This window comes from Wohlfahrtiimonas chitiniclastica (assembly GCF_002252325.1).
GTDB classification, from domain to species: domain Bacteria; phylum Pseudomonadota; class Gammaproteobacteria; order Cardiobacteriales; family Wohlfahrtiimonadaceae; genus Wohlfahrtiimonas; species Wohlfahrtiimonas chitiniclastica.
The window spans coordinates 403,700-519,042 of sequence record NZ_NEFL01000001.1 but is presented as its reverse complement, the minus strand read 5'-3'; the positions used below and the strand labels follow the sequence as shown (position 1 = coordinate 519,042).

116 protein-coding genes, 1 tRNA gene, 1 pseudogene and 1 riboswitch (2 of these 119 running past the window's edge) are annotated in these 115,343 nt (G+C 42.9%); of the genes and pseudogenes, 77 read left to right on the top strand and 41 right to left on the bottom strand.

The annotated features are described in order from the left end of the window. From B9T10_RS02480 to B9T10_RS02460, 5 genes are all read right to left on the bottom strand, one after another. Positions 1–155, bottom strand: partial view of a homoserine O-succinyltransferase gene (locus B9T10_RS02480; RefSeq protein ID WP_008314778.1) — the 5' end (the start) only. It extends 763 nt beyond the left edge of the window; only the first 155 of its 918 coding nucleotides appear in the window; its start codon is at positions 153–155; its stop codon lies beyond the left edge, outside the window. A 238-nt stretch (positions 156–393) separates the two neighbouring features. Then, the gene (locus B9T10_RS02475; protein WP_094537713.1) at positions 394–957 is read right to left on the bottom strand and encodes a HutD/Ves family protein; all 564 of its coding nucleotides are present in this window, start codon (positions 955–957) and stop codon (positions 394–396) included. Beyond that, positions 938–2,308: an amino acid permease gene (locus B9T10_RS02470; protein WP_094537712.1), complete on the bottom strand. Its 1,371-nt coding sequence runs from the start codon at positions 2,306–2,308 to the stop codon at positions 938–940. Before B9T10_RS02470 ends, B9T10_RS02475 begins: the two co-directional genes overlap by 20 nt. Before the next feature lie 33 nt (positions 2,309–2,341). Further along, on the bottom strand, positions 2,342–3,346 hold the full coding sequence (locus B9T10_RS02465; protein WP_063454964.1) for a YeiH family protein: 1,005 nt from the start codon (positions 3,344–3,346) through the stop codon (positions 2,342–2,344). Beyond that, complete coding sequence (locus B9T10_RS02460) at positions 3,339–3,647, bottom strand: FtsB family cell division protein (RefSeq protein WP_008314774.1); 309 nt, start codon at positions 3,645–3,647, stop codon at positions 3,339–3,341. The genes B9T10_RS02465 and B9T10_RS02460 overlap by 8 nt, the downstream gene beginning before the upstream one ends. 86 nt (positions 3,648–3,733) lie before the next feature. Between B9T10_RS02460 and prfA the strand changes: the two genes are divergently transcribed. From prfA to B9T10_RS02445, 3 genes are all read left to right on the top strand, one after another. After that, complete coding sequence (prfA, locus tag B9T10_RS02455) at positions 3,734–4,822, top strand: peptide chain release factor 1 (RefSeq protein WP_008314773.1); 1,089 nt, start codon at positions 3,734–3,736, stop codon at positions 4,820–4,822. A 10-nt stretch (positions 4,823–4,832) separates the two neighbouring features. Beyond that, complete coding sequence (locus B9T10_RS02450) at positions 4,833–6,659, top strand: bifunctional 2',3'-cyclic-nucleotide 2'-phosphodiesterase/3'-nucleotidase (protein ID WP_094537711.1); 1,827 nt, start codon at positions 4,833–4,835, stop codon at positions 6,657–6,659. 397 nt (positions 6,660–7,056) lie between these two features. Then, positions 7,057–7,980, top strand: a complete 924-nt coding sequence (locus tag B9T10_RS02445; protein WP_008314771.1) for a sigma-70 family RNA polymerase sigma factor — start codon at positions 7,057–7,059, stop codon at positions 7,978–7,980. Positions 7,981–8,031: 51 nt separating this feature from the next. Here the strand turns inward: B9T10_RS02445 and B9T10_RS02440 are convergent, their stop codons facing one another. From B9T10_RS02440 to miaB, 4 genes are all read right to left on the bottom strand, one after another. After that, positions 8,032–8,451, bottom strand: a complete 420-nt coding sequence (locus B9T10_RS02440; protein ID WP_008314770.1) for a universal stress protein — start codon at positions 8,449–8,451, stop codon at positions 8,032–8,034. Between the two features lie 126 nt (positions 8,452–8,577). Beyond that, positions 8,578–9,573 (bottom strand): type I glyceraldehyde-3-phosphate dehydrogenase, encoded by a 996-nt coding sequence (gene gap / locus B9T10_RS02435; protein ID WP_008314768.1) that lies wholly within the window; start codon positions 9,571–9,573, stop codon positions 8,578–8,580. Positions 9,574–9,686: 113 nt separating this feature from the next. Continuing rightward, positions 9,687–11,177, bottom strand: a complete 1,491-nt coding sequence (locus tag B9T10_RS02430; protein WP_008314766.1) for a leucyl aminopeptidase — start codon at positions 11,175–11,177, stop codon at positions 9,687–9,689. 20 nt (positions 11,178–11,197) lie between these two features. After that, the gene (miaB, locus tag B9T10_RS02425) at positions 11,198–12,547 is read right to left on the bottom strand and encodes a tRNA (N6-isopentenyl adenosine(37)-C2)-methylthiotransferase MiaB (RefSeq protein WP_051027984.1); all 1,350 of its coding nucleotides are present in this window, start codon (positions 12,545–12,547) and stop codon (positions 11,198–11,200) included. 154 nt (positions 12,548–12,701) lie between these two features. On the opposite strand from miaB, the gene B9T10_RS02420 reads away from it, so the two are divergent. After that, the gene (locus B9T10_RS02420) at positions 12,702–13,562 is read left to right on the top strand and encodes a YwqG family protein (protein WP_094537710.1); all 861 of its coding nucleotides are present in this window, start codon (positions 12,702–12,704) and stop codon (positions 13,560–13,562) included. Here B9T10_RS02420 and pgeF read toward each other — a convergent pair. After that, positions 13,559–14,326 carry a peptidoglycan editing factor PgeF gene (gene pgeF / locus B9T10_RS02415; RefSeq protein WP_008314760.1) on the bottom strand — a complete coding sequence of 256 codons (768 nt, stop codon included), beginning with the start codon at positions 14,324–14,326 and terminating at the stop codon, positions 13,559–13,561. The genes B9T10_RS02420 and pgeF overlap by 4 nt on opposite strands. A gap of 4 nt (positions 14,327–14,330) precedes the next feature. Then, positions 14,331–15,302, bottom strand: coding sequence for a 23S rRNA pseudouridine(1911/1915/1917) synthase RluD (gene rluD / locus B9T10_RS02410; protein ID WP_081600412.1), 972 nt, complete (start codon positions 15,300–15,302; stop codon positions 14,331–14,333). A 62-nt stretch (positions 15,303–15,364) separates the two neighbouring features. Here rluD and B9T10_RS02405 point away from each other — a divergent pair, with 62 nt between their 5' ends. From B9T10_RS02405 to B9T10_RS02395, 3 genes are read left to right on the top strand one after another with little or no spacing between them, the layout of a single operon-like run. Then, positions 15,365–16,129 carry an outer membrane protein assembly factor BamD gene (locus B9T10_RS02405; RefSeq protein WP_008314756.1) on the top strand — a complete coding sequence of 255 codons (765 nt, stop codon included), beginning with the start codon at positions 15,365–15,367 and terminating at the stop codon, positions 16,127–16,129. A 16-nt stretch (positions 16,130–16,145) separates the two neighbouring features. Beyond that, a complete protein-coding gene (locus B9T10_RS02400; RefSeq protein WP_094537709.1) occupies positions 16,146–17,408 on the top strand; it encodes a 3-deoxy-D-manno-octulosonic acid transferase in 1,263 nt (420 codons plus the stop codon). A gap of 1 nt (position 17,409) precedes the next feature. After that, on the top strand, positions 17,410–18,102 hold the full coding sequence (locus B9T10_RS02395) for a hypothetical protein (RefSeq protein WP_094537708.1): 693 nt from the start codon (positions 17,410–17,412) through the stop codon (positions 18,100–18,102). Here B9T10_RS02395 and msrB read toward each other — a convergent pair. After that, the gene (gene msrB, locus B9T10_RS02390) at positions 18,092–18,517 is read right to left on the bottom strand and encodes a peptide-methionine (R)-S-oxide reductase MsrB (RefSeq protein WP_063454957.1); all 426 of its coding nucleotides are present in this window, start codon (positions 18,515–18,517) and stop codon (positions 18,092–18,094) included. The genes B9T10_RS02395 and msrB overlap by 11 nt on opposite strands. Before the next feature lie 251 nt (positions 18,518–18,768). Here msrB and B9T10_RS02385 point away from each other — a divergent pair, with 251 nt between their 5' ends. Next, positions 18,769–20,064: a dicarboxylate/amino acid:cation symporter gene (locus tag B9T10_RS02385; RefSeq protein WP_094488534.1), complete on the top strand. Its 1,296-nt coding sequence runs from the start codon at positions 18,769–18,771 to the stop codon at positions 20,062–20,064. A gap of 38 nt (positions 20,065–20,102) precedes the next feature. Here the strand turns inward: B9T10_RS02385 and B9T10_RS02380 are convergent, their stop codons facing one another. Beyond that, the gene (locus B9T10_RS02380; RefSeq protein ID WP_246782021.1) at positions 20,103–20,801 is read right to left on the bottom strand and encodes a YoaK family protein; all 699 of its coding nucleotides are present in this window, start codon (positions 20,799–20,801) and stop codon (positions 20,103–20,105) included. Between the two features lie 202 nt (positions 20,802–21,003). Here B9T10_RS02380 and B9T10_RS02375 point away from each other — a divergent pair, with 202 nt between their 5' ends. The 3 genes from B9T10_RS02375 (at position 21,004) to B9T10_RS02365 (ending at position 22,867) form a co-directional block, all read left to right on the top strand. Beyond that, positions 21,004–21,360, top strand: coding sequence for a hypothetical protein (locus B9T10_RS02375; RefSeq protein ID WP_008314744.1), 357 nt, complete (start codon positions 21,004–21,006; stop codon positions 21,358–21,360). A 64-nt stretch (positions 21,361–21,424) separates the two neighbouring features. After that, positions 21,425–21,501, top strand: a tRNA-Arg gene (locus B9T10_RS02370). A 175-nt stretch (positions 21,502–21,676) separates the two neighbouring features. Beyond that, a complete protein-coding gene (locus tag B9T10_RS02365) occupies positions 21,677–22,867 on the top strand; it encodes a tyrosine-type recombinase/integrase (protein ID WP_094537706.1) in 1,191 nt (396 codons plus the stop codon). 618 nt (positions 22,868–23,485) lie between these two features. Here B9T10_RS02365 and B9T10_RS02360 read toward each other — a convergent pair. Further along, a complete protein-coding gene (locus B9T10_RS02360; RefSeq protein ID WP_018122046.1) occupies positions 23,486–24,445 on the bottom strand; it encodes a phage portal protein in 960 nt (319 codons plus the stop codon). An 11-nt stretch (positions 24,446–24,456) separates the two neighbouring features. Continuing rightward, entirely contained in the window at positions 24,457–26,199 is a 1,743-nt protein-coding gene (locus B9T10_RS02355) for a terminase large subunit domain-containing protein (RefSeq protein ID WP_179220620.1), read from the bottom strand. Positions 26,200–26,337: 138 nt separating this feature from the next. On the opposite strand from B9T10_RS02355, the gene B9T10_RS02350 reads away from it, so the two are divergent. The 23 genes from B9T10_RS02350 to B9T10_RS02245 all read left to right on the top strand — a co-directional run bounded on the left by B9T10_RS02350 (position 26,338) and on the right by B9T10_RS02245 (position 40,534). Beyond that, positions 26,338–27,159: a GPO family capsid scaffolding protein gene (locus B9T10_RS02350; protein ID WP_018122048.1), complete on the top strand. Its 822-nt coding sequence runs from the start codon at positions 26,338–26,340 to the stop codon at positions 27,157–27,159. A 9-nt stretch (positions 27,160–27,168) separates the two neighbouring features. Then, positions 27,169–28,188: a P2 family phage major capsid protein gene (locus B9T10_RS02345; RefSeq protein ID WP_094537704.1), complete on the top strand. Its 1,020-nt coding sequence runs from the start codon at positions 27,169–27,171 to the stop codon at positions 28,186–28,188. Between the two features lie 9 nt (positions 28,189–28,197). Further along, positions 28,198–28,857, top strand: coding sequence for a phage terminase small subunit (gpM, locus tag B9T10_RS02340; protein ID WP_018122050.1), 660 nt, complete (start codon positions 28,198–28,200; stop codon positions 28,855–28,857). A gap of 93 nt (positions 28,858–28,950) precedes the next feature. Beyond that, positions 28,951–29,409, top strand: coding sequence for a head completion/stabilization protein (locus B9T10_RS02335; protein WP_018122051.1), 459 nt, complete (start codon positions 28,951–28,953; stop codon positions 29,407–29,409). Further along, positions 29,406–29,612 carry a tail protein X gene (locus B9T10_RS02330; protein WP_018122052.1) on the top strand — a complete coding sequence of 69 codons (207 nt, stop codon included), beginning with the start codon at positions 29,406–29,408 and terminating at the stop codon, positions 29,610–29,612. Before B9T10_RS02335 ends, B9T10_RS02330 begins: the two co-directional genes overlap by 4 nt. Positions 29,613–29,614: 2 nt before the next feature. After that, entirely contained in the window at positions 29,615–30,106 is a 492-nt protein-coding gene (locus B9T10_RS02325; protein WP_018122053.1) for a M15 family metallopeptidase, read from the top strand. 9 nt (positions 30,107–30,115) lie between these two features. Then, positions 30,116–30,325 (top strand): hypothetical protein, encoded by a 210-nt coding sequence (locus B9T10_RS02320; protein ID WP_018122054.1) that lies wholly within the window; start codon positions 30,116–30,118, stop codon positions 30,323–30,325. Continuing rightward, the gene (locus B9T10_RS02315; RefSeq protein ID WP_094537703.1) at positions 30,318–30,563 is read left to right on the top strand and encodes a hypothetical protein; all 246 of its coding nucleotides are present in this window, start codon (positions 30,318–30,320) and stop codon (positions 30,561–30,563) included. Before B9T10_RS02320 ends, B9T10_RS02315 begins: the two co-directional genes overlap by 8 nt. Positions 30,564–30,682: 119 nt before the next feature. Next, positions 30,683–31,045 carry a hypothetical protein gene (locus tag B9T10_RS02310; protein WP_018122057.1) on the top strand — a complete coding sequence of 121 codons (363 nt, stop codon included), beginning with the start codon at positions 30,683–30,685 and terminating at the stop codon, positions 31,043–31,045. Further along, positions 31,042–31,398, top strand: a complete 357-nt coding sequence (locus B9T10_RS02305; RefSeq protein WP_018122058.1) for a phage tail protein — start codon at positions 31,042–31,044, stop codon at positions 31,396–31,398. The genes B9T10_RS02310 and B9T10_RS02305 overlap by 4 nt, the downstream gene beginning before the upstream one ends. Next, positions 31,388–31,822, top strand: coding sequence for a phage virion morphogenesis protein (locus B9T10_RS02300; RefSeq protein ID WP_094537702.1), 435 nt, complete (start codon positions 31,388–31,390; stop codon positions 31,820–31,822). Before B9T10_RS02305 ends, B9T10_RS02300 begins: the two co-directional genes overlap by 11 nt. A gap of 1 nt (position 31,823) precedes the next feature. After that, positions 31,824–32,456 (top strand): phage baseplate assembly protein V, encoded by a 633-nt coding sequence (locus B9T10_RS02295; RefSeq protein WP_018122060.1) that lies wholly within the window; start codon positions 31,824–31,826, stop codon positions 32,454–32,456. Continuing rightward, on the top strand, positions 32,456–32,830 hold the full coding sequence (locus B9T10_RS02290) for a GPW/gp25 family protein (RefSeq protein WP_051063859.1): 375 nt from the start codon (positions 32,456–32,458) through the stop codon (positions 32,828–32,830). Before B9T10_RS02295 ends, B9T10_RS02290 begins: the two co-directional genes overlap by 1 nt. Continuing rightward, complete coding sequence (locus B9T10_RS02285; RefSeq protein WP_018122062.1) at positions 32,827–33,723, top strand: baseplate assembly protein; 897 nt, start codon at positions 32,827–32,829, stop codon at positions 33,721–33,723. Before B9T10_RS02290 ends, B9T10_RS02285 begins: the two co-directional genes overlap by 4 nt. Beyond that, the gene (locus B9T10_RS02280) at positions 33,710–34,276 is read left to right on the top strand and encodes a phage tail protein I (protein ID WP_018122063.1); all 567 of its coding nucleotides are present in this window, start codon (positions 33,710–33,712) and stop codon (positions 34,274–34,276) included. Before B9T10_RS02285 ends, B9T10_RS02280 begins: the two co-directional genes overlap by 14 nt. Beyond that, positions 34,277–35,275, top strand: a complete 999-nt coding sequence (locus tag B9T10_RS02275; protein WP_094537701.1) for a hypothetical protein — start codon at positions 34,277–34,279, stop codon at positions 35,273–35,275. Beyond that, positions 35,272–35,637: a hypothetical protein gene (locus tag B9T10_RS02270; protein WP_094537700.1), complete on the top strand. Its 366-nt coding sequence runs from the start codon at positions 35,272–35,274 to the stop codon at positions 35,635–35,637. The genes B9T10_RS02275 and B9T10_RS02270 overlap by 4 nt, the downstream gene beginning before the upstream one ends. A 2-nt stretch (positions 35,638–35,639) precedes the next feature. Then, the gene (locus B9T10_RS10150) at positions 35,640–35,789 is read left to right on the top strand and encodes an NUDIX hydrolase (protein ID WP_018122066.1); all 150 of its coding nucleotides are present in this window, start codon (positions 35,640–35,642) and stop codon (positions 35,787–35,789) included. Next, the gene (locus B9T10_RS02265; protein ID WP_018122067.1) at positions 35,789–36,961 is read left to right on the top strand and encodes a phage tail sheath subtilisin-like domain-containing protein; all 1,173 of its coding nucleotides are present in this window, start codon (positions 35,789–35,791) and stop codon (positions 36,959–36,961) included. Before B9T10_RS10150 ends, B9T10_RS02265 begins: the two co-directional genes overlap by 1 nt. Positions 36,962–36,963: 2 nt before the next feature. After that, entirely contained in the window at positions 36,964–37,482 is a 519-nt protein-coding gene (locus tag B9T10_RS02260) for a phage major tail tube protein (protein WP_063503952.1), read from the top strand. Between the two features lie 2 nt (positions 37,483–37,484). Continuing rightward, entirely contained in the window at positions 37,485–37,787 is a 303-nt protein-coding gene (locus B9T10_RS02255; RefSeq protein WP_063503953.1) for a phage tail assembly protein, read from the top strand. Positions 37,788–37,922: 135 nt separating this feature from the next. Beyond that, positions 37,923–40,100, top strand: coding sequence for a phage tail tape measure protein (locus tag B9T10_RS02250; RefSeq protein WP_143695664.1), 2,178 nt, complete (start codon positions 37,923–37,925; stop codon positions 40,098–40,100). Beyond that, a complete protein-coding gene (locus B9T10_RS02245; protein ID WP_063503955.1) occupies positions 40,100–40,534 on the top strand; it encodes a phage tail protein in 435 nt (144 codons plus the stop codon). The genes B9T10_RS02250 and B9T10_RS02245 overlap by 1 nt, the downstream gene beginning before the upstream one ends. Before the next feature lie 5 nt (positions 40,535–40,539). Here the strand turns inward: B9T10_RS02245 and B9T10_RS02240 are convergent, their stop codons facing one another. Further along, the gene (locus tag B9T10_RS02240) at positions 40,540–41,265 is read right to left on the bottom strand and encodes a hypothetical protein (RefSeq protein ID WP_094537698.1); all 726 of its coding nucleotides are present in this window, start codon (positions 41,263–41,265) and stop codon (positions 40,540–40,542) included. A gap of 58 nt (positions 41,266–41,323) precedes the next feature. Between B9T10_RS02240 and B9T10_RS02235 the strand changes: the two genes are divergently transcribed. Then, positions 41,324–42,307 (top strand): contractile injection system protein, VgrG/Pvc8 family, encoded by a 984-nt coding sequence (locus B9T10_RS02235; RefSeq protein ID WP_094537697.1) that lies wholly within the window; start codon positions 41,324–41,326, stop codon positions 42,305–42,307. On the opposite strand, the gene B9T10_RS02230 is transcribed toward B9T10_RS02235, so the two are convergent. From B9T10_RS02230 to B9T10_RS02215, 4 genes are read right to left on the bottom strand one after another with little or no spacing between them, the layout of a single operon-like run. Further along, a complete protein-coding gene (locus tag B9T10_RS02230) occupies positions 42,237–42,983 on the bottom strand; it encodes a DUF4145 domain-containing protein (protein ID WP_094537696.1) in 747 nt (248 codons plus the stop codon). The two genes, B9T10_RS02235 and B9T10_RS02230, sit on opposite strands and share 71 nt — an antisense overlap. A 50-nt stretch (positions 42,984–43,033) precedes the next feature. After that, positions 43,034–44,017 carry a DUF4875 domain-containing protein gene (locus B9T10_RS02225; protein ID WP_094537695.1) on the bottom strand — a complete coding sequence of 328 codons (984 nt, stop codon included), beginning with the start codon at positions 44,015–44,017 and terminating at the stop codon, positions 43,034–43,036. 31 nt (positions 44,018–44,048) lie between these two features. Next, a complete protein-coding gene (locus B9T10_RS02220) occupies positions 44,049–44,291 on the bottom strand; it encodes a YdcA family protein (protein ID WP_094537694.1) in 243 nt (80 codons plus the stop codon). 20 nt (positions 44,292–44,311) lie between these two features. After that, a complete protein-coding gene (locus tag B9T10_RS02215; protein ID WP_179220619.1) occupies positions 44,312–45,010 on the bottom strand; it encodes an XRE family transcriptional regulator in 699 nt (232 codons plus the stop codon). 139 nt (positions 45,011–45,149) lie between these two features. Between B9T10_RS02215 and B9T10_RS10145 the strand changes: the two genes are divergently transcribed. The 9 genes from B9T10_RS10145 to B9T10_RS02175 all read left to right on the top strand — a co-directional run bounded on the left by B9T10_RS10145 (position 45,150) and on the right by B9T10_RS02175 (position 53,249). After that, entirely contained in the window at positions 45,150–45,320 is a 171-nt protein-coding gene (locus B9T10_RS10145) for a hypothetical protein (RefSeq protein ID WP_018122078.1), read from the top strand. A 16-nt stretch (positions 45,321–45,336) separates the two neighbouring features. Next, entirely contained in the window at positions 45,337–45,528 is a 192-nt protein-coding gene (locus B9T10_RS10350) for an ogr/Delta-like zinc finger family protein (protein ID WP_018122079.1), read from the top strand. A gap of 23 nt (positions 45,529–45,551) precedes the next feature. Further along, the gene (locus tag B9T10_RS02205; RefSeq protein WP_094537692.1) at positions 45,552–45,929 is read left to right on the top strand and encodes a hypothetical protein; all 378 of its coding nucleotides are present in this window, start codon (positions 45,552–45,554) and stop codon (positions 45,927–45,929) included. Next, complete coding sequence (locus B9T10_RS02200; protein ID WP_063503962.1) at positions 45,922–46,242, top strand: thioredoxin family protein; 321 nt, start codon at positions 45,922–45,924, stop codon at positions 46,240–46,242. The genes B9T10_RS02205 and B9T10_RS02200 overlap by 8 nt, the downstream gene beginning before the upstream one ends. A gap of 5 nt (positions 46,243–46,247) precedes the next feature. Next, positions 46,248–48,854, top strand: coding sequence for a toprim domain-containing protein (locus B9T10_RS02195; protein ID WP_179220618.1), 2,607 nt, complete (start codon positions 46,248–46,250; stop codon positions 48,852–48,854). Positions 48,855–48,927: 73 nt separating this feature from the next. Next, on the top strand, positions 48,928–49,116 hold the full coding sequence (locus B9T10_RS02190) for a hypothetical protein (protein WP_094537690.1): 189 nt from the start codon (positions 48,928–48,930) through the stop codon (positions 49,114–49,116). A gap of 115 nt (positions 49,117–49,231) precedes the next feature. Next, positions 49,232–49,696 carry a hypothetical protein gene (locus tag B9T10_RS02185; protein WP_094537689.1) on the top strand — a complete coding sequence of 155 codons (465 nt, stop codon included), beginning with the start codon at positions 49,232–49,234 and terminating at the stop codon, positions 49,694–49,696. A gap of 209 nt (positions 49,697–49,905) precedes the next feature. Next, positions 49,906–50,301, top strand: coding sequence for a (deoxy)nucleoside triphosphate pyrophosphohydrolase (locus B9T10_RS02180; RefSeq protein WP_094491184.1), 396 nt, complete (start codon positions 49,906–49,908; stop codon positions 50,299–50,301). Between the two features lie 5 nt (positions 50,302–50,306). Next, positions 50,307–53,249, top strand: a complete 2,943-nt coding sequence (locus B9T10_RS02175; protein WP_094537688.1) for a DEAD/DEAH box helicase — start codon at positions 50,307–50,309, stop codon at positions 53,247–53,249. Between the two features lie 36 nt (positions 53,250–53,285). Here B9T10_RS02175 and B9T10_RS02170 read toward each other — a convergent pair whose 3' ends face one another. After that, positions 53,286–54,152 carry a YicC/YloC family endoribonuclease gene (locus tag B9T10_RS02170; RefSeq protein WP_063503526.1) on the bottom strand — a complete coding sequence of 289 codons (867 nt, stop codon included), beginning with the start codon at positions 54,150–54,152 and terminating at the stop codon, positions 53,286–53,288. 130 nt (positions 54,153–54,282) lie between these two features. On the opposite strand from B9T10_RS02170, the gene folE reads away from it, so the two are divergent. Further along, positions 54,283–54,831 carry a GTP cyclohydrolase I FolE gene (gene folE, locus B9T10_RS02165; protein ID WP_094537687.1) on the top strand — a complete coding sequence of 183 codons (549 nt, stop codon included), beginning with the start codon at positions 54,283–54,285 and terminating at the stop codon, positions 54,829–54,831. On the opposite strand, the gene B9T10_RS02160 is transcribed toward folE, so the two are convergent. Genes B9T10_RS02160 through B9T10_RS02150 form a run of 3 tightly spaced genes read right to left on the bottom strand, consistent with a single transcriptional unit; the run spans position 54,814 to position 56,937 of the window. Continuing rightward, positions 54,814–55,095: a GIY-YIG nuclease family protein gene (locus B9T10_RS02160; RefSeq protein WP_094538014.1), complete on the bottom strand. Its 282-nt coding sequence runs from the start codon at positions 55,093–55,095 to the stop codon at positions 54,814–54,816. The genes folE and B9T10_RS02160 overlap by 18 nt on opposite strands. Continuing rightward, complete coding sequence (gene mutY, locus B9T10_RS02155) at positions 55,088–56,173, bottom strand: A/G-specific adenine glycosylase (protein WP_094537686.1); 1,086 nt, start codon at positions 56,171–56,173, stop codon at positions 55,088–55,090. Before mutY ends, B9T10_RS02160 begins: the two co-directional genes overlap by 8 nt. 8 nt (positions 56,174–56,181) lie before the next feature. Continuing rightward, a complete protein-coding gene (locus tag B9T10_RS02150; RefSeq protein ID WP_094537685.1) occupies positions 56,182–56,937 on the bottom strand; it encodes a methyltransferase domain-containing protein in 756 nt (251 codons plus the stop codon). A gap of 120 nt (positions 56,938–57,057) precedes the next feature. On the opposite strand from B9T10_RS02150, the gene B9T10_RS02145 reads away from it, so the two are divergent. From B9T10_RS02145 to B9T10_RS02100, 10 genes and pseudogenes are all read left to right on the top strand, one after another. Next, complete coding sequence (locus B9T10_RS02145) at positions 57,058–57,507, top strand: copper resistance protein NlpE N-terminal domain-containing protein (protein WP_063454954.1); 450 nt, start codon at positions 57,058–57,060, stop codon at positions 57,505–57,507. An 18-nt stretch (positions 57,508–57,525) separates the two neighbouring features. Further along, positions 57,526–58,437: an AAA family ATPase gene (locus B9T10_RS02140; protein ID WP_094537684.1), complete on the top strand. Its 912-nt coding sequence runs from the start codon at positions 57,526–57,528 to the stop codon at positions 58,435–58,437. A 2-nt stretch (positions 58,438–58,439) separates the two neighbouring features. Next, positions 58,440–59,327 carry a DUF58 domain-containing protein gene (locus B9T10_RS02135; RefSeq protein WP_246782138.1) on the top strand — a complete coding sequence of 296 codons (888 nt, stop codon included), beginning with the start codon at positions 58,440–58,442 and terminating at the stop codon, positions 59,325–59,327. Between the two features lie 4 nt (positions 59,328–59,331). Continuing rightward, positions 59,332–61,347, top strand: a complete 2,016-nt coding sequence (locus B9T10_RS02130; protein ID WP_246782137.1) for a transglutaminase TgpA family protein — start codon at positions 59,332–59,334, stop codon at positions 61,345–61,347. Beyond that, a complete protein-coding gene (locus B9T10_RS02125; protein WP_246534757.1) occupies positions 61,325–61,549 on the top strand; it encodes a SlyX family protein in 225 nt (74 codons plus the stop codon). The genes B9T10_RS02130 and B9T10_RS02125 overlap by 23 nt, the downstream gene beginning before the upstream one ends. A 148-nt stretch (positions 61,550–61,697) precedes the next feature. Continuing rightward, complete coding sequence (gene fdnG, locus B9T10_RS02120; protein WP_082825141.1) at positions 61,698–64,763, top strand: formate dehydrogenase-N subunit alpha; 3,066 nt, start codon at positions 61,698–61,700, stop codon at positions 64,761–64,763. After that, the gene (fdxH, locus tag B9T10_RS02115; RefSeq protein ID WP_008314713.1) at positions 64,763–65,701 is read left to right on the top strand and encodes a formate dehydrogenase subunit beta; all 939 of its coding nucleotides are present in this window, start codon (positions 64,763–64,765) and stop codon (positions 65,699–65,701) included. The genes fdnG and fdxH overlap by 1 nt, the downstream gene beginning before the upstream one ends. Further along, complete coding sequence (locus tag B9T10_RS02110; protein ID WP_008314712.1) at positions 65,698–66,363, top strand: formate dehydrogenase subunit gamma; 666 nt, start codon at positions 65,698–65,700, stop codon at positions 66,361–66,363. The genes fdxH and B9T10_RS02110 overlap by 4 nt, the downstream gene beginning before the upstream one ends. A 65-nt stretch (positions 66,364–66,428) precedes the next feature. Beyond that, positions 66,429–67,304: a formate dehydrogenase accessory protein FdhE gene (locus tag B9T10_RS02105; RefSeq protein ID WP_094537681.1), complete on the top strand. Its 876-nt coding sequence runs from the start codon at positions 66,429–66,431 to the stop codon at positions 67,302–67,304. Positions 67,305–67,422: 118 nt separating this feature from the next. Then, positions 67,423–67,949, top strand: a pseudogene (locus B9T10_RS02100) (YagU family protein). A 38-nt stretch (positions 67,950–67,987) separates the two neighbouring features. On the opposite strand, the gene B9T10_RS02095 reads toward B9T10_RS02100, so the two are convergent. The 6 genes from B9T10_RS02095 to B9T10_RS02070 all read right to left on the bottom strand — a co-directional run bounded on the left by B9T10_RS02095 (position 67,988) and on the right by B9T10_RS02070 (position 75,443). After that, positions 67,988–69,370, bottom strand: coding sequence for a flavin-containing monooxygenase (locus tag B9T10_RS02095; protein ID WP_094537680.1), 1,383 nt, complete (start codon positions 69,368–69,370; stop codon positions 67,988–67,990). A gap of 269 nt (positions 69,371–69,639) precedes the next feature. Continuing rightward, positions 69,640–71,775 (bottom strand): TonB-dependent receptor plug domain-containing protein, encoded by a 2,136-nt coding sequence (locus tag B9T10_RS02090; RefSeq protein ID WP_094537679.1) that lies wholly within the window; start codon positions 71,773–71,775, stop codon positions 69,640–69,642. Between the two features lie 52 nt (positions 71,776–71,827). Beyond that, positions 71,828–72,646 (bottom strand): class I SAM-dependent methyltransferase, encoded by an 819-nt coding sequence (locus B9T10_RS02085; protein WP_094537678.1) that lies wholly within the window; start codon positions 72,644–72,646, stop codon positions 71,828–71,830. Between the two features lie 13 nt (positions 72,647–72,659). After that, complete coding sequence (locus B9T10_RS02080) at positions 72,660–73,415, bottom strand: ABC transporter ATP-binding protein (RefSeq protein WP_094537677.1); 756 nt, start codon at positions 73,413–73,415, stop codon at positions 72,660–72,662. Next, entirely contained in the window at positions 73,412–74,404 is a 993-nt protein-coding gene (locus B9T10_RS02075; RefSeq protein ID WP_425528737.1) for a FecCD family ABC transporter permease, read from the bottom strand. Before B9T10_RS02075 ends, B9T10_RS02080 begins: the two co-directional genes overlap by 4 nt. After that, entirely contained in the window at positions 74,391–75,443 is a 1,053-nt protein-coding gene (locus tag B9T10_RS02070) for an iron ABC transporter substrate-binding protein (protein WP_094537675.1), read from the bottom strand. Before B9T10_RS02070 ends, B9T10_RS02075 begins: the two co-directional genes overlap by 14 nt. A gap of 119 nt (positions 75,444–75,562) precedes the next feature. Then, positions 75,563–75,607: riboswitch (PreQ1 riboswitch) on the top strand. 6 nt (positions 75,608–75,613) lie between these two features. Between B9T10_RS02070 and B9T10_RS02065 the strand changes: the two genes are divergently transcribed. Beyond that, on the top strand, positions 75,614–76,288 hold the full coding sequence (locus B9T10_RS02065) for a 7-cyano-7-deazaguanine/7-aminomethyl-7-deazaguanine transporter (protein ID WP_008314695.1): 675 nt from the start codon (positions 75,614–75,616) through the stop codon (positions 76,286–76,288). Positions 76,289–76,358: 70 nt separating this feature from the next. Next, positions 76,359–76,589 carry a glycine zipper 2TM domain-containing protein gene (locus tag B9T10_RS02060; RefSeq protein WP_008314693.1) on the top strand — a complete coding sequence of 77 codons (231 nt, stop codon included), beginning with the start codon at positions 76,359–76,361 and terminating at the stop codon, positions 76,587–76,589. Between the two features lie 141 nt (positions 76,590–76,730). Here B9T10_RS02060 and B9T10_RS02055 read toward each other — a convergent pair whose 3' ends face one another. The 4 genes from B9T10_RS02055 to B9T10_RS02040 are packed head-to-tail and all read right to left on the bottom strand — an operon-like array spanning position 76,731 to position 79,648. Then, complete coding sequence (locus B9T10_RS02055) at positions 76,731–77,894, bottom strand: glutathionylspermidine synthase family protein (RefSeq protein ID WP_094537674.1); 1,164 nt, start codon at positions 77,892–77,894, stop codon at positions 76,731–76,733. Then, the gene (locus B9T10_RS02050; RefSeq protein WP_008314690.1) at positions 77,895–78,608 is read right to left on the bottom strand and encodes a DUF1190 domain-containing protein; all 714 of its coding nucleotides are present in this window, start codon (positions 78,606–78,608) and stop codon (positions 77,895–77,897) included. 20 nt (positions 78,609–78,628) lie between these two features. After that, a complete protein-coding gene (locus B9T10_RS02045) occupies positions 78,629–78,952 on the bottom strand; it encodes a DsrE family protein (RefSeq protein ID WP_063454944.1) in 324 nt (107 codons plus the stop codon). A gap of 30 nt (positions 78,953–78,982) precedes the next feature. Then, positions 78,983–79,648 (bottom strand): DsbA family oxidoreductase, encoded by a 666-nt coding sequence (locus B9T10_RS02040; protein ID WP_018122109.1) that lies wholly within the window; start codon positions 79,646–79,648, stop codon positions 78,983–78,985. 93 nt (positions 79,649–79,741) lie between these two features. Between B9T10_RS02040 and lplA the strand changes: the two genes are divergently transcribed. Then, positions 79,742–80,758, top strand: coding sequence for a lipoate--protein ligase (lplA, locus tag B9T10_RS02035; RefSeq protein WP_094537673.1), 1,017 nt, complete (start codon positions 79,742–79,744; stop codon positions 80,756–80,758). Positions 80,759–80,783: 25 nt separating this feature from the next. Continuing rightward, positions 80,784–81,590 (top strand): DUF3553 domain-containing protein, encoded by an 807-nt coding sequence (locus B9T10_RS02030; RefSeq protein ID WP_094537672.1) that lies wholly within the window; start codon positions 80,784–80,786, stop codon positions 81,588–81,590. Between the two features lie 167 nt (positions 81,591–81,757). Here B9T10_RS02030 and B9T10_RS02025 read toward each other — a convergent pair whose 3' ends face one another. After that, positions 81,758–83,719 carry a PhoX family protein gene (locus B9T10_RS02025; RefSeq protein ID WP_094537671.1) on the bottom strand — a complete coding sequence of 654 codons (1,962 nt, stop codon included), beginning with the start codon at positions 83,717–83,719 and terminating at the stop codon, positions 81,758–81,760. Positions 83,720–83,871: 152 nt separating this feature from the next. Here B9T10_RS02025 and gpmI point away from each other — a divergent pair, with 152 nt between their 5' ends. From gpmI to B9T10_RS01945, 16 genes are all read left to right on the top strand, one after another. Then, positions 83,872–85,404, top strand: a complete 1,533-nt coding sequence (gene gpmI / locus B9T10_RS02020; protein WP_094537670.1) for a 2,3-bisphosphoglycerate-independent phosphoglycerate mutase — start codon at positions 83,872–83,874, stop codon at positions 85,402–85,404. 17 nt (positions 85,405–85,421) lie between these two features. Then, positions 85,422–86,795: a S41 family peptidase gene (locus B9T10_RS02015; protein WP_246781888.1), complete on the top strand. Its 1,374-nt coding sequence runs from the start codon at positions 85,422–85,424 to the stop codon at positions 86,793–86,795. A 60-nt stretch (positions 86,796–86,855) separates the two neighbouring features. Continuing rightward, positions 86,856–89,672, top strand: a complete 2,817-nt coding sequence (uvrA, locus tag B9T10_RS02010) for an excinuclease ABC subunit UvrA (protein ID WP_094537669.1) — start codon at positions 86,856–86,858, stop codon at positions 89,670–89,672. 27 nt (positions 89,673–89,699) lie between these two features. Continuing rightward, positions 89,700–90,143 carry a hypothetical protein gene (locus B9T10_RS02005; protein WP_008314679.1) on the top strand — a complete coding sequence of 148 codons (444 nt, stop codon included), beginning with the start codon at positions 89,700–89,702 and terminating at the stop codon, positions 90,141–90,143. A 15-nt stretch (positions 90,144–90,158) separates the two neighbouring features. After that, entirely contained in the window at positions 90,159–91,178 is a 1,020-nt protein-coding gene (locus B9T10_RS02000) for a branched-chain amino acid aminotransferase (RefSeq protein WP_008314678.1), read from the top strand. Positions 91,179–91,674: 496 nt separating this feature from the next. After that, complete coding sequence (locus tag B9T10_RS01995) at positions 91,675–95,157, top strand: pyruvate carboxylase (RefSeq protein ID WP_094537668.1); 3,483 nt, start codon at positions 91,675–91,677, stop codon at positions 95,155–95,157. Positions 95,158–95,346: 189 nt separating this feature from the next. Next, positions 95,347–95,910, top strand: coding sequence for a TetR/AcrR family transcriptional regulator (locus B9T10_RS01990; protein ID WP_063454938.1), 564 nt, complete (start codon positions 95,347–95,349; stop codon positions 95,908–95,910). Between the two features lie 13 nt (positions 95,911–95,923). Continuing rightward, positions 95,924–96,448, top strand: a complete 525-nt coding sequence (locus tag B9T10_RS01985; RefSeq protein WP_094537667.1) for a hypothetical protein — start codon at positions 95,924–95,926, stop codon at positions 96,446–96,448. Beyond that, a complete protein-coding gene (gene murQ / locus B9T10_RS01980) occupies positions 96,448–97,350 on the top strand; it encodes an N-acetylmuramic acid 6-phosphate etherase (RefSeq protein WP_094537666.1) in 903 nt (300 codons plus the stop codon). The genes B9T10_RS01985 and murQ overlap by 1 nt, the downstream gene beginning before the upstream one ends. Continuing rightward, positions 97,350–98,504 carry an anhydro-N-acetylmuramic acid kinase AnmK gene (anmK, locus tag B9T10_RS01975; RefSeq protein ID WP_094537665.1) on the top strand — a complete coding sequence of 385 codons (1,155 nt, stop codon included), beginning with the start codon at positions 97,350–97,352 and terminating at the stop codon, positions 98,502–98,504. Before murQ ends, anmK begins: the two co-directional genes overlap by 1 nt. A 141-nt stretch (positions 98,505–98,645) precedes the next feature. Continuing rightward, complete coding sequence (gene rpoD, locus B9T10_RS01970; protein WP_008314664.1) at positions 98,646–100,529, top strand: RNA polymerase sigma factor RpoD; 1,884 nt, start codon at positions 98,646–98,648, stop codon at positions 100,527–100,529. An 85-nt stretch (positions 100,530–100,614) separates the two neighbouring features. Next, positions 100,615–101,592, top strand: a complete 978-nt coding sequence (gene dusA, locus B9T10_RS01965) for a tRNA dihydrouridine(20/20a) synthase DusA (protein WP_094537664.1) — start codon at positions 100,615–100,617, stop codon at positions 101,590–101,592. Positions 101,593–101,645: 53 nt separating this feature from the next. Beyond that, a complete protein-coding gene (locus B9T10_RS01960) occupies positions 101,646–103,187 on the top strand; it encodes a YdgA family protein (protein ID WP_094537663.1) in 1,542 nt (513 codons plus the stop codon). A gap of 109 nt (positions 103,188–103,296) precedes the next feature. Continuing rightward, entirely contained in the window at positions 103,297–103,743 is a 447-nt protein-coding gene (locus B9T10_RS01955) for a GatB/YqeY domain-containing protein (protein WP_018122127.1), read from the top strand. Next, positions 103,744–105,480: a DNA primase gene (dnaG, locus tag B9T10_RS01950; RefSeq protein ID WP_094537662.1), complete on the top strand. Its 1,737-nt coding sequence runs from the start codon at positions 103,744–103,746 to the stop codon at positions 105,478–105,480. Beyond that, positions 105,480–106,154, top strand: coding sequence for a DUF2726 domain-containing protein (locus tag B9T10_RS01945; RefSeq protein WP_094537661.1), 675 nt, complete (start codon positions 105,480–105,482; stop codon positions 106,152–106,154). Before dnaG ends, B9T10_RS01945 begins: the two co-directional genes overlap by 1 nt. Before the next feature lie 926 nt (positions 106,155–107,080). Here the strand turns inward: B9T10_RS01945 and ilvD are convergent. Then, positions 107,081–108,931, bottom strand: coding sequence for a dihydroxy-acid dehydratase (gene ilvD, locus B9T10_RS01940; protein ID WP_094537660.1), 1,851 nt, complete (start codon positions 108,929–108,931; stop codon positions 107,081–107,083). Positions 108,932–109,448: 517 nt separating this feature from the next. On the opposite strand from ilvD, the gene B9T10_RS01935 reads away from it, so the two are divergent. Beyond that, complete coding sequence (locus B9T10_RS01935; protein ID WP_008314653.1) at positions 109,449–109,796, top strand: DUF485 domain-containing protein; 348 nt, start codon at positions 109,449–109,451, stop codon at positions 109,794–109,796. Further along, entirely contained in the window at positions 109,783–111,492 is a 1,710-nt protein-coding gene (locus tag B9T10_RS01930; RefSeq protein WP_094537659.1) for a cation acetate symporter, read from the top strand. The genes B9T10_RS01935 and B9T10_RS01930 overlap by 14 nt, the downstream gene beginning before the upstream one ends. 234 nt (positions 111,493–111,726) lie before the next feature. On the opposite strand, the gene B9T10_RS01925 is transcribed toward B9T10_RS01930, so the two are convergent. The 5 genes in view from B9T10_RS01925 to lepB are tightly spaced (at most 3 nt apart) and all read right to left on the bottom strand, a layout consistent with a single transcriptional unit that may run on beyond the window. After that, complete coding sequence (locus B9T10_RS01925; RefSeq protein ID WP_094537658.1) at positions 111,727–112,569, bottom strand: 23S rRNA (adenine(2030)-N(6))-methyltransferase RlmJ; 843 nt, start codon at positions 112,567–112,569, stop codon at positions 111,727–111,729. A 3-nt stretch (positions 112,570–112,572) separates the two neighbouring features. After that, complete coding sequence (locus B9T10_RS01920; RefSeq protein ID WP_094537657.1) at positions 112,573–113,457, bottom strand: DMT family transporter; 885 nt, start codon at positions 113,455–113,457, stop codon at positions 112,573–112,575. Position 113,458: 1 nt separating this feature from the next. After that, the gene (gene era / locus B9T10_RS01915) at positions 113,459–114,361 is read right to left on the bottom strand and encodes a GTPase Era (RefSeq protein WP_008314646.1); all 903 of its coding nucleotides are present in this window, start codon (positions 114,359–114,361) and stop codon (positions 113,459–113,461) included. After that, positions 114,358–115,032 (bottom strand): ribonuclease III, encoded by a 675-nt coding sequence (rnc, locus tag B9T10_RS01910; protein ID WP_008314644.1) that lies wholly within the window; start codon positions 115,030–115,032, stop codon positions 114,358–114,360. The genes era and rnc overlap by 4 nt, the downstream gene beginning before the upstream one ends. Before the next feature lie 2 nt (positions 115,033–115,034). Further along, positions 115,035–115,343, bottom strand: partial view of a signal peptidase I gene (gene lepB / locus B9T10_RS01905; protein WP_008314642.1) — the 3' portion only. Its footprint extends 498 nt past the window's final position; only the last 309 of its 807 coding nucleotides appear in the window; the start codon falls outside the window, past its right edge; it ends in the stop codon at positions 115,035–115,037.

Sequence of the window (115,343 nt, the reverse complement as noted above, 5' to 3'; positions counted from 1 at the left end):
GTTTCTGCGGTGATTTTGTCAGGCATTAAGTTCAAAATACAGATGCGCACCGGACGAATGTCCTGTGTATTTGCACGCTCTGGATTCATCACAAAGATGCCATGATCTTTGAGAATTTGTGAAGCGGGTAAGTTTTCCGGAATAATCACGGGCATGGTTGTTCTCCTTTTATTTCATCCATAAAAAAACCAGAGTGTTGTCACTCTGGTGGATCAATTTTTGGGTAAAGATGAGCGTTAGAGTGACTCTACAGTAAGGTTCGAGAGCCACTCAAGTGAGTAACTCTCTAAAGCATCATCATTAACGCGGATGGGTGGGTCATGTTTAAGTTTACTTTAGTAACATTGTTGGACTGAAAAGTATCAAACCATTTCGGATAAAAAGTGTCAAGGGCTATTTGAGGTCAATTTCCATAATTAGGCACGAAGCCATTGAAAACGGCGCATTAAATTTTATGTGCCTCTCATCATGCTCTGAGAAAAAGAGCGCATCTAAGGGCTCAAGCGCTTGTCCATTCAGGGAGCATGCCGTCAATGCAATGATGCATGTGGTCAAAGAAGATCGCTGATAATCATTTTCTGTAAAATCAATACGCACCATTGAATGGCGAGCGCGGCGCGTGTCCGTAATGATGCCGCAATCTAACGCAGGCTCAACACAATGGATCATTTCCGTAGTGCTTTCCCCGCTAAAAGTAATGGGTTGCCCTGATTTTGTAAGGGTATGGTGCGCACCATCAATCAATAGTTCAATCGATTGCCCCGTTAACAGCGCTAAGCTTCTTTGGCAATGCGGGAAATGAGAAAAGGGCCCTGTGTGTTCAACAGATGCCATGCTCACACGCCAAATAAAGTCATCCATTGTGGCATTTTGGGGATGGATCATCACCTCACGCGTGGTGCCAAGGCCATTTTTCCAAGGTTTGACCGTTAGGGTGTTAAAGGCGATTTTTTGCATGGGGCTTGATCCATAAGTAGTAACAGACAGTTAAAATCACCAGCCAAATGATGCCGGCATATAAGGCATTGCGCACAGGTGCATAATAACCAAGCACGCCCACCACAAAGAGCATAAAGGCAATGGCAAGGGCAGGCCCAATTGGCCAAAAGGGCACAGGGAATTTAAGCTTTGCGACCTCGTCTTTGGTCAATTGTTGACGCATGCCCACTTGAGAGATGAGCACCGTGAGCCACACCCAAACAGTGGCAAAGGTTGCCATCGCTGCGATTACTAAAAATAAACCATCGTGGAAAAAGTAGTTGAGCACGACGCCAATGATCATCACCACAAACATGATGGCGATTGCCACAATCGGCACGCCACTTTTAGAAAGCTTGCTTAATGCTTTGGGGGCTTGACCTTGTTCACTGAGTCCGTGCATCATGCGACCTGCACCAAAGATGTCACTGTTGATGGCGGAGATGGCTGCTGTAATCACCACAATATTGAGTAAATTTGCGGCGTAATCAATGCCCAGACTTTTAAAAATCGTGACAAATGGACTCGCGCCTAAGCCAATGTGATTCCAAGGAAAAAGCGCCATCAGCACAAGGAGCGCTAAAAAGTAAAAGAGCAGAATTTGCACCGGCACCACATTGATGGACATCGGGATTGTTTTTTCAGGGTTTTCAGCCTCTAATGCAGTGAGCCCCAAAGTTTCCACGCCACCAAATGAGAACACCACAACGGTTAAGGAAATGATGATGCCTGTGATGCCAAAGGGGGCAAAGCCATCGTGGCTCCAAAGATTGCTAAGGCTTGGGGTGAATTCAAGAGGCACATTTAAATGCATGTGGCTCATGAGAATGTAGCCGCCTGCTATGATCATAGCAATGATGGACACCACTTTTAATAGGGAAAGCCAAAAGCCGAGCTCGCCAAACATTTTGACGGCGCACAGATTGATGCCACATAAAATTAATGTGATGGCCAACGCCCAAATCCATGGGGCCACATCGGGGTACCATAAACCCATATAGATGGCAAAGGCGGTGACATCTGCAATGCAGACGAGCGCCATTTCAAACACATACGTCCAACCGGTGATAAAACCTGCCAAAGGGCCTAAATATTTGGTGGCATAGGCGCCAAAAGCACCCGGCATTGGGTGATGCATGATCATCTCACCTAGGGCGCGCATTACCATAAAAACGGCGACGCCAGATAAAAAATAGGCGATGAGAACGGCAGGTCCTGCCAATTCAATGGCATTGGCTGAACCATAAAATAGACCGGTGCCCACGGCAGAACCTAAGCCAATGAATAAAACGTGGCGCGGTGTCAATCCGCGCTTGAGCTGAGTCGCCATAATGTTAATTGTGTCCTTTATTGCTGCGTCGGGTTAGGCTAAATGCCCCATGCTGTAGAGTACGATGAGTGCAGTGACAGAGAGCACCGCCCAACAAATGGCGCCCATTATAATGGGACGAAGCCCATTTTTCAGCAATTTCATTAAATCTGTATTGAGTCCAATGCCCACAAGCGCCACAATGATCAAAAATTTACCAAATTGTGCCAAACCATGGGTGATCTCATGGGGAATGATGTTCAATGAATTGATCAACGTTGTGAGGATAAAACCTGTGATGAAGTAGGGCACCGCTTTGGTGAGTTTAAATTCATAATCGCCGCCGCTACTTTGTGATTTAGCCATATAAAGGGAGAGGAAAAAGGTGATGGGGACGATCATCAAGGTGCGTGTTAATTTAACAATGGTGGCAAGGCTGCCGGATTCATCACTGTAGGAATAAGCTGCGGCTAAAACAGATGACGTGTCATTAATGGCTGTGCCTGCCCATAAGCCAAAGGCTTCATCGTTCATATGAAACAGATGGCCAAGGGCGGGGAAAATAAAAACAGCGGCAATGTTGAATAAAAAGATGGTGGCAATGGCATAGGCGATCTGTTGGCTGTCTGCACGCACCACAGGCGCTGTTGCTGCAATGGCTGAGCCGCCACAAATGCTTGTGCCCACACCAATTAATGTGCCGGTGACAAAATCAATTTTCAGCATTTTTGCCACCACAATGGCAGTGATGAAGGTGGCTGCAAGTGTAAAGAGCATGATCCACAGCGAATTTAAGCCCACATGAAAGACCTCTTGAATGCTCATCTCAAAGCCCAATAAGATGATGGCATAATGGAGCATTTTTTTGCCGGCAAAGCTGCTGCCTTTGCTGATTTTTTCAGAGGTTTTGGCAAATAATGCATTTAAAATGATGCCAAGGGTGATCCCAAAAACTGCGCCACCAATGAGGGGGAATTGTTTGCCTAAAAAGTGTGCCCCTATGGCAATCACAAAGCAGCAGAGAATGCCAATAAGGATCGATTGATTGAGTTTAGTCATAATGACGATGCTCCTCTTCACTTGGAAGGATCTGATAAAACGTTTCATCCTCTTGAATGAGGCCAAGTTTATGGCGTGCGAGCTCTTCTTGGGCGCCGGCATCGGTTTTGAGGCTTTTGATTTTCACTTCAAGGGCGGTGTTGCGCGCTTCAAGCAGTTTGTTTTGTTGATTGACGGCTTCGATTTTCGCGGTGAGTTTTTCAAGGGAGGCATAACCTTGATCCTCTTGAAACCACAAATTGTAACTTAAATAAAAAACCAAGCCTGCTAAAAAGGCAATAAGCGCGTGAAGCCATTTCATAAATTTTGTCCTATCGGGTACACGAATTGTAAATATTCTGCGATAATGACTATTTTATCTCTTCTAGAAGAATATAGTAAAATTTTATGAATCCATCGATTATCCGTAAGTTAGATCAGTTGATTGAGCGTCATCAAGAAGTGGGCGTTTTACTCTCTGAGCCTGAAATCATCACCGATCAAAATAAATTCCGTGAGCTCTCGCAAGAGTATGCTCAATTGACGCCTGTGGTGGAAGAATTCACTGCCTGGAAAACCAATGAGTTTAACCTCACTGAAGCTAAAGAGATGTTAGAAAGCAGTGATGCTGAGCTCAAAGAGATGGCAAAAGAAGAATTGCCATTGCTGCAAGAGAAACAAGCAGAATTAGAAAAGACATTACAAATTCTCCTGTTGCCGAAAGATCCGAATGATGACAGCAACATCTTCTTAGAGATTCGTGCCGGAACGGGCGGCGATGAAGCGGCGATTTTTGCTGGTGACTTATTCAATATGTATGCACGTTATGCAGAAACATTGCGCTGGCAGGTGGAAATTGTCTCTGAAAACCGCGGCGAACATGGCGGCTTTAAAGAGATCATTGCGCGTGTGATTGGTCATGGTGCGTATTCGCGCTTGAAGTTTGAATCCGGTGCGCACCGTGTACAACGTGTGCCAGAGACAGAATCACAAGGTCGCGTGCATACATCGGCGGCAACGGTTGCAATTTTGCCAGAAGTGCCAGAAACAGAAGTGGTGAACATCAATCCTGCGGATTTAAAAGTGGATACGTTCCGTGCATCGGGCGCCGGTGGTCAGCACGTGAATAAAACGGATTCTGCCATCCGTATTACGCATTTACCGACAGGCACAGTGGTTGAGTGTCAAGATGAGCGCTCTCAGCACAAAAACCGTGCGCGTGCCATGAGCTTATTGGCATCACGTTTATTAGAAGCCGAGCGTGAAAAAGAGCAAAAAGCCATGAGTGAAAACCGCAGAAGCCTTGTGGGTTCAGGGGATCGCTCTGAGCGCATTCGCACGTACAACTATCCGCAAGGTCGCATTACGGATCACCGCATTAACTTAACTCTCTATAAATTAGAAGACATCATGGGCGGCGATTTAAATCAAGTGATCAATCCCCTCATTCAAGAGCATCAAGCGGACATGCTCTCTTCATTAAGCGATCAAGGATAACGACAGTGACATGACCCTTCAACGAGCGAAACTTTGCATTTTAGCCACCACGGATTTACATGCACATGTCACGAATTATGATTATTATCGTGATCAATCGCTCCTTGATGTCGGGTTGATGGGGCTTGCGGATGAGATCGAAAAGATTCGCCGCACAGAGCCGAACACACTGTTATTAGACAATGGCGATTGCTTGCAGGGCAATCCCATTGGCAACTATCTACGCGATGATGCCATGGTGCATCAGCATCCCATCATTACCCTGATGAATGGGCTGCAATACGATGGCGCAACCCTTGGCAATCATGAGTTTGATTTTGGGTTGTCCTATCTTCGTAAGGCGATACAAGATTGGCACCATCCGGTGACGAGCGCGAACATTGAAACGGCGGCAGGCAAACCATGGTTGCCACCTTATTTATTGTTACAGCGATCGATCACCATGGAAAAGGGTGCGCCGCAACCGATCACCATTGGTGTCATCGGGGCAGTGCCGCCACAAGTGATGCTCTGGAATCATAAAGTTTTATCAGAAGATCCGAACGAGCGCTTAGTGGTGAAGGACATCACCGCATCGATTGCTCATTATGTCAAAGAGATGAAAACAAAAGGTGCGGATCTTATTGTTGTGTTGTCCCATTCTGGCGTCAGTGATCGCCCTTATCAAATGGGAGCAGAGAACAGCGTCACATACATTGCAGAGATTGAGGGCGTTGATGCCATTGTGGCAGGGCATGCCCATGGCGTCATGGCAGAAAAAATGGGCAGTCGTGCGGTCCCTGTGGTCATGCCTGGTGCCTTTGGGCAATACTTAGGCTGTGTGAATTTTACACTGACCCATGATGCCGCAGGTTGGCACATTGAGCATGCGATGCCTGAATTGATTGAAAATGGCGGTCAAGGGGATGCAACGCATCCATTATTTCCTTGTGTGGCGCGTGAACATGCATTGACCTTAGCGCGTATGAATGCCCCAATTGGACGCAATGTCACCGATTTTTCAAGTGCAATGAGTCTGGTGGAAGATGATGCCTGCATTGAGCTCATTGCTCAAGCGCAGTTGTGGTATGGGGCGCAATTATTAGCGTCATTGGGCGTAGAGAAGCGTCCAATCCTCAGTGCCGTGCCTGCATTTAAAGTGGGGGGACGTAAAAATGCCCCGCATGATTTTACCTGGATTGAGCCTGGCATTTTGAGCTTTAAGAATGTGGCGGATTTGTATCCCTTTAACAATCAATTGGCCATCCTACGCATCAATGGGCGTGATCTACGCGAATGGCTTGAATGCGCAAACAGCATCTATTTTACCATTGATGAAGGACAAAGTGCCGCCCAACCACTGATCAATTGGGCGAAGCATCGTGGATACAATCGGGATGTGATCAAAGGTGTTGAATACACTGTCGATGTGCAGCAGCCGCGCCGATACAATGGGGAGTGTCGTTTGGTTAATGAGGCAGCGCGGCGCATTGTGGATTTAACCCATGAGGGGAAATGGGTTAGCGATGAGGATGAGTTTTTTCTCATCACCAATCAATATCGTGCATATGCAGGAAAATTCCCCGGCAGTGGGGAGCATGCGGTGGTGACTTTATCCACCGATGAATTGCCCACAATCATTGCAGAATATTTGATGCATCAAGTGGCCAATGAAGGCCGCATTCGTGTGGTGCCCACTTTTAATTGGCAACTGGCATGTCGTGCAAAGGTGCGCTATGAAACGGCGCCCGATGAAAAAGCAGCGCAATACATTCAAACATACATGCCCACTTGGCAGCGTTGTCAAGGCTTGGATGAAGATGGATTTGCCATTTACATTTGCCCAAATATTGAATAAATATTGCGCAAAAAACCTCAATTTTAGATGTGAATCATTCGCAATCTTTACATTTCTCATATAGGACTAAATTTACTTAATTTAACAATGGCGGTGATAATTTTTATCAATCTCATTGATAAATAGTGAATTTTACCCATTGGAGCTGTCAGTAAAACAGTCAAAATCATTTATTTTGTTGATATTTCCTAACAAAAATATATAATTGATCGCATTGGTAATGAAGGCATACAGATAGAACGTTTCATTATAATCTTTTTAAAAGATGATGATAAGGGTTTTTTATTTTATCAATCATGCCATTGTCTATATGATTGTCGGCGTCAAATCATACAGACAAATTAATGAGTTACACAAACTATTTTAGTAAAGAAATATCAATCAATAAGGGTTGTCAATGAATAAGGAAGGTTTACTCGGTGAGTGGGATCAAGAATCCGTAGAAGGTTCTGACCTCATCCGCGATAAAGATGAGTTTACAAATATTGTCACAAATCATGATAAACACAGTAATATTGATATTTCTGATTCCTTAAGCATGTATTTCAGTGATCTCTCAAGTCGTACATTATTAACGGCTGATGAAGAAAAAGCATTGGCCCATCGCATTAAAGCTGGGGATCAAGCGGCGCGTCAAGAGATGATCGAAAGCAATCTGCGCCTTGTGATCGCAATTGCAAAACGCTATGCCAATCGTGACATTCCATTGAGCGATCTCATTGCTGAAGGCAACATGGGATTGATGCAGGCGGTGGAGAAGTTTGACCCTGAGATGAATTACCGCTTTTCTACCTATGCAGTGTGGTGGATTCGTCATGCCATTGAGCGTGACATTATGAATACGGGGCGCGCGGTGCGTTTGCCGATTCATTTACACAAAGCGATTAATCGCATTTTAAAGATTCAACGCGATTTAGGGAAAACCCTCAATCGTGAGCCCACTTATGCAGAGATTGCACAAGTGGCACAAAAGAGTGTCAAAGAGGTGGAAGATCTTCTGATTGAAAATGAGATGATTCTTTCATTAGATATGGAAGTGAATGATGAGCAGGGCTCTTTATTAGACATGCTCTCAAGTGATCATCGCTCAGACGATGCCCTAGGAATGATGGAGGAAGATTGTTTGATGTCCGCATTAGAAACAGGTTTAACCCATTTAGATGAGATGTCACGCCGTGTGATCATTGAGCGTTTTGGCTTAGATGATGATGTGCCCAAAACCTATGCAGAAGTGGGTGAGCTTTTAGGCACAACGAGTGAGAAAGTGCGCCGCATTCAGATGAAAGCACTCAAAGAGATCCGCGAATATTTAGTGGATTAATGATAAAAAAGCCCATCATTGATGGGCTTTTTTTGAGTCTGATGATTTTAATTATTTAACCAATAAAACGGGCACAGTGGCTTTTTGTACCACATCATTACTGACGCCGCCAAGCACAAATTTTTGCACAGCATTTAAACCACGGCTACCGATGACAATGATGTCTGCACCGGCTGTTTTAGAGTGTTGCACAATCGCTGGCGCAGCTTCGCCTGTGATGATGCTCGTTTTGTGCTGCACAGCGGCATCATCGAGGATTTTTTCAACGGGTTGAATTTTTGCATTGCGTACTTTTTCTTGTTCTTCTTTAGAAGGTTCTAATAAGATTTCACGCGCTGTTTTTGGGGGAACTGTAACGTAGACAATTTCCACAACTGAATCCGCTTCTGCTTTTGCAAGTTTTGCAGCTTCCGCCGCGGCACGAAGAGAGTTTTCAGAACCATCAATGGCCAATAAGATTTTTTTATACATATTGTGACTCCTTATGTCGTTACGAATGATCATTTAATTATGGATTGAGTATAACTTATTATTGTAGAAAAAGCCTTGATAAACAATTATATCAAGGCTTTTTTTGATCCGCGTCGTCTCTTAAACTTATTTAGAGATGTGAGCAACGAGGTCTAATACTTTTGCAGAGTAACCAATTTCGTTATCGTACCAAGCAACGATTTTTACGAATTTGTCAGTCAATGCAATCCCTGCTTTTGCATCAAAGACAGATGTGCAAGTTTCACCTAAGAAGTCGGTAGAAACCACCGCATCTTCTGTGTAACCTAAAATGCCTTTTAATGCACCTTCTGATTCTGCTTTCATTTTTTCACAGATTTCAGCGTATGTGGCAGGTTTTGCTAAGTTCACCGTTAAGTCAACCACAGAAACGTCTGGCGTAGGTACGCGGAAAGACATGCCAGTTAATTTACCATTCAATTCGGGAATGACTTTACCGACAGCTTTAGCTGCACCGGTTGAAGAAGGGATGATGTTTTGTGCAGCACCGCGGCCACCGCGCCAATCTTTAGAAGAAGGTGCATCCACTGTTTTTTGTGTGGCAGTTGTTGCATGTACTGTGGTCATTAAGCCTTCAGTGATGCCCCAGTTGTCATTCAATACTTTCGCCACAGGTGCTAAGCAGTTTGTGGTGCAAGATGCGTTAGAAACGATGTCTTGGCCAGCATAAGTTTCGTGGTTCACACCCATCACAAACATTGGCGTATCATCTTTAGAAGGACCCGTTAAAACAACTTTTTTCGCGCCAGCTTCGATGTGTTTACGTGCTTTTTCATCGGTTAAGAAGATGCCTGTACCTTCCACAACAACGTCAACGTTGATGTCACCCCATTTGAGGTTTGCAGGATCTTTCTCAGAAGTCACACGAATGGCTTTACCATTAACGATCAATTGACCATCTTTAACATCCACTGTGCCTTTGAAACGACCGTGTGTTGAGTCATATTTCAACATGTAAGCCATGTAATCAACGTCAATTAAGTCATTGATACCAACAATTTCGATGTCATTACGCTCGAGTGCTAAGCGCATCACAAAGCGACCAATACGTCCAAAACCATTAATGCCAACACGAATAGCCATTATTTTCTCCTTGATTATCTAATGGGTAATAAAAACAAACGGAGTAACTATAGTCATCTATAGTTACATAATTTTAATTTAATGTATATCTTTTCGCTTGATCTACGTCTATCTTATGCCAAAGATTGCTTTTTCAGATAATCGAGTAAAAGACCAACAGGGCGACCCGTTGCACCTTTATTCGCACCTGATGTCCACGCAGTGCCCGCAATGTCTAAATGGGCCCACGCATATTTTTCGGTAAAGCGTGATAAGAAGCATGCCGCAGTGATTGAGCCACCTGCGCGGCCGCCGCCAATGTTGGCAATGTCTGCAAATGGACTGTCTAATTGACTTTGATACTCATCCCACATTGGCAATTGCCACACGCGATCACGGGTCGCTTCACCCGATGCCATCAATGCATCGGCTAAATCTTGATTGTTGGCAAATAAACCTGTGGGTTCATGACCAAGGGCAATGATGATGGCACCTGTTAATGTGGCCACGTCGATCACTGCTTTGGGTTCATATTGCTCTGCATACGTTAAGGCATCACATAAAATGAGGCGGCCTTCAGCATCGGTGTTTAAAATTTCGATGGTTTGGCCGGACATGGATGTCACCACATCGCCAGGTTTAATCGCAGTGCCTGAAGGCATGTTTTCAACTGCTGGAATCAACGCCACAATGTTTAAAGGTAAGGCCAATTCAGCTACTGCTTTCATGGTGCCAAGTACGCTTGCCGCACCACACATGTCATACTTCATTTCATCCATGCCAGCGCCTGGTTTTAAGGAAATGCCGCCTGAATCAAAGGTCACGCCTTTGCCCACTAATACAATTGGGGCTTCTTCACGGCTTTGTGCACCATGATATTCTAAAACGATGAAGTTAGGTGCTTCTGCGCTGCCTTGAGACACCGCCACAATTGCACCCATGCCTAAGCGTTTGATGTCGCTGTCATTGAGGATTTTGCAATGTAAATCATCATATTCGCGCGCAAGATTGTCCGCAATGTCAGATAAATCAGTGGGCGTTAAGTGATTTGCTGGTGTATTGCCGAGATCTTTTGTGAGCAATACGCCTTTTTTGAGGGCTAAACCATAATCAAAGGCTGCTTGGATCTCTTCAGTTAACGCAGCAACATTAATGGCATACACTTGTGCATTTTGCTCATCTTTTTTGCTTTTGTATTGATTAAAAGTATAGGTGGTGTGCGCAACCGTTTCGATGATTTTTGGAATGGTGTACGCTTTTTTACCACAGTTGCTCAAAATGGAGAATGTGATGGTTTCGGCGGGCATTTTTTTCACCCATTGAGTGGCAGCATCCACAGCTTTACTCAACGTCACCACAGAGGCTTTTTCACGCGCACCAAAGCCCACCACCAATAAATAACGGGCTTTGATGTTTTTCGGTTGAAAGATTGGGAAAACTGAACCCGCTTTCCCAGTGATTTCGCCTGAATCTAATAAAGATTGCAATAAGCCATCCATGGCTGCATCGAGTGCTTTAGCATCGGGTGAGAGCTCATCTTCATAGCAGTTCACCACCAATACATCGGTTTCTAACGCAGCGATGTCTTCGCTGATCAATTGGTAAGAGACGGGTTGAGTTTTCATAAATTCCTTCCTTTTTTTGATTATTCTAGAACTAAACGGCCACGCAATGAGTTTGGCAATGCTTCTGTAATGATGACATCACAGAACTGGCCAATCAACTCTTTTGGTCCAATGAAGTTCACAACGCGGTTGTTTTCAGTGCGGCCAGCTAAAACTTCAGGATCGTGTCGAGAAGGGCGGCTCACTAAAATGCGTTGCTTTGTGCCCACCATGCCTTCTGAAATGGCATTCACTTGTGAAGTGATTTGGGCTTGAAGACGGGCTAAGCGCTCTTTTTTCTCTTCCATGGACACATTGTCCGGTAAAGAGGCGGCAGGTGTGCCTGGGCGCGGTGAATAGATGAAGCTAAAGGACATGTCATAGTTCAACTCTTTGACCAAATCCATGGTTTTTTCAAAATCTTCAGCCGTTTCACCCGGGAAGCCCACAATGATGTCAGTGGATAAAGAGATGTCTGGGCGCACTTTTTGTAACTTACGGATTTTAGACTTGTACTCAAGCGCCGTATGGTTACGTTTCATGGCCATCAAAATCTTATCAGAGCCCGATTGAATCGGTAAATGTAAATGAGACACCAATTCAGGCACGCGGCCATACACTTCAATCAAACGATCAGAGAAGGCAATCGGGTGGGATGTGGTAAAGCGAATGCGGTCAATGCCATCGACTTTTGCCACGTATTCGATCAATAACGCTAAGTCACAGATGGAGCCATCGGGCATTTCGCCTTGATAGTCGTTCACATTTTGACCCAGTAGATTGATCTCTTTCACGCCTTGTTCCGCTAAAATGGCGATTTCGCCGATCACATCCATCATCGGGCGAGAAATCTCTTCGCCGCGTGTATAAGGCACGATGCAGAATGAGCAATATTTATTACAGCCTTCCATGATGGACACAAACGCTGAAGGACCTTCGGCGCGTGGTTCTGGCAAGTGATCAAATTTCTCAATCTCAGGGAAAGAAACGTCCACTTGGGCGCCATTGCCTTTCCAGACATCGAGGAGCATTTTTGGCAAGCGGTGCAATGTTTGTGGGCCAAACACAATGTCAACATAAGGCGCACGTTTACGGATCAATTCACCTTCTTGGCTCGCCACGCAGCCGCCCACACAAATCACAATGTTTGGGTTCGCAGCTTTCAGTTCGCGCCAGCGACCTAATTCAGAGAATACTTTCTCTTGCGCTTTTTCACGAATGGAGCAGGTGTTTAAAATGATCACGTCCGCTTTTTCCACATCAGTGGTTTTTTCAAGCTGACAAAACGCCTTTAAGCTGTCCGCCATTTTGTCTGAGTCATACTCATTCATTTGGCAGCCTTGCGTTTGGATGTAAAAAGTTTTAGAAGTAGATGGTAATTCAGTTGTCATAAAATTAGATAGATAAACTAAGGATAGTTAAAAACAGAGGCGATTTTACACGGTTTTGAGAAAAAATTCTGAAAGAAATGGCGGGCACAGATGGCACGGTTTATTTTTGTGCAAAAAATGCCATACTAAGCTTTTATTCATTGGAGGTTTATCCATGATCCCTAAGGAATTGGCCACATTATTGTCACACACGGCGCGCCGTGCCATTGCACTGACACCCACAGCGGCACAGGTGCATCATGATTTATATGCTTCCAAAATTGGCGGCGTACCTTATTTTCCTAAAGATGCACTGTATCCGACGAATGATGATGGCGTGCCTTTAGCTTTACTCGCGCAACTGAATTTATCTGACATCTTTAAAGATGCTGAGCTTTTAAGTGCATGCGAGCAAGATGCCGCCTTAAAACATTTACCAAAGTCTGGCATGCTCAGCTTTTTTTATGACATCACCGATGACTTAATGGGGTTAGACTTAGAGAAAACCGGTCGGGGCAATGGCAGCGCAGTGCACTATTTTACAGAGATTCTGCCAGAATCTGCCTTGACACAAGTACCGTTTGAAGCTTTGCGCTCACACATTCAAGATGACAATGCAGATGATTATGGTGCGCTTAGCATTGATCAAGCGGTGGGTTTGACGGCCAGCATCAAAGAGACCCTGTATGAGTTAGAATCTGAATCATTTGGTAATCCTGAGATTGAGGCCTTTAAAACAGCGCTTGAGGCATACACTGAATCATTAGAGGATGAAGATGAGGAAGAGTCCGTCATGATGGCCATTTATGATGCTGTTGATGCAACCAATTACGGTCATGCTGTGGGTGGATATGCGAATTTTACGCAATTTGATCCGCGTGAGCGCGCGCAGAATCAACAATTTTTATTGCTGCAAATTGACAGCATTGGGGATGTATTGATTGGCGACTGTGGCTCCATTCAATTTTTTATGACGATGGAAGCATTAGAGCAACGTGATTTTAATCACGTGCTCTATGATTGGGCGTGCGGCTAGGATGCCATCCAGATCAAGGTGGCTTGGCGACCTGAGGTCTTACCATCTCTACGATATGAGAAAAATAGATCCGGTGAGCTGTGTGTGCAGTAATCGCCGCCAAAAATGTTGTGGGCTTTGACGCCAAAGGCTTTCAGCTTTTCTCGGGCAATGCTGTAAAGATCAGCATAAAAGTGATTCGCACGCTCGCTGTCGATGAAAAAATCACCATAATGAGGATTGTGTGCCATAAAGGCTTCGCGCACTTCAGGACCCACTTCAAACGCTTTTTGGGAAATGGCGGGCGCTAACCAGGCAATCATTGTGTCATCCATGTGATGGCAGGCCGATAAGGTGTTTTCAATGATGCCATTGAGTAAACCGCGCCAGCCTGCATGAATGGCAGAGACAAAGGTACCCGCTTCATTGGTTAAAATGATGGGCAAGCAGTCTGCCGTTAAAATGGCACACACTTGATTCGGTTTGGTGGTAAAAAGGGCATCGCCCTCACAAATGGCCTCTAACGCACTGGCATCATGAACAATGGTGCTGTGGGTTTGAGAGATCCATCGTGGGGGTTCAGGCAGATTGAGCGCCTCCATCAGGCGCGCTCTGTTTTTGATCACATCATCTCGATCATCCTCAACGCTGAGCGCTAAGTTTAAACCATCAATGGGCGCACTGCTAAAACCGCCCAAACGTGTGGTTGAGTAAGCTTTAATATGAGCTGGCACAGACCAGTTCGGTTCGATCACAGGTAATCCATTGATGGTTTTGATGGTCATGACTCTAATAATCCTCGTTACGTTGATAATCTTCTTCAAAAACGTGCATGATTTTTGCCAAGTCAGCAGGATAATCGCATTCAAACAACATGCGTTTACCCGTATGGGGATGTGTTAATTCGAGCTTTTTCGCATGTAAGGCTTGGCGCTTGAATTGACGCAACTCTTCTGCCAGTTCGGGCACCATTTTAGGTGGCAATTTTAAGCGCCAGCCATAAGTAGAATCCCCAAAGAGCGGATGATGAATGAAGTTCATGTGCACACGGATTTGATGGGTGCGCCCAGTTTCAAGTTTACACTCTACCAATGTGTGACCACGGTAATGATCTAAGATGCGATAATGGGTGATGGCGGGCTTGCCAATGGCTTGCGCGCTCATCTTTTTGCGATCCACCTTGTGGCGGCCAATGGGCACATCAATGGTTTGCCCAGAAATGAGTTCGCCAGTAGCAATCGCATGATAGGTTCTACCCATTGAGTGATCACTCAATTGCTCGACTAAATGGTAATAAGCATCTAGATTTTTAGAGACCACCATTAAGCCGGTGGTGTCTTTATCTAGACGGTGCACAATGCCTGCACGCGGCAATAAATGCGCGTTTTCGTTGTGAAAGAGCAGGGCATTTAATAAAGTGCCATCAGGGTTGCCCGCCGCAGGGTGTACCACTAAGCCCGCAGGCTTATTGATCACCATGATGTGGTCATCTTCATAGACAATGTTTAAAGGGATGTCTTCGGCTTTCGCATCGTTTAAATAATCTTGCTCTAAAATCAATGTGATGGAGACCGCTTCACCGCCATAGACTTTATCTTTGATTTTAGGTGGTTTACCATCTAACAAAGTTTGACCATTTTTGATGGCGTCTTGGATTTTACTGCGGGAATAATTCGGTAACAATTCACTTAGAACAACATCTAAACGGTTGCCAGCGGCAGACATAGGGATAGTCAATGAAAAAGTTTCTGTCGATTGCATAAATTTGAGTATAATAGCTGGTTAAAATTTCTGTTAAAACACTAAATCACATGGATTTGAATATGAATAAAACTGTTTTGCATTGTAGCGTACTTTTATCAACAATGTTGTTGATTGTTGGATGCTCAAGTACCAAAAAAGAAGATCGTTATCGTATGATGTCAGGCAGTGATCTTTTACAGGAAGGTCGATCAAGTTTAGATGGTGGTAGTTATAAAGAGTCCATTGAACGTTTTGATGTGATCGAAGCGCGCTTCCCCCAAGGGAATTATGCAGAACAGGCGAAGTTGAATAAAATTTACGCATACTATCTCAATCGTGACCATAAAGAGGCGCTACAAGAGGCCGATAACTTCATTAAACTCTACCCAAATCATCCACATGTGGATTACGCATGGTACATGAAAGGTTTAGTGAACTTTGATAAAGCCCGTTCCATCATCGATAAATTCTTGCCGCCTGATCATACAAAAGTGGACCAAAAGCAGCTCACAGATTCGATGGAAGCATTTTTGGTGATTTTAGATAAATATCCAAACAGTGTGTATGCAGAAGATGCCGCAAAACGCGTCATTTATCTTCGCAATACTTTAGCGCAATCAGAAATCCACATTGCCAATTTCTACATGCAGCGTAAAGCGTATGTCGGTGCCGCGAACCGTGCGCAATATGTGATTGATAATTACGATGGCTCACCGGCTGTACAAGAAGCATTGCTCATTCAAGTCAAAGCGTACCGAGCCCTTGGTTTAGAGAATATGGCCAATGATCGCTTGCGCATTTTGCAAAAGAACTACCCAAATTACGCAGGTTTAAAATCTCTATAAGCGCCATTGATCGGACATGTTATTTTTAGTGTATAGAATCCTATGGTGGGTGATCCTGCCATGGGTTTTATTATTTCGGTATTTGAAAGATAAAAAATCAGGCAAAGCGGGGCGTTATTGCATTGAGCGCCTCGGTTTTTCAAACGCTGTTCAACCTCATGATGTGATTTTGCATGCGGTTTCCTTAGGGGAAGTGCGCGCAATGACGCCATTGGTGTGCGAGTTATTGAAAACCTCGCCATCGTGTTCTATTTTGATCACCACAACCACATTAACCGGCCGTGCGCAGATTGAAAAGAGCTTCGGGGATCAAGTCTCTGTCACCTTTTTGCCTCATGACATTGGCTTTTTTGTGCGCCGCTTTTTAAAAAAAGTGCGCCCAAAAGCTTTGATGATCATGGAGACGGAGATTTGGCCTAATCTTCTCAGTCAATGCGCCAAATTGGGGATTGAAACGTTCATCATCAGTGCCTGTTTGTCGGATCACTCGCAAAAGGGGTATCAAAAGATGCCCAAAACCATTGCCAAACTTTTAGCGCCCATTCATGTGATGGCGCAAACAAAAGAGGATCAAGCCCGCTTTTTAGCCATTGGCGCTGAGAAAGTGACGGTGATGGGCAATTTAAAATACTTCACCATTTTGCCAGAAGATTTCACTTATCAAGTGACGCAGCTGACGAAGGGCAAGCATAATTATCTGTTATGGTGTTTAGCGAGCAGCCATGATGGGGAAGAAAAACTCATTTTAGAGCATTTTAAAACGTTAAAAGAGCAGCATCCGCACCTTAAATTGGCCATAGCGCCAAGGCATCCTGAGCGCTTTAAGGCGGTGCGTAATCTGATTAAAGATTATGGCTTTTTATGCCAAGCGCGCAGTGAAACGGCGTTTGAAGATTTTGAGTTCAACCATCATGATGTGTGGTTATTTGATACGATAGGGGAGCTGTTGTATCTTTATGGTGTCTCTGACATTGTGACGGTGGGCGGCAGTTTTGTCCCGATTGGCGGACACAATATTTTAGAGCCCGCATGCCTTAAAAAGGTGATCACCACGGGGCCTTATGTGGATAACATTATGGAGATGGTGACCCTTTTTCAAGCGCACGATGCCATTGAGATCCTCACCCATGAAACGTTAGATGATCAGATGGCCAAACTCATTGAAGAGCGCGCGGTGCGTCGGCGCATGAAAAACGCTGCCGAAGCTTGTGTGCAACAAAATCAGCATGCTTTGCCCTATGTGATCGACGCCCTAAAGGGGGCACTTGAGGAGAGATGAGATGAAAGAGCGCTTGCGACAATTGAATCAATTTTATCTGCCACCTTTGACTAAGCTTTATTTTGAGCGAGCAGCCCTTGAGAAGATTGTGAACCATGTGCCGCTGTTTGTGCGGATCTCTGATCCGGACAGTTGGCTCATGCAAAGTGCCTATCAGATGTATCGTAATCTCTCTAAAGAGGCGTTGAGTGATCGCCTTAATCAACTCATTGATTATTTAACCACCGAAGCCAACTCCGTTTTTGAAGGACAGCAAGGGCTTGTGGTGCATGATTCTGTGCCGTACATTGAGTGGCGCATGGGGCAAAAGTTCTGTGCCATCACTGATTTACTGGGTAAACCTACACTTTTTATGGATCTGCATGATTTAAGCGCAGATTCAGAGCAGCTCAGTAAAAGCATCAATCATCTGCAATCGGTTTGGGATGATCAATTACAGATTGTGTTGATGGGAGAGATACACACCTATCCTGCCATGACACAATATGAAAATTTAATGCTGATTGATCCGACCCGCGTCACGCATCCGCATTTTGTGGAGCGTTTTCGCTTTAAACCTCGCAACCTCAGCATGTTCAGCTTTGGCAGTAAGCCCTTTTTCTTGATGAATGGTCAGGGTAAATTGCTGAGCTTTTTCAGTAAGCAGGATCAATCAGTGTTGGTGGAAGAGGTGAAAAAGCAGCTTAAGCTTTAAACAGTGGCAAATAATCGCCATAACCTTCTTCTGCCATGGTTTCTAAAGGCACAAAGCGCAGCGCTGCACCATTGATGCAGTAACGTAAGCCGCCCATGTCAGTTGGACCATCCGTAAAAACATGCCCAAGGTGGGCATCTGATTGTGCACTTCTGACCTCCGTGCGGATCATGCCATGGCTTAAGTCACGCACCTCTTTGAGGGTTTCAATTGGGCGGCTGAAGGACGGCCAACCGCAGCCGGCATCAAATTTATCTAAGGAGCAGAAGAGCGGCTCACCACTGATGATGTCCACATAAATGCCTGCCTGATCAAAATCATTATAATGACTCGTAAAAGGGCGCTCTGTGCCATTTTCTTGTGTCACATGGTATTGCAGATCCGTTAAACGTTTTTTTAAATCATCTTGATTCATCATTCATCTCCTTTTGCGGGTAAAGAATGAGCATAACAAATTTTGATTTCCCATGGCGTTCGGTGTTAGGATACGCGCCTTAATTTTTTCAGAATTTATCATGCGATTGACTCGACCCCTCTCCATTTGATGCCCCCATTTAATCCCTAGTTTAGGGATATGTCGGAGTGCCAAAGGTGGTACGGGCTGATTGCGCGTGGGTCTTTTGCACTCCATTTCTTGTTGTTTAAATTTTAGAAAAGGATGTAAAAATGACTCACCATACGCAGCTCATGAGCTTTGTTATGCTCGCGGTTGGCTTATTGAGCTTTGCTGCCATATATGTATTATCTAAGCGCACAAATTTTGGCGTGGTTTCGATGGTGGCACTCATCATCGGTGGCGTGCTTGGCGTAATTTTCCCTGGCGATACAGCTTACTTTGCCGTTTTTGGCACCATTTATGTGAAAACCATCTCCATGATGGTGATTCCGTTATTGCTTGTCTCTTTGATTCGTTCGATTAATAAAATGGAGTCCGTGCAGGCATTGCAATCGATTGGTTCAAAAAGCTTCTTTTGGTTGCTGTTTCAGGTGATTTTAGCGGCGATTGTGGCCGCAGTATTGGCATTGTCGATTGATTTAGGCAAGGGCAGCACATTGACAGGCGCAGAAGATTATGTGCAAAAAGCGGTGCCACCGATCACACAAGTGATCACTGATCTATTTTCGAATAATCTGTTTAAATCCATGGCCGCCGGGCAAGTGATTCCGGTGGTATTGTTTGCCATTATGGTGGGCATTGCATTGGTGGCTGTGCGCACGCGTGGGCGCAATGTGACGGCATTCATTGAGTTCATTGACGCGGCGTACATCGTGATTTATCAAATCGTTAAAGTGCTCATTAAATTGTTGCCGTATGCGATTGTGCCATTGATGGCCAATACATTGGCCACAAGCGATGCATCAGTCTTAAAACCCTTATTAACGGTGATTGCACTGACATTCATCGCCTGCTTTTTCCATATTTTCATCACGGGCGGTATTTTGATCGCCCTCGTTGCAAAATTAAATCCCATCAAATATTTTAAAGCGATTTTACCGGCACAAATCATGGCATTCAGCTCAAGAAGCAGCGCGGGCACATTACCATTGTACATTGATTGCTTAACTAAGCGCGTGGGTGTTTCTGACAACATTGCAGGCTTTGTGGGGTCGCTCGGTACAAGTGTTGGCATGGCAGGCTGTGCAGGCGTTTGGCCGGTATTGCTCGCAATCTTCGCCTTAAATGCCACAACGGGCGATGTGACGATGACGCAAGTGATCATCATCATTGCGTTGACGCCGCTTGTGTCACTAGGGACAGCAGGCGTGCCGGGCGGCGGTATTTTGATTGCCACAGCCCTCTTTTTAACGATGGGTTTACCTGTGGAAGTGGTGGGGATTTTTGCAGGGATTGATGCGTTTGTGGACATGGCGCGCACTTGTGCAAATGTCAGCAGCTCAATGACTGCTGCAACCTTAGTGGCAAGCTCTGAAGATGCGATTATTCCGCCTAAATCTGTATAATCATTTGTGAATGAACGGCTCCGCACTGCGGAGCTTTTTTATGTGGGATCAATCGCGATGCCTTTTTTACGTGGGCTAAAATAGAGATAAATGGCCAGTAAAACAAGGAGCGCCGCCGGTACAAAGAGCGAATGCTCATGGAAATGGTGCGTTAATAATGTGCCACAGAATCCGCCAAGGGCAAAGCTGATCAACACTGCGAAAAATAGCAGTGCCGTTTTAAAGGCACCCTTTGTGCCACACAAAAATCGCATCAAATGATTAAAGGCCAGTTGTGCCACCATGGTGACGGCAATGTTGCCATATAGCATGCCTTTCATTTTATGAAAGCCATTGCCTTGCATACCTGCAATGAAGGAAATGATGATGCAAATGCCAATCAAGCTCAAATAAGGCGTCAGGATGCCGGTGGCCAATAGGCAAAGGATTGCAGCTTCTAACAGGAGAATGGCAAAGGTCCAATTGAGTTTTTTACGAACAGAATCTAGATATTGGATAAATACCGTGGTCATTGATCCTAAGCCAAATGCCAAGACGGTGAGCGCCGCAATTTTTAAATGTGCCCAATTGCCTGTAGCCAATGAGTGGCCAATCATGATCACATTGCCTGATTGCACCGTACCAAAGACGCCCGCTTGATCATAGGTAAAACCATTCATCATCCCCGCGATGATCGCTAAAAAGCAGGCGATGCCAGGATTTTCCATAACAGGAAAGGGGTGTTGATTCGTTGTCATAATCATGCCTTTGCCGTAAATAATCATGTTGCTCAACGTATCATTTCATTTTTAATTAATCAATTGATATAAATGATTAAATCATCGATTTTAATGGTGATCCATACGCTATATAGCAATATAATATCGACTGCGCAGCTGCTTTTTTCTTGTGATATGCTAAGCAAAAAATGATGAATGAGCCAACATTGAGGAGGATGGCATGAAGATTTTAGGGTATGGCGCAGCATTGGTGGTGATTTTAAGTGCTGCCTATGCGGACATTACGGCACGCGAGGCGCATCAATACATGCATGCAACGCAAACGGTGTGTGGTGACGTCAAGCAAGTGACGGTGACGAATAAGGCAGTGTTCATCAACTTTGATGCCGCTTATCCGAACCAAAGTTTTTATGGCGTCGTGTGGCAGCGCGATGTCGATGCGGCAGGTGGCGTATATGCTTTGCGGGCACTCCATGGTAAAAATGTGTGCATCACAGGTCAACTACAATTGTATAAACAGATTCCAAACATTCACATTGATGATGGCGCACAAATTGAGGTACGCAAGAAGCGCTAATTTTCTGATGCCCATTAATACATCTATGAAAATGGCAGAAACTTCGCTACAATAGCCACGCTTTGCGCTCGTAGCTCAGTTGGATAGAGTGTCAGTTTCCGAAACTGAAGGTCAGAGGTTCGATCCCTCTCGGGCGCGCCATTTTCATAATAAAAGAGAATAATCAATAATAGTAAAGCATAGATAGAATCAGGGTTCTACTATGCTTTTTTAGTTTCTAGAATAGCCAAGAATATAAAAATTTAGTTTAAAATAGAAGTAAATGGAAGTAAGATTGGAGTATCTACTTCCAAATTTGTAAGGTTTTACTTCCAAAATGGCGAAAATTATACTTCCACTTACTTCCAAACAAGTTAAAGAAGCCCAGCCTAAGCCTAGAGCTTACAAGCTTTATGATGGTGGCGGGTTAATACTGACAATTTATCCAACAGGTAAGAAAGTTTGGCGGTTAGATTATTATGATCTCAATAAAAAACGTAAAACTTACACAATTGGTGATGCGCAACACATTCCTTTAGCCGCTGCGAGAAAAAAACGTGATGAACTTAAAGGGAATCTGGAGAATCATCAAAGTATCTCTAAAAAAGATATCATGACATTTGGTCAGGTTTTTTATGAGTGGTTTGATAAATGGAAATTGCTTGTTGTTGAATCAACAGCAAATCGGGCCTTATCATCTGTCAAAAAAGATTGTTTTCCTACAATTGAAAATTTAGATATCACAAAAATTAGGCCTAAAGATATTGTTGCAGCATTGGCACCAATCGATAAGCGTGGTGCTGGAGAAACATTAGAGAAAACAAAATCAGCACTTAAATTAACCTTTGATTACGCCATTGCACGAGGATTATGTGATATGAATCCTGTTACGTCAGTCACTGCATCAGCTTTTACCATACGTGAAAAACAGAATCATAGGGCGCTAGATCCATCAAAAATATATATGTTAAATGACTTTTTTGCATCTGATAGAAGTTCATTAATTGTTCGAAAATGCACCGAGTTTACATTAAGAACTATGTGCAGAATTAGCGAGGCTGTATATGCTACATGGGATGAAATTGATGGTGATGTTTGGACAATACCCGCTGAGAGAATGAAAAGCAGAAGGGCTCATATTGTTCATTTAACTGAACAATCATTGGAAATTCTCGAAGATATGAAGAAATTCAAATCATCTCAATATATTTTTCAAAATAATCATTTAAGTACACATATTCATAAAGACACACCAAATACAGCAATTAATCGCTGTGGTATTGATAGTACAGTACATGGTTTTAGGGCATTGGCTTCCACAGTATTAAATGGCACATGTTTATTTGATAGAGATGTGGTTGAAATGTGTTTATCGCACAAAGATAGTGATGCTGTACGCGCTGCTTATAATCGTGCACAGTACTTAGAACACAGAAAAGAAGCTTTGATTTGGTGGAGTGACTTCATAGACATGTGTGATACAGAAAAAAATAATATGAAAGCCCTGAAAAAATTCAAGCTTATATAATTAAACAATGATTACTACTTAAAGTTGGTGCGGGATGAGGTTTAGTTTCTTATTTTAAGAAATGCCCCCGAAAAATCCGCACCTCACCACGGCGGGCTTTATGCAAAAAAGGCATTTTTTTACGGCCAAAATTATGGCGTAGGCGCGTAGAAGAGGGTAATGCTGTGCAGTATTACCAAAGGATTGCGCTTGATTACATCAATGATAAGCAACCAAATTGGGATTCTGATTTATTTCGAATATTTATATTACTTTTTTCTTTAAATTTTCCGCCCTTAAATAGAGAGTTTTTAAAACTTGTGGGTATGTTTTAAAAGTAGTAATTTCAGTAACATTTTTTTATAAATCTTCCAAATGCATTGCAATCACTAGATTTTGAGAGATTCCAAAATGTAACATTTAAGTAACTTTTCTGTAATCAATATTACAAATAAGATGTAACATTTTTATTAAAAATAATCATTTAAATTCAAATGGATATATATTTTTGTAATCTGAGGTTACTAAAAAATACTAAAATGTTACATTTTTAAAATCTCTTGAAATGCAGCAATATCAATGCTTTTGGTAAATATTACAAAATCAGGTTACTGATGTTACTCTTTTGAGAAACACCCCCTAGCTTTCTTCTAAGTCGTATTTGTCAAAATCAAATATCTTTTGGCCAAGTCGATGATTCACTGAGTAGAATTTTCGGATCATTGGATACAGCTCATTTTTGTAAAAGACTTTCGCAAATGGTGCAGGATTACCAAAGCCACCAGCATTTGTTGCTTGAATACTCATGAGCACCAATGGCACACGATGAACGGTGGCAATGTCATCACGTGACACATCTTTGATATTGACGAATTCATCTTTGGCTGCAATCTGGCTAATGGGAATCAGCTGCACAGAATCTTTATCCCCTTTGGGCAAATGAACGAGCAGGTTATTAAAATTACCTGACTGCTTTGTCTTTTTGAGCGTCTCTTCAATGGTTTTCATGCCCTTATCTGAAACATGTCCATTGATGGCAAGTATAAAGCCCGCATGCGATCCATTTTTGTAATATTTATAACGGAATAGGGTGCCTGCATGATTTAATGCAATACTGAGCATGGCGCTTAAATATGGTGGGATTCCATACACATTTTGATTCACATCATAAGCTTTGACATGAATCAGGTTGTTCTTTTTGATCTTCTCACCAAAGTTTTTGAGAAAGTAATAATTGCCATCTGTGCCAACGCGGGTATATTTGGCCATCACATGGCGATAGCGAATTGTATTGCCCACCAATGATTTAACAGGCTCAAGATAAGCATTGCCAAAAATTAGATAATCAGCAATGAAGGCTTCACACGATTCATAATCTAAAAAATGAGTATCTTTAAAAATAGAACTGAGGATGTTTTTTTTACAATCTAAAGCGGATTCATGATGGGTATTCAAACGAGGCAATTTGGTTAATGTGTCGTATGAAATGGGTGGAGCATAGTAGCCATCAATGGTTTGGCAAGATAACATATCAATGAAATCGTGTGGGCTGAAGATCTCAGGCTCGCCCATGTTAAATGTCACTACATCATTATTCATAATCATTCTCTCTATAAAACTACAATATGTTCATGTTCAGTATCGACCGTTGTGCCATCGAATCGTTCATAGCCCAGCGCGTACATCGTTGCCCAACTTAAATCTGCATGCCTATGTTCTTCATCTCTCACAGATTGGAACGTGGCATATTGCTGTGATTTGGTCATGGCATTTTTGATGTTTAAAAAACTGGATAAAAGATCCTGCCAACCTGCATCAAATTCTATTTTGCGCTCACGAAATAGGGTTTTGGCTTGTAGGACAAATAAGGTTTTTAAGGATAGATCGCTTTGGTAACGCGTTAAGTTTGGATAGAAGTTTTCCACGCGTTCAGCGATCACCAATCCCATGTTTCTGGTATCAATGCCAAGATGTACGACGTTGTAGCGATCTGTGATTTCTTTGAGATAGCGCTCTTGATTGTCAAAGGAGACATCCTGCCAAAAGTGCTTTTCTAAAATGCGATACGGCTCATTTTTATTGGATGGAATGGCAACCACAACACACGCAGCACCATCATTGGTGCGGGCAGGGTCATAGCCCACAGCCACCTTTTTACGGCCAAATGGTTTATGGGGTTTGGTTAAAGGTTCAAAGTCTGTCCACTTCTCCCATGAATCCACCATACATGCGCTTAAATCATTAAAATTAAATGCGCTTTCCATGTCATCAAAGAATTCGAACTCAAACAGCTTTGAGAATTGATCTGGCGTATAACGTAGACGTAAACTATCTAAATCCACTAAATCAAAACCGCCTGCAATCGCATCATGAATGGTGATGATCTTACGGAATTTACCATCTTCACACAGCCGCCCATTTTTAAGTGAGGCATGATCGACCTTAAAGGGTTTATTCTTTTTGTTTGAGTGGTATTCAGCAGCCGTCCAAAATTTATAGGCAGGATGCTTTTTACTAGAAGGCGTGGATAAATAATTAATAATAAAGTTTTTATGTGTCGCACATGCGGTCACAACGGTTTGTAACTCTTCAAAGCGAGGCATCCAAAAGAATTCATCACAGGTCACATCGCCTGTATAGCCTTGGGCAGTGTATGGATTGGCACCTAAAAAATAAAAGTTCAGATCATCTTTAAATTTAATGGCATCCCCGCCTGATAATTCAACCCCCGTCAGATTTTTAACAAAGGCCAACATGTAGCGTTTGGCTTGGAACGCCTGATTTTTACTGGCTGAAATGTAAATTTGATTGTGTTTGAGATTCACCAAACGGCGTAGGGCATAATAAGATAGAAAATAGGTAAAGCCAGCCTGTCGAGTTTTACCAAAAATGAATTCAGCCGAACTCTTTTTACTGTTTTTATATTTTTCAATGTCTTGAATGATCTGCGTTTGGAATGGGAATAGATCTTTTAATCCCTCATTGATTTGGGATTGGAATTTTTCCCAATCGAATTGATCGCTATTGATTTGCGCACTGCGTTTTTTGCGTTGTGGCTTGGGTGAGTAGATGTTTTTCATTTGTACACCAAGCTCTTTAAACTCACGCAATTCATTTTCTGTTTTGGTGTTCTTCATCAGTAAACGAATGTATTTGAGCTGAAAAGCATCTTGGCAACGTGTGAAAAAATCCGCCTCATCCCATTTATCATTTTTGCGCCAATCGTAAATGGTGCTCTCTGGCGTGCCAATCATTTTGGAAATTTCAGATACGCGAAAGCCCGCGAAATAAAAGAGCCTTGAAAGTTCGCGTGGTTGGGTGTTTTCTGGTGTGATGAGCAATTCATTATTCATGTGCTCATTCTCTATGGTTACGCGTAAAAAATAATCTCGTTTGAGTTTGCAACCCTTGAGGGCAAACTGTAATGACGTGCGTTCTGTTGCCATTAACGTAAAAATTGAATCCTCTTTTGTACGATTAGGATTCTATTCATGAATAAAAAAACGAAATGGACACGGGTTGCGGTCAGTGGTCCCACCATTGATGGGCGAGAAATCACCCCACAACAAATCAATGAAATGGCCGCGTCATATAATCCTGCGGTTTATCAAGCAAACATTTGGATGGAGCACATCCGCAGCTCATACCCTGACAGCACATTTGGCAATTATGGTCATGTTTTGGCATTAAAAGCGGAAGATTATGCAATCAATGGCACTACGCAGCGTGCGTTATATGCAGAAATGGAAGTGACGCCAGCCCTTGTTGAGTGGAATGCCAAAAATCAAAAGAAAGGCTTTTCCATTGAAATTGCACCAAACTTTGCAAAAACCAATCAAGCATATCTTTCAGGTTTAGGTGTGACCGACTCACCTGCAAGCCTTGGCACTGAAGCTTTGCAATTTAACATTCAAGTGCGTCATAAGCCTGAGCACATTTTTTCAACTGCATTGGAATTTACAGGCATTGATTTTGTAGACGATGGTGATGTGGATGCCAATGAAAAAGGCTTATTTAAAAGCTTATTTGCGGGTCTGTTTGCGGCACAACGTGAACAAAATGAACCGCCAAAATCTGCCCCAAAATTAGCAGAGTCAAACTTCTCACTTGAGTCATTAGAACGTGCTTTAACTCAATTTGCATCCAAGCAAGATGACGTGATTACAGAGCTCAAGCAACAAAACAAAGCGCTTTCAGACTCATTTACTGAACTTAAAACAGAGTTTGAATCATTAAAAAACACGCCAGAACCCAGTGCAAAACAGGAATTTGTTGCGGGCAATGGTGCCAATGAATATTTAGCAGATGTCTAAGGAAGAGTTATGAGCGAAGTTTTATTACAAAACACATTAGAGTGTTTAACCAATTACACAGCACGTCAGGCGGAATTGCATGGCGTGGATGTTAAAGCCATTGAAGCTGGCCAGAAGTTTACCATTAACCCGCAAACGGAATATGTGTGGGTGGAAAAGGTGGCTTCAGAAGGCATTTTAAGTGAAGTGGACATTGACCTTTGTACAGATATGATTGTCAATGGTCTTGGTTTTGGTCCTTCACAGTTGGTGTCAGGGCGTACAAATACTGAAGATAAAGAGCGTGAAACAAGCGGTTTAGGTAAGCCGTCAGGCATTGTGTATACCGCTGTCAAAACAGATCATGACACGCATTTTACTTTTGCAGAATTGAACTCCTTTGCACGCACCAAAGAGATGTTCCAAAAGCGTTTACAAGATCGACGCTTAGAAAGTAAACGTGAAGATATGGAGCGCATTGGTTGGAATGGTGAAAAAGTTGCAGAGAACACCGATAAAAAAACCTATCCATTAGGGCAGGATGTGAACATTGGTTGGCTGCAACGCATTCGCACACATAAACCAGAACATGCCATCACTGAGTTAAATGGTGAAGCCATTAAAGTGGGCAAGGGTCAATTGATTGAAAACTTGGATCAATTGGTGGTTCAAGCATTGAGTTTAATCCCTAAGCAGTATCAAAAAGACCTTAAAGTTTATGTGTCCAGTGATTTATTGGTGGGTCGCCAAATGAAGTTGTTAGAGAAAGCGACCAACACTGAAACGGCACAGAAAATCACACAGGAAGCTTATTACGTCATCAATGGCTTGATTGCCAAATCCCCCGACTTTTTCCCCGATGGCACCATTTTAGTGACGCGTCCTAAAAACTTAGCCATTCGCATTCAAAAAGGCTCTGTGCGCTCATCTTATGAGATGAATTCAAAGCGTGATCGTTATGAGAATTACAACACGCAAAATGAATTTTATGCATTGCACAATTATGAACAAGCGGTGCTTGTTGAAAAAATCACCTTAGAAGATAAATAAGGGGGATCTGTGTTTTATTTCAAACGAGAAAAAGAACGCAAGCTTGCAGAGTTGCAAGGCAATGCAGCCACTCCAAATGATATGGATCCTGAGCAGCAGAATTTATTGGTGCGCTTAAAGCATGACCTATCTAGCTTACGCAGCATTTTGAGCTATGAAGAGAAAGAGCGCTTTAAAGCGGAACACCTTGAGGATTATCGCCATTGGGTTGAAGGCATTTTAGATAATCCAAATGCACCTGAAGATAAGATCACCGCTGAAATGTTCATTTGGGCAGTTGATGCGGGGGACATTGATTTTGCACTGCGCATTGCAACGTATTTGATGACAAACAATTATGATTTGCCACCGATCTTTAAGACCAATAAGGCAGGTGCCATCACGGAACAGATCACCAATCGGGCATTGAATCAAAAGCCAGATACAACGCTAGAACATTTATTGGCTTTGAATGATCTGATGATGGATGAAGATATGTTGGATGCCATTCGTGCGAAGTTAAATCGTGCCATTGGTGAGTTATCAGAAGAAAGTAATCCACAGTTTGCTTTGGCAGTTTGGAAGCGTGCGCTTGAATTAGATCCCGATGTTGGAGTTAAAACACGCGCAAATAAGCTTGAAGCTGCTTTAAACAAGCAAGAAGAGACATCAACCGACAAGGTTGAATAACGAGCGTCACCACGCGGGGGCTTATGTTGGGAAGCTGATCATTGATATGACACGCGAAGTACCAGCATACAGCCCCGTCATTGGAGGATTAGGATGAGCTTCATTGGTCAAAATAGCAAAAACAGTGAATTAATGATCCCACGCTCTGGCTTTTGGCCAGGGATTAATGGTCAAAGTTTTCGTGATGCGATGCGTATTTTAGACTCTGTTAAAAATGAACAAGTGGAAATGGCATTGTTGTCCGCCCTTGATTTGGTCATTTCTGAATTACGCATCTTCAGAGCAAAGCATGCTGAGTATTTGACACTTGAAGAAGTCCCCTGTGATGAATTGGCGGGTAAAAGCCGTTATGTATTTAACTTTGAACGTGCAGTATTTAGCGAAGGTAAAGCAAAGCTTTTAGAAGATTTTCGGGACATGGATTTGACGCGTAAATCAGGTGAAGACCGCGCAAGCCTCATTACGCCAGAAGTCGATGAATTGCGCCGTGACCGATGGAATGCTGTACGAACTTTTTATGATGAACCTGATGTGTTTGCGGTGTTGGTATGAGAAAGATCATTGCCAATGGCCAACAAACCATAGATGCAGCTTTATATGCGGCCAGTGTGCCAACGTCTCAATTTGATCAAGTGATCATGATGAAAGAGAACAGACATTTGGCAATGTTGCCAGCCATTTTACCTGCGCGCACGGTGATCTATTTGCCTGAGTACAAAGCGCCAGTTAAACAAACAATAAGTTTATGGGATTGATAATGTTTAAGTTAGGACAAAAATCACGTGCAAATTTAGTGGGTGTGCATCCACATTTAGTGGCCATTGTTGAACGAGCCATTCAATTGACTCAACAAGATTTTCAAGTTTTTGAGGGTGTGCGCACAGCCGCCCAACAAAAGATTAATTACCAAAAGGGCACGTCCCAAACATTACATGGTTCACGCCATTTGATTGGCAAAGATGGTTATGCCCATGCGGTTGATTTGGTGCCATTGATCAATGGCAAGTTGGCATGGGATTGGAATGGTTGCTATGCAATTGCTGAAGCGGTTCGACAAGCATCCATTGAGCTCAATATCCCGATTCGTTGGGGTGGTGTATGGAATGCATTGCTATCTGAGACCCGCGGCATGACCACAGAACAAGCGCAACAGAAATATGTTGATCAACGCATTCGCAGTGGCCAGCGTGCTTTTGCAGATGGTCCACATTTTGAATTGCCTCTCTCTCCACAATATCCACAGTTTTAGAGGGCAGACATGGAAAAGATTGATGATACAAAAGTCATGAGCTTAGGCGCTTTTGTGGTTGCCACCATTGTTTTATTGGTGATTGCGGTACGTGATCCAAGTGCATTGGGTGAAATCTATTGGATCTATTGTTTGGCATTTGCAGGCTTGAAAGTGTCTAAAGGCATTGTGACCACATTTCAAAAACGCGATGCCTTAAAAAAGGATGACCATGAATAGTTTTGTGTGGGGATTAGGTGTGCTCGGTGTGGCTGCATTGCTGATCAAAATTGTGATGTGGCGCATGGCACAGTTAAAAAAGCAGCGAGATGAGGCAATTAAAGAGGGAAACATTGCGCATGAAATCATTCATAACGTCAAAAAAGCGAACCACATTAAAGTGCGTCATGCTCAGTTGTCTGATGCTGATCGCATTGAGCGCATGCGCACCAAAGGTTATTTACGAAGTGAGAAATGACAGTTGGTGTCTCATCTTTGATCCCATTTATGGGCATGAATTGGACACCAGTGGCACACAAGAACAATTAGAAAAGTACATGGATTTATACACATATTTTTGCAAAGAAGGCGGAAGCAATGGCAGTTGAGAGTCATCAAACAGTAACAATTCGGGAAGTGAATAAATCACTGCTGGCAATCCTAAGCACTTTTTTTGGCATCGGTATTGCCATTGCCACTTGGTATTTTTCGGCGAATAACAACCGATTGGACAAGTTTGCCAATGTGCAAAATGAAATGAATTTAAAGATTGAGAAGTTCAGCATTACCACTGAATTGACTGATCTGAAGGTCACAAAGTTGGAAAACCGTGCCGATGCATTTATGACCAAGATGAGTGCTTTTGATAAGGAACTCTCTGAATCAAAAATGATTTTGAACAACCATGACCAGCTTTTAAAGAAACATGAGAACCAGATTAAGGAGCTCGAAAAACGATGAGAAAGCTCACATCACTGACTCAAATGCTTGAACAATATGTGGATCAATCAAAATTTGATGTGTTCACAGATGAAGGCAAGATGACCAAAAGCAATGCCAAAGCGTTGGATTATCGTTTGAGTTATCGCGCCAATATTTACATTAATGATTTTGCAGGCGATGCATTGTTGTTATTTGCCGCGGTTGGGGAATGGATGAGTGAGCATGCCAGTAAAACAGGCGGTGATGAATTCATGCGTTTTGAAACGGCATTAGAACGTGAAACAGACGCATTCATTGCCATTGAGTTGCAGTTGGTTGAGAACGTATCCGTCAAAAGATTGGATGGGAAGTTGGTGACTCATGCATGCTGATTTAGGGGCTTTAAAAGATTTGATCAAAGCATTATCGCCCGTTGAACGAAAGAAGTTGGCCAAAAGTTTGGGGATGGTGGTGCGTCGAAGTGCAGGGCAAAGAATCAAGAAAAACGTGGATCCTGAGGGATCAGCATTTGTCCCACGTAAGCCACAAAAATACTCAATGAAGAAAGGCAAAATGTTTAAGCGCCTTTCGCAATTACGCAGATTAAGCATCACTGCCACTGACCAAGGCGTCAATGTGCAATATAAAAGTGGCTTAGATGGCTATATTGCAGGTGTTCACCAATTTGGGAAATCCTCCATCGTGAACCGTAAAAAACGATTGAAGCATAAATATCCTGTGCGTGAGCTGTTTGGCATCACAAACGATGATCAAAAAGCATTAGAAGATGCTGTTAAACAACATTTAGGATTTTGAGATGTTACCGTCAGACATTCATAGAAAACTTCAAAACATGAACCCTGTGGGCAAGATCGTCGCGGTTGATTTAACGACCGCGCCAGGCTTGGTGCGTGTTGAAATTGATCAGGGTGTTTATAGCGATTGGATGCCATGCGCCATGCCATTCATTGGTGGTACATGGATTTGGTGTGCGCCAAAAATCGGTGTCTCTGGCACTGTGATGATGGAAGGTGGTGAAGATGATGTATGCCGTTTTGCCCCCAATTATTTTGATGAAAGTAACTATCCCTATTTGTCTGAAGCTGACTTTAAAATCCATTTTGATAATGGCGATGAGATCCACCACAACACAGAAAGTGGCACTTTAACTTTAAACAGCTCTGCCAATGTGATTGTCAATACTCAAACCGCAGAGGTACATGCCCCCACGATCACGTTAGATGGTGACACCACCATTGAAAAATCCCTCACGGTTAAAGGTTTTACGAATTTAGAAGGTGGCTTTGCGATGAGTGGTTCAGGCAAAGCGGGCACCGTAAATATTCCGATTGATTTTAAAGTGGATCCAACCATTAATGGCAAAAAATATAGCCAGCATCATCACAGTGGTGTGCAAGCTGGTGGTGATCAAACAGGGGGTGTTGTGTGATGAATCGAATTACGGGGCATGAAATCCCTATGAACCAACACATTCAGCAATCCATCATTGACATCATCACAACGCGCATTGGCTCACGTGTGATGCGTAGAGAGTATGGATCTCTATTGCCTGAGTTAATCGACCGACCTGCAAATGATGAAAACATGATGCAACTGATGAGTGCAACGGTGATCGCTTTATCCATTTGGGAGCCACGCATTACTGCAACCTTTGTGAATTTTACACCTGTATCTAATGCAGGACTTGTCGATTTAGAGATCGCAGCAACCATTAAGGAAAGCGGTGAACAGTTCTATATGAACCAGCGCTTATTGCGTAATCCTGATGCGCTCAATGATTTTGTCAAAGGAGCATCCGCATGATTAATTTAGAAACATTGCCAACGCCAGAGGTCTTTTATGAGATTGATTATGAAAAAGAGTTATCAAATTTAGAGGCTCAATTTCGTGTATTGAGTCCTGATTATGCAACATTGGTGCTTGAGAGTGATCCCATTAAAAAATTGTTGGAACTTTCAGCCTATCAAACCGTTTTATTGAAAAACGAAATCAATGAGAAGCTCAAGCAAACCATGTTGGCATATGCCACACAAAATAATTTGGACAACATTGCAGCCAATACAGTGACGGAGCGTTTAATCATTCAGGCAGGTGACCCAAATGCCAATCCGCCCATTCCCACCATTTGGGAGGCAGATGAGGATTTACGTTACCGCGCACAAAATGCCCCTAAAAAATGGTCTGTGGCAGGACCCGCACGCGCTTATGAATTATTGGCACGTTCTGTGGATGGCAGAGTGAAAGAAGTGGGCGTACATGCGCATACACCAAAAGCGGGCGATGTGACATTAACCATTGTGACCCATGATCAAAAGGGTGTGGCTGATGAGGTATTGCTAAAGAAGATTGAAAACTATCTTGAATCTGAAGAGGTGGTGCCACTGTGTGATTCTGTGTATGTCAAGAAAGCAGAGTTTATTGATCAAGCCATTGAAATTACGGTGACGTATTACAAAGGTCAGGTGAAATCACTTGTGGATCACTCTGTACAACAACGCTTTGAAGCCTTGAAAAAGGATGTGTCAAAGCTTGGGGAAGCTCTAACACTCAATGCCATTCATGATATGGCACGCGCACCAGGTGTGCAGAACATTAAGATCATTGCACCGAAAGCAGATGTGATCGCTAAAGCGAATCAGGTGATCCGATTAACAGGGATCAAAATGAATGATGGTGGTTTCTATGCGTCCACATGAATTATTGCCCACATCTAGCACGCAATTAGAACGTGATTTAGCGGATGTCTGTGCATTATCAATGCATGATTTTAGTTATGCCGCGCTCAATAGTGCAGAGGATTGTCCGACTGAATTATTAGGGTGGTTGGCATGGTCAAGAAGCATTGAAGATTGGGATGAATCATGGCCAGAAGATCGCAAACGCAAAATGATTAGAGAAGCGCCTGCCATCAGTTTGCAAGCAGGCACTGTGGCATCCATGCGTAGAGCAATGCGCTCTGTGGGTTTTGGTGAAATTGAATTCATTCGTAGAGGGAAGCGCCAACAACATGATGGTTTGTTTAAACACAATGGCCGCATTCGATATGCCAAGCAAACCACAATGACATGGGCGCAATACATTGTGGCTTTTCAATCGCCATTGACAACTGACCAAATGGAAATGGCCAAAAGCATTTTAAATGCGACCGCCCCTGCACGGTGTGAATTGTTAGATGTGCAATATGCACGCCCCATGAAGCATGACAAAACATTTAAGCACAACGGTACTTATAGATATGGAGTGAGATAAATGCCTGAAATTTTAAAGAATATTAAAGCTGAAGATCGGCTCAAAAAGATTCGCATTGTCAGTGAAAATGATGATGTGATGGGTGGTCAGCCTGAGGCTGATGGTATGAAGGAAAATGATAACAATGCCATTTTTGACTTGGCTTGTTCAGTGATGCATGCATTAGCCGAAGTTGCCAAAGTTGATCAAAAAGCCATCCCACAAATTTTGGATGCCTTGGGTGATTCACGCACAGCGGGTGCCAGTCAGCGCATTGTGAATGAAGTCAATAAACTTGCAAAAGCTGCACAAACAGCCGCGAATCAAGCCAATGACAAAGCGAACACCGCAAATACAGCGGCAGCAACAGCGGATAAAAAAGCAGTTGCAGCACAGAATAAAGCAGATAGTGCTTACAATCTTGCGAACTCAAAACAAGACAAATTAAATTTTATAGGCACAGGACTTGTTGTAAAAAATAAAAACCCCGTTTTTGATAGTGAGATAAAAATTCAATCACTATTGAAAGATCAATATCATATTTTAATACATCAAAACAACGGATTCACGTCGATTTCTAGTGATTTACTAATATTTCGATATCGAGACTCCGGCGTATTAGCTGTTCAAGTGGGGAATTTAAAAGAAGTTCAGTATGAAATAAAATTCCCAACAAAAACAGGCACAGTAGCATTAATCGAAGATATACCATCACTGACTAATTACGCAACAAAAGAATTTGTAGAATCAAAAGCGATGGGCGTAAACCAAAAATGGACTGATGTTTCAAGTCAGAGAGATAAAGGGATTGAGTACACAAACACAACGGGGAAGCCTATTCAGCTTAACATTTATGTGTCGCATGGAGCTTCAGTACAACGATCGGTTTTTTTGTACGTCGACGAAGTTGGGTTTGCAGCAACACTAGCGGGTATTAATGCAATAATTCCGCCAAACTCTCGATATCTTCTACAAATATCGGGCGGAGCAATAATAAATGGATGGAGCGAACTACGATGAAATACTTTACAAATAAAAAAACAAGCAAAGTGTGCGCATACGAATCAATCGAAGAAGCAAAAGCATTTAACGATGATTTTGAGAATCTCGTTGAGATGACTGATGAGCAATTCATTCAGTTTAGAGACCACAAGCCAAAGGGTGGAAAGTGGACTTATCAAGGCTGGATAATTGATGATAATTTACTAAAGAAAGAGCAGGCACAAGAAGCAAAACTGATGTTGCAAAAGCTTTTAGATGAGAAGTCATCACTTCAGTCAGATATGAACATGTATCTTTTGTTAGATGAAAAAGAAGAAGCAAAGTCAGTTGCTCAAAAAATCAAAGATATTAATTCAGAAATTGAAAAACTCAAGGAGTAATAATGGAAGTGTTACGACAAATCCAAATCGGCGCTGTGCGCTATCAAAAAGGTGATGTGATTGACGTGAAGAAACTCACCAAAGAGCAAATTGAAAAGATGGTTCACGCAGGCTATTTGACGGATGGCAAGAATAAAAAAGGAGAGAAATAATGAGCACTGCATATTTACATGGTGTGCGTCTGACCATTGATGATCAGGCATATATTGAAACACGCATTATGGCCACAGATACCATTGGCGTTGTGTGTACTGCCGAAGATGCGGATCCTGAAGTGTTTCCGTTAGATCGCTGTGTTTTGGTCTTAGACATTAAAAAAGCAATTGCCAAAGCGGGGAATAAAGGCACGTTGTCAGAAACATTGCAATCGATTGATGCAGAAGTGCGTGCGCCTGTTGTGGTTGTGCGTGTGGCAGAAGGTGAAAGTGAAGAGACGATCGCCAATATCATTGGCAAGGTGAATGACAATGATAGCGTGACAGGGCTCAAAGCACTGGCATTAGCGCCCACTCAAGTGGGTGTGACACCGCGCATTTTTACCATTCCACTTTATGATAAATCTGAAGCTGTGGCCAAAGCATTGGTGGAGCATGCAGAACGTCAATATGGTTTTGCTTATATGAGCATGAGCCATTGTGAAAATATCGCAGATGCTTTGGTATACCGTAAGAAGTTTGCCAATAACTATGGCATGTTCTTTTATGGTGACATCATCAAGTTTAATCCACAATTGGCCGCAGAAGTTGAGCATTATGCGGGACCAGCATTGGCAGGTTTACGCGCCCGCTTAGATCAGGAAAAAGGCTGGCATTATTCCATTTCAAATAAGGTGCTCAAAGGTGTGACAGGTTTAACTAAAGAGGTGACATATAGCGGCATCAATGGCTATGGCACAGGTGCAAACACACTGAATGAAGCGGGTATTTCTTGCTTTGTGTTAGATGATGGCTATCGCACTTGGGGCAACCGTACCACCGCGGGACCTGATTCATCCATGTACTTTGAAGTCTTTGCACGCTCAAGCCAAGTGGCTGCCATTACTTTGGCAAATTTACTCAAAAACATGACACAAGATCAACCGATGAATCCTGCGCGTTTGGACCAGTTCAAACAACGCGGTGATGCCATTTTATATGATTGGCAGCGTGCAGGCCGTATTTTAGGTGGTGAGATTATTCTGCATCCTGAATTAAATGGTGATGATGCATTGATGAGTGGTCGCCCTGATTGGTTACTTGAATTGACAGCAGTGCCACCGATTGAATCCCCAGGATTAACCGTGCGCTTATCCGATAAATTCATTAAAAATGCTGTAGGAGGTTAATCATGAGCATTGTATTGCCACGCATTTTACGTGCGTTTGATTTGTATGTCGGTGATAACAACTATGCCGGCACATGTGAAAAAATTAAGTTGCCTAAGAACTCACCAAAATTAGAAGAGTTAAATGCAGGTGGTTTATCACGTCCACTTAAAGTGGCTGTGGGTTATGACGCGGATTGGGAAATGAGCTTTTCAACCAAAGGGTTGGATTTTGATTTGCTGGTCAATAGTAATTGTTCTGTGGATGGTGTGCCCATCATGATTTTGGGCTCATTAGGGGAAGGGGACAGTTGTACAGAACGAGCATTTAAAGCTTATTTCTGGGGGCAAATTCAGGAAGCAGATGCAGGTGATTTATCACTCAATGAATTGAGTACAAATGATGTGACATTAGCGGTTGCACGTGTTCAGTATTTCGTGGATGGCAAAGAGATTTACTTTGAAGATCCTATGAATATGATTCGCCGCGTCAATGGTAAGGATCAATTGGCTGAGCGCCGTCGTCACTTAGGGAGACAATAACAATGAGCGAACAAAAAACAGTGAGATTAAGCAAACCTATGATGGTTGGCGAAACTGAATATTCAGAGATTGTGGTGCGTGAACCGAATGTGATTGCCCTTAAAGGACTTTCATTGCACGCATTGCAATTTGGCCATACCGATCCATTGATTGAGTTGCTACCCAAAATCACAGAGCCACGTTTATCACAGACGGTCATCAAAAAGATGAGCGTTAAAGACATCAGCAAGTTTGCTTTAGTGGTCACCGCTTTTTTGGTGGATCCGCTCGATTGGGCGGAGGAAGAGGAACAGATGGAGGCATAAAGTCAAAAATGGTGGTGATCGGGCTGTCGTTCCCGTTCATCACTTATGGCGATATGTGCAACATGGAAATATCTGAATTAAATGGCTGGTATGAGGATGCCAAAACATATCAAGAAGAGCTAAAGGAGGCACGTGGTGGCTGAGTTAAAAATGGAAGTAATTTTACAAGCGTTTGACCATGTGACCTCTGTGATGCGTGGTATTGATGGCTCAATTGGTAAAACCAAGCAGAACATCAAAGATTATAAAAAACGCGTTCGAGAGCTCAATGATCGCATTCCACAAGTTGGACCATTGAGCAGGGCGCAGCAACGTGATCAACAAGAACTTGAGAAAACCTCTCGTTTAATTGAAAGGCAACAAGCGCGATTGACGCGACTTTATAAAACGCAGGCTCATCGAAATTCAGGAAAACAAATGATGGGTGCAGGTGGTATGCACATTGCAGCGGCCACTGCAATGGGTTATGGCATATCACGTTTTATGGATGATGGTATGAACTTTGATACGACGATGGGCAGAGTTCAGGCTTTAACACGTTTGCAAAAAGATGACCCGATGTTGGCAGCATTGCGGGCAAATGCTAAAGAATTGGGTGCTTCAACTTGGGCGGATCCCACACAAGTTGCTCAAGGCCAAGCATTTTATGCGATGGCAGGTTTTAAACCTGAAGAGATCATCAAGTCAATGGCGGGTACATTGGATTTGGCTAAAGCAGGTGATGTGGATATTTCAAGGGCGGCGGACATTGGGTCAAATATTCTCTCAGCTTTTGGCTTATCAGCCGATGAAATGGACCGTGTGGGTGATATTTTAGTGGGGACATTTACGCGTACGAATACAGATCTTGAGATGCTTGGTGAAACCATGAAATATGTGGGACCGATTGCCAAAGGGCTGGGCGTGAGCTTAGAGGAAACCTCTGCCATTGCTGGTGTTTTAGGGAACATTGGTATTCAAGGCAGTCAATCAGGGACAGCGATGCGTGCGATCTTCAGTCGTTTAGCAGCAGGACCGAGCATGGCAAAGAAAGAGTTGGCTAAACTTGGTATCAAAACGAATGATAAAAAGGGCAACCTTAGAACGCCAGTTGATCTATTGAGAGAGGTATTACAGAAAACAGCCAAAATGGGTAATGCTCAACGCATGGGGATTTTGAAAAGTATTGCAGGTGAGGAAGCTGCTGCGGCTTTTTCTGCATTGATTGAGAAGGGTAACTTAGAAGATTTAAATCGCATCATTGATGAGCTGAAGAACAACCATGGTGAAAGTAAGCAATTGGCCAAAGTCATGGCGGATAACTTATCAGGCGATATGCAGCAATTAAATTCAGCATGGACGGATTTTAAGATCTCTATCTTTGAGGTGAACAATAAAGGGCTACGTAATACGTTTAAATGGCTCACTAAAATCATGGTTAATATTGGGGACTTTGCTAAAAGTAGTCCAGATATCATTAGTAATTTGAGCTACATCGCAGCAGGCGTGATGGGCATTACAGCTTCATTAGGTTTGGCTAAATTGGCATGGGGTGCATTTCAGTTTGCTGTGCTTGGTAATCCCGTTGTGGCAGCCATTGCCGGCATTGGTTTGGCCATGTATGGCGTGTATAAAAATTGGGACAGCTTAGTTTGGTTTTTCACAGATGGTGTTTTTCAAATAGGGAAAGACCTGCGGAATGTATATGACTGGTTAGGGAGCTGGATTGGTAGAATCCCCATCATTGGCTCTAAGTTACAATTTGTCTTTGATATTGGCGCTAATACTATTTTGGGGATTGGCACTGCATTTAGAAAGCTTGGGGAATTCATGGGTGCAGGGGTCGCTTTTGTCGTGAATGCCTTTAGGGATTGGGATTCCTCGTTTGCGGTATTAAAGTCCTCTGTGGCGGAATTTTGGGATGACATGGTCAAGTGGGCACAACCAGCCATTGATAGAGTCATGAAAATATTGCAGCCGTTTTTTGATGCCTATTATGCGATTGTCGGGAAAAAAGATACGGCTATGTATGACAAATTAGACATTGAAAATAAAACAGGTTTGACCTATGGCGAGTTTGGGACTTTAAGTCCAGAAGTGCAATTGAAAGCAATTGGCGGCAATGCACCTTTAAATGATGCAGCTCGTCAAGAAGACTATCAACGCATATTGCAAAACCGCATCAATGGGACTGGCAATCGTACACAAACCAACACATTCAAGATTAATATTACAGCGCCAAGCGGTGATGCATCCGACATTGCTGAATCGGTTAAGCGTGGCATTGCCAGCGTTACCAATAAAAACAGTGCATTTTTAGGAGATGTAACGTAATGAAAGTTCAAATGGTTTGGGGATTTTTCCCCTTTGCTTTGGAGTCATTGCCATATGAGCAGTTTACAAAGAAAACGGGCTATAAATATGCAAGTAATTCACGGGTGGGCACGCGTGATGCCCATCAATTTTTGGGTCCTGGTGATGAAATGGTGGTGTTGTCGGGCAAACTTTTACCCATGCTGACAGGCGGGCGCAATGTGTTGGAAATTTTGCGGTTACAGGCAAGCAGCGGGCAGGCATTTCCTTTGATTGAAAGAACGGGCAGAATTCATGGCAATTATATTTGTATGAATGCTGATGAAATTGCCCGTCAGTTTGAGCACACAGGCGCACCGCATATTGTGGATTTTACCCTTGAGTTTAAACGGGAAGGGGATGATCTACTAGGTGCATTGGGTGTGCTGACAAGTCAGATTGGGTCGTTATTATGATGTATTTATTCACCATTTTTAACTCTTTCCCATTCTTGTTTTAAAAGTTTTTGAGTACATATATTTAGTTGTTCACTTATTAAGTCAAATGTTTTTTGGCTACAATCATATGTATATTTTGTAGTATTATCAGGATTGTTATCATTTACTACATTGTTAATTTTCTCGAATTCATCTTTGAAACATGTATCGTTCTTAAGCAAAGAATGATGTGCTAGATCTAACATAATAATGAAGTTATCAGTGACTTTATCATTTTTTGTTCTTGCCTTGTTAGAGACTAAGAGAATTATGTAGTAGTAGAGAGCAATAGTTTTATTTTTGATATCATTTATGGTTTTTGCATCATCTATAGGTAATGGATTAGTGAGTTTAATTGTATTTTCTTTCGCTCGATCGACAGAATTGAATAGATCTATATATTCCGCCATATGTTTACGCAAATCGTTTATCCAATCTTGTCTATTTTTAGATAAAACCTCAATATTTACTCGAAATCTATTTTGTTCTTGGACTCCTTTGAGTGCTAGTTCAGCGCCTTTATATGCAAAAAAACCTATAATCAAGGCATTGATAACTGTTCCAATTTCAATATTTATAGCTGTTGTTGTTACAGGGATTTTCCCAAAGAAAGCATTGCACATCCAAAAACTTACAATGACCATGCTTATGGTAAGTATTATTAAAGAAATTTTTTTAAACCAACGCCAATTATAATTTTTATTTTCCATTTTATTATCCTTAAGTAAGTGCATAATTAATATTAACCCTTCATTATAAGTAACTACTATGCTTTTTGATACCAAAACACCACAATATGCCATTACTGTTGATGGAAAGAACATTACCAGCCGCATTAATTCGCGCTTATTATCCCTCAATTTGGTTGATAATCGTGGCTTTGATGCTGATACATTGACGCTCGTGATTGATGATAGCGATGGTCTCATGGCGTTGCCAAAGCGTGGTGTTAAAATCAATGTGAAGATTGGCTTTGGTGCATTGATTGATCGCGGGGATTTTGTTGTGGATGCGGTTTCACATACAGGCGCACCTGATGTGATCACCATTTCCGCCAATTCTGCGGACTTTAGAAAGAAGCTTTTGGAGCAGAAGAACAAGGCATATCATCAAAAGACCATCAAAGAGATTGTGGAAGCGATTGCAGGGGAGCACAAATTAGAATCCTGTGTGGCTGAGGAGTTGGCCAACATTAAAGTGCAGGATCGTCAGCAGCGCAATGAGAGTGATGCCAACTTTTTAACGCGTTTGGCTGAAGAGTTTGATGCAGTGGCCACGGTGAAAAAGGGTACCATCTTATTTTTGAAGCGTGGGGAGAGCAAAACAGCCAGCGGCCAAGAGTTGCCCACAATCATCATTACCCGTAATCAAGGGGATAATCACAGTTATTCTGTGAATGATCGTGATGCTTATACGGGCATTAAAGCAAAATACACAACTACTAAGAACGGCGTGCGTAAAGAGGTTTTGGTGGGCGATGATGAGCGCACAAAGATGCTGCGCCGCATTTACAAAACGGAAGGTGAGGCACGGGCAGCGGCAGAGAATGAATTGAAGCGGGTACAACGTGCAGCTGCATCATTTTCGTTTACGCTGGCGATGGGTCGCCCTGAGCTCATAGCAGAAAGCCCAGTGAAAGTACTGGGCTTTAAGGCGGAGATTGATTCACAAAATTGGATTGCTACTCGTGTGACTCATAACCTTGATCAGAGTGGTTTAACGACTCAGGTTGAAGTGGAAGTGAAGACTTAGGGAATTCTTTTTTATTATTTTTTTCTACAGATAGTGCTTTAATTTTTGTAAGTCTTTCTTGTTTATTATGTCTAGCGATATACCAATCATCTATCAATATTTCTATTAAACCTATTAGTTCTTGAGCCTCTATTGGTTCAATGTCAATAATAAGATTTATATCCTTTTCAGGATGAGCACCAAGATTTCCTATTGATTTTAATCCCATGATTGCACTATATACATCATGATCAATTTTATCTTTAATTGCTTCAATTTCTGCATGTAGTGTTTTTTTGTTAGTGATACCATGGAAATCTCTAATCATTGATTGTAGACAGCGGCGGGATAATGTTGCAGATGCTTTAGGGGATAAACTCGCTATTAGTTGTGCTTCTCTGTAATCTTCTTTTATTGCTTTAGGTATATAAGTTGGGAGGTCTTTAAGAGCGGTTTCATTACTTGGTTCAATTAAAAGTTCTGAGTAGGGAAATTTTAATGCGGTATGATGTATGATACTTTTTTCCATATTAATTTCTACCTTTTTACAAGAAGGGTTGGGACATGGAATGACATTGAAAACTGCTGAAAATAGATTGTTATTCTCATCTTTATAATCAATTGTAGTAGATTGATAATCATCTTTTTTTATATATGATGAAACCATGCAAAATGGACAAACTCTAGATTTAGACATACATTTTACCTATATAATATTTATTAAAAATAGCCAACTATAGTTAGTTATTATTCAAAAATAGTAACTTTTTTTGTATCAAAAAACACAGGAAGTAAATCTAATTCCTGTGGTGTGAGTATTTTATTTTTAATCAAATAGGCTTTAAGTTTTTCTTCATTCACGATGCCATCTTGGATAAAGTTGTCACGGTATTTATCCCATGCCTTAATAACCTTATCTTGTTCAGGTGTTATATTGCCAAGAGCAACAGAGATATTCATGGAAGGAGAGTTAGTATCTCTACTACTTACCCCTTTGCCATATACATCATAAGTTAATGAGCCAACTGTTCCTATGATGCTCATCTCTTTGGGATAAGGGTGTAAAAAAACTTGGAAATATTGGTAGTCTTCTGATGATTTTAAGTCTTTAGCAGCTTGAATTAATGTTGCGATACGTTCAGCTTCACTCGTAGTATTCGCATATATATGAACTTGACCCCTATGATAATTTGCAAATCCTGTATTACGTTTATTAATCACGTTATAATTTTTTGCTAATGATAAATCATATTTAGGTTTTATAACATTTTGTTGTGTGTATGTAACATCTTGATGATTTTCATCATAGTTATCAATTAATACAACAAGACCAGAAACTGAAATAATAATAAAAGCAATCAACCCAACTGTATTATTTTTTTTCTTATGCTGTGTAGTTACTACATTCGATTGGCCAGAATGTGGGCTTAATAAGTTGTAAAAGCTCTGTGCTTTTTTCTTATCTTGAATTTTGAGTATATGGTGATTAATCCCGAATGATGTACCTAAAAATCCTGATTTGAAGGGTGATAGTGCAATGTCATCTAAGTTAATAGCTTCAATACTTTCACTCATTAATTTCTTTTGAACAAAAATGACTCGTTTATCTGTGGCCACAACTAGAAATCTAGCATTTTTAATGTTTGCGACCACATAATCATGAATCACTTCATCTTGTAACAATGCATTATTCAATGATTTAAATTCTTTTTGTTTATGTATTTTTTCCATTAGCCTTCTCTCATCTATTTTTCAACTTGGATTAATGAGTTTTATTAATGTTGGTTTTACCATTAGTAGATTTTTGTTTATCTGCTTTTGGCTTATCTGTTTTCACGTTGCAACGCTTCTTTGATTTGCTGATTCTTCCATCATTACATATGAACCTGCCATCTGTGGTGCATGCTTTAATACCACCAGCACCTTTACTACATGGCATGTTTCTAGCATATGACAGTGGCAGAAAAGATAGGCTTAATAATATTAATAGTGCATATTTTTTCATGCATCCTCCTTTGGGTTTTTCTAATCCTTCACGCACCGATTTCTAAACAATGTCACAGGCTCAACATGCACAACGCACCCGATGATGTCAAAGTCATTCGGTGGGTTCTTCATATCAATCGTGAACGGTTTATAAAGTGGGTTAGTGCTAGAAATTTCAATGATTTTATTGGGTAGCTTTTGCACGCTTTTAACGATCAAATCACCATCGATTCTGAGCACATAAATCCCATCATTAAAGAGTTTATTTGCAGTATCAATGAGCATGACATCCTTATCATTGATGACGCCAATCATAGAGTCACCACGGGCAGTGATGGCAATTAAATCTTTGGGATTGACCTCTAAATATTTTTTAACCCAATACTTACGATATGCCAATGAGAACTCATAGGTTTCTTCATTAATGGCTGATCCATGACCTGCTGCTGCAAATACTTTATAACGAGGCACAAAACAGAATTCTTCCAAATCAACTAAATGACCAGCGTTGTCATAAATTTTGGGCTGTGAGCTATTAGATGGTATGCCCGTAATAATATATTGGATATCACATCCAGCCTGGGCAATTCGCTCTAAATAACTACTATCAGGTTTACGTTCATTTTTTTCATAATTCATTTGAGCGTGCGCACCAACACCTGCTATTTCAGCAAAGGCTTTTTGGCTCAGTTTTAATGCATCTCTTACTTCTTTGAGTCGTTCACCGACAGTTGTCATTTGGTTCACCTTAATAGATAAATGTAACATTCGTTAATGTTAATATTGACTTTGAATCATTTGACAAGTATTATCCATCTGGTAGTCATTTGGTAAGACGTTAATATAGTCATTCGTTAAGTCACTTGGAGTATTATCAATGAAAAATAAGCTTTTTACAAGCGAGCAAAGGAGTGAGCAAGTTCGTGTATCCATCACGAAATCTGAGTTAAATCAGCTCAGAAACATTGCAAATAGAGAGAAGCGTCCAGTTGCGACTGTGGCTCATGCTTTATTAAAAAAAGCAATTGAAGAGTACAGCTGCAAATAACACATTTGGAGAGTATGTGAATAGATCAGGAACCGCTAATTCGTATAAATGTCCACAGTGTGGTAGCAGAGCCAAAATTGTCACCACTAAAGTGATCACGACACAAACGAGGGAGAAGTATTACCAGTGTACAAATCTGCATTGCTCATCCACGTTTGTGACCTATGAAACGGTTGATCGCTGGATCATTAAAACGAAATCTAATTAATTAAAACTTAAGGAGAAAAAATTATGGCTTTAGTTAGTCAGGGCACTTTTTTACCCATTAAAAATGTATCTCAATGTTTAGAGGCAGCACACTTGGATTTTAAACGCGTAGCAAAAGCAGTGCGCGGCCAAGCTTTAACATCCATGTTTATCAACTATTCAAATGATATACAGAATTTTGTCCAACAAACATCACAAATGACAAGTTCTGAATTATTAAGACAAACGACAAGTTCTGCAGTGTTAAGTGTGCTTGAGTCTGTGCGTCATCAATATTACTTAGCGGCGGATGAAGTGGCGGATCAAGCATTCACCATTCATTTGTTGAAGTCTGCCATCTCAATCCATGAATTGATGAAATCCATTAAGAAGGGTGCATCTCAGGGGGTGAATCATGACTAGTTATGTGATCAATATTACCAATGGTTTAACGCTCAAAAACATCACAGATAACGAGCCCACCATTATTTTATTCACGCGTAGCCACTGCACATCTTCTAAGAAAATGCTGCACATGCTCGATGAGTTCAGCAAACGTCATTTACACATTGCATGCGTCAATGTAGACATCAGCCCAAACAGCGTCGGGAAGAACATGATGCACCGCTTCAATATCAAGGTTGCACCTTCTTTTGTTGTGTTCAAGCAAGGCAAAGAGGTGAACCGCGGATGTGGCTACACACAGTTTGTGAATTATATGACGAGTGAAATGTAATGAAAATGGAACGCAGTCAGAGAGATGAAGTGGTGCGCCGCTTCATCGCAGAAACAGGGGCAAAGCCTCAAGGCAATGGCAAACGCTATAAAAATGGCATTTGTCCAAGCTGTCAGAAAAAGAAATTATGGATATTTGGTGATGATCCGTGGAAGATCCAATGTGATAGTACCACGTGCGGTTATGAGATCTCCGCACGTGATCGTTATCCAGACATCTTTGAAAACTTTTCTAAACGCTATGCCCATGAAATGGCAGAAGATGGCCGCGCAATTGCTAAAGCATACTTGAGGGAAGCAAGGGGCTTTAACACCACATTGTGTGACCAATTCACGCAAGAAACGTTTTTTGATTATAGCACAAAAGTTTCCACACCAACGGTACGTTTTCCAATGCCAGGGGATGGTTATTGGGAGCGCTTGATTGAAAACTTGGAAAAGTTTGAGCAAAAAGCCCATTTTAAAAAAGGCTATTCATACAAAGGGTTGGCTTGGCATTTTAATGATCTTGATGTGAGCAAGATTAATGAGTTATGGGTGGTCGAAGGGATCTTTGATGCGATTGCGTTAAGACATCACAATATTCATGCCATCAGCGCCATGAGTGCCAATAACTTTCCTGAACACACTTTAACGCAGATCTACCAAAAGAATCCGCGCTTAAACATTGTGATTGCCCTAGATTCAGATGAGAAAGGCAAACAGTCCGCCATTAAGTGGTTAAAGCTATGTGAAAAAATAGGATTCTTTTCTGACATCCGTTTGGCCATTACCAATGATGGCGATGATTGGAACGATAAGCACATCAAAGAGCAATTAGATGATGAAGATATTGAAACCTATCTTCACCACGGCGCAGTGTTGTCCGCAAGATCACCGATGCGCAAAGCATATTTGATGTATCAGCGCTATGAAAAGCAGCAGTTTTTCCTTGAGTTCAATTTCAACACTTATTGGGTCAAAGTGGATGTGAAGTCGATGCTTGAAGCCATCAATAAAAACGATGAGGACGAGGAAACAGCCTTTAAATCATCTTGTACCATCACTGAGATCGCCAATTGCGTCACAAATATTTTATACGCACAAAAAGAGTTGGATACGAATGAGTTATTCTACTTTCTTGAAGTGGTCATGAAGAATAAGCGCAATAAGGATGCCTTTTCACCTAAGCAATTGTCCAGCGCGGGCGAATTTAAAGCACGTGTGATGAATACAGTATCCGGTGCAACATTTACAGGTGAAACAAAGCATTTAGATCAAATCTATCGTGTGAAAACGAGCGATATCAAAGACATCAGCACCGTACCATTTTTAGGGTATGCCAAAGAGTTGGGCGCGTATATTTTCCCTGAGTTTGCCGTTAAAAATGGCCGTGTCTATAAGCTCAATAAGGAAGAGTATTTTGAGTTGCCAGGGAACCAAAACATTAAGACAACATTTTCAATGCCTGAATTTGATCCAAGCATGGATTATCAAAATACCTGGCATCAAGATTTTATTGATGTTTTTGGCCAAAAAGGATTGACGGTTTTAGCGTTTTGGCTCGGTTCATTATTTGTAGAGCAATTGCGGGATGTTTATAAAGGCTTTCCATTTTTGGAGCTCACAGGTGAGGCGGGTGCTGGTAAATCCACCATTTTGCAATTTATGTGGAAACTCTCTGGGCGAGGGGGAGATTATGAAGGGGTCAATCCCAATAATGGTTCTAAAGTGGGTTATTTCAGAACATTATCACAAGTGGCCAACTTGCCAACAGTGATGATTGAGTGTGAAGGCTTTAACTTAGAGGATCTCAAATCCTTATACAATGGCGGTTATTTGAGAACAACGGGCCAAAAGAATAATGGCAATAACACCAACAGCCCTAAATTCAGAGGTTCGTTGATTTTATCCCAAAATGAGCGAGCCATTACCGCAGGTTCGCGCGATAACTTAATTGCGTTGTTGTCCCGCCTTGTGTATGTGCATTTTGATACGAGCAATCACACCTCTGAGTCACGCATTAAAGCCCGTCGATTAGAGCAAATACCAATGGATGAGTTGTCAGGCTTTTTGGTCGAAGCACTTAAAAATGAAGATGCCATCTTAAAGTGTGTTCATTCAGTCTTTGAGCAAAACAGAGCACGCATTATGGCATTGGAAGAGGTGCAGACAACGCGCATTGGCTTGACGCATGGCTTGATGCTCTCATTGTTGCAGGCTTTGAAGTTTTTAATGCCCATTCCTGAGCACACTTTGCGTGCAACTGAAGAGTACATTTGCAGAATTGCGGTTGAACGCGATATTGAGCTTAAGCAAGATCATCCGATTTTGGAACAGTTCTGGGAGGTTTATGAGTATCTCAATACTGAAGGTTTTGCGGTTAATCATTCCAGAAATGATGAGTATATCGCCATCAATTTAAATCAGTTTTATGGATTGGCCGCAGAGATGCGCCAGCAGCTTGATGACATTAAAACAGTTAAAAAGATGCTGCCACACACCAGCAGGCACAAATACATTGAGCATAACAAAGTTGTGAATTCTAAGTACAACGATGATGAGTACACGAACAGAGCAGGTAAGGGTTTTGGCTCATTGCGTTGTTATATTTTTCATAAAGGTAAGGGGTAATCAAAATGGCCAATCGTTATTTTCTTTGGAAAAACAGTGAAATTTTATAATTGATTAGAAAAAGGATTTAAGTATGAATAATTTGGAAATGAATGAGCGCATTGCTGGTATTGAACGCATTTTGGCATATCTACAAAAACAAAGAATGCAGTTATTTGATCGTCGTAAGGTCCAGCGGCGGGAATACAAATTGATCATTGATGAAATCAATGATGCAAAAAGACGGATTCATAAACTTAAAGCAGCAATGAAGGGAGATTAATGCAGAACTTTACGATTAAATTGGACGGCTATGAATATGTCATCGCTGCACAATCTTTTGAATTGGCACACTTGGAAGCAGTAAAACAGCATTTTGAATTAGGGAGAAAGTTATTATGAGCATGATGGATAAACGCGACAAAACCTCATACATCATCAACAATGAAATTAAGACATTCTTAAATGATCATGGTTATATGTTGAGCCGCCACAATACAAAAAGCTTTGATGGGCAGTGGCTTTATAACATCTCAAAAATTAGTTTAGTCGGGATGCAACACATTGAGCAATTCACACGTAATGGCTTGATGGATGCTTATCACAAAGGTGTGTTGCTTCAGAGGTTAAATGTGAGTCATAATTTCAAACCAGCATTTATTTTACAAAAAGACGTTGCTATACTCATGTCAGAAAATGGCAAACCCATCCATAATTACACCATTAATAATTATGTAAGAGATGGCATGCTGCCAGAACCAATTGTGAGTGGCAGAACCAAAAGATGGTCGGTGGATCAATTGTGTAAGCACTTAAAAATTTCAGAAGAAACATTGTGGAAAACACTCGGTAGAGATTATTAGAAGTAAATTTGGAAGTAAAAAATAAATATTCCAAATATAAAGCCCTTTAAATCAAGGGCTTTAGTTACTTTTAGGTTTCCTCTCGGGCGCGCCATTTTCTTTCCATTGTGTGGATATTCGCGATCATCTTGTTGCCAAAATGTTGTATACTGGCCGATAAATTTTGCAAATGATAGCATCAATATTGACAAATAATAATGGTTACAATGATGAAAGAAATAGAAGTGGTTGCGGCAGTCATTCAACATGAAGGCAAAATATTTTGTGCCCAGCGTGGGGCCAATGCAAAAGAGTATTTAGCATATAAATATGAATTTCCAGGTGGCAAAACAGAGACCGGTGAAACCCATGAAGCGGCCTTGATTCGTGAAATTGATGAAGAGCTCAATTGGGTCATTCAAGTGGATGAGCCTTTGATCACAGTCCATCACACGTATCCTGATTTTAAAATCATCATGCACGCATTTTTATGCACGCCCCTTGATCTAAACTTTCGTTTAAATGAACACATGGATTATGTGTGGTTGCCCATCAGTGAGCTTTACGCATTAGATTGGGCTGCGGCGGATTTGCCGATTATTGATCAGCTCAGTTATCTTGAGTAAGCGCTATGAATGATCTTCTCAATGATCTGACCACAAGTTTTTATGATGTGGATCACATTTCAAGTGGGCAATATCTACCTGCCATTTTAGTCAATGATTTTAAACGCGAAAAAAAGGTGCTCACCACGATTTTAGAGCAGCTGAAAACCTGTGATGAATTCTTTATCTCGGTGGCTTTTGTGACGACAGGCGGCGTTGCGGTGATTCGTGAGGCACTCGATGAATTGAATCGTAAATCGATTAAAGGCGTGATCATTGTGTCACAATACCTTAATTTTACCGATCCTGCGGCACTTGAGCGTTTATTGGCCTATCGAAACATTGAATTGCGCATTGATGTGCACAACAGCTTTCATGCCAAATGTTTTTATTTTGAAAAGGGCGAGCAGAGCATTGTGGTCATTGGCAGTAGCAATTTGACGGACAGTGCCTTATGCAAAAATTATGAATTTAATATTAAATTAGATGCGTCCATTAATGGCGAGATCATCGAGCAGATCAAAGCTGAACAACAAGTGATGTATGAGCGATCCATCCTTGTGAGCAAAGCCATCATTGATCAATATCGTGTTCAGTATGAGCAATTGCGCTTTGGTAGAAACCAATTGCAGCAGACGAAAATCACAAGCGGGCAACAGATTGCACCGAATGCCATGCAATTAAAAGCTTTGGATAATTTACAACATCTTCGCGATGAAAAAGGGGCAACAAAGGCATTGCTCATTTCTGCAACTGGCACGGGCAAAACTTATCTATCGGCGTTTGATGTGGCGCGCGTTCAACCCAAAAAATTCCTCTTTTTAGTGCACAGAAGCACGATTGCAGCCAAATCCATGCAGTCGTATCAAAAGATATTGTCCAACATTGCAGGCCATGATCCCCACATTACCTTTGGCTTATTTGATGGCAATCATAAAGATTACGCTGCCGATTATCTCTTTGCCACAGTGCAAACGATGAGTTTGCCCCATCATTTAGCGCATTTTGCTCAAGATCATTTTGATTACATTGTGATTGATGAAACACATCGCGCAGCGGCACAAACGTATCAAACCATTCTTAACCATTTTACGCCCAAATTTTTATTGGGCATGACGGCAACGCCAGAGCGCATGAGTGGTGAAGATATTTTTCAATATTTTGATCACAACATTGCCTATGAAATTCGCTTAAAAGATGCACTTGAAGCAGATTTACTCACCACATTTCATTATTACGGTATTGCGGACATTGTATTGACGGACGATGTGAAAAAGCCGCCAAGCTTTAATCAATTGATTCGTGAAGAACGTGTGGCGCACATTTTGGAGAAAATCACCCATTATTCTACGGATACTGGAGATTATCGCGGGCTGGTTTTTTGCTCAAGTGTAGAAGAGGCCGATGCATTATCCGCACAATTTTGTGGGTTTGGTTTTCGTGCATGTGCTTTGTCTGGGCGCCACAGTGAACATGAACGTGAGGCGGCGATTGAATCGCTCGAATCTGATGATGTGGATCATCTACAATTCATTTTTACGGTGGATATTTTCAATGAAGGGATCGACATTCCTCGCGTGAATCTCATTGTGATGTTGCGCGCAACGCAATCGGTGATTGTGTTTGTACAGCAGCTTGGGCGTGGTTTACGGAAAGCTGAGGATAAATCTTATGTCACGGTGTTAGATTTTATTGGTAATTATGCCAATAACTATATGATTCCGATGGCGCTGTTTGGTGATCATTCCTACAACAAAGATGCGCTTCGCCGAAAAATGAGTGAAGGCAGCAGCGCGTTGCCGGGCGCATCGAGCATTAGCTTTGATGCCATTACAGAGCAGCGCATTTATGCTGCGATTAATCAAGCATCTTTTGACCATAAAAAAGATTTGGCCACGGACATGAAGGCGCTCTTTGATAAGCTTGGGCATATGCCGATGCCCATTGACTTTATCCGCCATGGCTCGCGCGATCCTTATCAATACATTCGGGTGTTTGGCAGTTACTATCAAGCGCTGAAATATGTTTTTAAAGCGCATGTGCCGCCACTTTCAGAGGATGCTGCCGCGATGCTACGTTACTTTGATGGTGAGATCAATAATGCCAAGCGCATTACAGAAAGTTGTCTGCTCTTTGAATTATTACAGCATCACGTCATCACGTTAGATGCATTTAAATCCCATTGCAATGCACATTTTCACTTTACGCCAACGGATGCGGACATCATTTCAGTGGTGGATAATCTTAACTTTAGCTTTGTGGTGACTGAGGTCAATAAACGCAAAGTGGTTTATCGCCACAGTGCATATTTAAAAGATGCAACATTGTATGATGTGGTGGCATTTGATGGGCAATCCTTTGCTTTGACGCCACAATTTAAAACATTGTTGGCGCAATCAAGTTTTAAAACCCATTTGATGCAATCGGTGGATTTAGCCCGTGCCATTTATCGACAAAAGTTGGTAGATGCATGTTTGATCGATGGGCGCTTTATTTTGTATGAAAAATATAGCCGCAAAGATGTCTTTCGCATTCTCAATTACCAAGAAAATCCAAATGCGCAAAGTGTGGGGGGTTATCTATTTGATCGGGATGAAACAGTGTGCCCCATTTTTGTCAATTATCATAAAGATGAAAACATCAGCGAGCGCACCAAATATGGGGATGCTTTTTTAAATCCATCGCTCCTGCATTGGTTTTCAAAAGGGCAGCGCACACTTAAAAGTAAAGATGTGCAGGCGTTTTATCACAGTGAAGCTCGCAATATCGCTTTGTATCTTTTTGTGAAAAAAGACAATGATGAAGGGCGCGAGTTTTACTGTTTAGGGCGCGTTCAACCCGATCAAAAGAGCTTTTGCGAAGAAAAAATGCTGATCTCGGCAGAAAAAGCACAAAATGTAGTGACGCTCAATTTAGAGCTCAAGCAAGCGGTGAAAGAGAGTTTGTATCAATATTTAATTCATCCATAAAACAAAACCCCGCTTTGCGGGGCTTCAATGGTGCGATTATTCGATGTTTTGAATCTGTTCGCGGATCTGTTCGATCAACACTTTTAACTCAACGGCAATGGCGGTGAGCTCTGCATCTTGGGACTTTGAGCCAAGTGTATTCGCTTCGCGGTTCAACTCTTGGGTTAAAAAGTCTAAGCGGCGGCCAATCGGTTCATTGCGGGCAATGGCGTCGGTCATGGCGACAACGTGAGAATGGAGGCGGTCGATCTCTTCATCAATGTCCAATTTTTGAATGGCAAAGACTAATTCTTGCTCTAAGCGTTGTTGATCCACCTCAATGGCAAATTCAGCTAAGCGCGCCGTTAATTTATCACGCAGGCGCGTGATGGCTTCAGGGCGCAGGGCTTGGGCTTGTTCAGTCAGCGCTGCAATTTTATTTAAACGATCTTCAATCACAGCTTGAATGCGTGCGCCTTCTGCTTGGCGGTTTTTAGCCAATGATTGAAGTGCCGTTGCAAAGGTTTGTGTGGTGATGGCTTCTAACGCATCAGGATCTGGCGTGCGCGTGATGAGCATATTGGGAAAGCGCATCAACTCAGAAGGGCTCAAGGCATGTGTTGTCCCAAGGATGGCATTGGCTTCTTGATGCAGGGCGATCACATTTTTAGCAAGCGTTTCATTGAGGGTTAAATGTTCATTGGTGGCACCGGCTGCTTCTAGGCGCATCATGATCTCAAGTTTACCGCGCTTTAATACGGATTGCGCTTGATCACGCAAGGCAGGTTCAAAGGCACGCAATAGGTCTGGCAATTTAAAATAGGTTTCTAAATAGCGGTGATTGATGCTGCGTAGCTCAATGGATAATGTGCCAAAGTCTGTGGCTACGGTTTCTCTGGCAAAACCTGTCATGGAGGAGATCATACTGTTCCTTAAAATTACGATAAACAAAATGCAATTATAACGCTCTTTGCGGGATTTGGTGAATATCATTGATCAATGTGCCAATTCCTAGTAAACTTCGGAGCTTTATTCACATTATTGAGTTGCGATCATGTCTGATTTAGAAAAAAATTACCGTGCCATTTTAACTGAAATTGGTGAAGATCCTGAGCGCGAAGGCCTTGTTGATACACCGAAACGCGCTGCAAAGGCGATGCAATATCTGTGTCGTGGTTATGAGCAAACCTTAGAAGATGTGGTGGGCGGCGCCATTTTCTCATCAGACAGCAATGAAATGGTATTGGTCAAAGACATCGAATTGTATTCTTTGTGTGAGCACCACATTTTGCCCTTCATCGGTAAAGCGCATGTGGCGTATTTGCCCAATGGCAAAGTGCTTGGTTTATCGAAAATTGCCCGCATTGTGGACATGTTTGCGCGCCGTTTACAGATTCAAGAGGCGCTCACCTCTGAAATCGCCAATGCCATTCAAGAAGTGACGGATGCTAAAGGCGTTGCGGTTGTGATTGAAGCAAAACATATGTGCATGATGATGCGCGGCGTTGAGAAGCAAAATTCTCACATGGTGACGTCTGCCATGCTCGGCGCCTTTAGAAACAATCCGGCCACGCGTGCAGAGTTTTTAAGCTTCATTAAGTAAGCGCGTGAGATCAACGCCAAAAGCGGCTAAATAAGCCGCTTTTTTTGTGCGCGTCAATTGCTTAAAGGCATATTCTTGCTGCATCGCTAAGGTTTGTGTGGCAAAGCGCTCTGCATGAATCAGTTGTACGGGTAAACGCGCCCGCGTATATTTTGCCCCTTTGCCGCGATTATGTGTCGCTGTACGCCGCGTTAGATCTGTGGTGTAACCGGCATAGAGTGAGCCATCATGACACAGCAGAACATAAAAGAAGTGATCAGCCATAAATTGCATCTAATAAATCATTGGTGGGCTTGGTTTTTGCATACGTTTCATAAATGGCGCGCGGTGTGAAAGCATAGCATTGTCCATTGATGACGATGGAGGGTTCATCCGTTGTCACTTTAATCCATAGCGGCTCAATGTGAAAATTAATGTGTGTGAGCACATGTTTAAAGCGCGGTAAGGAGATGCTTTCGATCACGGTCACATTCGGCATCATCTCTTCAATGTCTAGCAAATGGGAAGAGAGGTGCGGGAACTCATAAAGGTTGTGCCAGATGGTCTCTGTGGTGCGTTGATGAAACAATAATTCGCCACGCTGATTTTCCACAATAATGGGGAAGAGTTCGAGATCTTTTTTCACAGCTTTGATCTTTTTCGCGGGAATCATCGCCACTTGTTGCTGTTGAAATGTGATGCAATGCGCTTGCCAAAAGCAAGTGGTGCATTTAGGTTGCTTGGTGCACACTGTGGCGCCAAAGTCCATCACCGCTTGCGTATAATCATTTGGGCGCGCTTGGCTGCTCATCATATAGGCAAAGGGCAAGAGCACTTTTTCTAATTGTTTTTCTGGGTGCATTGCGCCTGTGACGCGTGCCATCACGCGTTTGACATTGCCATCTAAAATCGCAAAAGGGCGATTAAAGCCTTGACTCATGATGGCAGCGGCGGTGGTGCGCCCGATGCCTTTGATGGATTGAATGGCCGCAAAATCACAGGGGATCTCGCCATTGAATTGATCCCGCACATATTGTGCGCCTTGATGTAAATTGCGGGCGCGGGCGTAGTAGCCTAGGCCTTCCCAAGCTTTGAGTACGCGTTCAATGTCTGCATTCGCCAGCGCATTGATGGTGGGAAATTGCTCAATGAAATTAAAAAAGTATGGGATCACCGTTGCCACTTGCGTTTGCTGTAGCATGATCTCTGAAAGCCAAATGTGATAGATGTTTTGGGCAGGGGTGTAATGATCCTGTGGCTTCCACGGTAGATCATGGCGACCATATTCATCAAACCATTGCATCAATTGTTGATGAAAGGCGCGCAGTGTTTCCCCCGTGGTTGGGGCTAAAAAAAGTGACATGTTCATTCTCATTTTAGGCGAACGAGCCAATGCAAATAACGGGCATTGGGCAGATATTCAGGTTTCGTGGAGCAGTGCATCTCCATCTTTAAATGGTCTTCCGTGCTGATTTTTTGCTTATTGTCTTTGGTCATAAAATCATAATAGGTGCGAATGCCACTTTGATGGATGATCTCAAAACCTGCAGTTTCTAGCGCTTGTTTTAATTCTGTCGGTTGCACCGGTGAAATGGGCGTTAAGCCGCCCGCTTCACCACGGAAATTGTTTTTCTCCACATAACGATAATTGCCACGAATGAGATTGTGATAAATCAAACCATTGACATTATAAAAGAGTAGGGAGAGCGTACTGTGTTGATGCATTAAATCTTTGACAATTTGAATGATGTCGGCAGGATTGTCTAGCCATTCGATCACCGCATGGGCAAGGATCAGATCATATGGCTCTGTGAAGCGCTCTGGAATGTTTTGCAATTCATCATGGATGAAGGTTGCCGTCAATTGATGCTCAGTAAAGCGCGTTTTGGCAAGGCTCAACATATTTTCGGAGGCCTCTAAAAGGGTCATGTCATGACCATTTTCCGCCAATACTCTGGCAAATTGTCCTTGGCCTGCGCCAATGTCCAAAGTTTTGAAAGGACACTTGAGCAGATCAAATTTGAGGAAATCACGCTCTAAAATGGCCAGGCGCAATTGGCCTTTAAAGGAGGCATAAATTTTATCCTGAAAGTGGGCGCTTAATGCATCAAAACGAGGAGCAGTCATGAGGGAAAACCATAAAGAAAAGAGGGATCATAGTGGAAGGGGTGAAAAAATGTCAAATTTGCCAGATATCAGCTACAATGAATGACTGTGATGTTGATTAAAAAATAATGGAGCGTACGTATGAAAAAGAGTGTGATCACAGCGGCAATGTTGCCTTTAATATTAACCGGTTGCTTATCTGTTTCCCCTAAAAAAACAGAGGCGCCAAAATCTGTTGAGCCTGTAGAAACAGCCTCACAAATCGCCCAAACGAGCCTTGATTATCCTGGCACGTATCGCACGCGTTTAAAATGCGAAGGGTGTGATTATACCAATGCACAATTGCAAGTGAATCAGTATGGGCAATATCGTTACATTGAGCAAAGCATGAAAAATGGTGCACCATTAGGTCAACCCATTGTGTTTCAAGGCCGTTATACGTGGGATAAAAATGCCCCCATCATTCGCCTCTTAAATGCACGCAACATGCATTTCTTTGTGGCAGAAAATCAGATGGTGCTGTTAGATCATCCTGTGGCAAGCTTTGCCGAGATCACCTCAGAGCCTAAATTCCAAAAAGTGGTGCGTTAATATTTTTCTTGAGTCGTCATGCATAATCAAATCAAACAAATAAAAATGGCGCTCAACGCCATCATTTTAGGTAAAGAGTCGCAGGTCACATTAAGTTTGGCCTGCCTATTTGCAAAAGGTCATCTGTTGTTAGAAGATTTGCCCGGAATGGGGAAAACGACCTTAGCGCACAGTTTGGCCAAAGTGCTCGGTTTATCGTATCAACGCTTACAATTCACCTCTGACTTATTGCCAGGGGATATCATTGGCGGCGAGATCTTTGATCAAGCACAACAAGCCTTTCGCCTGCACCATGGCCCAATTTTTACAGAATTGCTGCTCGCCGATGAGATCAATCGCACCACGCCAAAAAGCCAAAGTGCATTGTTAGAGGCAATGGAAGAGCGACAAGTGTCCATCGGGCGCAAAAGTTATCGCCTGCCAGAACACTTCTTTGTGATCGCCACTCAAAATCCAAACACAGCGGGCAGTGGCACCTATCCATTGCCGGATTCTCAGATGGATCGCTTTTTAATGACGTTGTCGCTTGGCTATCCGACTCAGGAAGCAGAACGCCGCATATTAAAAGGGGAAACCCATCGCGGTAAAGTGGCCGCATTGCCAACGCTGTTGACGCGAGAATCCCTCAGCCTCATTCAGCAACAAGTGATGACCGTGACGGCATCGGATGCATTGTTAGATTATATTTTGCGCTTGGTGTTTGCCACTCGTACCGAGGCGCGCTTTGCTGTTGGCATTTCGCCCCGCGGTAGTGCGGCATTATTAAAAGCAGCGAAGGCATATGCTTTGGTCAGTGGGCGGGATTATGTGGTGCCAGAAGATGTGAAAGCGGTGTTGCCGAGTGTCTTTGAGCACCGTTTGCGTCACAGTGGACACAACAGCCATGATGCGGTGCAATGGTTGTTGAATCATATTCCAACGCTTGTGTAATCATGCAGACCATCAATCGCCGCACTCTTTATATTTTACCCACACGTTTTGGACTCATTTATGTGTTGCTCTGTGGCGTGTTGTTGGTGATGGCCATTAATTTTGACAATGCTTTGGTGTATCTGCTCTGTTTTTGGCTCTTTTCACTCTTTTTGGCCACCATGGTGCTCACCTGGCGCAATTTAGATCAATTAAAGCTCACGGCGGGGCGTGCAGATCCTGTGTTTGCTGGACAAACGGCGATGTTTCCGGTGGGTGTTGAGGCACCTGATCGTTTACATCCGGCCATTGTGGTGGGCATTGCCGCCTATGAGGTGCGCATTGATTGCCCAAAAGAACAGAGGGTCACCGCGCCAATATTGATTGAGGATTGTGTCCGAGGGCGCGTTGATTTACCGCCTGTCACCCTGTCGACGACTTATCCGCTCGGGCTGTTTCGTGCATGGACGCGTATTGATCTGCCTTCGCACACCTTATGTTATCCCAAACCCATGACGATCCCACTGCCAACACACCATACCATGGTAGAGGGTCAAGGGGCATCAGAGTCAGCGGCGCACATCATCCGTGGTGTGGATCATTTTGAGGGATTAAAAAGATATGCCATTGGGGATGCGCTTTCGCGGATTGATTGGCGCGCCTATGCTAAAGGTCAAGGGGTTTGGGTGAAGGAATTTTCTGGCCAAACCACCACTGAAGTGTGGCTCAGTGATGCGGATTTTTCAGGGCCCATGGAAGTGCGATTGTCTTATCTGTGCCACTGTGTCCAAGCATTAACACAAGCTCAGCACGCTTTCGGCTTACGCCTTGGGGCATTCATGATCTCACCGAATACTGGCGATGCTCATCAAACGCGTTGTTTAGAGGCGTTGGCATTATATCAACGATAGAGGCATGAATAATATGGATCTTCCACGCAGCTCAGTCATTTGGTTCGGCGCGGCGTTTGTCTTAACCCTTTTGCCACAATTGTGGCTCTTTTTGCCCATGTGGGTGGCGCTGATGTTTGTGGGCTGCTTTGTGTGGCGCCTGCGCATTTATCGAATGAAAATGGGATTTCCCTCAAGCATTGTCAAAGTCGCGATGATTTTAGCCGTTGTGGGCATTTTGTATGCCACGCAAGGCAATTTTCTCAATACCACAGGGTGCAGCATTTTGTTGATGGCGATTTATGCCCTTAAATTTGTGGAATCTAAAACTGTGCGTGATGGCTATATTCTCAGCGCTGTGGGATTGATCGGGATTTCAACATTATATTTATTTGACCGCAGCATTGGCATGTTTATTTATTCAGTGCTGATCTTTGCGCTGGTTGTATCAGGAATGCTCAGTTTGCAGCAAGTGGGTTATGGGCGCGTCAATCATAAAGTGCAATTTATAACGGCATTACAGTTGATGGCGCTCTCTTTGCCTTTAATGATTGTACTTTTTTTGGTGTTTCCGCGCTTTCCCTCTCTATTGCCAGGGCGTGGGCAGATGACAGAAGTGGCCAAAACCGGTGTGTCAAACAGTATGACGCCTGGGAGCATCGCAAAGCTTGCCAGCAGTGATCAACACATGTTTTGGGCTGAATTTGAAGGGACAGTGCCTAAGGTCAATGAATTGTATTGGCGCAGCTTAACGCTGGATCATTTTGATGGGAAAACGTGGCGCCAAACGAATGCTGCACGCACTTTACCATCTGCCACATACCGTTTGCCAAAGTCTTCAAACGGGCAACATTACAGCATTATTTTAGACCCAACGCAGCAGCGCTATTTGGCAACCCTTGATCTCACGTTGATGGATGAAGGGCAAAATACTATTGTGCCTTTGCCTGATTTCAGTTATCAGTATGCTTATCCGGTAGAGCAGAAAATTCAATACGGCGGCACTTATTATAAAGAGGCTCAATTGCAAAATGGGCAAAATGTGGCTGAGATTGCCGCATCTGGTTATACGCAGATCACGAATGATAATCCCTACACTGCCGCTTTGGCCGATCGCTTATGGTTAGAGAGTCAAAACCCGACACAATATGTGCAAAAGATTTTGCAGCATTTTCGTCAGGATTATGTATATACGTTAGAGCCAGGGCGATTGACGAGTGAAAACACCCTCGATGAGTTTATGTTTGACACCAAAAGAGGTTTTTGTGAACATTATGCAGGGGCAACGGCTTGGATGCTGCGCCGTGCAGGCATTTCGAGCCGTGTTGTCATTGGTTATCTTGGCGGCGACATTAAAGCTGCCGAACGCCGCGTTGCCGTCAGAGGGCAAGAAGCCCATGCATGGGTGGAATATTGGGATCAAAATCGTTGGGTGAGACTTGATCCTACGATGGCAGTGGCACCGAATCGATTAGACCATGGCATTGAAGCGTTATTGATGGAATTGACGGGTGAAACAACCGTGGGTCAGGGTGATCAAAGCTGGTTGGCCGCTCTTAAAGCATGGCAAGAGGATTTAGATTATCGCTGGAGTAAATTTGTTTTAGGGTATCAAAACCAAACGCAACAATCTCTCTTCTCCATGCTGTTTAATGTCAAAGAGATGACCACAGCCTTGTTATTGAAAGTAACAATTGCTTTCATCCTACTGATTGTATTTGCATTAGTGCTGTGGGTGATGAAACCTTGGCGTGCCTTTAAACGCACGGTGAGTGATGAGTATCAGCGCTTATTGGCGCTGAGCAATGCACGCTTTAGGCTCGATTTGCCGCAAGGCACTTCAATCGATGAGTTCAAGCAAGCATTGATGCCGTATCTTTCAGAGGATGAGCAAAAAAGTTTGGAAAAGATGCAACAAATGTTGGTGAGCTATTTTTATGCGCCGCATAAAGGTGTACAATCAACCACTTTGGTGAAGAAAGCGATTTTAGCCATGCAGAAAATTGTGAAGGGTAACAATGGCACACGACGAAATGGATGACTTACGCGCCCGCGTAGATGAATTAGAGCAGCGCGAGGCGTTTCACGAACTCACGATTGAGACATTGAATCAATGTCTGATTGATCAACAACGCCAAATCGAAGATTTGCACAATCAGTTGATCACATTATCTTCTAAATTAGCAGAGAAGACAGAAGACTCACAGATTTCGCTTTTAGATGAGCGTCCCCCACATTATTAATGGGGCATCGCCGGTTCTAGCCGTTTGCGACTGTGAATAAAAAGTATATAATGAACAACTCGTTTTAAAATTTTTTAAAGACTGTGAATGGATGTTTAGAGTTTTTAAAAAGTGTTGTTAGGTGTGTTTTAAATTTAAGAGGTAATTTATGGAAGTTTCTAGACGACAGTTTTTCAAACTGTCCGCTGGAGCTGTCGGAGGAACTGGTTTGGCGTTAATGGGTATGGCGCCAAGCATAGCTCACGCGGAAGTTCGCCAGTATAAATTATTGCGTGCAAAAGAAGTGCGTAATACATGTACATACTGTTCGGTAGGGTGCGGATTGTTAATGTATAGTTTAGGTGATGGCGCTTATAATGCGAAAGCAAGCCTCATCCACGTGGAAGGGGATCCGGATCATCCAGTGAGCCGCGGGGCGTTATGTCCTAAGGGAGCGGGCTTACTAGATTACGTGAAGAGTCCAAACCGCTTGAAGTATCCTGAAGTTCGTCGTCCAAATTCTGATAAGTGGGAGCGCATCAGTTGGGATCAGGCGTACAAAGAGATCGCCGCACACATTAAAGAAGATCGCGATGCCAACATGGTGGTGCACAACGCAGAAGGCGTGCGTGTCAATCGTTGGACAACGGCGGGCTTTTTAGCAGCGTCAGGTGCGAGTAACGAAGCCGGTCATTTGACAGGTAAGTTTGTTCGTTCACTTGGAATGGTGGCCATAGATAATCAGGCTCGGGTCTGACATGGACCCACGGTAGCAAGTCTTGCTCCATCATTTGGCCGCGGCGCCATGACCAACCACTGGGTTGATATCAAAAATGCCGACGTTGTAATTGTAATGGGTGGGAATGCCGCGGAAGCGCATCCTGTTGGTTTTCGTTGGGTCGTAGAAGCAAAACAAAGACGTGGCGCAACATTTGTTGTGGTTGATCCTCGTTTTAACCGCTCTGCATCCGTTGCTGATTTTTATGCACCGATTCGTTCAGGGACAGACATTGCGTTCCTTGGCGGTGTGATCAATTGGCTCATCGCAAATGGCAAAATAAACTGGGATTATGTAAAAAATTACACCAATGCGACGTTTATTGTCCATGATGACTTTGATTTCAATGAGGGATTATTCTCTGGTTGGGACGAAGAGAAAAACGCGTACACAGATAAATCCTCTTGGAACTACAAGATGGATGAAAATGGCGATGCCGTTGTCGATCCGACAATGGAGGATCCGCGCTGTGTGTTCAATATGATGAAAAAACATTATGCATCATATACACCTGAGTTGGTGAGCACCATCACAGGGACGCCGGTTGAAGAATTTTTAAAAGTTTGTGAAATTTTAGGCACCTGTTCTGCACACAATAAAGTGGCGACATTCTTGTACGCACTTGGTTGGACGCAGCATACGATTGGTTCGCAAAACATTCGCACCATGGCGATGATCCAATTGTTATTGGGTAACATCGGTATGCCAGGGGGCGGTGTGAACGCACTGCGTGGTCACTCGAACATTCAAGGTTTGACGGATTTAGGTTTGTTGTCAACGAACTTGCCGGGCTATATGCCATTGCCAAGTGAAAAACAGACAACGATTGACACCTATTTGTCACAAGTGACGCCAAAAGCAACACGACCTGATCAGTTCAACTATTGGGGCAATACGCCGAAGTTCTTCGTCAGTATGATGAAAACATTCTGGGGTGATAAAGCCACCAAAGAGAACGGTTGGGGCTTTGATTGGTTGCCTAAATGGGATCAAATGTACGATGTATTGCGCGTATTTGAGTTGATGAAACAAGGGAAAATGAATGGCTATTTCTGCCAAGGCTTTAACCCTGTGGCATCGTTCCCAAATAAGAATAAAACCATTGCAGCACTCTCTAAATTGAAATATTTAGTGGTGATGGATCCATTGGTGACAGAAACCTCCACTTTCTGGAAAAACTATGGCGAGTCAAACGATGTGGATCCAAGTAAAATTGGCACCACGGTTTATCGTTTACCCACCACATGTTTTGCGGAAGAAGATGGCGCTGTTGTGAACTCCGGTCGCTGGTTACAGTGGCACTGGAAAGCAGCAGATGCACCGGGCGAAGCGTTGCCAGATGCGAATATTTTGTCAGGCATTTTATATGAAGTGCGCCGACTCTATAAAGAGCATGGTGGTGTGAACCCTGAACCATTGATGAATATTTCTTGGAAATATGACATTCCAACTGCGCCTCATCCTGATGAATTGGCCAAAGAGCTCAATGGTTATGCATTGGCTGACATCAAAGATGCCGATGGCAATGTGATTTTGAAAAAAGGTCAATTGTTATCAAGCTTTGCGCAATTGCGTGATGATGGGACAACCGCATCAGGCTGCTGGATTTACGCAGGCTCATGGACAGAAGCGGGCAACCAAATGGCCAACCGTGACAACAGCGATCCATCAGGCTTAGGTAATACTTTAGGCTGGGCGTGGGCATGGCCTGCAAACCGCCGCATTATCTATAACCGTGCATCGGCTGACCGTGATGGTAAGGCATGGGATAAAGAACGTGCGCTCATTTTCTGGAATGGTAAAAAATGGACCGGTTATGATGTCCCTGACTTCAAAGCAGATGAGCCGCCAGGCAGTGCGATGAATCCATACATCATGAATCCTGAAGGTGTGAGCCGTTTATATGCGATCGATAAGATGGCAGAAGGACCGTTCCCAGCCCATTATGAACCGATGGAATCTCCAATTGGTGTGAACTTGATGTATCCAAAAGTGCTCAATAACCCTGCGGTGCGCATCTTTGAAGATGACCGTAAGGAATTAGGGACAATGGAAGATTACCCATACGTGGGCACAACTTACCGTTTGACTGAGCATTTCCACTATTGGACAAAACATGCATTATTGAATGCGATTGCGCAGCCTGAACAATTCATTGAGATGGGTGAAGCATTAGCAGCCGAGAAAGGCATTGCCAATGGTGATTGGGTGAAAGTATGGTCTAAACGCGGCTTCATTAAAGCAGTTGCGGTTGTGACTAAACGCATTAAGCCATTAGATGTGAATGGTAAACGCATTCATCACATCGGCATTCCGATTCACTGGGGTTATGAAGGTTTGACCAAACAAGGCTTTATTGCCAATACGTTGACGCCTTCAGTGGGTGATGCAAATACGCAAACACCTGAATTTAAAACATTCCTAGTGAATATTGAGAAAGCAGAGGGAGGTCGATAATGTCTTTGCAGTCATTAGATATTAAGCGTTTATCCGCGACGTCCACCACGCCACCTCAAGCGCGTACACATGTGACAGAGGTGACGAAAGTCATCGATGTCTCATCTTGTATTGGTTGTAAAGCGTGTCAGGTTGCTTGTTCTGAATGGAACGATATTCGTGATAAAGTCGGTACGTGTGATGGTACGTACAACAACCCACATGATTTATCCGCAGAAAGCTGGACAGTGATGCGCTTTGCAGAAGCTGAACCCGATGAAGCTGGTAAATTAGAGTGGCTCATCCGTAAAGATGGCTGTATGCACTGTGAAGATCCGGGCTGTTTAAAAGCCTGTCCTTCACCGGGTGCGATTGTGCAGTATGAAAATGGGATTGTTGATTTCCATGAAGAAAACTGTATCGGTTGTGGCTACTGTATTACGGGTTGTCCATTTAACATTCCGCGCATCAGTAAGAAAGACAATAAAGCGTATAAATGTACGTTGTGTTCTGACCGTGTTGCGGTGGGGCAAGAGCCTGCATGTGTGAAAACATGCCCAACGGGTGCCATTCGCTTTGGTGAGCGTGATGCCATGCTTCACTTTGCAGAAGATCGCGTGACTGAATTAAAAGGTCGCGGCTTTGAGGATGCAGGCGTGTATAACCCGAAAGGTGTGGGCGGTACGCACGTTGTGTACGTATTGCAGCATGCAGATAAACCACAGTTGTACTCAAACTTGCCGAAAGATCCTAAGATCAGCGGTTGGACTGAGTTGTGGAAAGGCTTTTTAAAACCTTTATCAACCTTTGGTATTGCCGCTTCCATTTTGTTCGGATTCTTCCATTTCATTACGATTGGCCCGAATGATGCAGACAGTAAAGATAAGGATCGTGATGTGTTAGATCCTAAAAAACTGGCGAAAGAAGCGAAAGATATCGAGAAGGAGGACAACGCATGAAACCAGGAAATCGTTTAATTCAACGTTATTCTGCTTCTGAGCGAATCAACCATTGGATCGTGGCGTTTAGCTTTATTGTGTTGGCCATTTCAGGTTTAGCGCTCTTTTATCCATCATTCTCATGGTTTGGCCAAGTGTTTGGTACCTTGCAAACGGCGCGCATTGTGCATCCATTTGTGGGCATCATCATGTTCTTGGGCTTTATGATTCAGTTCGTGCGTTATGCGCCACATAACATTCCTAATATGGAAGATGTGCGCTGGGCATTGTCTGTGAAAAAAGTGATCATGGGCGAAGAAGTGGGCGATGTGGGTAAATACAACGCCGGTCAAAAAGGGATGTTCTGGGCAATGACGGGCTGCTTATTTGTGATGCTAGTGACTGGCATCATGATGTGGCAAAGTCCATTTTTCTTTGCCGATCATTTCTCCATTGAGCTTCGCCGCATTGCCATTTTATTGCATGCTTGGGCAGCTTTAATTCTGATTGCGTGTATCATTGTGCATGTTTATGCAGCGATCTGGATTCGTGGCACCATCCGTGCGATGACTGAAGGTGTGGTTTCTGAAAAATGGGCCCACAGTCATCATCCTGCATGGTATCGTGAAATCATGAAAAATGAGAAAGTTGTTGAAGATTCTGAGAAAAAAGAGTCTAAATAACAATGAATCATAATGTTTAAAAATAGGCGCAAGAAATTGCGCTTATTCTTTTTATAGGGAAAGAAATGAGTCAGTTTACACCGGAAAATAATGTATTAGTGGGCACGATTCCAGACATCAAACCCATTTTATTGCCTGAGGGTAATCCCTTCACATCACGCGTGATGCAGTTTGAGAAGATGGAGATCAGCGCGCCTGAGTCTTTGCACAGCACCATCAACTTTTGGATTCATCTCACAGAAGCAGCAAAACATGCGTATGCAGATTTAGAGATGGCACCACCTACTTTAAATGATGCGGCGCCTTTTTTGAAAGATGCAGAGTTATTGCCATATTTCCCCAATGTGTTTAAACACATTGTGGCTGCTTTAAATGCGAAAAAGCTGGCAGATGAAGTGAAATCTGTTTTAACAGCAATGGCAGATTTATCAGATGAAACATTAATCGCATATGCAAAAACATTGCTTGGCCAAGGCAGTGATGAGATTGCTAAAGAGTATTTACCATTTTTATCCATTGCCTTAAAAGTGGTGTATGTGAAAAGTGCAACTTTGGCCACATTACCAAAGTTGGAAGTGGAGCAAGGCTTTCATGATTGCCCGATGTGTGGCGATGCCCCAATTGCCAGTGTGTTAGACCCAATGGACAATGGCTTACGTTATTTGGTGTGCAACACCTGTGAAACGAAATGGCATAAAGTGCGTTCAACGTGTCACAGCTGCCCAAATACAGGGAAGATTGAGTTATTGTCTTTAGAAGGGCAAGAGTCCCCCATGAAGGCTGAAAGCTGCCCTGAGTGTCATGCTTACATTAAACATTTAGATCGCACAAAAAATCCAATGCTTGATGTGTATGTGGAAGATCTCGCAACGCTCGCGTTAGACTTTACCTTAGCTGAAGAGAATCAGCAGCGTTTGTCCATGAATTTGTATTTGCGCTGAATCAGTTTTCTTTGAATTAACCACCGAAAGGTGGTTTTTTTGTGGGTAGATCTTTAATGTCTTTAAATAAAGGCATAATATAATATTTAAAATAATATTTTTTATAAAGGAGAAAAAGATGTTAAATCTATTTGAACTCACAAAGAAAAATACAAGACACATTGGTTTGATGTTATACATTGCAGTGATTGCAGGTATTTTTCAGCATTGGTTAAATCGGGGTTTGAAGGATTGATTCCGCCGCGTACAGCAGCAACGATGCCGCCTCCTATGGTTCTATTGGAAAAATTAGGCTTTCATGTGGAAACCATGACCTATCATTGGATGGGTTATGCGGTGAATTGGGGTGGCAATGGCGTACACATTTTGTTCTCGATCGTCATGGCGATGATTTATTGTGTGACGGCTGAATATCTACCACGCGTTAAAATGTTGCATGGTATTGTGTTTGGCGTAGGTGTTTCAGTCCTAGCACATGGCTTAGTTGTGCCATTATTGGGATTATCTGGATGGTTATGGTTGGCAGGGTCAGAGGCGTTAATCTCAGAATTTATTGGGACAGCATTTTGGATTTGGTCGATTGAAGCCATTCGCCAAAACATGCGCTATAACTTAACTCATGGACCAGATGCAGAGTTTTGCTAATCAACAAACACCAAGGCCGATTGCCTTGGTGTTTTCGCTTAAGAAACCTTCAAAGATTGATGGGGTTTAAAATCAAGTGATAGGAAATACTCTAATGTATCGTCCTTGATCTCTAACCATGGCATCGGTAATTGAGGGGCTAAAGTGTTGGTTTGAGTGGAACGATAACACTGTTCACGAAAGCCCATGATGTCTTTCTTTTTATCGTTTTGCCACGCTTTGAGGAGTTCTGCTTGCTTTTCCACTGCAAAGTCAGGGTAATCCGTTTGATTCACTAAATCACGGATGTAAGTTGCTTGGAAATCAATCGCCGCAAATGCAGAGGTTGCCGCTTGGCGTTTTGCTTGCCATGCATTCATATCTTGTTCGCGTGCATCGCTGTCTGGCAAGTTAAAGCGGCCAATCATATAATCGCGCGCAAGCCATGCTTGGGCATCGAACATATTAAAAGTAAAGTATTGATCTTGCATGCCTAAATAGATCAATTGTGGATGTTCTTGCCAAAAAATCCCTTTGTATAATGTTTCAGGATAGAGGCAATTGCTCGCCTGTAGGCGTAAGCGATCTTCTAAAAATGGGAAATGGAATTGATAACCCGTGCATAAAATCACCGCATCAAAGGCTTTTTGTGTGCCATCTTTGAAGTGGGCAACATTGCCATCAAAGTGCGTCAGTAATGGTACTTCTGCAATACAGTCTGGCCAATCAAAACCTAAAGGGCGAGAACGATAGCTGATGGTGATGGAGTTTGCGCCATATTTATAACATTGTGTGGCAATGTCTTCTGCTGAATAGCTGCTGCCCACCAATAAAATATCGCGGCCTTCAAACTCTAATGCATCCCTAAAATCATGGGCGTGTAAAACGCGGCCAGGGAATTGATCTAAACCATCAAAATAGGGCATATTCGGCGTTGAAAAATGGCCAGTGGCCACCACAACATAATCAAATGTTTCGGTCTCTTGTTGATCCGTTTTATGATTCATCACCGTGACGGTGAATTTTTCTGTGGTATCATCAAACGTCACCCAACGCACAGGGCATTCAAAGCGAATGTATTTGCGAATGTCTTGTTTATTGATGCGCCCCATGATGTAGTCTTTTAACACTGCACGTGGGGGATAAGAGGGAATCGGCTGGCCAAAGTGCTCTTCAAATGAGTAATCTGCAAACTCTAAGCACTCTTTCGGTCCATTTGACCAAAGATAGCGATACATGCTGCCATGAACAGGTTCTCCGTGTTTGTCTAATCCTGTTCGCCATGTGTAGTTCCACATGCCGCCAATATCATTTTGTTTTTCATAACATACGATTTCAGGCAGATTTTCAACCCCTTGTAATCGCGCCGCTTCAAAAGCACGTAATTGTGCTAAACCACTGGGCCCTGCGCCCAAAATTGCAATACGTTTCTTTTTATCCAAAACATACTCCTTTTTAGTTGAGGAGCGGTTACCTTATAGAATCTTACCCCATAAGTCAATAGATCAAATATTTGTATTTAATCATAAATATATGATTTTAATATATTTATTGGTATTTTTTATGGCTGTGTATGGGAAATATAAAAATTATGAATTTTATCGAAAAATATCTCAAAAATATTGAATAATCTAAAAAGATATGAGTAATTATCGTAAAATGAAAAATCCCGCCAAAACAGCGGGATATGTTCTTATTTATATAACGATGATTAATAAAAATCAATGCGCATGTTTGCGTAGAATGATCGTCCTTCAGATGGGAAAGATGCGTTATAGGCTGCATAATCTTTGTTAAAGATATTATCAACACCTGCATTAAAGCTAACGCCTTTCCATTGTGGCGGTGTCACGCTGATTTTAAGGTTATATACTTGATAGCCTTTATTTTTCTCATTGCTATGAGCAAATGCATAACTGCTGCTGCGAGCGGTCATAGATGGGGTGATTTCAAACCAATCAATCGGTTTAAATGTGGCATAGAGATAGCCAAAATGCTTTGGTGTATCAGTGACATGCTCATTAGAATCCTTATTTTTCATGTCTAAATAGGTATAACCACCGCCTAAACGCACATAACGATTGATGTCATAATCTAATCCAAGTTCCAACCCTTTGCGTTCCACTTTACCAGATAAGTTGATGGTTTGATTCACAATGTAACCTGGGAAACGATGTGGATTATTTTCTTCGCGAGCAATGACATTTTTAGATTGGCTGTAAAAGAGCGTTGCATCAAGATGTAAACCCTCTACCGGCATCCCGCTATAGCCTAAGTCAATGTTGATGGCACTTTCTGGTTTTAAACTAGGATTTTGTAGCGCAATGATCGGAGTTTTATCATAAACAGGGCATAATCGCTGATCAGATTTGAATTTTTTGTCTTTACAATTGACAGCATTGTCACCATAGTTTGAATAAACTTCTTTAAAACTTGGGAAACGTGTTTTTTTACCTGCGGTGATGCGGAATGTATCAGTCTCTGATGGCTTATAAAAAAGTGCTGCTTGAAAGTCTGTTGCATCCATAGATGGCGCTAATAAAGAGCGTGCAGCAGGATATTGGCCGATCAACGCTTGTGTATTTGCCCCAATGCCATCGGCATCTGCTTTACGTTTGGTATAGATTGCCCCAACTTGAGCTTCCCATTGTTCATTAAAGGTGATGGTATCCTCTAAAGCGATGGAGTAGAACTTCTGTGTGGCTTTTGTCTCGTCTTGAGTCATTTTTTTGAGGTCTTGATCAATGCCTTTATGAGTTTCACGTTTATAGCTCAGCATCAATTTAAAGAGATGATTTTGTACAGCTGTTGTGCCCACTTCTAAAGACGCACCAAAGGCTTTATCATCATAATGACTGGCTTGATTGGGTTTAAAGTTTAAGAGCGTATTTTTAAAGCCATCATGATAAATGCGTGGTTTAATGTACACTTGATCATCAAAAAGCCATGTTTGGGAAACAAAGGAAATGGTTTCACGATCCCATTTTGGCCAAATCCATTCTGTTGGAATGATGCCGTTGCCTGTACCGGGATATTTTTTGGCTTCTTGTTTAGAATAGCTTAAAACGTATTCATCTGTGGCATTGGGCGTCCAACCCACTTTAATGTTCGCGCGGCGATCTTTTGTATGATAGAGATATTGATCGCTATCAACTTGACGCTTTGCACCATCTTTGCCATCAAATTTTTCTGCAAGGCGACTGTATTTGCGTGTGCGTTCAGATGCGCCCACTTGTAAGTACCAATTTTCTTGTAATGTGCCAACGTTTGCACTGATCTCTTTAACATCGCCAGTCGCTGTGCCAAGGGTGCCTGAAAAATCAAAGGCAGAGCGTGGCTTTAATGTCACAATGTTAATGGCGCCGCCCATAGTATTATGACCATACATGACGGAGCTGTAACCTTTTGCCACTTGAATGGAAGAGACATCCGCCGTTGTAAAGCGACTCATGTCTGAATAACCATCATATGGGATGTAAACAGGAATGCCATCAACAAAAATGGGCACATAACGCAAATTATAACCACGAATGGATACGCTTGGTTCAAAGCGGCGGGCAGAGCGACCGCCAGCTGCGCCAATTGGTGAATCGTAGAAAACACCCGGTGTATATTGTAGAGCTTGTCCTAAATCTTTCGCCTCTAAAAGCTCAATGGTTTCACGGTCAATGAAAGATTCAGAGGATTCTGCCGTGGTGATGGCGTCTGCTGTCACCACAACGGTACCTAAGGTGAAAATGTTACTGTGTTCGGCTTTGTTCTCATCTGCCATTGCCATGCCAGATGTATACAAAATCACCGCAGCGGCGACTTTTGTTAAAGTAAAACGGGGGGATGGATATTGCATACACTCTCCTAAAAATGCAATCAAAAATAGATGTTGAATTCGTAACTAAAAATTACGATGTTCTCCATGATAAAAATGCCCAGGGACGCTGCATTGGCTTCACTGTCGGCAATTGGCTTTGGTGGTTATGATAATAATGGATGAGGCGATCGCGCTCATCTTCTGTCAAGGTGCCAATTGACCACTCAACAGAGCGCACAAACTCTTCTGCGGTTTGTGTCAATGGCTTTTGGGCACAATGGTTGGCTTCAATGAAATCCACACTCACGCGATAGCCTTGTTGATAGAGTAGGTTCATGGCATAAATGTAAGTGGGAAAACCGATGTCATCGCGCCCAATGGCTTTGAGGATGTCGCGTTGAATGAAATCTTTATCCACCGTCATGCTCATGTAAACGGCTTTTTTGGCTTTGGCATTGAGTTTAGCCAGTGCATCTTCAATGTCAGCCACCATCGATGAGCGAGAAGAGACGCAAATGTCACATTCAGGGACATCGTGCCAATCATCTTCCCAAGATTTGAGAATGGTTTGATAATGATTGATCTTTTGTTCTGCGGCGCGCTCTGCCACCATCTCAAGCATTTTTGGACTGTAATCAAGCTCATAGACTTTCTCTAAGCCTGAAGCAACGGCTAAGCCAATGGTGCCACCGCCACAGCCCACATCTAAAAGAGTCGCCGCATCGGTCAAATCCATGCGCGAGACAAAGGCTTGAATGTATTGATCATTCGTGCACCCTGTGCCTGAACGCATGTTGTCTGCTTTTTTATCCCAATCGGCGGACGTTTTTGGTTGGCGCAATGCTTGTGCAGCATGATTGCGATAAAGTTTTGCAAAATCAATGTCATAAATGGTGGTGAGATCAGACATGAAAAATCCTTCATTAAAACATGTGGTTGAGATGTTTGTGGATGGTATCCATCGGTAAGTCATACAACGTGGCAAGGTGCGAGGCTGTTAAACAATCTTGCGGCGTGCCTGCTTGAATGATTTTGCCTTGATGAAAAAGCACCACATGATCGCTGATGTGGGCGGCATGTTCTGGCTGATGGGTGGTGAATAAAATGCTCATCCCTTCAGCTTTTAAGGTTTTAATGTGGTTGAGCACTTTTAACTGATTGCCAAAATCTAAACTTGCCGTGGGTTCATCCATGATGAGGATGGCGGGCTTTTGTGCCAGCGCCCGTGCGATCAGCACCAATTGACGTTGTCCGCCACTGAGTTCTGTATAGGCTTGTGTTCGTAAATGGCTGAGGTTGAGTCGCTCAAGGCAGTCATGCGCGATGGCAAGGTCAGCCGCTTTTGGCGTTGCATGCCATGAAATGTGTGCTGTTCGTCCCATTAATACCACTTCTTCCACGGTAAATGGAAAAACGTGGTGATGCGCTTGGGGCACATAAGCCATTAAGCGTGATAAAGCCGCATGTGAATAGGTGGTAATGGGCTTTTGATTGATCAAAACAGTGCCATCAATGGTGGGCAATGTGCCCAAAATGGTTTTGAGTAGGGTGGTTTTACCACAGCCATTGCCGCCAAGCAAACACGTCACTGCTTGACTCGGTAAAGCTAAATTTAAATCAGCCGCAATCACCTTTTTGCCATAGCCAATGGTTAAGTGTTCAAGCACAATATCCGTCATCGCTGACCACCTTTAATGAGTAAACCCATAAAAAATGGCGCGCCCACAAAGGCTGTGATGATGCTGATTGGCATCTCAATGGGGAAAAAGGTGCGGGCGATGGTGTCTGTGAAGAGTAAAAATGCTGCGCCTAAAAAAAGTGTGGTGGGCAACAATTGACGAAAATCAGGCCCAATCCACAAACGGGCGATGTGTGGCACGACTAAGCCAATCCAACCAATGATGCCTGCCATTGAGACGGCCGCAGAAGTCATCAATGTCGCCGCGAGAATGAAGATGATGCGTAAATGTTTGATATTGACGCCAAGAGCTTTGGCCTCTTCATCCTCAAGGCTCAGTAAATTCATGCGCCAGCGCAAGAGATAAAGCGGAATGAGCCCAATGAGAATCAAAGGGACAATGATGGCGAGGTCTTCTAACGTTGCCATGGTGAGCGAGCCCATCATCCAAAATGTCATGGTGGTCAATTGACTGTAGGGATCGGCTAGGAGTTTAAGCAGTGAGATCAATGCGCCCAATAGGGAAGCCACTGCAATGCCAGAGAGCACCAAGGCTAAAACAGGATCTAAGCGGCGCACCAAGCGGGAGACCAAATAAACTAAGGAAACAGTGAGTAAACCGCCAATGAATGCCAAAAGTTGAATGCCCACCATGGAATATTCTAAAAATATGGCGATCACAGCGCCTAAGCCAGAACCCACAGAAACCCCTAAAATGTCTGGGGACACCAACGGATTTTTAAACATGCCTTGATACGTTGCGCCTGCAACAGATAAAGCAGCACCCACACAAATGGCGGCTAAAATGCGTGGCCAGCGGATGTGCCAAAGGACAAATTCTGCATCTGTGGCTTCTGAGTTTGTCCATAAGCCCATAAAAGCTTGCCATAACTCAGATAATGAGAGCGGCACTTTGCCCACAAGCATGGCAAGGATCATCAGCACAACCAGCAAAGTTGGCGCAATGAACAATCGTTTACGCATGCAGATCTCCAGAGAGCATGCTCAATGCCTCATCTGTCAGATCATATTGATAAAAGTGTTTAAAGTAACCGGTGATCCATTCTGTATATTCATCATAGGGCATGAGCTCAGGATAGAGAACGCGGCTTAGCCAAATGGTGCCAAGCAATCGATTAATGCTTGGCGGACGATCAAGCCAGCCATAAGGCAGTGCTGGGGCTAAATAAACGCGGCGATTTTTAACTGCATTGAGGCGTTGCCAAAGGGGCAAGGTATAAATTTTGGCATGAAATTCTGGATCCATCGTGATGATGACATCGGGCTGCCAGAGCATCAATTGCTCCATGGAAACACGTGCAATGATCTCATCACCAGCCGCCGCTGCCACATTATGGGCGCCCACCCAATCGAGCACTTCTGTATGAATCGAACCGCCTAAGCCTGTTTCTAAACCATCCGCACCGCGGGCAGAATAGACTTTCATTTCAGGCAATTGGGAGGATTTGGCGAGTAAATGTGTGCGATCAAGCATTTGAGTGGCATAATTGGCCAATTGATCGCCGCGCTCGCTGACACCTAAAATATCGCCCAAAGTTGAGAGCTGTTCAGGGCTGTCTTTAAGCGTGCCATCCATCAATACGTAAGGCACTTTGGTTTGTTGATGCACGCGCTCAGCAGTTGTGACATAGGTGGCGCTGATGCTGCCAATGTCCACAATGATGTCAGGCTTGAGTGCAATGATCTTTTCAAAGGATAAGGTTGAGCCTTTGCCGGCTAAGCGTCCTGTTAAAGGTAAATCACGAAACTTTGGGCTGAAAAAAGGTTGCTGCGCTTTTGACAGTGGGCGCGTTGAGAGTCCTAATAATTTTTCGGGGGCTAAACTCATCAATAAGACATCGGCAACAGGTCCTGCGCTTAAAATTCGTTGCACACTGTCTGCTTTAGGCAATGCGCCAAAGCTCTGTAGCAATGATGTGTCACGGGATTTAGCCCACACAAGGGCAGGGCAATGAGCCATTAACGCGGTGGCGAGAATGGATTTTAAAAAGGATCGACGATTATGCATGCAATGCCTTCGATGCAGATACCATAGGAATGACCGATCAGCTTAAATTAACCGATATATATTGTCAAATATAGCGAAAAAGTCGCCTTGCCATTTCGATAATATCGGCTACAATGGCACGCTTCGTGGTTCGCAAACCTCCCACGCAAAAAAACTAAGGAATTTATTGTATGTATGCATTTACGCCTGAACAGCGCCGCCGTGCGTTGTATCAATTGTCATTTTTTCACATTTTAATCATTGCATCGAGCAACTATTTGGTGCAATTGCCCTTTACCATTTTTGGTTTTCACACCACATGGGGCGCCTTTACTTTTCCATTCATCTTTTTAACCACAGATTTGACGATTCGTATTTTTGGTGCATCGTTGGCGCGGCGCATTATTTTTGTGGTGATGATGCCTGCGCTCTTGATCTCATATGTGTTATCGGTGGTCTTCTTTAAAGGGCAATGGCTTGGACTTGGAGAGTTAAGTCAGTTTAACCTCTTTGTGGCGCGCATTGCGCTGGCAAGTTTTGCAGCCTATTTAGTGGGGCAATTGATGGATATTAGTGTATTCAGTTATTTGCGTCGCAATCAACGCTGGTGGGTGGCGCCAAGTGCTGCGGCTGTCGTGGGTAATATGATTGATACCTTGGTGTTTTTCAGCGTTGCCTTTTATCAAAGCGATGATCCATTTATGGCAGCAAATTGGATGGAGATTGCGTGGGTGGATTATGGCTTTAAGATCGTGATTTGTGCGCTGTTCTTCTTGCCTTTGTATGGTATTTTGCTCAATTACATCTTGAAAAAGATGTCTGATGCACAGCGTTTAGAAGATCCTAAGGATTATAGAATCCTTTAATTGGGCTTGGATTTTGGTGTCAATTGCGCTACTTTAGAAGTATCAATGGGCCTAAAAGAAAGGAGCATGTATGAAAACATTCATCAAACTAACAGCAGTGATGACCATGATTGGATTATTGGCAGGTTGTTCAACTTGGAACAGTATGAGCACTCGTGAAAAGGATGCTGTGGCTGGGGCAGGCGTTGGTGCTGTCACAGGTGCTTGGCTCTTTGATGGCGCGGTGCTTGGTACAGTGGGCGGCGCTGCCGTCGGTGGTCTCATTGGTGATCAAGTGGGTAAAAGCACAGATCATAAATAGTCATCAAAAGGCTTTGGAAACAAGGCCTTTTTTAAATGGTGATGACCAACTGACCGTCGGTCAATAATTTTGTACTCAATATAAATGTCTTCATACAAAAAATCCCCATTTCTGGGGATTTTATTCAATCAATCTATAATCTTAATCAATGATTGCATGCGGGTAAAAACGCGATAAATCCTGCGTAATCAATGCTTTGTCTTCACGGATACAAATGCCCGCCGATTGATCACCCACAACCCAACTGCCAATCAATGTGGTGTTGTCCTCAAATTTTGGTAGGGGATAATAGGCTTGATGAATGTAGCCTTCTTCACCATAAGGACCTTCCGCTTCTGCCACAATTTGTCCACGATCCACAATCGAAATGTTGGCGCCTTCACGGGAGAAGAGCGGCTTTTTCACATAAGACGATAAATTGCCGGCGGCAGCATCTTCTGCAAAATAGCTTTCCAACAAATTAGGATGATTCGGGAACATTGACCATAAAAGCGGCAAAATCGCTTTATTGGATAAGATGCTTTTCCAGCCGGGCTCGATCCATAAAGTTTTACGATTGTCTAAGTACTCTGCAAACTCTTCGCGGAACATCATCTCCCAAGGATAGAGCTTAAACATCGTGCGGATGATCTCATCATTCACATCTGTAAATTGCCCATATTCATTGATGCCAATGTCTTCAATGAACACAAAATCATTTGGCAATTCTGCATCTAATGCACAATCTTGCAGATATTGAATGGTGCCGCGATCCTCTTCTGTGTCAGAGCAGCAGCTCAAATGCATGTGAGAGATGCCGTGCCAGCTTTTAAAGAAGGCAAAGCGCTCGATGAGTTTTTCTTGAATGCTGTTGAACTGATCGGCATTGTCCGGTAAATGACCGGCGGCCATTTGATCTTCAAGCCAAATCCATTGGAAAAATGCGCTCTCATATAAAGAGGTTGGCGTATCTGCATTGTATTCCAACATTTTTGGCGGCGTTTTGCCATCATAGGCAAAGTCAAAGCGCCCATACAGTGATGGATCTTTATCTTTCCATGATGTGGCCACAAAGTCCCACACATTTTCAGGGATGCGGAACTTTTTCAGTAAAGCTTCATTATTGATCACAAGCTCAACGGCTTCTAAAGACATTTGATGCAACTCATTGGTGGCATCTTCTAGCTCATCGATTTCGCGGCCAGTGAAGGCATAATAATGATCCTCGCTCCAATAGGGCTCGTCATACATTGTATGAAAATAAAAGCCATATTCCACAGCTTTTTCTTGCCAATCGGGGCGCGCGGTAATGGGGATGCGTTTCATTTAACCACCAAAAGATGTTGAACGATTAGAAGAGGTGGCTTTTGAGGTTGAACCCGTTGAGCGCGATTGCGTGGCTTTTGATTGTGCCGCCATGCGCTGATTGTTCACCATTTGGCCAAATCCGCCACGTTTAACGGTGCCTGCAGGTTTGGATTTCAGCTCATTTTTTGGCACAGAAACGGTGCGACCAGATTGTGCAGCGCCATAGCTTTTACCGGTGCTGTCATAATAGTTTGTTGGGCGGCCTGATGCATCTTTCGGAGAATAGACAGGTTTATGGGCAGCATTGTTATTGCCCATCATGCCGCTCATGAGTTTACCCATCATAAAACCTGCAAGCAGTGGCATGAAGAAAGAACCGCCGCTCTCATTGCTGGCCATTTGTTGCGGATTGACAGCGTTGTTAGCTTGTTGAACTGATTGGCAGTTTTCTGCGCCAAAATCTGCGGTACATTCTTCAATGGTGGCGTATTTAGGTGCCGTTTCAATGGCTTCTTTAATGGCGCCTTCATAAACGCTTTTACATTCTGCCACCATGTTTGGATTGTTATTGATGCAGTCATTGGCATCTGAATAGATGGTCAACTGTTCAGTGTCATTGCTGCTGCCACAAGCCACGACGCCAAAAGCAACTAAAAGGGAAACGGCCAGAGGTTTGAGTTTAAAGTTCTTACGAAACGTTGATTTATTAATAGAGTGTGTGCGTTTTTTCATAATGATTGATTCCTCAAGGATTAAAACGTGAGCACTTTGTCGCTCTCTTCGGTGATTTTCACAGCTTCGATCATGGTGGTGACGGTGGACAATTGCGCATCATCGCGGCGCTTTCTAAATTGTAAGCAAGTGCCGCATGAATAGAGCTTGCCGCCTAATTCAGCATATTTTTGCCATTGGGCTTGAATGTCAAAGAGCTCATGATCCATAAATTCCACTTCAACGCCGCTGTTCATTAAAAATGCGGTCACGGTGTGTCCCATTTCAAGGGCGACATTCATGTAGCGAATGGCATTCCATGCTTTTTCAGTGTCATTAGAGGTAATGAATACACCAATTTTCATAACTCGATCCTTTCCTTTGATTGATGAGGCTTATTGTAAGCCTTCTGTGGTGCCTGTGGTGTGGATTTTATCGATCACTTGATAGAAATTCACGGGCGTTTGCGCGCCTGCCACAGCATCTGTGCGGTTAAAGACAAAAAATGGCACACTTTTAATGCCAAAGCCCATTGCTTCTGCTAAATCCACATCTTTGGCTTGGCTGATGGTGTGATCCGTTAAAATGTCTGCAATGTTGATCGCTTCAATGCCCACTTCCGCTAAAATCGCCGCGAGTACTTGATCATCAGCAATATTCTCACCTTTGGCAAAATAGCCTTCAAATAGGCGCATGTTAAATGCACGGGATTTGTCTAAATGATGCTGCTGCACCCAAATGGCAACGCGATGGGCAATCGTTGTGGTGACGGGAATCACTTTATCAAAATCAATGGTTAATCCAGCTTCTTTGGCATACACGACGGCATTGTCTGTCATCGCTTTAGCGCGATCAAGGGGCACATCATACTTTTGCGCAAGATTCTCATAATAAGATAACTCGGTTTCAAACGGTGCATCCGGCGACAATTCATATGCTTTAAATAGGAGCATCGCCTCTGTTTGATGTTCTGCGTTGAATGCATCTAACGCTAAATAAAAGTTATGCACGCCAATGTAACAAAATGGACAAGAAAAATCTGACCAAACTTCAATTTTCATAGTGACTCCTTCAATCTTTGCTGTGTGTATATTAACAGAGAAAAAAGTTCTATCATGACAATTTGCCGATGAATAGAGAGAAAAGGAGTAAAAATGTCCCCTTTGCGATTACTGATTTCAGAAAGTGTGGATCCGTGGTTCAATTTAGCGGTGGAAGAGACCATCTTTAACGAGATGGATCCGAATCAAAAAGTATTGTTTTTGTGGCGCAATGATCAAACGGTGGTGATTGGGCGCGCCCAAAATCCTTGGAAAGAGTGTAACACTCGTAAAATGACAGAAGATCATGTAAAGCTTGCGAGAAGACAAAGTGGCGGCGGGGCGGTGTTTCATGATTTGGGCAACACCAATTTTACCTTTATGGCGGGCAAACCTGATTATGATAAAACGCAATCCACGCAACTCATTATAAGAGCATTGGCCTCATTGGGCATTCATGCCACAGCCTCAGGGCGCAATGATCTCATCATTGAGCGCAATGGCGAAGTGCGTAAAATTTCTGGTTCTGCGTATCGAGAAAAAGCGGATCGTGGCTTTCATCATGGTACATTGCTCATTGATGTGGATTTTACGCGTTTGGCCAATTACTTAAATCCGGATCCCAAAAAATTGGCGGCCAAAGGCATTTCATCCGTGCGTTCGCGCGTGGCGAATTTAACAGAAGTGCGCCCTGATTTAACGCATCAGATGATTTGTCAGGCCATTGAGCAAGAGTTTTGTGCATTATATGGTGGCAAGGTGACGGCTGAATACATCAGTGAAGCTCATCCACCTGCCATTGATGGCTTTGCAGCGCAATTTAAAGTGCAAAGCAGTTGGGATTGGAACTTTGGTAAAGCATTGGAGTTTAGCCATCATTTTGATGAACGCTTCACTTGGGGCGGCGTTGAGGTGCAATTATTGGTGCAGCAAGGCGTGATGACAGCCGTTAAACTTTATAGCGATAGCCTCTATTTGGCGGCGCTTGAAGCTTTAGAACAAGCTTTAATGGGTCAGCGCTATAAAAAAGATGACATTCATGCTATTTTCAATGGCGTCATAGAACATCATCCTGAGGCACAGGACTCTTTAACAGAATTACAAAGGTGGTTTGTGCAGCAGATTCAATAAGATAATAACAACCAAGGAGTGAATCATGCATTACAAAAAAGGTGACAAAGTCAAACACCCAAAGCAAGAGGCTTGGGGCATCGGTTTGGTGTTAGAAGATCAGCGCGATGATAAAGTGCACATTCTCTTTGAACATGCCGGACAAAAACTTTTATCGGTACAATTTTGCTCACCTGTGAAGGTGGATGTTGATGATTCACACTTGGCAATGAATCAGCCATTGGCAGAGCGCTTTTTAAGTCTTTGTCCAAAAGGTGTGAAAGATCCTAAATTTATGAAGGCAGTTGCTGCTTATCGTGCGCTGTCGGATCAAGCGCAAACAGAACTCAATGAAGTGGATGTGCGCGCATGGTTAAAGCGCGGCGAAGCACAGACGATCATTGCGCATTTAGTGACCTTGTTACAAAGCGCGCCCAAAGGTTTGATTAAAGCGCCAGCGACCGTCATTAAAGCGATTGAAAAGGGCAATGTCCATGAATTTGCCACGCTTTGGTGTGATGTGGTTTATGGCAATGAGGATGAATGGCCGGAAGATTGGGCAGCGTTTGCTGAATTATTGGGTGAACTTGGCATTCATCAATGGAGCGTGATCACATCTCTTATAGCTTTAATGAAACCGATGCAATGGATGATTGTGATGCCTAAAGCATTAGAATCCATTGCGCCATTGTTTGGCATGACGCTGCATTTAACGGATGATCTAGCCTTGAGTGATTATGATGCGGCATTGGCTTTGGCGGCTAAAGTGAAACTCAATGCACAATCAGAAGGCATTGATTTGCACGATATGATTGATATTGCGGTCTATATTGCTTTATGTGCGAAGGCTTAAAGCTATATTGTAGTTAAAATGTAGTTTTATGGAAAATCAGTACAAAGTGAAAGTGTTTCCCTAGGCGATGATTGGATACAAAATGCCCAATTTAAAAATAAATTGGGCATGATTTTACGAAAAACTACTTTTTTACAACGAATCAATTATGTTTAATAAACAACTGATTATGTGCCAATAATGCCGCCATCAGTGCGTTGAATGATAGCAGTTGCAGACCTTGGGCGGCGATTGTGATGATTCGGCCAACTTGAATATTGATTTGGGTTATTCGGATCCGCATTGCCTTTTGGCGGCTCACCGGGATGCTGAATGTTCACAAATAAGGTTTGATTGTCTGGCGTAAATGCGATGCCCGTAATTTCTGCACCATTTGGCCCTGTTAAAAAGCGCTTAAAATAACCCTCTTCAGGATCCACCACCAACATTTGATTGTTGCCCATGCCGGCATATTCATGTTGATTGAGGGTTGACGTGGAGACATCTGTTTGCACCCACAACAAACCATTGTGATCAAACTTTAAGCCATCGGGGCTGCCAAAGAGATCGCCGCGGTGATTGGCCATGTGATTGCGCGCTGTGGTTTGATCACGGCCAGCGAGTGCTAAAATATCCCAGGTAAAGGCATCCGTTGCACCATTGCCATTCTCTTCATTCCAATGGATGATGTGCCCAAAGAGATTGTTGGCGCGCGGGTTCGCCGCGTCCACATCGGGATAACCTTCTTTACCACGATTGCTGTTATTGGTGAGCGTACAATAAATAGAACCGGGCACCAAAGGATTGGCAGCAATCCATTCGGGGCGATCCATTTTCGTTGCACCCACAATGTCCGCCGCTTTACGCGCATTGATCACCACATCGCCTTGATGATGAAAACCATTGGCAGCCGTTAAACCATTGTCACCATAGATTAAAGGTAACCAATCGCCGCTACCATCTTCATTGAATCTGGCGACATAGAGCGTCCCTTCATCCAATAATTGGCTGTTTTGTTTGCCTTTTTTGGGATCAAACACATCTTTAGAGACAAATTTATAAATGTATTCAAAGCGCTGATCATCGCCCATATATGCCACAATTTGACCGGTTGGGGCAATGGTGAGTTCAGCGCCTTCATGTTTAAAGCGCCCAAGGGCTGTGTGTTTAATCGGTGTGGCATTTGGATCTGTGGGATCAATCTCCACAATCCAGCCAAAGCGATTGGGTTCATTTGGCGTTTGATCCACATTAAAGCGTGCATCAAACTCATGCCAACGATACGCATCATCTTGATTGACAATGCCATAACGGGATTCTAATTCATTGAGTGCACCTTTTTTCACAAAGATGTCCGACCAATTCTCCTCACAGGTTAAATATGTGCCCCACGGCGTTTGACCATTGGCACAATTTTGTAGGGTGCCAAGCACCATTTCACCTTTAGGGTCAGCGGCTGTTTGCATCAATGGATGACCTTTGGCAGGTCCTTGAATGTGCATGGGTGTATGAGGCGTAATGCGGCGCGCATATCTTGATGGACGAACCACGCGCCATTGATGGCCATCTTTGATCACTTCAATGACAGACACACCCATGGCGTTTTGGCTTTTGAGTACTTTGTCTGCGTTCCAATTGGCATCGCCATCCGGGAAGAGTAAGCCATTGTCCACATATTCATGGTTCATCACCAATAAGCCATGATTTGAGCCCTCGTCTAAAGGAAAATATGCCATGCCATCATGATGCATGCCCGCTTGCGCTGCTTGATCTTCGGCAGTATTGCTGGCATCTTCATTAAATTTTGGTCCATTGCCTTGAATCCCCACAGGATCACCCCATTGATAAAGCACCTCTGCTTGATAACCTTTAGGGACGATCACATCATCTTGTGTGGAAAACGGCACGGATTGAAAGCGTAAATAGGGCGTTTTCCCACCAGTGAGTTGATTTTGACTGCTCGGTGCAATGGCTTTAGCCACATTGGCAAGCGGCAATGTGAAGAGCCCAAGCAAGCCTGCGCTCATGCCTGTTTTTGTGAGCACATCGCGGCGTGAACGTGGTTTATTGAGTAAAGTGGATAAGATGGGATTTGGGCTTAAATTGCTGATCGCTTCTGTGGTGATCTCAATGGTTTTTGGACGACCCATGATGATTTTCTCCTCGTTGTCAAAAGATGGTCAAAAGGTTACGCAATCAATGTTGCACTTTTATGACAGGCGGAATCTATTCTGAAAGCAGGGGGAGAATTCATTATAATGGACACATTTGTTAACGACGATGATCAAACGAGGAAAACATCATGACGAAAGCACCAAGACCTGTGGTTTTATGTATTTTGGATGGTTGGGGTTACCGCACCGATATGAAAAACAACGCCATCATGGCGGCAGAAACGCCTAACTGGGAAGAATTTAAAACAGAAGGCGCATGTACGTTGTTGAAAACGTCCGGCATGGCGGTGGGCTTGCCTGAAGGTCAAATGGGGAACTCAGAAGTTGGACACATCAACATTGGTGCAGGGCGCGTGGTGTATCAAGATTTAACGCGCATCACAAAAGCATTTGAAAGCGGTGAATTCCAAAGCAATCCTGTGATTGAAAAAACCTTGGCGGATTTAAAAGCGTCCGGTAAAGCGTTGCACATTTTTGGTTTATTGTCAGATGGTGGTGTGCATGCGGATGAAGCGCACATTCATGGTTTGATTAAAGTGGCGGCGGATGCTGGCATTCAAAAGATTTATCTTCATGCCTTTTTAGATGGTCGCGATACTGCGCCACGCTCAGCACAAACATACATTGAACGCGCAGAAGATGCGTTTAAAGGGTGTGGCGCTGGCCGCTTTGCAAGCATCATTGGCCGTTATTATGCGATGGATCGTGACAATCGCTGGGAACGCGTTGAACAAGCCTATGATTTAGTGAGCCAAGGCTTGGCAGAGTTTAAAGCACCCACTGCGTTAGCCGGTTTAGAAGCAGCGTATGCACGTGATGAGAATGATGAATTTGTTAAAGCGACTGTGATTGGTGATGCTGTTAAAATGATGGATGGCGATGCGGTGATCTTCATGAACTTCCGTTCTGACCGTGCGCGTGAATTGAGCTATCCATTTACGGAAGATGATTTCACAGGCTTTGTGCCAAAATATCGTCCTAAATTGTCTCATTATGTCTGCTTAACGCATTATAAAGATGGTTTGCATGGTGAAGTGGCATTCCCACCTCAAAACATTGTCAATGGTTTAGGGGAAGTGGTGGCCAATGCAGGTTTATCTCAACTTCGCATTGCAGAAACCGAGAAATATCCACATGTGACTTTCTTCTTTAATGGTGGCCGCGAAACGGTATTTGAAAATGAAGAGCGCATTTTGGTCAACTCACCGAAAGTGGCAACCTATGATCTACAACCTGAAATGAGCGCGCCAGAAGTGGCAGATAAATTGTGTGCGGCGATTCGTTCTGGCAAGTTTGATGTGATCATCTGTAACTTTGCCAACCCTGATATGGTGGGTCATACTGGTGTGTTTGATGCGATTGTCACAGCGATTGAAACTGTCGATGAGTGCATGGGGCATGTGTATGATGCCGTACAAGAAGTGGGCGGCGAGTTATTGATCACAGCCGATCATGGCAATGCAGAATTGACTTGGGATGAAAACACCAATCAGCCACACACATCACACACCACAGGTCCTGTGCCATTGATCTATTTAGGTCGTGAAGCCTCCTTGTCCCCAGATGGTGCCTTAAAAGATTTAGCGCCCACCATTTTGCATTTAATGGGTCTTGAGCAACCTAAAGAGATGACTGGGCACAACCTTGTACATTTTAAATAATTAATGGGAGATTCAGGATGAGAGATTTTCGACGATCCTTGTTAGTCGCCGCTGTACTGTCTTTAGTGTCTTTGAGTGGGCACAGTGTGGCATTAGGTTTAGAGCAGCCACCGGCTGCAATGAGTGATGTGCATGTGGACAATGTGATTGATTCAGTGTTGCCAGAAGCGCCTGAGCAAACATTACCCGTGCAACAATTGTTGCTCTTTGTGAATGTGTTTGAGCAGCTTAAAGCCAATTATGTGGATGATGTCACCGATGAAACCATGATCAATAATGCCATCAAAGGGATGCTCTCAGGGTTAGATCCTCATTCTGAATTTTATGATGCCGAAGCCTATAAAAAGGTGCAAGAGACCACAACGGGATCGTTTGCTGGCCTAGGCGTTGAAGTGGTGAGTGAAGATGGTTTGATTCGTGTGATCTCCCCAATGGATGGTTCACCTGCGAAAAAAGCAGGCATTGAAGCGGGCGACTTGATCATTAAAATTGATTCAACCGCTGTGCAATCCATTGATGTGGCAAAAGCTGTGGACATGCTCAAAGGTGAACCTGGTACAGAAGTCACATTGACTGTGATCCGCGAAAAAGAGCGTGCGCCTTTAACCTTTACAGTGGTCAGAGACATCATCAAAACAGAAAGCATTAAAAGTGAACTCATTGATGATGCATTTGGTTATGTGCGCTTGAGTCAATTCCAAGACAGATCTGCAGAAGAGATGCGTACGGCCATCAATGAATTGATGCAGCAAGCTCGCGCGAAAAAGAGCAGTTTAAAAGGCTTGGTGCTTGATTTACGCAACAATCCGGGCGGCGTTTTAGACCAAGCCGTGGGCATTTCTGATCTCTTTATTGAGTCTGGTTTGGTGGTGTACACGCAAGGCAAATCACCTGAAACACGCATTGATTTTGCGGCGACGGAAGGGGATATTTTAAACGGTGCGCCTTTAATTGTGTTGATCAACGGCGGTTCTGCTTCTGCCTCTGAAATTGTGGCAGGCGCCCTTCAAGATCAAAAGCGTGCCATCATCGCTGGTGAAAAGAGCTTTGGTAAAGGCTCAGTACAAACAGTGGTGAATCTAATGGATGGGCAGGGCATGAAGTACACAACCGCCCTTTATTACACGCCATCAGGACGATCGATTCAGGGTGAAGGCATTGTGCCAAATATTGAGTTGTTGTCTTTGAATGTGGATTCAGAGAACAATTCAAACTTCATTCGCGAAGAGAATTTAGCCAAACATTTGAACAAAAATGGCGATGGGGATCAAACCATCACCACATTTGCTCAATCTAAGAAAACCCGTGAAATTGCGGTGGTGGACAATCAATTGTATGAGGCATTGAATTTATTGAAGAGTTTAATCTTCATGCAAGAAAACACCCAATAAGCAGAGACTTCCAACCATTTATCATTCTCTCCTTCGGGAGAGATTTTTTTGAGAGCGATCATGGAAAATATAACGGTTCAAGGGGCGCGTACCCATAATTTAAAAAACATTCATTTGACCTTGCCGCGCAATCAACTGATTGTCATCACAGGTTTGTCAGGATCAGGTAAATCCTCACTGGCCTTTGATACACTCTATGCCGAAGGGCAACGACGTTATGTGGAATCTTTATCAGCCTACGCACGACAGTTTCTTTCCATGATGGATAAGCCGGATGTGGATCACATCGAAGGTTTATCACCTGCCATCTCCATTGAACAGAAATCCACTTCACACAATCCGCGCTCAACCGTTGGCACGGTGACGGAGATTTATGACTATCTGCGCCTTTTATTTGCACGCATTGGCGTACCCCATTGCCCAACGCATCATTTACCGCTCAATGCTCAGACGGTGAGTCAAATGGTGGATCAAATTCTCGCCCTTGAGGAAGATTCACGCATTATGCTGCTTGCGCCCATTGTGCGTGATCGTAAAGGCGAGCACATTAAACTCATTGATGGGTTAAAGGCACAAGGTTATTTGCGTTTACGCATTGATGGACAAGTGTATGAGATTGATGAGTTGCCCGAGATCAATCCTAAACAAAAACATAGCATTGAAGTGGTGATTGATCGTTTTAAAGTGCGCAGTGACATTGCCCAACGTTTAGCGGAATCGATTGAAACTGCATTGGGATTATCAGAAGGCTTAGTGTATGCCGTTGATATGCAAAATCCTGAGATTGAGCTCCATTTTTCAGCCAATTATGCGTGCCCTGAATGTGGTTTTTCTTTGCCAGAGCTTGAGCCGCGTTTATTTTCCTTTAATAATCCTACGGGCGCATGTCCAACATGTGATGGTTTGGGCGTCAGTCAATTTTTTGATCGCACTAAGGTGATCACAGATGGTGATCTCTCTTTAGCCACAGGGGCGATTCGCGGTTGGGATAAACGTGCATTTTATTATTATTCCATGATCTTATCTTTGGCCAAACATTATAAATTTGATCCTGAAGCACCCTTTAATGCATTGCCAAGCAAGATTCAAGAGATTATTTTAAATGGCTCAGGCACAGAAGAGATCGATTTTGAATACTTTGGCTCAAATGGCAAAGTGGTACAGCGCACACATGCATTTGAAGGCATTTTACCGAATTTAGAGCGCCGTTACCGTGAAACAGAATCTCAAAGCATGCGTGAAGAGCTCGCTAAATATTTAACCTCGTGCCCCTGTCAAGCGTGTGGTGGTGCGCGTTTGAATCCTGCGGCGCGCAATGTGTTGATTGATGATCATTCCATTGATCAAGTGACAGCGATGAGCATTGAGGATGCATTGACTTGGTCATCATCGATGGCTTTAACTGGCGCGCGTGCGGAAATTGCCGATAAAATTCTTAAAGAGATCAATGAGCGCTTAGGATTTTTAGTGAATGTGGGCTTAGATTATTTGAATTTGTCTCGTTCAGCAGAGACATTATCCGGCGGTGAAGCGCAGCGCATTCGTTTGGCCTCACAAATTGGTGCAGGTTTAGTGGGTGTGATGTATGTATTGGATGAGCCTTCCATTGGTTTGCATCAGCGTGATAATGATCGCTTACTTAAAACCCTCATTCACTTACGTGATTTGGGCAATACGGTCATTGTGGTGGAGCATGATGAGGATGCAATGCGTGCAGCGGATTACATTGTGGACATTGGGCCTGGTGCGGGCGTGCATGGTGGGCATGTGGTGGCAGAAGGTACAGCTCAAGAGATTATGGACAACCCGAATTCCTTAACGGGTAAATATTTATCCGGTGAATTGTCCATTGCAGTGCCAAAAACGCGCACGCAAAATGATCCTGAAAAACAGCTCACCATTGTGGGTGCAACAGGCAATAACCTAAAAAATGTGACGGTGAATATTCCTGTGGGTTTATTGACCTGTGTGACGGGTGTCTCAGGCTCAGGTAAATCGACACTCATCAATGATACATTGTATCCATTTGCAGCGAATGCCTTAAATCGCGCCAGTCAAGAAGTGGCACCTGTGAAAGAACTGAAAGGGCTTGAGCACATTGATAAAGTCATTAACATTGATCAAAGCCCCATTGGACGCACCCCGCGCTCGAATCCTGCCACTTATACAGGGTTGTTTACGCCGATTCGTGAACTCTTTGCCGGCACCGCAGAAGCGCGTGCTCGTGGATATACAGCGGGGCGATTTAGCTTTAATGTGAAAGGCGGACGCTGTGAAGCGTGTCAAGGCGATGGTTTGATTAAAGTGGAGATGCACTTTTTGCCAGATGTGTATGTTCTGTGTGATGTGTGTAAAGGTAAGCGCTATAACCGCGAAACATTGGACATTCAATACAAAGGCAAAAACATCAGTGAAGTGTTAGAGATGACGGTGGAAGATGCGTGTGAATTTTTCTCAGCCATTCCCGTCATTCATCGCCGCTTAACAACATTGATGGATGTGGGCTTAAGTTACATTACATTGGGGCAAAATGCGACGACATTATCGGGGGGTGAAGCCCAGCGCGTGAAACTCTCCCGTGAATTGTCAAAACGTGATACCGGTAAAACCCTTTATATTTTAGATGAACCGACCACAGGTTTACATTTTCATGACATTGCCCAATTATTAAGCGTCATTCATACCCTTCGTGATCAGGGCAATACCATTGTTATCATTGAGCATAATTTAGATGTGATCAAAACAGCCGACTGGATTGTTGATTTAGGTCCCGAAGGCGGTTATAAAGGAGGGAGGGTGATTGGAGAAGGCACCCCTGAAATGATTGCAAATCATGCAGACAGTGCCACCGGTCACTTTTTAAAAGATTTCTTATAAGAATTCATCATTGAGGATCGTACGCGTATGAAAAAACTGCCCCTGACAAATCCTGCAACAAAAACAAAATATAGCGACTTAGCAGGTGCCATCGAGATTGATTGGGAAGGTCGTATTTCTAGCCTTGTGGCATTGTGCCGTGAAAAAGGCATCAATATGGATCAATATTATCTCATTGGATTTGGTTTTGTGAGCTTTGAAGCGGACTATGTGACGTGTAAAGCCGTTTTGCTTGACAGCACGAAGTATGGTCAAACCTTTGAGGAAGTGGAAGAGTCGGTTGCCAAATTGCGTTCTGTGAATGCCGTGCAAAAAAACTTTCAAATCCCCTATGCAGAGCTTGAAAAATATATTAAACATATTAATGCGCTGGTATTTACGGATATTGGTTTGGCCATTGATGAGATTACCATCAAAGAGAATTTGGCAGATCATCATTATGACAGTGATGATTTACCACAATATAGTTAGAACAAAGGAAGAAAGATGTCAAATAATACAATCGATTGGGATAATTTAGGATTCAGTTATATTCAAACGCCATACCGTTTTGTGGCTAAACATGAAAATGGCATGTGGCAAAAGGGTGATTTAACGGATGATCCGTATTTAAAAATTCATGAAGGCTCCACGGCGCTTCATTATGGCCAACAATGTTTTGAAGGCTTAAAAGCGTATCGCACGAAAGATGGCAGCATTAACTTATTCCGTCCGTATGAAAATGCGCGTCGTATGAATGAAAGCGCTCGTCGTCTTCGTATGCCAGAGATTCCTGAAGAGATGTTCGTAGAAGCGGTCAAAGCCGTTGTGCGTGCGAATGAAGATTTTGTACCGCCTTATGGTAAAGGGGCAACCTTATACTTGCGTCCGCTTTATATTGGCGTTGGGGCAAACATTGGCATTAAACCTGCACCTGAATACATCTTCACGATTTTCTGTATGCCTGTGGGGCCTTATTTTAAAGGTGGCTTAGCGCCAACGAATTTCATTGTCTCTGATTATGATCGTGCGGCGCCAATGGGTACAGGGGCTGCTAAAGTCGGCGGTAACTATGCAGCAAGTTTATTGCCAGGTTATGAAGCGCATGAGCGTAACTTCTCAGATTGTATCTATTTAGATCCGGCAACTCATACAAAGATTGAGGAAGTGGGTTCAGCAAACTTCTTTGGCATCACGCGTGACAATAAATTTGTGACACCTGTGTCACCTTCTATTTTGCCATCCATCACAAAATACTCCTTGTTGCACATTGCGAAAGAGCGTTTAGGCATGGAGGCGATTGAAGGGGATGTGTATGTCAATGAGTTAGATCAATTTGCAGAAGCGGGCGCTTGTGGTACAGCGGCTGTGATCTCTCCGATCGGTGGCATTCAAATTGAAGATGATTTCCACGTTTTTTACAGCGAAACAGAAGTGGGCCCTGTGACAGAGAAATTATACAATGAATTGGTGGGCATCCAATTTGGCGACATCGAAGCCCCTGAAGGTTGGATTGTAAAAGTTTAAGTTAAAAAATCTGTGCAATGAATGTCAAAGCTGGCCAAATGGTCAGCTTTTTTGATTTATTTTTATACAATTTTGGTCAAGATTTGGCGGCGATTGATGGCTAAAAATGATTAAATTTTTGACGAATGTGGATGAAGATGTGCCGCGCCCATACATCTGTTTACATCAATGATTCGGGGCGATTTTGCTCCTACAAAACTTTACACAATCGCTGTATGTTTCTAATTCAATGGTAATAGTCGATTCAATGGTGGCGCTGTGATCGTTTAATTACGTTAATGAAAAACGGCGAAGATGAGCTAATATTTTTCGTTGCCCTAGATGAAACATTACATCTTTACTACTTTTTGATTGACATGGGCAAATGTGCGCTTCAATCAAAAGGAGGCATTTAAGGATTGAATCTTTCGAAAAAGTCCATTATAAAAGTAGAGCAATAAAAATCTTTTAAGAGAATTTATTGTGATTAAAATAATTACATTGATAAGGGCGAGTTATGGGTATTCAAGCAGCATCTGATCTACAAACAGAACGTAAGATTAAAAAAATACTGGTTGCTAACCGTTCAGAAATTGCGATTCGCATCATGCGCGCAGCCTCTGAACTTGGCATTAATACTGTAGCGATCTACTCTGAGCAAGACATCAAAGCGGTTCACCGCTATAAAGCAGATGAAAGCTATTTAGTGGGCCAAGGTAAACCACCATTAGCAGCATATTTAGACATTGAGGACATCATCCGCATTGCTAAAGAGTCAGGCGCCGATGCGATCCATCCAGGCTATGGCTTTTTGGCAGAAAATCCAAATTTAGCAAAAGCCTGTCAAGAGAATGGCATTATCTTCATCGGTCCAGAACAGCGTATTTTGGAGCTTTTAGGTAATAAGGTCTCTGCTCGTAACTTAGCGATTTCAGCAGGCGTGCCTGTGATGCCAGCGTCTGAGCCATTACCACACAATAACGAAGAAATTTTAAAAATCGCCGAAACCATCGGTTACCCTGTCATGCTCAAAGCAAGCTGGGGCGGTGGTGGCCGTGGTATGCGCGTGGTGGAATCTGCCGATAAAATTTTAGATGCCGTTGAGGTGGCGCGCCGTGAAGCAAAAGCCGCCTTTGGCAATGATGAAGTCTACCTTGAAAAATTAGTGGTGCGTGCACGCCACGTGGAAGTACAGATCCTTGGGGATGCCGCTGGCAACATTGTACATTTATTTGAGCGTGACTGTACCGTTCAACGCCGCCATCAAAAAGTGGTGGAACGTGCGCCAGCCCCTTATTTAGATGATGCATTGCGTGCAGAAGTGTGCGGTTATGCCGTAAAAATTGGTCAAACTGCGCGTTATGTCAATGCAGGAACCGTTGAGTTTTTGATGGATGCGGACACCAACAAATTCTACTTCATCGAAGTGAATCCACGCATTCAAGTGGAACATACTGTGACAGAAGCCATTACAGGCATTGACATTGTTAAAGCACAAATTGGCATTGCTGAAGGTTTAACCTTTGGGGATGCATTGTTAGAAGTGCCGACACAAGATGGCATCAAAATGACGGGTGCTGCGTTACAATGCCGCATCACGACAGAAGATCCTGCCAATGGCTTTGTGCCCGATCATGGCGTCATCAATGCGTATCGCTCGCCTGCGGGCTTCGGCATTCGTTTAGATGGCGGTACAGCCTATGCAGGCGCAGTGATCACACCTTATTACGATTCACTCCTTGTCAAAGTCACCACTTGGGGCAGAAGCGCGGCAGAAGCCATTGAGCGTATGGATCGCGCATTGCGTGAATTCCGCGTGCGTGGTTTAGCCACGAACTTATTGTTCGTTGAAAATGTGATCAACCATCCATTGTTCATCAATGGCGAATGCATCACGCGCTTTATTGACGAAACACCCTCGCTGTTCACATTCCCTGTGCGTCGTGACCGTGCGAGCTACTTATTAAAATATTTATCTGAAGTGCAAGTGAATGGCAACCCTGAAGTGGCGGGTCGTGACATTCCTAAGCACTTTGTGACGCCAGTTTTACCAACGGTAAAACCTAAAGAAGATGTGGCAGAAGTCAAAGGCACGCGCATCATTTTAGATGAGCTCGGTGCAAAAGGTTTCAGCGATTGGATGCTCAATCAAAAAGAGGTGCTCATCACCGATACAACGATGCGTGATGCACATCAATCTTTATTTGCAACTCGCGTGCGCAGCCATGATCTATTGAAGATTGCGCCTTATTATCAAAAATTATTGCCAAAAATGTTCTCCATGGAATGTTGGGGCGGTGCTACATTTGACGTTGCCATGCGCTTTTTGAACGAAGATCCATGGGATCGTTTAGAAAAAATGCGCGAAGCCATGCCTAACATTTTATTGCAAATGTTGATCCGTGGCGTCAATGGTGTCGGTTACACCAGTTATCCAAACAATGCCATTCAGTTCTTTGTGGAACAAGCGGCGAAAAAAGGGATTGATCTTTTCCGTGTGTTTGACTCATTGAACATTGTCGATAACATGCGTTTTTGTATGGATTCCATCATTGATACCGGCAAATTGTGTGAAGCGACGATCTGTTACACCTCTGACATTCATGATGCAGCACGTCCGAAGTATCAATTAGAATACTATGTGAAGTTGGCCAAAGAGCTTGAAAAAGCAGGGGCACACATCATTGCCATTAAAGATATGGCGGGCTTATGCCGTGCACCGGCGGCGCGTCAATTGGTGAAAGCATTGAAAGAAGAAGTGGGTTTACCGATCCATTTCCATACGCATGACACTTCAGGCATCTCTGGGGCAAGCGTATTGGCTGCGGTAGAAGCTGGTGTGGATGCAGTGGATTGCGCCATTGACAGTTTCTCAGGCTTAACGAGCCAACCGCCAATGGGTTCGATTTTACGTGCCCTTGAGTACACCGATCGTGATCCTAAGTTTGATTATGATGCCATTACGCAAATTTCCACATATTTTGAAGGCGTGCGCTCTTATTATGCACCGTTTGAATCTGGCGTGCGTTCAGGCACATCAGACATTTATCGTCATGAAATGCCTGGCGGACAATACACGAACCTTAAAGAACAAGCACGCAGCTTAGGCTTAGAATCTCGTTGGGATCAAGTGGCCAAATCTTATGCAGATGTCAATACGCTCTTTGGGGACATCGTGAAAGTGACGCCAAGCTCTAAAGTGGTGGGCGACATGGCATTGATGATGGTGACGCAAGATTTAACGCCAGAAGATGTGGTCAATCCTAACCGTGAAATTGCTTTCCCAGCATCTGTGACAGGCTTATTCAATGGTGAGCTCGGCATTCCTGAAAGCGGTTTACCAAAAGCATTGTCTGATAAAATTCTACAAGGCAAAGCACCAGAGATTCAAAATGCAGGCAGCCAATTGCCGCCCGTGGATTTTGATCAATTGCGCACAGAATTGACAGCGAAGTTTAAATACGATGTCTCTGATACGGATTTGGCATCATACATCATGTATCCAAAGGTCTTTACAGATTTTGTGAAGTTCCGTTATGAATATGGTGATGTGTCCATCATTCCTACGAAGCAATTCTTCTACCCAATGGCAGAAGATGAAACCTTCAGCGTACAGATCGAGAAGGGTAAAGATCTATTGATCAGCTACCTTGTTGCCTCTGAGCCCGATAACAATGGCGATTGCCAAGTGTACTTTGAGCTCAACGGTGAGCAGCGCATCTTTAAAACACCGAAAAAAGGTGTGGAAGGTTTAGCTGCGAAGAAAGCAAAAGCCGACCCAAGCAATAATCATCACGTCGGTGCACCAATGCCAGGAATGATCGGTTTAATGCGCGTGAAAGTGGGGGATAATGTGAAAGAAGGCGATGCATTACTCACCATGGAAGCGATGAAAATGGAAACGATCCTACGATCTGAGAAAATGGGTGTGGTCAAGCAAGTGTACGTGCAAGTGGGCGACACAGTAGAATCTGGCGACTTATTGATCGTGATCGAATAATGAATCCTTAACTAAAACTTTAAATAAGTTTGAGTTGTTGATCCCTTGAGCAATCGGGGGATCTTTTTTTATTTGAGTCTGAAAAGGTTTGCCAAAGTAATGGTTTTTTAGATATACTTTACCGACTGACTACCGGTCAATATAGTTTAAAAAATTATTCACATCCACGCACACAATAGGAACATCACCATGGCAAAAACATATGATGAACGGCATGCAGAAATTATGGATGTCTCATTACGCTTATTCATTCAATACGGTTTAAAAGACACAACCGTCAATGACATCGTCAAAGCCGTCAATATCGCAAAAGGCACCTTTTACCATTACTTTCAATCTAAAGAGGATTTGATCCTAGAACTTCGCGCGAAATACATTCGCAGCTATTTATCACTGACCAATGATTACATGGGGCAATGCAAACACAGCGATTGGCATGGTAAAATCCGTGCATGGTGCCAAGGCAGCATTGTCCATTATTATGAGCATCGGGCAGAGCACATTGCATTGTTTCAGCAGCAATATTATTTAGATGAACGCCGCGAGCATTTAAGCGTCATCATCTTTTTAGAGGAATTTTTACGAACGGGCAATGAGGTCCAAGCTTGGCATGTAGCCTCGCCAGATTTAGTGGCGCTCTTGATTTATCAAGGCATCAATTTAGCCTTTGATGAATGCCGTGAAAAAAGTTTTGAAGAACTTGAAGGGATGACAGAGCGCCTTTATGATGTCTTCATCAAAATGGTTTCATAATGAGGGGGAGTCGATGCGAATCATCGCCGCGTTGTTGATGTTAGGTCAATTATCCATGAGCTTTGCTGAGCCTTTAACCCATGAAATGAAAAACTTCATGCGTTTAGCGGCTGCCAAAAATGGGGATCAATATGGATTTACCAAAGAAGATGCTCAGCAATATTTGGGCATCACTTGGGGGAAATCGCCGCGAAGGGGTGCGATTTATGAATCCACGGAGCATTTGGCAAAAGTACCTGATCAATCCACATTTGAATATAGTGCCAATCGCGGCACACGCATCTTAACCCTATATTTCACAGAGCCAGTCAAACCCTTTGTAAAAGCCATTGAACGTTTACGCGGATTTGAAGCCGCATGGTTCCCACGCCAGCAAGCCAATGGTTTGCCCATTCATTACTTTGAAGGCAAAAATCCAAGTGAGTTCATTCCCACACGTAAATTGTGGATCCGAATTTATGAATGCGCGGATAAACCTCAAACGCCGTGCATTCGCCGTGCTCAAATTATTTTTGCCAAACCAGGAGCCGTATTCTAATGACGCTTGCCATCCATAGGCTGACCACAGAGCAGCACAACCCTAGAACCCAACACATCGATGCCATGAGTACACTTGAAATGGTCAAAACCATGAATCAAGAAGATCAAGCCGTGATCGATGCGATTGCCAACGCCAATGAAAACATCAGCCATGCCATTGATGCAATTGTCGCCGCCTTAAAATCAGGGGGACGATTGATTTACATTGGTGCAGGCACATCCGGTCGTTTAGGTGTGTTAGATGCCTCAGAATGTTTACCCACATTTGGCGTTGGGGAAGAAAAAGTGATGGGCATCATTGCAGGTGGTGATCGGGCACTTCGTCATCCTGTAGAAAATGCAGAAGATCGCCGCGAATTGTGTGTTGAGGATTTAAAGCGTGTGGCATTCAATGACAAAGATATTCTATGTGCAATCGCAGCATCCGGGCGAACGCCCTATTGTTTAGGTGGCTTAGAGTATGCCAAAACCATCGGTGCAAAAAGCATTGCCGTGACCTGTACAGAGAATAATCCCATGTTAAGCGCCGCCGATTATCCAATTGCCATTGTAACCGGCGCTGAAGTGATTACAGGATCCACGCGCTTAAAAGCGGGCAGTGCACAAAAAATGGTGCTCAATATGCTCAGCACTTGTAGCATGATTCAATTGGGCAAAACATATGGCAATGTTATGGTGGATGTGAAACCCACCAATGAGAAATTACATCAGCGTGCGCTCAATATGCTGATGAGCATTTTAGAAATTGATGAAATCGCCGCCCATGATTTATTAGAGCGTGCACATCACCATGTGAAAACAGCACTGCTCATGCATCTACAAAAGATGAGTTATACAGAAGCGCAATCCGCATTGGCAAAAGAAGAGCGCTTAGCGATTCTTTTAAAAGAGGCAAAATAATGGCATATGGTATCGGAATCATGTCTGGCACATCACTTGATGGCGTTGATGTCGCTTTAGTGGAGATTGAAGGCATCAATGAATCCACACAATGCACACTCATTCATTATGACAGCTATCCATACGATGAACACATTCGAGCAGCTGTACTTCGCGTCAGTCATCCTGACACTTCAAATGTGGCAGAGCTTTGCGCATTAAACTTTGAACTTGGCAAATTATACAGTGACGCTGTGAGCCGTTTATTAAAAGATCATGATTTTAAAGCGCCGCTAGATTTTATCGCCATGCATGGACAAACCATTTATCACATCCCAAAAGCTACAGATGAATATTGCGCCTCAACTTTACAAATTGGGGATCCTGCACGCTTAGCTTATGATCATCATACAACCGTGATTTCAAACTTTCGCCCGATGGACATGATGGCAGGCGGGCAGGGTGCGCCCTTGGTGCCTTATACTGAATATCTATTATTGCGCAGCACCACGCACAATCGTTTTTTACAAAACATTGGTGGCATTGGCAACATTACCGTATTGCCAAAAAACTGTACGATGGATGATGTCTTTGCCTTTGATACAGGCCCAGGTAATATGATGATCAATGGCGCGATGCAATATTTCTATCAATTGCCGTATGATGATCAAGGACAAATCGCCGCCCGTGGGCAAGTGACCCCAGAATTATTGAACGATTTGATGAATGATCCCTATTTCAAAGAATCGCCACCAAAAGCCACAGGACGAGAATTGTTTGGGGAAACACGCATCCAATCCATTTGCGAGCAGTATGCGAATCAAGCAGACAATGTCATTGCAACGTTCACAGAATTAACCGCAAAAAGCATTGCCAACGCAATTGAACAATTCATTCAACCAAAGCTAGCACTTAATCCGGATGACGAACTCATCATTGCTGGGGGCGGCGCATATAATTTACATCTTGTGTCACGAATTGAGCATTATTTGCCTATGCTTAAAGTGAAGACGCAAGAGGACATTGGCCTTAATAGCGATGCAAAAGAAGCGGTGGCTTTTGCCGTGCTTGGGCATCAAACCCTCAATCGTCAGCCAAGCAATTTAACCACCGCTACAGGCGCCGCGCACAGTATGATTTTGGGCAACATCACTTTGAACCCTTGGGGGGATTGAAATTATTAAAAGTATCACCATTATGCTGATAAGAGAGGGGGAAGCTGCATAAATTAACGTTGTGGCTTTTATTATGCGATATGAAATATGGTATAATATTATATTGCGTTTTTTACATTTTTGGGGTTATCGGAATTCATTATGAGTAAGCAAAATGCTTTAACAGTTAAAGAACAACAAGCACGAATTAAAGAGTTAATTGCTCAAGGTAAAGAGCAAGGTTACTTGACGTATGCTGAAATCAACGATCACCTTCCTGAAGATATCATCGATCCTGAGCAAATCGAAAGCATCATTGCCATGATCTCTGAAATGGGCATTAAGGTGAGTGACGAAGCGCCAGATATGGACAGCTTGTTATTAACGAATGACTCCATCGGCTCAGATGATGATGCCGTTGATGAAGCGGCCGCGGTATTGGTCAACATCGACAGCAGTGAAATTGGTCGCACAACTGACCCTGTGCGTATGTACATGCGTGAAATGGGTACTGTAGATTTATTGTCTCGTGATGAAGAGAAATCAATCGCCATCCGCATCGAAGAAGGTTTAAACAGCGCATTATTAAACTTAGCGAATTACTATCCTGCGGTTGATCTTTTGATCGCCCGTTATGAAGAAACATTAGAAACAGATCAGCGCCTTGGCGACATTGCCACCGGCTTTGTGGATCCTAGCTATTATTCTGAAATCGCCGAAGATAAAGATGATGAAGAATTAGAAATTGTGGATGATGAAGCGCCAGCTGATGATCTTGAAGATGATGAAGAATCTGAAGGTGGCAGCGCCGCTTCTGCGGAAACTGGCCCAAATAAAGAGATCTTTGCAGAAAAAATTGCAGAGCTTAAAGCCATCATTGCAGAAATTGATGCCCTTCGTGGTAACAAACGCAAGAAAAACATCGATGCTTTAATTTTAGATGCCCAAGAGCGTTTAAAATCAAAATTCATCGAGTTTAGATTGGCACCAAAAATGCAAGAAGATATGGTGGCTTTATTAAAAGAGACCATTGATCGCATTCGTCCATTAGAACGTAAAATGATGAAAATCTGTATCGCCACTTGTAAAATGCCGCGCGATGCATTCATCAAAACATTCCCACGCAATGAAACGAAAAAAGAGTGGGTCGAAGAGGTCATCAACAGCAAGCACAAATATGCCAAAGCCATCGAAGAGCACAAAGATGCCATCTTTGAGATTCAAACACAATTGGCAAAAATTGAAAAAGCCAACAGCTTAGCCATTTATGAGATTAAAGAGATCAACCGTGAAATCTCCATCAATGAAGCGAAAGCAAAACGTGCAAAACGTGAAATGATCGAAGCGAACTTACGTTTGGTGATCTCGATTGCGAAAAAATACACCAACCGTGGTTTGCAGTTCCTTGACTTGATTCAAGAAGGGAACATTGGCTTGATGAAAGCGGTGGATAAATTTGAATATCGCCGCGGTTTTAAATTCTCAACGTATGCGACATGGTGGATTCGTCAGGCGATCACGCGTTCAATCGCCGATCAAGCGCGCACCATCCGTATTCCTGTGCACATGATCGAAACCATCAATAAGTTAAACCGTATTTCTCGTCAAATGTTACAAGACATGGGGCGCGAAGCAACACCAGAAGAACTCGCGGAAGCCATGGGTTTACCTGAAGATCGCATTCGTAAAGTGTTGAAGATCGCTAAAGAACCGATCTCAATGGAAACGCCTGTGGGTGATGATGAAGATTCACATTTAGGTGACTTCATTGAAGATACAGGCATGGTCTCTCCATTAGAAGCGGCCACCAGCGTCGGTTTAAGTGAAGCCACCCGTGAAGTGTTAGAAACCTTAACACCGAGAGAAGCAAAAGTACTTCGCATGCGTTTTGGTATCGACATGAACACGGATCACACCTTAGAAGAAGTGGGCAAACAGTTTGATGTCACGCGCGAACGTATTCGTCAAATCGAGGCCAAAGCCCTTCGCAAATTGCGTCATCCGAACCGTTCTGAAAGCTTACGCAGCTTTATGGACAATGAATAAGCCTCACTTATTTGCTTAATGTCTTGAAAACCTCTTAAACTTTTAAGAGGTTTTACTTTTTAATATTCCCCGAGATTGTAGAGTTATGAACCATTACCACCGTTTCAGTGTTGCGCCGATGCTCAATTGGACCGACCGCCATTGTCGTTATTTTTACCGTTTGATGAGCAAACAAGCCTTGCTATACACCGAAATGGTGACCACCGGTGCCATTTTGCATGGGGATACAGACATGCATTTGCGTTTTAATGCCAAAGAATCGCCGATTGCATTGCAATTAGGTGGATCAGATCCAAAAGATTTACAAACGGCGGCTAAAATTGCAGAAGATTATGGATATACCGAGATCAATTTAAACTGTGGTTGTCCATCTGACCGCGTGCAAAAAGGTCGCTTTGGTGCGTGTTTGATGACTGAGCCTGAATTGGTGGCAGAGTGCTTTGATGCCATGCAAAGCGCTGTCAATATTCCTGTCACCATTAAAAATCGTATTGGCATTGATCATCAGGATGATTATGCCTTTGTGCATCGTTTTATTGATGTGGTGAGTCAAGCAGGATGCAAAACATTCACAGTTCATGCGCGTAAAGCGTGGCTATCTGGCTTATCGCCTAAAGAGAACCGTGAGATTCCACCATTAGATTATGATCGCGTGTATCAGTTAAAGCACGATTTTCCAGAATTGATGCTAATCTTAAATGGTGGCATTCAATCGCCAGAGCAGGGATTAAGCGTCATGAACAATCTTGATGGTGTCATGCTTGGGCGCGCCGTGTATCACTCGCCCTTTTTAATGAATGAAGTGGATCATCTTTATTTTGGGGATGAATCCTCTGATCAATCACCGTTTGATGTTTTAGCTGCATTAAAGCCTTATGTGGAATCTGAATTGGCTGCAGGCGTTAGGGTTCATCACATTGGCCGCCATTTACTTGGACTATTTAATGGCTACCCAAAAAGTCGCCAATGGCGCCGCCACCTCAGTGAAAATATGTTTAAAGATGATGCGGATTTTACCGTGTTTGAAGACGCTGTGAAAAAAGCCTTCGATAGAATTTTATAATGATTTTCATTGTGATATGATATGACGCGATTTAACCAAGGAAATAACATACTATGAAAAAAACAATTTTAGCTGTCGCTTTACCTTTGATCATTTATGGTTGCTCTGATGAGTCTAGCAATCTTTCAAATGCCGATAAATTCAAAACTTTTGAACAAAACTACCTTGCTGCAACACAAACAGTGATCAACAAATCCACTGAATTTAGCACAGGCGCTGTGGCGTATGAAGCGAACTTTAGCAATGTGAATGATCAAGTTTCCTTACAAGATCAATTCACCTATACCGATCAACAAAATGCCGCATCGATTGAATACAACATCACCTCTCAAGCGAATGTTGATTTAGCAAAATACAACCCAGAAAATGGTCGCGCTTTAATCAAAGGGCAGGCCAATGGTGGTGTGGTCATTGATGTAGAAGCGGCAGGTGAAACGGTTAAATTAAACAACCTATTTGCCAATGCAGATTATGAAGGCACATTAGATGAAAAAGCCAAAACATTTTCTTACAATGTGAAAATGGCAAAAAACACGGTGCCTGTATTATTGAGTGATGTGGCCATTGCTGAATTGACACTCAATGATTTCACCAATGACATTGTGTTGAATTTCAACAAAGATTACACAGATTTGACGGCATTAAAATCGGGTTCTGAAGGCAAGAGCATTCAAATTAAAGCCACCGGTGAATTGGCCAAAGAAGTGGATGCAAACATTGATTTGACAAAATTGGTGTCTTCAACGAACTATCAAGCAAGCCCATTAAAATATGAAACGGTTGCCTCATTGGGCAATCTTGCCATGTCTGCCACGAATAAAAACAGCGACAATGTTGAAACCTTCAAGTTTGATGTGTCTAAAATTGAAGCGAAAAGTGGTATTTATGAAGAGAAAGGTTTACTCTCAGGCAACGTCGCTTATCATGTTGGTAATGTTGCGGTGACTAAAGATCAATCTCCAAAGCTTGATTTTGGCGCCATCTCTGTTGATACCAACATCAAAGGCATCAAAAACATCAAAAATTGGAAGGCTTTAATTGAACAAGCAAACGCATTATCTTCACAAGATCCATCTGACATGAACGAAGCAGAAGCGCAAGAATTTTTAAAAACGATTGCCTCTTTGTTCACTAAAGATACCCGTTTGAACATGAGCTTTGAAAACAAATTAACCATTGGCGATGAATTAAAAGCCAGCATTGCTTTCCAACCTTCTGAAAAATTAGTGGCCTTATTGCAAGAAGGTCCTGAAGCCATTGAAGCCATGGTTGAAAATCAATCGCCTGTAGATTTGATCGATGCATTCATTCATGAATTCTCTTTCAAAGGTAAAGTGACGGAAGATTACATCATTGCTCAGTATGAAAAATTCTTAACATTAGATGGCCAAGACACTGCGTCTGCGAAAAAAGATGTGCAAGGCGCCATTCAAATGGTGATGATGTTAGTGGGCATGCAATCTGCACAATTAGGTGCCTCTCCGCTTGAGTACAAAGAAAGAACATTGTTCATGGACATTGAATTCAAACAAGGGACTTGGAACATCAACGGTAAAAAATTAACCACCGCAGAAATTTTTGCAGCATTCCAATAAATCTTCAGCGGACGCTAAAAATTTAAGCAAAAGCCCTCAATCGAGGGCTTTTTTTCTGCTAACTTCACAGAATCGTTCTATAATATTGTTTTTGAGAAGGAGTAAAGCAATGAGCTTAAAAGCTAGAATCATGGAAGACATCAAAACAGCAATGCGCGAGAAAAACAAAGAAAAACTCGCCACTTTGCGTTTAATCAGTGCAGAAATCAAACAAGTGGAAGTGGATCAACGCATTGAGATGGATGATGCCGCAGTGACTGCTGTTTTAGTGCGCATGGTTAAGCAACGCAAAGAGTCCATTGATCAATTCCAAAAAGCTGAACGCTTAGATTTAGTGGCGCAAGAAGAATCTGAATTGTCCATCATCATGCCATATTTGCCAGAGCAAATGAGCCAAGAAGATGTAGAAGCTGCCATCAGCGAAGCGATTAAAGCGACAGGTGCTTTGACCATGAAAGACATGGGTAAAGTCATGGGCATGTTAAAGCCACAATTAGAAGGTAAAGCTGACATGGGCGTTGTGAGCAAATTGTTAAAAGCAGCTTTGAACCCATAAATGAGTAAAGGCTACATTCCGAATCAATTTGTTGATGAAGTCATCGGGCGCGTTGATATTGTTGAGATCATCAATCAGCGCGTGCCCCTGAAAAAAATGGGCAACAGCTTTAAGGCATGTTGTCCGTTTCATCAAGAAAAATCGCCATCGTTTATGGTCAATCAAAGCAAACAGTTGTATCACTGTTTTGGCTGTGGCGCGAAGGGCAATGTGGTCACTTTTTTAATGGAGTATGAGAAACTTGAGTTTATCGAATCCATTGAATACTTAGCCCATCATGAAGGCATGGTGGTGCCATATGAACGACGATCAAATGTATCGCCAGAAGCAGAAAAGCGCACACAAACCACATTGACGGCCTTGGAAGAAGCCAATCAATTTTTCCAGCGCGAATTGGCAAAGCCCAATCATCAGCATGCACGAGATTATTTGGCCAATCGTGATTTAAACAGCGAAGACATTGCGCGCTTTAACATTGGTTTTGCGCCAGACAGCTGGAATGCCTTATTAATGACATTAAAGTCAAAAGGTGCAAGCGAAAAAACATTGGAAGAAGCAGGGCTCATCATTCCTGCACAAAATAAAGTCAATCACTTTTATGATCGTTTTCGTGATCGCGTGATGTTTCCGATCCGCAATCGCAAAGGGCAAACCATTGCGTTTGGTGGACGCATCATTGGAGCTGGTGAACCAAAATATTTAAACTCCCCAGAAACTCCCGTTTTCCATAAAGGGAAAGAGCTTTACGGATTGTATGAATTGCGCCGTGATGTGCGCAATTACAATGAAATCCTTGTGGTGGAAGGCTACATGGATGTGGTGATGATGTCACATTTTGGCATTCAAAATGTGGTGGCAACACTTGGGACAGCGATGTCAAATACACAAGTGGCCAATTTATTTCGTTATACGCATTCCATTGTTTTCTGTTTTGATGGCGATGAGGCAGGGCAGAAGGCTGCTTACAAAGCGATGGAAAATGCATTGCCTGTAATGAATGTGGATAAAGAGATTAAATTCCTCTTTTTACCCGATCGTCATGATCCGGACAGTTACTTAAAAGCCCATGGACAAGCAGCATTTTTAGACTTAGTGAACAATGCATTGCCATTGAGTGAATATCTTTTTGCTCATTTTGAACAACGCTATTCATTAGAAAGCATTGAAGGGCGCTCGCAACTGTTGACGGATATGGGCGCACTGATCAACTCCATGCCAGACATTCCGCTGCGAGATTTATTACGCGTCGAACTTGGTAAAAAAGCCAATGTGTCTGCAAGCATTTTAGAGAAACATGTCAGCGCTGGCGTTGTGGCAACACCCGTTAGACGCAAAATGGCACAACCCCAAGGTCAAAACTTAGTTGAACGCGGCATTATTTTACTCTTAAATAACTTAAATTTGGCAAAAACCATCCATAATTATGAATTTTTGCTAGATAGTGAGGAAAAAGGCGCTAAAGTTTTATATCAACTCATCACCACCATCATTGATTATCCTGAAATCAAAACAGCAGCGCAATTGCTTGGCCGCTTTCAACATCAACCATGGATTCAATATGTTGAATCTTTAAGTGTGCTTGATCACATGCTTGATCCTCAATTGCATCAATCAGAATACACTGATGCCATGCGCCGTTTGGCGAAACGTGTAGATCCACGTAAACAAGTATTGGCAAAATTCGCTCAAGGTTTACCATTGAGTGATGAAGAACTCAAATTATTGAAACTTAATTAATGCTTAATTTATTCAGTCAATTTAGCCCAAGCGCCATCGGTGCTGCAATATTCTTTGTTTTAATTCTTGTGGTCGCCGTGCTGCCTAAAAAGCGCACACCCAAAAAATCAAAACGGATCGAACCGACCGTTACAGAGAAAGTCCCGCAAAAAAAACCACAAGCGAAATCAGACAAAACAGCGCGTGAATATCCGACTTTTAAAGATCAACAGCAAGTGTTTACCGAAAAGACTAAAAGGGAAGCTGCGGTTAAAGTGGCCACCTTTGAAAAACGTGGTTTGATGAATATTGGTGAAACGATTGCATTTGAGCGCGTACAAAGTATTTTGCGTTACAATAAAATTCTGCTGCATGTTTATCCGCAAGTGCCATTGATGGCGTTCATTGAAGAAACCACAAATGCAGATTATGTTTTACAATTACAAAAAGGTTTGCGCCCAGATTTTGTACTGACAGATTTTCAGCACAATGTTGTAGCGGTGATCGAAATCAATGGCAATGGACATCATGATAAATTTGATGATACCAAAACCATGATCCTAAATTCTGTGGGCATTGATGTCATCAATGTGGATACGAATGGCTGGAATCGATCTGGATCTATAACATATCAAAATCATGTGATCCAGAAAATTGATGAAGCCATGCAAATGTATTTATCTCAGTCATCATAATCTATACAGCCATAAAGCCCTAGATTTCAATATAGATACAATTTCCACTTCTATATATTATGTTAAATTATATTTATATGCGTGATTGCCCTTGATTCATGATCTCTACATTAAAAAATATTTACCGCTCCGCTTCATTACACTAATCATGTTCATCAAGATTTATCTTTAATCTCATCAGACCAAAAATGATCATTCTTAAAGTGTGATGCATTTCATTTCATGGTGATCATAAATCCCATACAATATTTCACACTCAATTTGCCAATCGGTTAACTGAGTATGAAATCTGGATGATTTTTAGTCTCAAACATATGCACTCAGTTTTTCTAGAAGTGACATAGGAGGCACATTGATGAATTCTACGCGCGTACGATTGCATTTTTTATCGCATCATTCTGCCCTATTCAATTCTTATTTTAATTATTTAGGGCTTTATTTCAGATGGTGGCATTTGAGATCGATGCTGGTGAGGTTTAATATTTTAATAAACTATAATGACCGACGGTCAGTTGGTTATCCTGAATATTCTCAGCAATTTAATTCAGCTTAATTTTAATTGCTCACTTAATATTGATATTGGCATTGATATCTCTGTACTAAAATAACGGCGATCATCATACCATACTTTAATCACGTTGCATTTCCTTTAACTTCTAGGTTAGAGATTGATCGTTTTAGCTAAATGAAAACAATGATTCAGCCAGTCTTTTAAAATTGTCTATCCATATAAAAAGATTATTTTTATCCGCCCTATTCACTTGCATGATCATTTAGATCGTGACATGTGGGTTTAATTATTTGTTGATATTTTACTTGGGCTTTAATGAGTGATGAGTTTTATTGATTTGATATTACAATCAATATTGACCGACGGTCAGTCGTTTAATGCCCATTAAAAAGCCCACTTCCATGGGCTTAGAAATTTATTTTAATTTTGCTAAACGACTCACATCTCTCACCGCGCCAAATGCAGCTGAGGTTGCCAGTGCACCATAAACTTGTAACGCTGGGGATACTTTACGCGTACGCACTTCTTTAGGCACAAATCCAATTTGCGCTTGAGTCGCCAATCGTGCGTCAATCTCTTCAGGCGATACATTTAAATGGATTTTGCGTTCAGGGATGTCAATGATGATTTCATCACCTGTTTCCACAATGGCAATGATGCCACCATCCGCCGCTTCTGGCGATGCATGACCAATGGATAAACCAGAAGTTCCGCCAGAGAATCGGCCATCTGTCAATAATGCACAAGCCTTCCCTAACCCTTTGGATTTTAAGTAAGACGTTGGGTACAACATCTCTTGCATGCCGGGTCCGCCTTTTGGGCCTTCATAACGAATGATCACCACTTCACCGGCTTTCACTTCATCGTTTAAAATGCCTTTAACGGCAGAATCCTGACTTTCATACACACGTGCACGACCTGTGAATTTTAAAATGGAATCATCCACACCCGCCGTTTTCACAATACAGCCATCTTTTGCTAAGTTGCCATACAATACGGCAATGCCACCATCTTGGCTATAAGCATGTTCACCACTTCTGATGCAACCATTTTCACGGTCTGTATCTAATGATTCAAAGTAACGATCTTGACTAAACGCTTCTGTGGTGCGTACGCCACCTGGTGCTGATTGATAAAAATGTTTAATTGTTTCATCCTGTTGCGTCACCACATCCCAACGCTCAATGGCATCTTTCAATGTTGGTGCATGCACAGTTGGGCAATCGGTATGCAATAAATTCATGCGTGCCAATTCACCTAGAATACCAATGATGCCGCCTGCGCGATGCACATCTTCCATATGATATCGACTGGTGGATGGAGACACTTTAGATAAATGTGGTACTTTGCGAGACAATCGATCAATGTCCTGCATGGTAAAATCAACACCCGCTTCATGGGCAGCCGCTAACAAATGCAACACAGTATTGCTCGATCCGCCCATGGCAATGTCAAGCATCATGGCATTTTCAAAAGCTTTAAACGAGGCAATCGAACGTGGCAATACTTGATGATTATCATTGTCATAATAATCGCGCGTGTTTTTCACAATGAGGCGCGCCGCTTCTAAAAAGAGTTCTTGGCGATTTTTATGGGTGGCAACGAGTGAACCATTACCCGGTAAGGATAAACCTAAGGCTTCCGTTAAGCAGTTCATGGAGTTTGCCGTAAACATCCCTGAACATGAGCCACACGTTGGACATGCATTTTCTTCAATGGCTTGAACTTTATCATCTGCTTCGCGATCATCCGCCGCCATTACCATGGCATCGACAAGATCAAGGCGCAATTTTTCATTATTCCAAGTGAGTTTCCCTGATTCCATCGGGCCACCTGATACAAAAATAGTGGGAATGTTCAAACGCATTGATGCCATCAACATGCCTGGGGTGATTTTATCGCAGTTTGAAATACAGATCATGGCATCTGCACAGTGGGCATTGACCATATATTCTACAGAGTCCGCAATCAAATCACGACTTGGCAGAGAGTACAACATCCCATCATGTCCCATTGCAATGCCATCATCCACGGCAATGGTGTTAAATTCTTTGGCAACGCCACCGGCTTTTTCAATTTCACGCGCCACCATTTGACCTAAATCTTTCAGGTGCACATGTCCTGGCACAAATTGCGTAAAAGAGTTAACAACGGCAATGATCGGTTTTTTAAAATCTTCATTGTTCATTCCTGTGGCACGCCACAACGCACGTGCCCCCGCCATATTACGACCTTGGGTCGATGTATGCGAACGATATTTCGGCATAGTTTTTCCCTGCTGTTCTAAATTCTATTAAATATTCCCTGCTCTAAAAAATTTTAGAGTGATTCGCCACTCACAAATCATTGATCAATTTAGGTTTTGATCCATTTTGCCTTTTGGGCGCTCTCCATGATGGTTCTAATTATATAGCATGCTTATCTAGCGAAAATCAACTCTAAAGCCGTATTCTAGGCACTTTGTTTCATTTAATGTTGAGACTCATCTCAAAAGTATTTGAAAAATTAGCATCAACACCCATAAATGTGATCAAAAACTATACAGACAATCTTTATTAACTCATTGTAATTAAATATAACCATCAATATTTAAATGCTAATGTGATCATCTTGCAATGGATCAATTATTTAAATGATCATCGTTTTTATTTGCAAAATTTTTAAAAATTCGTATCTTCTCATTAAGGAGGTGTTTTATATATTAAAAAATATGCATCAAACATACATGAGAAATTTAATTCATTAAAACAATACAACAACAAGTAAAATTTGAGGAGGACCCTATGTCTAATGCTGTAGAACAGGATCGCCAATATGATGTCGTCGTGCATCGTATCTACAATGATCCGCGATTCAAAGAGATGGTGGCCAAAAAACAGAGATTCAGTCTCTGGCTACTGCTGCTCACATTAGGTTTTTATATTTTGATCATCATTGGCGTTGCCTTTGCACCTGATCTCGTTGGATTGCCGATGGCATCTGACATGGTGACCACGTGGGGCATTCCTGCGGGATTCTTTTTGATCATTTGGACCATTTTAATGACAGGCTATTACGTCTATCGCACCAATACTTATTATGATCCGATGACGGAAAAGTTGTTAAAGGAGATCGCCAATGAAATTAAATAATGTCTTTAAGCAATTGTTGTGCTTAGCCATTTTGGGCGTCGGCAGCTTTGCCTTAGCACAAACAACAGGCGGCGGTAAAAACTGGACCGCCATCATCATGTTCTTCGTCTTTGTGTTTGCAACGATCGCCATCACATTTTGGGCATCGAATAAAACCAAATCCGCCTCTGACTTCTATACCGCAGGCGGTGGCATCTCTGGCTTTCAAAATGGTTTAGCCATTGCCGGTGACTATTTATCCTCAGCCTCCTTCCTTGGGATCTCTGCCCTTGTGTTTGCATCGGGTTATGATGGTTTAATTTACTCATTTGGTTTCTTCATTGGTTGGCCGGTGATTTTATTCCTCATGGCAGAACGCTTTAGAAACTTAGGTCGCTTCACATTTGCGGACGTGACTGCGTTTCGTTTGAATCAAACACCTATCCGTATTTTAGCAGTGTTCTCCACAATGGCCATCGTATTGTTATATTTGATTGCACAAATGGTGGGCGCGGGTAAATTAATCGAATTGCTCTTTGGCTTAAACTACAACATTGCCGTTTTCATCGTGGGCATTTTGATGATGATCTATGTATTATTAGGCGGCATGTTGGCCACAACATGGGTACAAATGATCAAAGCCGTTTTGATTTTGATCGGCGCAACGTTCATGTCCATCGTGGTTTTATATTGGGTGGGCTTTAACCTTGAAACGTTGTTTGTTGAAGCGACAGATGTTCACAATGCAGGCACTGCGTTGATGAAACCAGGTTTGGCATACTCTAACCCGATCGATACCATCTCTTTAGGCATTGGCTTAATGTTTGGTACGGCAGGTTTGCCACACATCTTGATGCGTTTCTTCACAGTTAAAGATGCCAAAGAAGCAAGAAAATCAGCATTATACGCAACAGGTTTCATTGGTTACTTCTATTTATTGATGTTCATCATCGGCTTTGGCGCGATCTTATATGTGACTGGCAAACCTGAATACACCAATGCAGATGGCTTAATTGTGGGCGGCGCGAACATGGTTGCCATCCATTTATCTCATGCAGTCGGCGGTAACGTCTTGTTAGGCTTCATGTCTGCAGTGACATTTGCAACATTGGTTGCGGTTGTTGCAGGTTTAACCTTATCAGGTGCATCTGCCATCAGTCATGACTTCTATGCCAACGTCATCAAAAAAGGCAAACCTGTGATGAAAACTGAGTTGATGATTTCACGCATCACCACAGCATCCTTAGGCATCATTGCAATTTTATTGGGATTATTGTTTGAGCATCAAAACGTTGCCTTCTTAGTGGGCTTAGCCTTCTCCATTGCAGCCTCTGCAAACTTCCCATTACTATTCTTATCCATGTATTGGAAACGTTTGAGCACAAAAGGCGCGGTAATTGGTGGTGCAGCAGGTTTAATCAGTGCGGTATTGATGATCCTCTTTGGCCCAGAAGTTTGGGTGAAAGTGTTAGGTCACGACAGCCCATTGTTCCCATACAATAACCCTGCATTATTCTCCATTCCAATTGCATTCATTGTCACATTTGTGGTGTCATCTATGGATAACTCACAACAAGCTGAAGAAGAGCGTTCTAAATTCATCAGCCAATATGTGCGTTCACAAGTGGGCGGCGAAGGCATCTCTGAAGCGATTCAACAATATCGCCAAGTGAATCACCCTGAGTTTTTCACTGAAGCGCAAAATAAATCATCATAAAATTCCTTTAAAAGGGAATGAAATGAATCGATACCTGAACGCTGTTTCAGGTATTTTTTTGCCAACATTCTAAAAAACCATAACCATTTTAAATTGTAATGAAATGTTAATGTTCGCTACAATGGTCTCAGTTTCATGGACTGTTGTGAAACTTAATCTATACGATTACTCTCCTTACAAAAAAGCCCTAAAATATTTTTAGGGCTTTTTCTTATGAATGAATGCGTGCAATCTTTAAGGGATTTTATAATCCAACGTCGAAGTAGCACCGCGATCTATCCCTAAATGTTTAACCAATGTTGGCAATACACTCTCTAACTCTTTTTTCAAAGTATACGGCGGATTGACAATGAACATGCCGCTGCCAAACATACCAAATTGATCACCTTCAGGTTCTGTGACAGAGAGCGTTACATTAAGGTAATTATCTTTAAACAATCGTTCTAATTTATTGGGCAAATTCAAACTTTCATTGCGTGGCAACAACGGATACCAAACCATATAACAGCCCGTTGAAAAGCGTTCATGCGCTTCTTGCAATGTTTTGATCACCGTTTGATAATCTTTTTTATCTTCATATGGTGGATCAATCAACACCACAGCACGGCGTGACGATGGCGGCAATAAGCCAATCAAACCTTTAAAGCCATCCGTGATGCCCACTTGGTACTTGACCCCTTGCCCTTTCATATTATTGATGAGAATTTCTGAATCCGTTGGATGCAATTCAAATAACTTCATGCGATCGGTGCTGCGCACCAACTTTTGGGCAATCACAGGCGAACCCGGATAAAAACGTTTTTTACCCGTTTGAAATTGATTGATGAATAATAAAAAATCATCCAAGGCTTTTGGCAGGTCATCCGCTTGTTGCAATGTGCCAATGCCCGCTTCATATTCACCCGTTTTTTCCGCAAAGGGATGATGGGTATCATAAAGCCCTGCGCCAGAATGCGTATCAATGTACCAATATGGTTTATCTTTTTGATTGTAATAGTTTAAAACAGAAAACAGCACAAAGTGCTTGAGGGCATCTGCATGATTGCCCGCATGAAAGCCATGACGATAACTTAGCATAAATTATTTAGACTCAAAATAAGTGATGTAAAGGAGAGCGGCCACCATAATGATCGCGCCCAGCCAAAATTGTGTGCCCACCGTCCAGCCAAAAAAGACAAAGCCTAAGAGCGTGTTTAACGGCAGTTTTAGATAATCAAAGGGTTGAATGTAAATGGCATCCGCCACATGATACGCTTTGACCAAAGTAAATTGTGCAATCATGGTTAAAAAACCCAACACCAATAAATAGCCCATCAATCCCATATCCCACACCAAATGTTCCACTTTCAGCGCATGCGTAAAATTATCCGTCAGCGCCAGCACTAAGTTAATCGGAAACATGATGAGATAGAGATAAAAAAGAAGGGTTAAAGGATGATCTTTATCGGCTAAGTATTTAATCAATAATGAATAAATTGCCCAAAAGAAAGCCGCAGCCAATGGTAAAAATGCCACGTAATTCATGGCGGCATAACTGGGGTTTAAAATTAGGATTGCACCCACAAACCCCATCAATGTTACTAAAATTCGTACCGACGTGGCTTTTTCTTTCAAAAATAGGAACGCACCAATGCTGGCAAATAGAGGTGAGGTCATCAGTAATGCAACGCCTTCCCCAATCGGAAATTGCAGGTTCAGTGCTTTCACCCACAGCTGAACCCCAACAATTGCGGCTAAAATGCGTAAAAAGTGAATCCAAAAACGCTCTGTTTTCGCCACTGTTTTCAGCCCAGCTTTTAAAAACGTGGGCAGTAAAAAACAGAAAGCAAAACTGTATTGAAAAAAAGCAATCCAACTTGAGCTGATGGGATACTGCTGACTGATGTACGGCGTGATCACATTGATGGCAGCAAAGGCAATACCTGTGGCCATCATCCAACAAGCACCCATCATTGGTTTTTGCATATTACAACTCTGTACCCATATAACCTAAGGCATTGAGTGAACGCTCATCATCTGACCAACCTTGACGCACTTTCACAAACGCTTTTAAAAATACTTTTTTCTCAAACAATTTTTCTAGATCTTGACGCGCTTGTGTGCTTGCTTCTTTGAGTGTCACACCGCTTTTACCAATCACGATGCCTTTTTGACTTTCGCGCTCAACCCACACAATGGCATTGATGCGAATGATCTCTGGTTCCACCTCAAAGCTTTCCACTTCCACCGTCAATGCATACGGAATCTCTTGATTCAAGCGGCGCGTTAATTTTTCACGCAACACTTCACTCGCTAAGAACGCACTTGATGCTGTGGTGATTTCATCTTCACTGAACAAAAATGGCTGCTCAGGCAAATAATGGGTTAAAGATTTGATCACCAATTTCATCTGTTTTTCATCTAATGCAGAGATCGGAATGCATTCAGCAAACTGATATTTACTCATCATTTCAGACAAAAATGGGAACAAGGTTTCCTTGTCTTTCACATGATCAATTTTATTGACCACTAAAATCACAGGCTTATCAATGTATTTTAAGCGCTTTAACGCCAAGGCATCATCATCGGTAAATTTTAAAGCTTCCACCATAAATAAAATCACATCCGCCATTTCAAGTGAACTGGTGGCGGTTTTATTTAAATGACGATTCAATGCTGAATGCTCAGCCACGTGCAATCCTGGTGTATCAATGAAGATCGCTTGGCAATAATGATCCGTATAAATGCCCGTAATGGCGTGACGCGTGGTTTGTGGTTTACTGGATGTAATGCTCACTTTTTGACCAATCAAACGATTCATCAATGTGGATTTGCCCACATTCGGTCGGCCAATGATGGAAACGTAGCCTGAGTGTTGGTTTTGATTCATAGTAACTTATCAAGCATCAACTGGGCGGCATTCTGCTCTGCCCTTTTTTTGCTTGTTCCTTCTGCGATTGTTGTAAATGATTGAGCATGACAAGCCACTTTAAAGCTTTGAGCGTGGTCTTGTCCTTCAATGGCCACGATCTCATACTCTGGTATCGATTTATTGATGGCTTGTAAATGCTCTTGTAAACGGCTCTTTGGATCCTTCACAGATTCTGTGATGCATTGGAAAGAGCGCTCATTGATGGTGTGTAACTCCGCTTCATATAGGCGTAAAATCATGGCTTTAGCGCTTTCAAAGTTGCTGTCTAAAAAGACCGCAGCAATGATTGCTTCCACCGTGTCTGCTAAAATGCTTGCGCGTTTTGCACCATCGTTTTTACGCTCACCATAGCTGATCACCAAATGTTTTTGTAGATCTAAGGATTTTGCAATAGTGTGCAGCGTCTCTTCCTTCACTAAGTGGGCACGAATGTTTGATAATTCACCCTCTTTAGCATCTGGAAAACGCTCATACAACGCATGGGCAATTGTGAAATTTAAGCAACCATCTCCCAAAAACTCTAAACGTTCATTGTGAACGCGGGAAACTGAGCGGTGAACCAACGCTTGTTTTAACAAAGCGATGTTCGTAAATTGGTATCCGAGTTTTTCTTGTAGTCGATCAATCATAACTATTTCAATACTGTGAAAATGTGGTCACAATCTTTCAATTGCGTCACACATTTGTAATTCATCCAAATAAAATTAGCTTTACCCACCAATTGATTGTCATTGACAAAGCCCCAATAACGGCTGTCTAAACTATTATCGCGGTTATCGCCAAAAGCCAAGTATTGTCCATCTGGCACTTTAAATGGAAATGGGCGCAGGATGTCCAACCCGGCATCTGCACGCGTCAAGTATGGCAACTGCTGCACGCCATGCTCAACGATGCCATCTTTAGATGGCAGATATTCTGTAAAGATCAAATCTGATTCAGG

Bases quoted from the DNA above. Each gene is read 5' to 3' on its own strand.
- B9T10_RS02475 (WP_094537713.1), bottom strand. From the start codon at position 957: ATGCAAAAAATCGCCTTTAACACCCTAACGGTCAAACCTTGGAAAAAT.
- B9T10_RS02470 (WP_094537712.1), bottom strand. From the start codon at position 2,308: ATGGCGACTCAGCTCAAGCGCGGATTGACACCGCGCCACGTTTTATTC.
- B9T10_RS02465 (WP_063454964.1), bottom strand. From the start codon at position 3,346: ATGACTAAACTCAATCAATCGATCCTTATTGGCATTCTCTGCTGCTTT.
- B9T10_RS02460 (WP_008314774.1), bottom strand. From the start codon at position 3,647: ATGAAATGGCTTCACGCGCTTATTGCCTTTTTAGCAGGCTTGGTTTTT.
- prfA (WP_008314773.1), top strand. From the start codon at position 3,734: ATGAATCCATCGATTATCCGTAAGTTAGATCAGTTGATTGAGCGTCAT.
- B9T10_RS02450 (WP_094537711.1), top strand. From the start codon at position 4,833: ATGACCCTTCAACGAGCGAAACTTTGCATTTTAGCCACCACGGATTTA.
- B9T10_RS02445 (WP_008314771.1), top strand. From the start codon at position 7,057: ATGAATAAGGAAGGTTTACTCGGTGAGTGGGATCAAGAATCCGTAGAA.
- B9T10_RS02440 (WP_008314770.1), bottom strand. From the start codon at position 8,451: ATGTATAAAAAAATCTTATTGGCCATTGATGGTTCTGAAAACTCTCTT.
- gap (WP_008314768.1), bottom strand. From the start codon at position 9,573: ATGGCTATTCGTGTTGGCATTAATGGTTTTGGACGTATTGGTCGCTTT.
- B9T10_RS02430 (WP_008314766.1), bottom strand. From the start codon at position 11,177: ATGAAAACTCAACCCGTCTCTTACCAATTGATCAGCGAAGACATCGCT.
- miaB (WP_051027984.1), bottom strand. From the start codon at position 12,547: ATGACAACTGAATTACCATCTACTTCTAAAACTTTTTACATCCAAACG.
- B9T10_RS02420 (WP_094537710.1), top strand. From the start codon at position 12,702: ATGATCCCTAAGGAATTGGCCACATTATTGTCACACACGGCGCGCCGT.
- pgeF (WP_008314760.1), bottom strand. From the start codon at position 14,326: ATGACCATCAAAACCATCAATGGATTACCTGTGATCGAACCGAACTGG.
- rluD (WP_081600412.1), bottom strand. From the start codon at position 15,302: ATGCAATCGACAGAAACTTTTTCATTGACTATCCCTATGTCTGCCGCT.
- B9T10_RS02405 (WP_008314756.1), top strand. From the start codon at position 15,365: ATGAATAAAACTGTTTTGCATTGTAGCGTACTTTTATCAACAATGTTG.
- B9T10_RS02400 (WP_094537709.1), top strand. From the start codon at position 16,146: ATGTTATTTTTAGTGTATAGAATCCTATGGTGGGTGATCCTGCCATGG.
- B9T10_RS02395 (WP_094537708.1), top strand. From the start codon at position 17,410: ATGAAAGAGCGCTTGCGACAATTGAATCAATTTTATCTGCCACCTTTG.
- msrB (WP_063454957.1), bottom strand. From the start codon at position 18,517: ATGAATCAAGATGATTTAAAAAAACGTTTAACGGATCTGCAATACCAT.
- B9T10_RS02385 (WP_094488534.1), top strand. From the start codon at position 18,769: ATGACTCACCATACGCAGCTCATGAGCTTTGTTATGCTCGCGGTTGGC.
- B9T10_RS02380 (WP_246782021.1), bottom strand. From the start codon at position 20,801: ATGACAACGAATCAACACCCCTTTCCTGTTATGGAAAATCCTGGCATC.
- B9T10_RS02375 (WP_008314744.1), top strand. From the start codon at position 21,004: ATGAAGATTTTAGGGTATGGCGCAGCATTGGTGGTGATTTTAAGTGCT.
- B9T10_RS02365 (WP_094537706.1), top strand. From the start codon at position 21,677: ATGGCGAAAATTATACTTCCACTTACTTCCAAACAAGTTAAAGAAGCC.
- B9T10_RS02360 (WP_018122046.1), bottom strand. From the start codon at position 24,445: ATGAATAATGATGTAGTGACATTTAACATGGGCGAGCCTGAGATCTTC.
- B9T10_RS02355 (WP_179220620.1), bottom strand. From the start codon at position 26,199: ATGAATAATGAATTGCTCATCACACCAGAAAACACCCAACCACGCGAA.
- B9T10_RS02350 (WP_018122048.1), top strand. From the start codon at position 26,338: ATGAATAAAAAAACGAAATGGACACGGGTTGCGGTCAGTGGTCCCACC.
- B9T10_RS02345 (WP_094537704.1), top strand. From the start codon at position 27,169: ATGAGCGAAGTTTTATTACAAAACACATTAGAGTGTTTAACCAATTAC.
- B9T10_RS02335 (WP_018122051.1), top strand. From the start codon at position 28,951: ATGAGCTTCATTGGTCAAAATAGCAAAAACAGTGAATTAATGATCCCA.
- B9T10_RS02330 (WP_018122052.1), top strand. From the start codon at position 29,406: ATGAGAAAGATCATTGCCAATGGCCAACAAACCATAGATGCAGCTTTA.
- B9T10_RS02325 (WP_018122053.1), top strand. From the start codon at position 29,615: ATGTTTAAGTTAGGACAAAAATCACGTGCAAATTTAGTGGGTGTGCAT.
- B9T10_RS02320 (WP_018122054.1), top strand. From the start codon at position 30,116: ATGGAAAAGATTGATGATACAAAAGTCATGAGCTTAGGCGCTTTTGTG.
- B9T10_RS02315 (WP_094537703.1), top strand. From the start codon at position 30,318: ATGAATAGTTTTGTGTGGGGATTAGGTGTGCTCGGTGTGGCTGCATTG.
- B9T10_RS02310 (WP_018122057.1), top strand. From the start codon at position 30,683: ATGGCAGTTGAGAGTCATCAAACAGTAACAATTCGGGAAGTGAATAAA.
- B9T10_RS02305 (WP_018122058.1), top strand. From the start codon at position 31,042: ATGAGAAAGCTCACATCACTGACTCAAATGCTTGAACAATATGTGGAT.
- B9T10_RS02300 (WP_094537702.1), top strand. From the start codon at position 31,388: ATGCATGCTGATTTAGGGGCTTTAAAAGATTTGATCAAAGCATTATCG.
- B9T10_RS02295 (WP_018122060.1), top strand. From the start codon at position 31,824: ATGTTACCGTCAGACATTCATAGAAAACTTCAAAACATGAACCCTGTG.
- B9T10_RS02290 (WP_051063859.1), top strand. From the start codon at position 32,456: ATGAATCGAATTACGGGGCATGAAATCCCTATGAACCAACACATTCAG.
- B9T10_RS02285 (WP_018122062.1), top strand. From the start codon at position 32,827: ATGATTAATTTAGAAACATTGCCAACGCCAGAGGTCTTTTATGAGATT.
- B9T10_RS02280 (WP_018122063.1), top strand. From the start codon at position 33,710: ATGCGTCCACATGAATTATTGCCCACATCTAGCACGCAATTAGAACGT.
- B9T10_RS02275 (WP_094537701.1), top strand. From the start codon at position 34,277: ATGCCTGAAATTTTAAAGAATATTAAAGCTGAAGATCGGCTCAAAAAG.
- B9T10_RS02270 (WP_094537700.1), top strand. From the start codon at position 35,272: ATGAAATACTTTACAAATAAAAAAACAAGCAAAGTGTGCGCATACGAA.
- B9T10_RS10150 (WP_018122066.1), top strand. From the start codon at position 35,640: ATGGAAGTGTTACGACAAATCCAAATCGGCGCTGTGCGCTATCAAAAA.
- B9T10_RS02265 (WP_018122067.1), top strand. From the start codon at position 35,789: ATGAGCACTGCATATTTACATGGTGTGCGTCTGACCATTGATGATCAG.
- B9T10_RS02260 (WP_063503952.1), top strand. From the start codon at position 36,964: ATGAGCATTGTATTGCCACGCATTTTACGTGCGTTTGATTTGTATGTC.
- B9T10_RS02255 (WP_063503953.1), top strand. From the start codon at position 37,485: ATGAGCGAACAAAAAACAGTGAGATTAAGCAAACCTATGATGGTTGGC.
- B9T10_RS02245 (WP_063503955.1), top strand. From the start codon at position 40,100: ATGAAAGTTCAAATGGTTTGGGGATTTTTCCCCTTTGCTTTGGAGTCA.
- B9T10_RS02240 (WP_094537698.1), bottom strand. From the start codon at position 41,265: ATGGAAAATAAAAATTATAATTGGCGTTGGTTTAAAAAAATTTCTTTA.
- B9T10_RS02235 (WP_094537697.1), top strand. From the start codon at position 41,324: ATGCTTTTTGATACCAAAACACCACAATATGCCATTACTGTTGATGGA.
- B9T10_RS02230 (WP_094537696.1), bottom strand. From the start codon at position 42,983: ATGTCTAAATCTAGAGTTTGTCCATTTTGCATGGTTTCATCATATATA.
- B9T10_RS02225 (WP_094537695.1), bottom strand. From the start codon at position 44,017: ATGGAAAAAATACATAAACAAAAAGAATTTAAATCATTGAATAATGCA.
- B9T10_RS02220 (WP_094537694.1), bottom strand. From the start codon at position 44,291: ATGAAAAAATATGCACTATTAATATTATTAAGCCTATCTTTTCTGCCA.
- B9T10_RS02215 (WP_179220619.1), bottom strand. From the start codon at position 45,010: ATGACAACTGTCGGTGAACGACTCAAAGAAGTAAGAGATGCATTAAAA.
- B9T10_RS10145 (WP_018122078.1), top strand. From the start codon at position 45,150: ATGAAAAATAAGCTTTTTACAAGCGAGCAAAGGAGTGAGCAAGTTCGT.
- B9T10_RS02205 (WP_094537692.1), top strand. From the start codon at position 45,552: ATGGCTTTAGTTAGTCAGGGCACTTTTTTACCCATTAAAAATGTATCT.
- B9T10_RS02200 (WP_063503962.1), top strand. From the start codon at position 45,922: ATGACTAGTTATGTGATCAATATTACCAATGGTTTAACGCTCAAAAAC.
- B9T10_RS02195 (WP_179220618.1), top strand. From the start codon at position 46,248: ATGGAACGCAGTCAGAGAGATGAAGTGGTGCGCCGCTTCATCGCAGAA.
- B9T10_RS02190 (WP_094537690.1), top strand. From the start codon at position 48,928: ATGAATAATTTGGAAATGAATGAGCGCATTGCTGGTATTGAACGCATT.
- B9T10_RS02185 (WP_094537689.1), top strand. From the start codon at position 49,232: ATGAGCATGATGGATAAACGCGACAAAACCTCATACATCATCAACAAT.
- B9T10_RS02180 (WP_094491184.1), top strand. From the start codon at position 49,906: ATGAAAGAAATAGAAGTGGTTGCGGCAGTCATTCAACATGAAGGCAAA.
- B9T10_RS02175 (WP_094537688.1), top strand. From the start codon at position 50,307: ATGAATGATCTTCTCAATGATCTGACCACAAGTTTTTATGATGTGGAT.
- B9T10_RS02170 (WP_063503526.1), bottom strand. From the start codon at position 54,152: ATGATCTCCTCCATGACAGGTTTTGCCAGAGAAACCGTAGCCACAGAC.
- folE (WP_094537687.1), top strand. From the start codon at position 54,283: ATGTCTGATTTAGAAAAAAATTACCGTGCCATTTTAACTGAAATTGGT.
- B9T10_RS02160 (WP_094538014.1), bottom strand. From the start codon at position 55,095: ATGGCTGATCACTTCTTTTATGTTCTGCTGTGTCATGATGGCTCACTC.
- mutY (WP_094537686.1), bottom strand. From the start codon at position 56,173: ATGTCACTTTTTTTAGCCCCAACCACGGGGGAAACACTGCGCGCCTTT.
- B9T10_RS02150 (WP_094537685.1), bottom strand. From the start codon at position 56,937: ATGACTGCTCCTCGTTTTGATGCATTAAGCGCCCACTTTCAGGATAAA.
- B9T10_RS02145 (WP_063454954.1), top strand. From the start codon at position 57,058: ATGAAAAAGAGTGTGATCACAGCGGCAATGTTGCCTTTAATATTAACC.
- B9T10_RS02140 (WP_094537684.1), top strand. From the start codon at position 57,526: ATGCATAATCAAATCAAACAAATAAAAATGGCGCTCAACGCCATCATT.
- B9T10_RS02135 (WP_246782138.1), top strand. From the start codon at position 58,440: ATGCAGACCATCAATCGCCGCACTCTTTATATTTTACCCACACGTTTT.
- B9T10_RS02130 (WP_246782137.1), top strand. From the start codon at position 59,332: ATGAATAATATGGATCTTCCACGCAGCTCAGTCATTTGGTTCGGCGCG.
- B9T10_RS02125 (WP_246534757.1), top strand. From the start codon at position 61,325: ATGGCACACGACGAAATGGATGACTTACGCGCCCGCGTAGATGAATTA.
- fdxH (WP_008314713.1), top strand. From the start codon at position 64,763: ATGTCTTTGCAGTCATTAGATATTAAGCGTTTATCCGCGACGTCCACC.
- B9T10_RS02110 (WP_008314712.1), top strand. From the start codon at position 65,698: ATGAAACCAGGAAATCGTTTAATTCAACGTTATTCTGCTTCTGAGCGA.
- B9T10_RS02105 (WP_094537681.1), top strand. From the start codon at position 66,429: ATGAGTCAGTTTACACCGGAAAATAATGTATTAGTGGGCACGATTCCA.
- B9T10_RS02090 (WP_094537679.1), bottom strand. From the start codon at position 71,775: ATGCAATATCCATCCCCCCGTTTTACTTTAACAAAAGTCGCCGCTGCG.
- B9T10_RS02085 (WP_094537678.1), bottom strand. From the start codon at position 72,646: ATGTCTGATCTCACCACCATTTATGACATTGATTTTGCAAAACTTTAT.
- B9T10_RS02080 (WP_094537677.1), bottom strand. From the start codon at position 73,415: ATGACGGATATTGTGCTTGAACACTTAACCATTGGCTATGGCAAAAAG.
- B9T10_RS02070 (WP_094537675.1), bottom strand. From the start codon at position 75,443: ATGCATAATCGTCGATCCTTTTTAAAATCCATTCTCGCCACCGCGTTA.
- B9T10_RS02065 (WP_008314695.1), top strand. From the start codon at position 75,614: ATGTATGCATTTACGCCTGAACAGCGCCGCCGTGCGTTGTATCAATTG.
- B9T10_RS02060 (WP_008314693.1), top strand. From the start codon at position 76,359: ATGAAAACATTCATCAAACTAACAGCAGTGATGACCATGATTGGATTA.
- B9T10_RS02055 (WP_094537674.1), bottom strand. From the start codon at position 77,894: ATGAAACGCATCCCCATTACCGCGCGCCCCGATTGGCAAGAAAAAGCT.
- B9T10_RS02050 (WP_008314690.1), bottom strand. From the start codon at position 78,608: ATGAAAAAACGCACACACTCTATTAATAAATCAACGTTTCGTAAGAAC.
- B9T10_RS02045 (WP_063454944.1), bottom strand. From the start codon at position 78,952: ATGAAAATTGGTGTATTCATTACCTCTAATGACACTGAAAAAGCATGG.
- B9T10_RS02040 (WP_018122109.1), bottom strand. From the start codon at position 79,648: ATGAAAATTGAAGTTTGGTCAGATTTTTCTTGTCCATTTTGTTACATT.
- lplA (WP_094537673.1), top strand. From the start codon at position 79,742: ATGTCCCCTTTGCGATTACTGATTTCAGAAAGTGTGGATCCGTGGTTC.
- B9T10_RS02030 (WP_094537672.1), top strand. From the start codon at position 80,784: ATGCATTACAAAAAAGGTGACAAAGTCAAACACCCAAAGCAAGAGGCT.
- B9T10_RS02025 (WP_094537671.1), bottom strand. From the start codon at position 83,719: ATGGGTCGTCCAAAAACCATTGAGATCACCACAGAAGCGATCAGCAAT.
- gpmI (WP_094537670.1), top strand. From the start codon at position 83,872: ATGACGAAAGCACCAAGACCTGTGGTTTTATGTATTTTGGATGGTTGG.
- B9T10_RS02015 (WP_246781888.1), top strand. From the start codon at position 85,422: ATGAGAGATTTTCGACGATCCTTGTTAGTCGCCGCTGTACTGTCTTTA.
- uvrA (WP_094537669.1), top strand. From the start codon at position 86,856: ATGGAAAATATAACGGTTCAAGGGGCGCGTACCCATAATTTAAAAAAC.
- B9T10_RS02005 (WP_008314679.1), top strand. From the start codon at position 89,700: ATGAAAAAACTGCCCCTGACAAATCCTGCAACAAAAACAAAATATAGC.
- B9T10_RS02000 (WP_008314678.1), top strand. From the start codon at position 90,159: ATGTCAAATAATACAATCGATTGGGATAATTTAGGATTCAGTTATATT.
- B9T10_RS01995 (WP_094537668.1), top strand. From the start codon at position 91,675: ATGGGTATTCAAGCAGCATCTGATCTACAAACAGAACGTAAGATTAAA.
- B9T10_RS01990 (WP_063454938.1), top strand. From the start codon at position 95,347: ATGGCAAAAACATATGATGAACGGCATGCAGAAATTATGGATGTCTCA.
- B9T10_RS01985 (WP_094537667.1), top strand. From the start codon at position 95,924: ATGCGAATCATCGCCGCGTTGTTGATGTTAGGTCAATTATCCATGAGC.
- murQ (WP_094537666.1), top strand. From the start codon at position 96,448: ATGACGCTTGCCATCCATAGGCTGACCACAGAGCAGCACAACCCTAGA.
- anmK (WP_094537665.1), top strand. From the start codon at position 97,350: ATGGCATATGGTATCGGAATCATGTCTGGCACATCACTTGATGGCGTT.
- rpoD (WP_008314664.1), top strand. From the start codon at position 98,646: ATGAGTAAGCAAAATGCTTTAACAGTTAAAGAACAACAAGCACGAATT.
- dusA (WP_094537664.1), top strand. From the start codon at position 100,615: ATGAACCATTACCACCGTTTCAGTGTTGCGCCGATGCTCAATTGGACC.
- B9T10_RS01960 (WP_094537663.1), top strand. From the start codon at position 101,646: ATGAAAAAAACAATTTTAGCTGTCGCTTTACCTTTGATCATTTATGGT.
- B9T10_RS01955 (WP_018122127.1), top strand. From the start codon at position 103,297: ATGAGCTTAAAAGCTAGAATCATGGAAGACATCAAAACAGCAATGCGC.
- dnaG (WP_094537662.1), top strand. From the start codon at position 103,744: ATGAGTAAAGGCTACATTCCGAATCAATTTGTTGATGAAGTCATCGGG.
- B9T10_RS01945 (WP_094537661.1), top strand. From the start codon at position 105,480: ATGCTTAATTTATTCAGTCAATTTAGCCCAAGCGCCATCGGTGCTGCA.
- ilvD (WP_094537660.1), bottom strand. From the start codon at position 108,931: ATGCCGAAATATCGTTCGCATACATCGACCCAAGGTCGTAATATGGCG.
- B9T10_RS01935 (WP_008314653.1), top strand. From the start codon at position 109,449: ATGTCTAATGCTGTAGAACAGGATCGCCAATATGATGTCGTCGTGCAT.
- B9T10_RS01930 (WP_094537659.1), top strand. From the start codon at position 109,783: ATGAAATTAAATAATGTCTTTAAGCAATTGTTGTGCTTAGCCATTTTG.
- B9T10_RS01925 (WP_094537658.1), bottom strand. From the start codon at position 112,569: ATGCTAAGTTATCGTCATGGCTTTCATGCGGGCAATCATGCAGATGCC.
- B9T10_RS01920 (WP_094537657.1), bottom strand. From the start codon at position 113,457: ATGCAAAAACCAATGATGGGTGCTTGTTGGATGATGGCCACAGGTATT.
- era (WP_008314646.1), bottom strand. From the start codon at position 114,361: ATGAATCAAAACCAACACTCAGGCTACGTTTCCATCATTGGCCGACCG.
- rnc (WP_008314644.1), bottom strand. From the start codon at position 115,032: ATGATTGATCGACTACAAGAAAAACTCGGATACCAATTTACGAACATC.